Annotated in this window: 110 protein-coding genes, 1 tRNA gene and 1 pseudogene (2 of these 112 running past the window's edge); 75 read left to right on the top strand and 37 right to left on the bottom strand. The window is 43.5% G+C overall.

Annotated features, from left to right (window positions below):
* The 3 genes in view from DX060_RS08370 to DX060_RS08360 are tightly spaced (at most 7 nt apart) and all read left to right on the top strand, a layout consistent with a single transcriptional unit that may run on beyond the window.
* Nucleotides 1-152, top strand: partial view of a hypothetical protein gene (locus tag DX060_RS08370; protein WP_147278812.1) — the 3' end only. The gene continues 364 nt to the left of window position 1, outside the view; the window shows 152 of its 516 coding nt (coding positions 365-516); its start codon lies beyond the left edge, outside the window; its stop codon occupies nt 150-152.
* Nucleotides 153-159: 7 nt separating this feature from the next.
* Complete coding sequence (locus DX060_RS08365) at nt 160-951, top strand: TlyA family RNA methyltransferase (protein ID WP_115012025.1); 792 nt, start codon at nt 160-162, stop codon at nt 949-951.
* Nucleotides 908-1,849, top strand: a complete 942-nt coding sequence (locus tag DX060_RS08360; RefSeq protein ID WP_115012024.1) for a bifunctional riboflavin kinase/FAD synthetase — start codon at nt 908-910, stop codon at nt 1,847-1,849. The genes DX060_RS08365 and DX060_RS08360 overlap by 44 nt, the downstream gene beginning before the upstream one ends.
* A gap of 38 nt (nt 1,850-1,887) precedes the next feature.
* Here the strand turns inward: DX060_RS08360 and DX060_RS08355 are convergent, their stop codons facing one another.
* The 9 genes from DX060_RS08355 to DX060_RS08315 all read right to left on the bottom strand — a co-directional run bounded on the left by DX060_RS08355 (nt 1,888) and on the right by DX060_RS08315 (nt 10,278).
* On the bottom strand, nt 1,888-2,130 hold the full coding sequence (locus DX060_RS08355) for a hypothetical protein (protein ID WP_147278811.1): 243 nt from the start codon (nt 2,128-2,130) through the stop codon (nt 1,888-1,890).
* Nucleotides 2,131-2,363: 233 nt separating this feature from the next.
* A complete protein-coding gene (locus tag DX060_RS08350) occupies nt 2,364-3,374 on the bottom strand; it encodes a c-type cytochrome (protein WP_115012022.1) in 1,011 nt (336 codons plus the stop codon).
* On the bottom strand, nt 3,371-4,654 hold the full coding sequence (locus DX060_RS08345; protein ID WP_115012021.1) for a cytochrome b: 1,284 nt from the start codon (nt 4,652-4,654) through the stop codon (nt 3,371-3,373). The genes DX060_RS08350 and DX060_RS08345 overlap by 4 nt, the downstream gene beginning before the upstream one ends.
* A 9-nt stretch (nt 4,655-4,663) precedes the next feature.
* A complete protein-coding gene (petA, locus tag DX060_RS08340) occupies nt 4,664-5,167 on the bottom strand; it encodes a ubiquinol-cytochrome c reductase iron-sulfur subunit (protein WP_115012020.1) in 504 nt (167 codons plus the stop codon).
* Between the two features lie 145 nt (nt 5,168-5,312).
* Entirely contained in the window at nt 5,313-5,666 is a 354-nt protein-coding gene (locus DX060_RS08335) for a hypothetical protein (RefSeq protein WP_147278810.1), read from the bottom strand.
* Nucleotides 5,667-5,736: 70 nt separating this feature from the next.
* A complete protein-coding gene (murA, locus tag DX060_RS08330) occupies nt 5,737-7,011 on the bottom strand; it encodes a UDP-N-acetylglucosamine 1-carboxyvinyltransferase (RefSeq protein WP_115012018.1) in 1,275 nt (424 codons plus the stop codon).
* A 58-nt stretch (nt 7,012-7,069) separates the two neighbouring features.
* On the bottom strand, nt 7,070-7,897 hold the full coding sequence (gene purU, locus DX060_RS08325) for a formyltetrahydrofolate deformylase (RefSeq protein ID WP_115012017.1): 828 nt from the start codon (nt 7,895-7,897) through the stop codon (nt 7,070-7,072).
* A complete protein-coding gene (sppA, locus tag DX060_RS08320) occupies nt 7,894-8,754 on the bottom strand; it encodes a signal peptide peptidase SppA (protein ID WP_115012016.1) in 861 nt (286 codons plus the stop codon). Before sppA ends, purU begins: the two co-directional genes overlap by 4 nt.
* 60 nt (nt 8,755-8,814) lie before the next feature.
* Complete coding sequence (locus tag DX060_RS08315) at nt 8,815-10,278, bottom strand: hypothetical protein (RefSeq protein ID WP_147278809.1); 1,464 nt, start codon at nt 10,276-10,278, stop codon at nt 8,815-8,817.
* A gap of 120 nt (nt 10,279-10,398) precedes the next feature.
* Between DX060_RS08315 and DX060_RS08310 the strand changes: the two genes are divergently transcribed.
* Genes DX060_RS08310 through DX060_RS08300 form a run of 3 tightly spaced genes read left to right on the top strand, consistent with a single transcriptional unit; the run spans nt 10,399 to nt 14,707 of the window.
* Nucleotides 10,399-13,254, top strand: a complete 2,856-nt coding sequence (locus tag DX060_RS08310; protein ID WP_258552263.1) for a DNA translocase FtsK — start codon at nt 10,399-10,401, stop codon at nt 13,252-13,254.
* Between the two features lie 24 nt (nt 13,255-13,278).
* Nucleotides 13,279-14,325: a hypothetical protein gene (locus tag DX060_RS08305; protein WP_115012014.1), complete on the top strand. Its 1,047-nt coding sequence runs from the start codon at nt 13,279-13,281 to the stop codon at nt 14,323-14,325.
* A gap of 1 nt (nt 14,326) precedes the next feature.
* Complete coding sequence (locus DX060_RS08300; RefSeq protein ID WP_115012013.1) at nt 14,327-14,707, top strand: diacylglycerol kinase; 381 nt, start codon at nt 14,327-14,329, stop codon at nt 14,705-14,707.
* Between the two features lie 84 nt (nt 14,708-14,791).
* Here the strand turns inward: DX060_RS08300 and DX060_RS08295 are convergent, their stop codons facing one another.
* Genes DX060_RS08295 through DX060_RS08280 form a run of 4 tightly spaced genes read right to left on the bottom strand, consistent with a single transcriptional unit; the run spans nt 14,792 to nt 19,700 of the window.
* Nucleotides 14,792-15,310 (bottom strand): chemotaxis protein CheW, encoded by a 519-nt coding sequence (locus DX060_RS08295; RefSeq protein WP_115012012.1) that lies wholly within the window; start codon nt 15,308-15,310, stop codon nt 14,792-14,794.
* A gap of 1 nt (nt 15,311) precedes the next feature.
* Entirely contained in the window at nt 15,312-17,684 is a 2,373-nt protein-coding gene (locus DX060_RS08290; protein WP_115012011.1) for a hybrid sensor histidine kinase/response regulator, read from the bottom strand.
* Nucleotides 17,685-17,739: 55 nt separating this feature from the next.
* Nucleotides 17,740-18,690: a chemotaxis protein CheV gene (locus DX060_RS08285; RefSeq protein ID WP_115012010.1), complete on the bottom strand. Its 951-nt coding sequence runs from the start codon at nt 18,688-18,690 to the stop codon at nt 17,740-17,742.
* Nucleotides 18,691-18,746: 56 nt separating this feature from the next.
* Nucleotides 18,747-19,700 carry a metallophosphoesterase family protein gene (locus tag DX060_RS08280; RefSeq protein WP_115012009.1) on the bottom strand — a complete coding sequence of 318 codons (954 nt, stop codon included), beginning with the start codon at nt 19,698-19,700 and terminating at the stop codon, nt 18,747-18,749.
* A 21-nt stretch (nt 19,701-19,721) separates the two neighbouring features.
* Between DX060_RS08280 and DX060_RS11485 the strand changes: the two genes are divergently transcribed.
* Nucleotides 19,722-19,865, top strand: a complete 144-nt coding sequence (locus DX060_RS11485; protein ID WP_181814254.1) for a hypothetical protein — start codon at nt 19,722-19,724, stop codon at nt 19,863-19,865.
* 220 nt (nt 19,866-20,085) lie between these two features.
* On the opposite strand, the gene DX060_RS08275 is transcribed toward DX060_RS11485, so the two are convergent.
* From DX060_RS08275 to DX060_RS08255, 5 genes are all read right to left on the bottom strand, one after another.
* Nucleotides 20,086-20,799, bottom strand: coding sequence for an SIR2 family NAD-dependent protein deacylase (locus DX060_RS08275; protein ID WP_115012008.1), 714 nt, complete (start codon nt 20,797-20,799; stop codon nt 20,086-20,088).
* Nucleotides 20,796-21,332: a hypothetical protein gene (locus tag DX060_RS11480; protein ID WP_181814253.1), complete on the bottom strand. Its 537-nt coding sequence runs from the start codon at nt 21,330-21,332 to the stop codon at nt 20,796-20,798. Before DX060_RS11480 ends, DX060_RS08275 begins: the two co-directional genes overlap by 4 nt.
* An 11-nt stretch (nt 21,333-21,343) precedes the next feature.
* A complete protein-coding gene (locus DX060_RS08265) occupies nt 21,344-23,560 on the bottom strand; it encodes an ATP-binding protein (protein WP_115012007.1) in 2,217 nt (738 codons plus the stop codon).
* A gap of 75 nt (nt 23,561-23,635) precedes the next feature.
* Nucleotides 23,636-23,890, bottom strand: a complete 255-nt coding sequence (locus DX060_RS08260; protein WP_115012006.1) for a hypothetical protein — start codon at nt 23,888-23,890, stop codon at nt 23,636-23,638.
* Nucleotides 23,891-23,895: 5 nt separating this feature from the next.
* Nucleotides 23,896-25,188 carry a PDDEXK-like family protein gene (locus DX060_RS08255; protein WP_115012005.1) on the bottom strand — a complete coding sequence of 431 codons (1,293 nt, stop codon included), beginning with the start codon at nt 25,186-25,188 and terminating at the stop codon, nt 23,896-23,898.
* A 225-nt stretch (nt 25,189-25,413) separates the two neighbouring features.
* Here DX060_RS08255 and DX060_RS08250 point away from each other — a divergent pair, with 225 nt between their 5' ends.
* Nucleotides 25,414-25,848 carry a hypothetical protein gene (locus DX060_RS08250; RefSeq protein WP_115012004.1) on the top strand — a complete coding sequence of 145 codons (435 nt, stop codon included), beginning with the start codon at nt 25,414-25,416 and terminating at the stop codon, nt 25,846-25,848.
* Nucleotides 25,849-25,899: 51 nt separating this feature from the next.
* Here DX060_RS08250 and DX060_RS08245 read toward each other — a convergent pair whose 3' ends face one another.
* The 12 genes from DX060_RS08245 to DX060_RS08190 form a co-directional block, all read right to left on the bottom strand.
* The gene (locus DX060_RS08245) at nt 25,900-26,526 is read right to left on the bottom strand and encodes a hypothetical protein (protein WP_115012003.1); all 627 of its coding nucleotides are present in this window, start codon (nt 26,524-26,526) and stop codon (nt 25,900-25,902) included.
* A gap of 85 nt (nt 26,527-26,611) precedes the next feature.
* A complete protein-coding gene (locus DX060_RS08240) occupies nt 26,612-26,791 on the bottom strand; it encodes a hypothetical protein (protein ID WP_115012002.1) in 180 nt (59 codons plus the stop codon).
* Nucleotides 26,792-26,938: 147 nt separating this feature from the next.
* The gene (locus tag DX060_RS08235; RefSeq protein WP_115012001.1) at nt 26,939-28,390 is read right to left on the bottom strand and encodes a PDDEXK-like family protein; all 1,452 of its coding nucleotides are present in this window, start codon (nt 28,388-28,390) and stop codon (nt 26,939-26,941) included.
* 99 nt (nt 28,391-28,489) lie between these two features.
* Nucleotides 28,490-29,242, bottom strand: coding sequence for a hypothetical protein (locus DX060_RS08230; protein ID WP_147278808.1), 753 nt, complete (start codon nt 29,240-29,242; stop codon nt 28,490-28,492).
* 538 nt (nt 29,243-29,780) lie between these two features.
* Nucleotides 29,781-30,437, bottom strand: coding sequence for a hypothetical protein (locus tag DX060_RS08225; RefSeq protein WP_115011999.1), 657 nt, complete (start codon nt 30,435-30,437; stop codon nt 29,781-29,783).
* 193 nt (nt 30,438-30,630) lie between these two features.
* On the bottom strand, nt 30,631-31,899 hold the full coding sequence (locus DX060_RS08220) for a PDDEXK-like family protein (protein WP_115011998.1): 1,269 nt from the start codon (nt 31,897-31,899) through the stop codon (nt 30,631-30,633).
* 99 nt (nt 31,900-31,998) lie between these two features.
* Nucleotides 31,999-33,222: a BspA family leucine-rich repeat surface protein gene (locus DX060_RS08215; protein ID WP_181814252.1), complete on the bottom strand. Its 1,224-nt coding sequence runs from the start codon at nt 33,220-33,222 to the stop codon at nt 31,999-32,001.
* A 95-nt stretch (nt 33,223-33,317) separates the two neighbouring features.
* Nucleotides 33,318-34,772, bottom strand: a complete 1,455-nt coding sequence (locus DX060_RS08210) for a VWA domain-containing protein (RefSeq protein WP_115011996.1) — start codon at nt 34,770-34,772, stop codon at nt 33,318-33,320.
* A 3-nt stretch (nt 34,773-34,775) separates the two neighbouring features.
* Nucleotides 34,776-36,893 carry a BspA family leucine-rich repeat surface protein gene (locus DX060_RS08205; protein WP_181814251.1) on the bottom strand — a complete coding sequence of 706 codons (2,118 nt, stop codon included), beginning with the start codon at nt 36,891-36,893 and terminating at the stop codon, nt 34,776-34,778.
* 227 nt (nt 36,894-37,120) lie between these two features.
* Nucleotides 37,121-37,699 (bottom strand): BspA family leucine-rich repeat surface protein, encoded by a 579-nt coding sequence (locus DX060_RS08200; RefSeq protein ID WP_115011995.1) that lies wholly within the window; start codon nt 37,697-37,699, stop codon nt 37,121-37,123.
* A gap of 50 nt (nt 37,700-37,749) precedes the next feature.
* Complete coding sequence (locus DX060_RS08195) at nt 37,750-39,231, bottom strand: DUF2779 domain-containing protein (protein WP_115011994.1); 1,482 nt, start codon at nt 39,229-39,231, stop codon at nt 37,750-37,752.
* 179 nt (nt 39,232-39,410) lie between these two features.
* Entirely contained in the window at nt 39,411-41,159 is a 1,749-nt protein-coding gene (locus DX060_RS08190; protein ID WP_115011993.1) for a DUF262 domain-containing protein, read from the bottom strand.
* A 236-nt stretch (nt 41,160-41,395) separates the two neighbouring features.
* Between DX060_RS08190 and DX060_RS08185 the strand changes: the two genes are divergently transcribed.
* Both DX060_RS08185 and DX060_RS10895 read left to right on the top strand, forming a co-directional pair.
* Complete coding sequence (locus DX060_RS08185) at nt 41,396-42,352, top strand: helix-turn-helix transcriptional regulator (protein WP_115011992.1); 957 nt, start codon at nt 41,396-41,398, stop codon at nt 42,350-42,352.
* A gap of 99 nt (nt 42,353-42,451) precedes the next feature.
* Nucleotides 42,452-42,655: a hypothetical protein gene (locus tag DX060_RS10895; protein ID WP_147278807.1), complete on the top strand. Its 204-nt coding sequence runs from the start codon at nt 42,452-42,454 to the stop codon at nt 42,653-42,655.
* 3 nt (nt 42,656-42,658) lie between these two features.
* Here the strand turns inward: DX060_RS10895 and DX060_RS08180 are convergent, their stop codons facing one another.
* Entirely contained in the window at nt 42,659-44,872 is a 2,214-nt protein-coding gene (locus DX060_RS08180) for a TonB-dependent receptor domain-containing protein (RefSeq protein WP_258552262.1), read from the bottom strand.
* 170 nt (nt 44,873-45,042) lie between these two features.
* Here DX060_RS08180 and purN point away from each other — a divergent pair, with 170 nt between their 5' ends.
* The 19 genes from purN to DX060_RS08090 all read left to right on the top strand — a co-directional run bounded on the left by purN (nt 45,043) and on the right by DX060_RS08090 (nt 66,409).
* Nucleotides 45,043-45,771, top strand: a complete 729-nt coding sequence (gene purN, locus DX060_RS08175; protein ID WP_258552261.1) for a phosphoribosylglycinamide formyltransferase — start codon at nt 45,043-45,045, stop codon at nt 45,769-45,771.
* Nucleotides 45,771-46,970: a cation:proton antiporter gene (locus DX060_RS08170; RefSeq protein WP_115011991.1), complete on the top strand. Its 1,200-nt coding sequence runs from the start codon at nt 45,771-45,773 to the stop codon at nt 46,968-46,970. The genes purN and DX060_RS08170 overlap by 1 nt, the downstream gene beginning before the upstream one ends.
* Nucleotides 46,971-47,131: 161 nt before the next feature.
* Entirely contained in the window at nt 47,132-48,181 is a 1,050-nt protein-coding gene (locus DX060_RS08165) for a D-alanine--D-alanine ligase (protein ID WP_115011990.1), read from the top strand.
* Nucleotides 48,181-49,653, top strand: a complete 1,473-nt coding sequence (locus DX060_RS12410) for an alpha/beta fold hydrolase (protein WP_115011989.1) — start codon at nt 48,181-48,183, stop codon at nt 49,651-49,653. The genes DX060_RS08165 and DX060_RS12410 overlap by 1 nt, the downstream gene beginning before the upstream one ends.
* 12 nt (nt 49,654-49,665) lie before the next feature.
* A complete protein-coding gene (locus DX060_RS08155; RefSeq protein ID WP_115011988.1) occupies nt 49,666-51,138 on the top strand; it encodes a Mur ligase family protein in 1,473 nt (490 codons plus the stop codon).
* Between the two features lie 19 nt (nt 51,139-51,157).
* Entirely contained in the window at nt 51,158-51,643 is a 486-nt protein-coding gene (locus tag DX060_RS08150) for an HIT family protein (protein ID WP_115011987.1), read from the top strand.
* A gap of 10 nt (nt 51,644-51,653) precedes the next feature.
* The gene (locus tag DX060_RS08145) at nt 51,654-52,514 is read left to right on the top strand and encodes an ankyrin repeat domain-containing protein (RefSeq protein WP_115011986.1); all 861 of its coding nucleotides are present in this window, start codon (nt 51,654-51,656) and stop codon (nt 52,512-52,514) included.
* Between the two features lie 9 nt (nt 52,515-52,523).
* Nucleotides 52,524-53,606 carry an aminofutalosine synthase MqnE gene (gene mqnE, locus DX060_RS08140; RefSeq protein ID WP_115011985.1) on the top strand — a complete coding sequence of 361 codons (1,083 nt, stop codon included), beginning with the start codon at nt 52,524-52,526 and terminating at the stop codon, nt 53,604-53,606.
* The gene (gene flhB, locus DX060_RS08135) at nt 53,607-54,692 is read left to right on the top strand and encodes a flagellar biosynthesis protein FlhB (RefSeq protein ID WP_115011984.1); all 1,086 of its coding nucleotides are present in this window, start codon (nt 53,607-53,609) and stop codon (nt 54,690-54,692) included. It begins immediately after the preceding gene.
* 132 nt (nt 54,693-54,824) lie between these two features.
* A complete protein-coding gene (gene pheS, locus DX060_RS08130; protein ID WP_220176705.1) occupies nt 54,825-55,814 on the top strand; it encodes a phenylalanine--tRNA ligase subunit alpha in 990 nt (329 codons plus the stop codon).
* Nucleotides 55,814-58,153 (top strand): phenylalanine--tRNA ligase subunit beta, encoded by a 2,340-nt coding sequence (gene pheT, locus DX060_RS08125; RefSeq protein ID WP_115011982.1) that lies wholly within the window; start codon nt 55,814-55,816, stop codon nt 58,151-58,153. Before pheS ends, pheT begins: the two co-directional genes overlap by 1 nt.
* Before the next feature lie 3 nt (nt 58,154-58,156).
* Nucleotides 58,157-59,725: a 3-phosphoshikimate 1-carboxyvinyltransferase gene (aroA, locus tag DX060_RS08120; RefSeq protein ID WP_258552260.1), complete on the top strand. Its 1,569-nt coding sequence runs from the start codon at nt 58,157-58,159 to the stop codon at nt 59,723-59,725.
* A 19-nt stretch (nt 59,726-59,744) separates the two neighbouring features.
* The gene (locus tag DX060_RS08110) at nt 59,745-60,572 is read left to right on the top strand and encodes a 4-hydroxy-3-methylbut-2-enyl diphosphate reductase (protein ID WP_115011981.1); all 828 of its coding nucleotides are present in this window, start codon (nt 59,745-59,747) and stop codon (nt 60,570-60,572) included.
* Between the two features lie 19 nt (nt 60,573-60,591).
* Complete coding sequence (locus tag DX060_RS08105) at nt 60,592-61,038, top strand: MarR family winged helix-turn-helix transcriptional regulator (RefSeq protein ID WP_147278805.1); 447 nt, start codon at nt 60,592-60,594, stop codon at nt 61,036-61,038.
* Complete coding sequence (locus DX060_RS08100; RefSeq protein ID WP_115011979.1) at nt 61,035-62,063, top strand: efflux RND transporter periplasmic adaptor subunit; 1,029 nt, start codon at nt 61,035-61,037, stop codon at nt 62,061-62,063. Before DX060_RS08105 ends, DX060_RS08100 begins: the two co-directional genes overlap by 4 nt.
* A 9-nt stretch (nt 62,064-62,072) precedes the next feature.
* Nucleotides 62,073-65,237: an efflux RND transporter permease subunit gene (locus tag DX060_RS08095; RefSeq protein ID WP_115011978.1), complete on the top strand. Its 3,165-nt coding sequence runs from the start codon at nt 62,073-62,075 to the stop codon at nt 65,235-65,237.
* A gap of 29 nt (nt 65,238-65,266) precedes the next feature.
* On the top strand, nt 65,267-65,398 hold the full coding sequence (locus DX060_RS12105) for a hypothetical protein (RefSeq protein ID WP_258552259.1): 132 nt from the start codon (nt 65,267-65,269) through the stop codon (nt 65,396-65,398).
* Between the two features lie 272 nt (nt 65,399-65,670).
* Nucleotides 65,671-65,853, top strand: a complete 183-nt coding sequence (locus tag DX060_RS10890; RefSeq protein WP_147278804.1) for a hypothetical protein — start codon at nt 65,671-65,673, stop codon at nt 65,851-65,853.
* Nucleotides 65,854-66,097: 244 nt separating this feature from the next.
* Nucleotides 66,098-66,409 (top strand): TRL-like family protein, encoded by a 312-nt coding sequence (locus DX060_RS08090; protein ID WP_115011977.1) that lies wholly within the window; start codon nt 66,098-66,100, stop codon nt 66,407-66,409.
* 243 nt (nt 66,410-66,652) lie between these two features.
* Here DX060_RS08090 and DX060_RS12100 read toward each other — a convergent pair whose 3' ends face one another.
* Together DX060_RS12100 and DX060_RS12095 are read right to left on the bottom strand one after the other, a co-directional pair.
* A complete protein-coding gene (locus DX060_RS12100) occupies nt 66,653-67,156 on the bottom strand; it encodes a DUF268 domain-containing protein (RefSeq protein WP_258552258.1) in 504 nt (167 codons plus the stop codon).
* A complete protein-coding gene (locus DX060_RS12095) occupies nt 67,125-67,586 on the bottom strand; it encodes a hypothetical protein (protein ID WP_258552257.1) in 462 nt (153 codons plus the stop codon). Before DX060_RS12095 ends, DX060_RS12100 begins: the two co-directional genes overlap by 32 nt.
* A 115-nt stretch (nt 67,587-67,701) precedes the next feature.
* On the opposite strand from DX060_RS12095, the gene aroQ reads away from it, so the two are divergent.
* The 19 genes and pseudogenes from aroQ to DX060_RS07995 all read left to right on the top strand — a co-directional run bounded on the left by aroQ (nt 67,702) and on the right by DX060_RS07995 (nt 88,191).
* Nucleotides 67,702-68,190, top strand: a complete 489-nt coding sequence (gene aroQ / locus DX060_RS08080; protein ID WP_115011976.1) for a type II 3-dehydroquinate dehydratase — start codon at nt 67,702-67,704, stop codon at nt 68,188-68,190.
* Entirely contained in the window at nt 68,190-69,254 is a 1,065-nt protein-coding gene (locus DX060_RS08075) for a M24 family metallopeptidase (RefSeq protein ID WP_115011975.1), read from the top strand. The genes aroQ and DX060_RS08075 overlap by 1 nt, the downstream gene beginning before the upstream one ends.
* A 186-nt stretch (nt 69,255-69,440) precedes the next feature.
* Nucleotides 69,441-69,590, top strand: coding sequence for a hypothetical protein (locus tag DX060_RS11475; protein ID WP_181814250.1), 150 nt, complete (start codon nt 69,441-69,443; stop codon nt 69,588-69,590).
* 151 nt (nt 69,591-69,741) lie between these two features.
* Nucleotides 69,742-70,212: an NAD(P)H-quinone oxidoreductase subunit 3 gene (locus DX060_RS08070; protein ID WP_115011974.1), complete on the top strand. Its 471-nt coding sequence runs from the start codon at nt 69,742-69,744 to the stop codon at nt 70,210-70,212.
* Nucleotides 70,194-70,700, top strand: a complete 507-nt coding sequence (locus DX060_RS08065; RefSeq protein ID WP_115011973.1) for a NuoB/complex I 20 kDa subunit family protein — start codon at nt 70,194-70,196, stop codon at nt 70,698-70,700. The genes DX060_RS08070 and DX060_RS08065 overlap by 19 nt, the downstream gene beginning before the upstream one ends.
* A 19-nt stretch (nt 70,701-70,719) precedes the next feature.
* On the top strand, nt 70,720-71,580 hold the full coding sequence (locus tag DX060_RS08060) for an NADH-quinone oxidoreductase subunit C (protein WP_115011972.1): 861 nt from the start codon (nt 70,720-70,722) through the stop codon (nt 71,578-71,580).
* Entirely contained in the window at nt 71,580-72,824 is a 1,245-nt protein-coding gene (gene nuoD, locus DX060_RS08055) for an NADH dehydrogenase (quinone) subunit D (protein WP_115011971.1), read from the top strand. The genes DX060_RS08060 and nuoD overlap by 1 nt, the downstream gene beginning before the upstream one ends.
* Nucleotides 72,825-72,869: 45 nt before the next feature.
* A complete protein-coding gene (locus tag DX060_RS08050) occupies nt 72,870-73,172 on the top strand; it encodes an NADH-ubiquinone oxidoreductase subunit E family protein (protein WP_115011970.1) in 303 nt (100 codons plus the stop codon).
* Nucleotides 73,165-74,085, top strand: coding sequence for a hypothetical protein (locus tag DX060_RS08045; protein WP_115011969.1), 921 nt, complete (start codon nt 73,165-73,167; stop codon nt 74,083-74,085). The genes DX060_RS08050 and DX060_RS08045 overlap by 8 nt, the downstream gene beginning before the upstream one ends.
* Nucleotides 74,078-76,678, top strand: coding sequence for an NADH-quinone oxidoreductase subunit G (locus DX060_RS08040; protein ID WP_181814249.1), 2,601 nt, complete (start codon nt 74,078-74,080; stop codon nt 76,676-76,678). The genes DX060_RS08045 and DX060_RS08040 overlap by 8 nt, the downstream gene beginning before the upstream one ends.
* 3 nt (nt 76,679-76,681) lie before the next feature.
* Nucleotides 76,682-77,671, top strand: a complete 990-nt coding sequence (gene nuoH, locus DX060_RS08035; RefSeq protein WP_115011967.1) for an NADH-quinone oxidoreductase subunit NuoH — start codon at nt 76,682-76,684, stop codon at nt 77,669-77,671.
* A gap of 9 nt (nt 77,672-77,680) precedes the next feature.
* Nucleotides 77,681-78,352, top strand: a complete 672-nt coding sequence (gene nuoI / locus DX060_RS08030) for an NADH-quinone oxidoreductase subunit NuoI (RefSeq protein WP_115011966.1) — start codon at nt 77,681-77,683, stop codon at nt 78,350-78,352.
* Nucleotides 78,352-78,942 carry an NADH-quinone oxidoreductase subunit J gene (locus DX060_RS08025; RefSeq protein ID WP_115011965.1) on the top strand — a complete coding sequence of 197 codons (591 nt, stop codon included), beginning with the start codon at nt 78,352-78,354 and terminating at the stop codon, nt 78,940-78,942. Before nuoI ends, DX060_RS08025 begins: the two co-directional genes overlap by 1 nt.
* A gap of 14 nt (nt 78,943-78,956) precedes the next feature.
* Nucleotides 78,957-79,274, top strand: coding sequence for an NADH-quinone oxidoreductase subunit NuoK (gene nuoK / locus DX060_RS08020; RefSeq protein ID WP_115012346.1), 318 nt, complete (start codon nt 78,957-78,959; stop codon nt 79,272-79,274).
* Between the two features lie 3 nt (nt 79,275-79,277).
* The gene (nuoL, locus tag DX060_RS08015; RefSeq protein WP_115011964.1) at nt 79,278-81,179 is read left to right on the top strand and encodes an NADH-quinone oxidoreductase subunit L; all 1,902 of its coding nucleotides are present in this window, start codon (nt 79,278-79,280) and stop codon (nt 81,177-81,179) included.
* Between the two features lie 3 nt (nt 81,180-81,182).
* Nucleotides 81,183-82,652: pseudogene (locus tag DX060_RS08010) on the top strand (NADH-quinone oxidoreductase subunit M); the annotation flags it as partial.
* A gap of 188 nt (nt 82,653-82,840) precedes the next feature.
* Nucleotides 82,841-84,322, top strand: coding sequence for an NADH-quinone oxidoreductase subunit N (locus DX060_RS08005; protein WP_115011962.1), 1,482 nt, complete (start codon nt 82,841-82,843; stop codon nt 84,320-84,322).
* 3 nt (nt 84,323-84,325) lie between these two features.
* Entirely contained in the window at nt 84,326-86,755 is a 2,430-nt protein-coding gene (locus DX060_RS08000) for a DUF7494 domain-containing protein (protein WP_147278802.1), read from the top strand.
* 65 nt (nt 86,756-86,820) lie between these two features.
* Complete coding sequence (locus tag DX060_RS07995) at nt 86,821-88,191, top strand: phosphomannomutase/phosphoglucomutase (protein ID WP_408938837.1); 1,371 nt, start codon at nt 86,821-86,823, stop codon at nt 88,189-88,191.
* Nucleotides 88,192-88,291: 100 nt separating this feature from the next.
* On the opposite strand, the gene DX060_RS07990 is transcribed toward DX060_RS07995, so the two are convergent.
* Nucleotides 88,292-88,489, bottom strand: a complete 198-nt coding sequence (locus DX060_RS07990; protein ID WP_115011960.1) for a hypothetical protein — start codon at nt 88,487-88,489, stop codon at nt 88,292-88,294.
* Between DX060_RS07990 and DX060_RS11470 the strand changes: the two genes are divergently transcribed.
* From DX060_RS11470 to DX060_RS07960, 7 genes are all read left to right on the top strand, one after another.
* Nucleotides 88,489-88,650, top strand: a complete 162-nt coding sequence (locus DX060_RS11470; RefSeq protein ID WP_181814248.1) for a hypothetical protein — start codon at nt 88,489-88,491, stop codon at nt 88,648-88,650. The two genes, DX060_RS07990 and DX060_RS11470, sit on opposite strands and share 1 nt — an antisense overlap.
* A gap of 87 nt (nt 88,651-88,737) precedes the next feature.
* Entirely contained in the window at nt 88,738-89,019 is a 282-nt protein-coding gene (locus DX060_RS07985) for an HU family DNA-binding protein (protein WP_115011959.1), read from the top strand.
* A gap of 27 nt (nt 89,020-89,046) precedes the next feature.
* Nucleotides 89,047-89,123 (top strand) — tRNA-Arg (locus DX060_RS07980).
* A 147-nt stretch (nt 89,124-89,270) separates the two neighbouring features.
* Nucleotides 89,271-90,506: a tetratricopeptide repeat protein gene (locus tag DX060_RS07975; protein WP_309473188.1), complete on the top strand. Its 1,236-nt coding sequence runs from the start codon at nt 89,271-89,273 to the stop codon at nt 90,504-90,506.
* Between the two features lie 24 nt (nt 90,507-90,530).
* Nucleotides 90,531-91,325 (top strand): phosphatidylserine decarboxylase, encoded by a 795-nt coding sequence (locus DX060_RS07970; RefSeq protein WP_115011958.1) that lies wholly within the window; start codon nt 90,531-90,533, stop codon nt 91,323-91,325.
* Nucleotides 91,315-92,274 carry a thiamine-phosphate kinase gene (locus DX060_RS07965; RefSeq protein WP_115011957.1) on the top strand — a complete coding sequence of 320 codons (960 nt, stop codon included), beginning with the start codon at nt 91,315-91,317 and terminating at the stop codon, nt 92,272-92,274. The genes DX060_RS07970 and DX060_RS07965 overlap by 11 nt, the downstream gene beginning before the upstream one ends.
* Nucleotides 92,275-92,321: 47 nt before the next feature.
* Nucleotides 92,322-92,861: a hypothetical protein gene (locus DX060_RS07960; RefSeq protein WP_115011956.1), complete on the top strand. Its 540-nt coding sequence runs from the start codon at nt 92,322-92,324 to the stop codon at nt 92,859-92,861.
* Here DX060_RS07960 and DX060_RS07955 read toward each other — a convergent pair.
* From DX060_RS07955 to DX060_RS07950, 3 genes are all read right to left on the bottom strand, one after another.
* Nucleotides 92,858-94,510: a hypothetical protein gene (locus DX060_RS07955; protein WP_115011955.1), complete on the bottom strand. Its 1,653-nt coding sequence runs from the start codon at nt 94,508-94,510 to the stop codon at nt 92,858-92,860. The genes DX060_RS07960 and DX060_RS07955 overlap by 4 nt on opposite strands.
* A 154-nt stretch (nt 94,511-94,664) precedes the next feature.
* Nucleotides 94,665-94,832, bottom strand: a complete 168-nt coding sequence (locus DX060_RS11465; protein ID WP_181814247.1) for a hypothetical protein — start codon at nt 94,830-94,832, stop codon at nt 94,665-94,667.
* Nucleotides 94,833-94,860: 28 nt separating this feature from the next.
* Nucleotides 94,861-96,471, bottom strand: a complete 1,611-nt coding sequence (locus tag DX060_RS07950) for an ABC-F family ATP-binding cassette domain-containing protein (protein ID WP_115011954.1) — start codon at nt 96,469-96,471, stop codon at nt 94,861-94,863.
* Between the two features lie 263 nt (nt 96,472-96,734).
* Here DX060_RS07950 and ccoG point away from each other — a divergent pair, with 263 nt between their 5' ends.
* The 20 genes from ccoG to DX060_RS07855 form a co-directional block, all read left to right on the top strand.
* Nucleotides 96,735-98,144 (top strand): cytochrome c oxidase accessory protein CcoG, encoded by a 1,410-nt coding sequence (gene ccoG / locus DX060_RS07945; RefSeq protein WP_115011953.1) that lies wholly within the window; start codon nt 96,735-96,737, stop codon nt 98,142-98,144.
* 160 nt (nt 98,145-98,304) lie between these two features.
* Nucleotides 98,305-98,574, top strand: coding sequence for a DUF448 domain-containing protein (locus tag DX060_RS07940; RefSeq protein WP_115011952.1), 270 nt, complete (start codon nt 98,305-98,307; stop codon nt 98,572-98,574).
* On the top strand, nt 98,567-101,200 hold the full coding sequence (gene infB / locus DX060_RS07935; protein ID WP_115011951.1) for a translation initiation factor IF-2: 2,634 nt from the start codon (nt 98,567-98,569) through the stop codon (nt 101,198-101,200). Before DX060_RS07940 ends, infB begins: the two co-directional genes overlap by 8 nt.
* Before the next feature lie 63 nt (nt 101,201-101,263).
* Nucleotides 101,264-101,617: a 30S ribosome-binding factor RbfA gene (rbfA, locus tag DX060_RS07930; RefSeq protein ID WP_408938845.1), complete on the top strand. Its 354-nt coding sequence runs from the start codon at nt 101,264-101,266 to the stop codon at nt 101,615-101,617.
* A 2-nt stretch (nt 101,618-101,619) separates the two neighbouring features.
* The gene (locus DX060_RS07925) at nt 101,620-102,096 is read left to right on the top strand and encodes a ribosome maturation factor RimP (RefSeq protein ID WP_115011949.1); all 477 of its coding nucleotides are present in this window, start codon (nt 101,620-101,622) and stop codon (nt 102,094-102,096) included.
* A 4-nt stretch (nt 102,097-102,100) separates the two neighbouring features.
* Nucleotides 102,101-103,690 (top strand): hypothetical protein, encoded by a 1,590-nt coding sequence (locus DX060_RS07920; RefSeq protein ID WP_115011948.1) that lies wholly within the window; start codon nt 102,101-102,103, stop codon nt 103,688-103,690.
* A complete protein-coding gene (locus DX060_RS07915; RefSeq protein ID WP_115011947.1) occupies nt 103,687-104,121 on the top strand; it encodes an FAD synthase family protein in 435 nt (144 codons plus the stop codon). The genes DX060_RS07920 and DX060_RS07915 overlap by 4 nt, the downstream gene beginning before the upstream one ends.
* Nucleotides 104,121-105,179 carry a radical SAM family protein gene (locus DX060_RS07910; protein WP_115011946.1) on the top strand — a complete coding sequence of 353 codons (1,059 nt, stop codon included), beginning with the start codon at nt 104,121-104,123 and terminating at the stop codon, nt 105,177-105,179. The genes DX060_RS07915 and DX060_RS07910 overlap by 1 nt, the downstream gene beginning before the upstream one ends.
* Nucleotides 105,163-106,506 (top strand): asparagine synthase-related protein, encoded by a 1,344-nt coding sequence (locus DX060_RS07905; protein ID WP_115011945.1) that lies wholly within the window; start codon nt 105,163-105,165, stop codon nt 106,504-106,506. The genes DX060_RS07910 and DX060_RS07905 overlap by 17 nt, the downstream gene beginning before the upstream one ends.
* Nucleotides 106,469-107,314, top strand: a complete 846-nt coding sequence (locus tag DX060_RS07900) for a hypothetical protein (protein ID WP_147278801.1) — start codon at nt 106,469-106,471, stop codon at nt 107,312-107,314. Before DX060_RS07905 ends, DX060_RS07900 begins: the two co-directional genes overlap by 38 nt.
* A 2-nt stretch (nt 107,315-107,316) precedes the next feature.
* Nucleotides 107,317-108,351 carry an asparagine synthase-related protein gene (locus DX060_RS07895; RefSeq protein ID WP_115011943.1) on the top strand — a complete coding sequence of 345 codons (1,035 nt, stop codon included), beginning with the start codon at nt 107,317-107,319 and terminating at the stop codon, nt 108,349-108,351.
* Nucleotides 108,352-108,360: 9 nt separating this feature from the next.
* Nucleotides 108,361-109,509 (top strand): ethanolamine utilization protein EutH, encoded by a 1,149-nt coding sequence (eutH, locus tag DX060_RS07890; RefSeq protein WP_115011942.1) that lies wholly within the window; start codon nt 108,361-108,363, stop codon nt 109,507-109,509.
* Between the two features lie 151 nt (nt 109,510-109,660).
* On the top strand, nt 109,661-109,849 hold the full coding sequence (gene rpmB / locus DX060_RS07885) for a 50S ribosomal protein L28 (protein WP_023930576.1): 189 nt from the start codon (nt 109,661-109,663) through the stop codon (nt 109,847-109,849).
* 17 nt (nt 109,850-109,866) lie between these two features.
* Nucleotides 109,867-110,994, top strand: a complete 1,128-nt coding sequence (locus tag DX060_RS07880; RefSeq protein WP_115011941.1) for a potassium channel family protein — start codon at nt 109,867-109,869, stop codon at nt 110,992-110,994.
* Between the two features lie 21 nt (nt 110,995-111,015).
* Nucleotides 111,016-112,362: a glutamate-1-semialdehyde 2,1-aminomutase gene (gene hemL / locus DX060_RS07875; RefSeq protein ID WP_115011940.1), complete on the top strand. Its 1,347-nt coding sequence runs from the start codon at nt 111,016-111,018 to the stop codon at nt 112,360-112,362.
* Nucleotides 112,362-112,763 carry an AtpZ/AtpI family protein gene (locus DX060_RS12365; RefSeq protein ID WP_115011939.1) on the top strand — a complete coding sequence of 134 codons (402 nt, stop codon included), beginning with the start codon at nt 112,362-112,364 and terminating at the stop codon, nt 112,761-112,763. The genes hemL and DX060_RS12365 overlap by 1 nt, the downstream gene beginning before the upstream one ends.
* A complete protein-coding gene (locus tag DX060_RS10885; protein WP_147278800.1) occupies nt 112,708-112,905 on the top strand; it encodes a hypothetical protein in 198 nt (65 codons plus the stop codon). The genes DX060_RS12365 and DX060_RS10885 overlap by 56 nt, the downstream gene beginning before the upstream one ends.
* Nucleotides 112,906-113,081: 176 nt before the next feature.
* The gene (locus DX060_RS07865) at nt 113,082-113,609 is read left to right on the top strand and encodes a hypothetical protein (RefSeq protein WP_115011938.1); all 528 of its coding nucleotides are present in this window, start codon (nt 113,082-113,084) and stop codon (nt 113,607-113,609) included.
* 172 nt (nt 113,610-113,781) lie between these two features.
* A complete protein-coding gene (locus DX060_RS07860) occupies nt 113,782-114,822 on the top strand; it encodes an ABC transporter permease subunit (RefSeq protein ID WP_115011937.1) in 1,041 nt (346 codons plus the stop codon).
* Between the two features lie 39 nt (nt 114,823-114,861).
* Nucleotides 114,862-115,343, top strand: the 5' portion of a protein-coding gene (locus DX060_RS07855) for a hypothetical protein (RefSeq protein ID WP_115011936.1). Its footprint extends 220 nt past the window's final position; 482 of the gene's 702 nt are visible here — the first part of the coding sequence; its start codon is at nt 114,862-114,864; the stop codon falls past the right edge of the window.

Here is a 115,343-nt window from a genome sequence, read left to right as displayed (position 1 = left end):
ACCCTATCAATAAATGGTCAAATTGCTATCTAGTGGCATTTGTAAAATCACCTCTCATTGATACAGATAATATGCTTTTGCGCATTATGGTAGATGAGCAAGTAAGCATACTTGATTATGGGTTTAAAGTCATACCATTTCAAGCATTTTAGGGGCATTATGCGATTGGATCAGTATTTGGTTGATATAGGGAGGTTTGATTCTAGGCAAAAGGCGCAAGAGGCGATTAAAGAAGGTAGGGTGATAATTAGTGGCAAGGTGGTGCGGAAAGCGGCATTTCAGGTGGATTCTGGGGAGATGGGTAAAAAAGTGGATTCTAGGGAAGTGGATTCTGGGGTAAGTGATAAAAAAGTGGATTCTAGGATCGCGGTGTGTGGGGATGAGTATGTCTCTCGCGCCGGAAAAAAGCTGCAAGGATTTTTAGAAGAATGCAAAGGGCAGGGGATTTTTAAGGCGTGGGGCAGTGCTATTGATGTGGGGGCTGCTAGGGGTGGCTTTACTCAAGTGCTGCTGCGCTATGGTGTGCAGCGTGTTTGCTGTGTCGATGTGGGGAGCAATCAGCTACACCCAAAAATCGCTCAAGATTCTCGCGTAGAGGTGTTTGAGCAGTGTGATATACGAGATTTTACGCGTAAGTATGGTAGGCGTTTTGATGTGGTGGTGTGTGATGTGAGCTTTATTGGCATTGGGTGTATTGTTGATGATTTATGTGGATTAGGCGATGAGGTGATCGTGCTTTTTAAGCCGCAGTTTGAAGTGGGCAGAGGGATTAAGCGGAGTAGAAGGGGTGTCGTGCAAGATCAAGAAGCGGTCCAAAGAGCATTGCAAGAGTGTATCGCTACTATTTGTGCGCGTGGATTTGCTGTGAGCTTAGTGGCAGAATCTAGCGTGAAAGGAAAGGAAGGAAATGCAGAGTTTTTCATCTATGCTTGCAGAGAATCTAGCATCTAAGCAGATCACAAGTCTGGCGATTGGGAAATTTGATGGGCTGCATTTGGGGCATAAGAAATTGCTTGATTTGCTGGGCGATCGCGGTGCTGTGCTAATCATTGACAAAGCCATCAAATGCGACAATCACAATGGCATAAACAATGAGCAAAATCCACATATACAGAGTGATCAAAATCCGCCACATCAAGGTTTTCTTACTTCATTGCAAGATCGGCTAGATCGCTTGCCAAATGCTTATGTCGTGGAGTTTGCGAGTGTGGCGCAGATGAGTGGAGAAGAGTTTGTCGCTACACTGCTAGAATCCTTGCCAAGTTTAGAGACAATCATTGTAGGCTATGACTTTCGTTTTGGCAAGGATAGGCTTTATGGGGCAGATGATTTACGGCATTTGTGCGGGCTTAGGCAAAGAAGATGGAGACAGGCAGTGCAAGTAGTCATTGTCCCTAAAGTCTGCTATGGTGAGATCCCACTGCACGCAAGCGTGATCAAAAGCTTTGTGCAGCACGGGGATATTGCTGTGGCAAATGCAATGCTAGGGTGGCACTATATGATAACAGGCGATGTGATACGCGGGCAGGGGATAGCAAGCAAGGAGCTTTTCCCCACGATAAATATCCGCACTCAAGGCTATGTGCTTCCAGCAAATGGTGTCTATGCTACGCGTGTGTGTGAGAAAATGGCGATAAGCTTTTTTGGGCATAGGGTCAGCACAGATGGGGCATACGCGATAGAGAGTCATATTATCGATAGTGAGATTACGCAGGTGCCAGAGCGGCTAACGATACAGATGTATAAAAAAATCCGCGAAAACCGCCGCTTTGACTCGCTCCAAGAGCTTAAGGCTCAAATAGAACGCGATATTAAACAGGCACGGGAGATTTTGAAGCAAAGATTATAAACAGCAACAATCTTTTCTGCTTGATTGTGGAGTATCTCTCAAGAAGCATTTTTGGTGCGGAACCAGATATAGAGAATCCCAAGCACTCCAACAGGAATTGCAAAAGCAAATATCATACATTTGATAAAAATTTTAATAAAAAACATAGTCCAAAGTGGCAAAAATACCGCAGTATTGCCCATAAGCGTATCGCGCATTTCGCCCCAAATAAGTGTGGCAAATGGAAAGAATAAGAGATTGATTGTCAAGATGATAATAAGTGGTATTTGAATATCTGGCAAAATAAATACACAAGCTGCCCAAAGACAAATACCAAAAATATAGTTTCTAATCAAAAAGCTAGGCGTGAGCGATGAAAAGATATGTTTGATAACTGCATAGAAGCCTTTATGTTTTTGGGCTTACTAGATTCTAGTGTGGATATTTAGACGCATCGCAATTTGATGGTGAGAAAGCTTTGTCTTGGAATGTGGATTGTGCGCGAGGAGACTCGCTGCGGATGCAGCGAGTTATATTAGTGGAGATCGCTCCATATTTTGCGCTTCCATAGGTATGCAAGAATTGTCATAACAAGGAAGAATACAATGATTTTAAATCCAAGCGCATTGCGTTCGTGTTTCTTGCTATCACCCACAGAATCCAAATACGCCACAATCTGCTTCTCGGCTTGCTCTGTAACGCCAACCCTAGGCATAGCAGTATTGGGCAGTAATCGTTGTGGATCGTTGATGAAATTGCCAAGATAATGTTCTCCGCGAGAGCGAATCATCATTGATAGATCTGGCACTTTTGTCCCAAGGTATCGCGCGAGATCTTGTGGGTTGCTTGTGCTTGCAAGATTATCATAGCTCACACTATGGCAACGCGCACACGCTTGCTCAAACACCTGTTTATCATTTAGCGATTTTGGTGCGATAGATGTGAAGTAAGCGATAATATCAGCAATTTCTTGATCGCTAAGATATGAGTAGGGTGGCATAGGATAGGCAAGCCCTTCTTTGTGCCATAGTTTTGAAGCTAACACAGGATCTTTCAAGAAATGCGCCAAGTAAGTGTGGTCAAATACGGCGGCGATATTAGATAAATCAGGTGGAGTTACACCATAAGCAGCAGAGACCTCCGCATTACTTTGTCCGCTAGAGCGTGAAAGCTTTTGAGAATCAATCGTATGGCAGGCAAGACACTGCTCTACAAGAGCGCGTCCGGCTTGCGCATTGCCTTTGCTTAGGTCTATCGCATTCCAGAAATTTTCAATCGAAGCAAGATAGGACTGATTCTTGCCAAGCTCTTTTTCTAAACGCTCAATATCAGCGGCGTTATTTGCGCTGCGTGCATTTTGCAATTCAGCTTCAATCTTTGCTATTGTATTTTTTAGCTGGGCTACATCATCGGCATTTGCTTTGATATAGTCATACTGTGCATCGGCTACTTTTGGGTGCATAATACTATGTGCCAAAGGCTCTACACCCCAATATATTACACCTACGACAACAACTAAGATTGCTAGAATTTTTAGCTCTCTCATTTTGCACCTCCTGCATTATTGCAGCCACCACGGCAGCTTGAATTTTTGCGCTCGTTGATTGTAATAAGCGGAAGCGCGACAAAGATAAGAAGCAAAAATGCAATAGAAGCAACAAAGCCAATGTAGGTGTTAATACCCTCTGGCGGTAGCTTGCCATACACAGTAAGCACGATTAGCACAACTATAAGCGACCAAAACCATACAAAGTATCCTTTGCGTTGATGGGCTGGGCGCACAACAGGGCTTCTATCAAGCCAAGGGAGAAACAAAAACACTACTTGCGCTACACCAAATGCTATAAGACCAATATCAGCAGCCTTAATTGGTCCAACATCAAAGAAAAAGCCGCGTAGCACCTCATAGCTCCATAGGAAATACCACTCTGGATAAATATGTGGCGGAGTTTTAAGAGAATCTGCTGGATCGAAATTCACTGGATCCATAGCAAAATCAAAGTGGTAGCATACAAGGTAAAAAAATAGTGCCATAAACGCACACACAACAAAAATGTCTTTCGACATAAATACTGGCCAGAATGGGATCACTTTAGCGTCTTTTTTCTTGCCTTCTTGGTATTTTTGTGCTTCTGCTTCAAAGTCTATTTCTTCACCATTTTGATTATTAACATGTGGAAAGCGAAGAGAATAGAAGTGGAATGCAATAAGCAGCATAATCACAACAGGCAGCAAGACAACATGTAGCATAAAAAATCGCGTCAATGTCGCATCAGCCACAATGTAATTCCCACGAATCCACTCGACAACATCATTGCCGATAAAAGGAATGCCTCCAAAAAGATTGGTGATAACTGTCGCTGCCCAATAGCTCATCTGTCCCCACGGAAGCATATAGCCACTAAATGCTTCAGCGGAAAACACGACAAAGAGTAGCATACCACCAATCCACACCATCTCACGCCCTTTTTTGTAAGAGCCATAGTAGATAGCTACAAACATATGGATATAGATAATCACAAATACCATACTTGCAGCTACCGCGTGGATATGTCGCCATAGCCAACCATAATCAACTTCGTGCATTATAGTGTAATTCACACTATAAAACGCCATATTGACATCAGGCTTGTAATACATAAGCAAAAATAGCCCGCTCACTACAAGCAGTGTAAATAGCGTGAGCAGTAGCACGCCCATAGCCCAAAGAAAATTGATATTTTTAGGCACCCAATATTCTGTCATCATTACTTGGAGGAGTTTTTTCACCCCAAGCCGTTGATCAAGCCAATCAACAAATCCATCTGCTTTTTTTATCTCTGCCATACTTTCTCCTTAAGCTAATGCGATCATTTTGTTGTATTCTTCCCCAGCTTCACCAAGCGTTAGGGTTGTGCCATCTATCTTAAATGGCGGAATATCAAATGGGCGTGGCGGTGGAGTGCCCTCAATATTGACGCCACTGATTGTGAATCTACCGCCGTGGCACGGACAGAGAAATTCTTTTTCGTTTGATTTATATAGGGGGATACAACCTAGGTGCGTGCATACTTGCAAGCCAAGCGTATAAACTTTATCACCGATTTTAAAGTCGCGCTTATCATCAAAAGCATCATTGCTAGACTTTCTTATGATAAATACCGGCTTTCCACGCCACTCGACCTGAGAAAACTCTCCTTCTTGCATATTGCCTATATCTACTGTCGTAAATCCGGCAGAAACAACACTCGGCAATGGATCCCAAGTCTTTTTCATAGCAATTAGTGAAGCGATACCGCCAACCGCAGCGACACCACCGAGCGTGAGCCCTAAGAAATCGCGTCTCTTGACTTCAGCCATACTCTCTCCTTTTTTAGCTTTTTGAAACACCGATTGTAACGCTAAACACTTAAATTTTACTTTAATTTTTGGTTAAATATTTTTAAATAAACACGCCCAGATAGCGTATATTAGGGAGAGTCTAATATTGTCTATGGGCGATTGGCTATGCGAGATACTTATGGGCTGTCGTGTGTAGTATTGGCGTTTTGGATTCTCCGCGCGATAGCATAGGTAAAAAGCTCATTATAAAGCTCCATAAAGTCTTTTTGTCGTGTAGGGCGAAGCTTGTATCACGCGAATAGGTGAAGTTTTTAGCCATCTTAGCAAGTATATTGCGCCCGCTTAAACTCTTATGAGCGGTATTTGATAGGCTAAGGGCATAGAGAGTGGGGAATATATCTTTGTGTGAGCCTATGCGAGCTGGGTTATATGTGAGATGTGTTTGATAGACTTGTAGCACATAGAGATAAAATATCGTGCCACTACACGCAGCAAAAATGAACACACAAAGACACACGACAAGGTAGCTCCTACCCCAAAATCACGCAATCACGCGCATTGCTCGCCCAAGACTGAATCGCTAGAGATTACGACTTTTTGCGCACAATATTTGCGCCTAGCCCTTCAAGCTTTTGCTCTAAGTTCTCATAGCCGCGATCAAGGTGGTAAATCCTATGCACATTAGTGCTGCCTTGTGCCACAAGCCCAGCAAGCACCAACGCCGATGAGGCGCGCAAATCTGTCGCCATCACATCTGCACCTACAAGTGGATTGCGCTCATCGTTGCCAATGATTGTGGCAGTGTTGCCTTTTAGTGTGATATTTGCTCCAAGTCGTTGTAGCTCACTTGCGTGCATAAAGCGATTTTCAAAGAGCCGCTCTTGTATCACGCTTGTGCCTTGACACTGTGTAGCTAGGCTCATAAATTGCGCCTGCATATCGGTAGGGAAGCCGGGGTGTTCTGTGGTAATAAGCTCAAAGCCTTGTCGCTTTGTGGCTGGAAAAATACTGATAGAATCCTTTGTGGATTCTAGGGTGAAGCCGATTTGGCGGAGTTTTTCAAGCACGGCTTCAAGGTGGGTTGGATTAGCGTTTGTAAGATTTATAGGGCTATTTGTGATGGCTGCTGCGCATAGATAAGTGCCTGCTTCAATTCTATCTGGTATCACAGAAAAAGGCTTGAAGCTAAGTGGCTCCCTATCTGTGCCGCGGATATCTAGCACAGAAGTCCCCACGCCCTGTATCTCCACGCCTGCTTGCATAAGCACTTCGCAGAGCTGGACTACTTCTGGCTCTCTAGCGGCGTTAATGATTTGCGTGCGCCCTTTGGCTAGGGCTGCTGCCATAATGACATTTTCACAGCCTGTTACGGTGATTTTGTCAAAGACAATTTGTGTGCCTTGTAGCCCATTTGGTGCGCTAGCTACGATATAGCCACCTTGGATTGTGATTTGTGCGCCCATTTTTTCCATAGCAGCTATGTGGAGATCTACGGGGCGTGCGCCAATAGCGCAGCCACCCGGCAGGCTTACCTCACAATGCCCCACGCGTGCAAGTAGTGGTCCAAGCACCAAAATAGAAGCGCGCATTTTGCGCACAATATCATAAATCGCTTTGGTATGGATAATGTGGCTTGCATCAATTTGCGCACTATGTGGGCTATCCCAGCTCACTATCGCACCTAAATGCTCCAAAAGTTTAGCGAGTGTTTTGACATCAGCGACATTGGGGAGATTGTCGATTTTCATAGGTGTATTTGATAGCAGTGCGGCAGAGAGTAGGGGGAGAGCGGCGTTTTTTGCTCCAGAGATTTGCACTTGTCCGTGTAGCTTTGAGCCTCCTGTGATGTGTAGATAGTCCATAGTAGTCCTTTGTATTGGTGTGGGGTAAGCTAGTATATCCTAGCAAAGCCTTAGCAGATCAAAACACAATGGTCTTATTACCATTGATAAAGACGCGATCGTGCAAGATCAGATCAAGCGCGTGAGCAAAGACACTTTTTTCGACATTGCGTCCGGCTTTTTGCATATCTTGCCAGCTAAAGGTGTGATCGATTTTAATAATATCTTGTGCAATAATAGGTCCTTCATCAAGATCTTGGGTAACAAAATGCGCGGTAGCACCGATGATTTTCACCCCTCTTTCATACGCCTGCTTGTAGGGATTAGCTCCAATAAATGCGGGGAGGAAGCTATGGTGGATATTGATCATCTTGCCTGCATAGCGTGCTACAAACATAGGAGAGAGAATCCGCATATATTTAGCAAGGGCAATTACATCTGGGCAATAGCGATCAATAATATTTGTAAGGGCTTGTTCGTGTGCTTGCCTATCATCGCTGGATTCTACGCAGTAAAATGGTATATCAAAACGGCGCACAAGCTCCTCTAGGTCGTTATGATTAGCGATGACTGCTTGGATATGGGCGTGTAGCTCGCCACTATCATAGCGCAGTAGCAAATCACCAAGGCAGTGGTTTTCTTTGGTAGCGAGAATGATTAGGGACTTTTTTGCCATAGGTTTTAGTGTGATATGAGCATCTTTGTCGAGAGCGTTTTGTAGAGTTGCTAGAATCCACTTTTCATCTAGTGTGCCAGCAATTTGCGTGCGCATAAAAAATATCATCGCATCTCTATCGACAAATTCATCATTTTTCTCGATATTTAGCCCTGCTTCGTGCAAAATCTTAGAGACTTGATAGATAAGCCCGCTTCTATCTTTAGTGCTAATAAGCAATATATGCTTCATCGCAATCCTACCCCAAGCATAGAGCCAAGCATTCTGCTTAAAGTGGATTCTACAAGAGAGTCTAAATAGCCTTGCCACGAGCTTTTTTCAAGCCATAGTGCTTCTTCTACTTGGGCGAGTTCTTTTAGTTTGTCTATGGCTTGATTACGGGAGATGACATCATCAATCAGCCCCAACTCCTTAGCTTTAGCGGCATTAAACACCCTGCCTTCAGCAAACTTGCTAGAATCCTTTAGCTCTAGATTCCGTGCTTTTGCGACATCGGTGATGAAAGTTTGGTATTCTTCTTGGATAAGGTTTTGTATATAGGTGCGTTCTTTTTGTGTCCAGTCGCGGTAATACGCGCCTATTTCTTTATACTCGCCAGCTGCGATTATCTGTGGCTCATAGCCGATTTTTTTAAAGAGTTCTTGCAGATTTGCGCCGTTAAATAGCACGCCAATGCTCCCGATTAGCGCACCGCGATTGGCATAGATTCTGCTCGCATATACACCAGCATAATACGATCCACTTGCCATAATCCCTTCTGTATGCACGACCACAGGCATTGTGCTAGCGAGCTCTTTGATGAGATCAGCCATTTCCACGCTTGCCCCCACCGCTCCACCCGGAGAGTCAATCACAAATAGCACGCCTTGCAAGCTAGGATAATTGCGTAAATCCTCGATTTGTGTGCGTAGCATAGCAGAATCCACTATCGCGCCTTTAAGGTGGATTCTAGCGAGATTTGGGTGCTGCTTAGGCTCTCTTGTGCTAAAAATTAGCACTGCTACAATGAGCAAAAAAACAAAGGCTTTGAAGTATTTAGTAAGACATTCAAGTATCGCGATAAATGGCGCAAAAAACTTTTTAATCATTTGGGTTCCTTAAGAGACCTACACAGATTAAGATATGGATCATTTCTTGTGTGTTAGGGACTATTTATTTGCTAGAATTTGGGCTTGCTTTTGTGATATGACAACAAAACGCGTGGTTTTATTGTGTTTTGAAGTCTTGGCATCTTCGACAAGCTGCTTTGGATTCCCGCGGATAAAAGGATCGATATAGCCTAGCTCAAATGATTGGGAGTTGATATGTGAGAGAAACTCTCCATCAGTTTTGGCGATAACAACACTATATTCTTTAGAAGCAGACATTATTTGAAGCTTTAGATACATCTCAAGCTTTTGGTTTGTAGTGTAGATTAAAAAAAGCTTTTCGTGCTGTTTTTTGTATTTGTGGAAGTAGTTGTAGCCTGTTTTTTCATTATCAGCAAGCTTGTTTTTGTCAAGTCGCTTGAGATACTGCCCATAGAAAGTCATTGTGCAATAGGGGTTGTTAATATCGTGCTTGAAGAAGTTGTTGTGTATGGCAGTAGATGACATACCGATTTTCCACATTTTATTATCAAGGGTGGTGGCGACAAGATTTAGCGCATCGCGTGTTTGATCGACTAGATCATTGTGCATTTTGTGGAAAGTCTCGCTAAACTCATTTAAGTAGCTTTCTCTAAAATTTTTTGTGATAGTTTCTAGCCGCTCTTGGCAGCCTGTTAGGATTTTTACTTCTTCTTCTGCTTTTGCCATAATGGTCTTTTGCGTCTCAAGCTTTGCTGGGAGCGAAGAGTCTTTTTTATTGAGCTCCATTTGGTTTCTAAGCTTGCGGACTTCATTCATACAGAATTTTACTTTATTGCGTAGTTGGATGGTTTTTTCTTTGATACCCAAGATCGCCTTGATCGCGCCACGATAGTGAAGCTGCTTTTCTAAAAACATATCTTGGTAGATGGAAGCTGGCTTTAGGTTGGCACTTTGGACTAAGGCTTTGTAGGAGTATTCTAGGTTATTGACCTTTTGTAGATCGCTAGCAAAGACATCGGGGGTAATGTTTTTATCACAATACACAAGATAATCCATAGCTTTTGAGAGAAATCGGCGGACAATGAGATAATTGAGCTGATTTTCTGGGGCGACTTCTTCAATGTCTGCAAGCGAGAATTTGATAGAGTTAGATTCTGGGGTGAAGTATTCTTTTAAGCAGTCTTCCACAGATACAGATGCTTCAATAGCTTTCATCTCCAGGTAGTTTGTCTGCTTGAAGATATTTTCTGCGATTTGGTTGCGTAAATCAGCTTCCTTTGTGCGCAGCTCTTCATCGGTATCTGTCTTCCAAAAGTCTATTTCTTTGATAAGTGAATCTGCGCCAAACTCTTGATAGGCAGAGCTGTGTGCATCGACAATATGTCCGCTTTCATCAAGGCGAAACTCCACATACATTCCTGCTGCTGGTAGAAGTTTGCGATCGTGCCAATGTTCCTTGCGTAGTTCAAAGATTTTCTTTGAATAATTGGTAACAACGCCAGATCCTGTCGCCATAGAATAGCGGCTTATTCTTCCGTGCATTTATGCCCCCTGTGTGAAATGAAAGTAGATTTTTCTATATATGCTATAATATATTTAAAAAATTTTTGCTTAAAAGGGTTTAGCATTAAAAAAATCTACATTTTGTGTGCTTGGTGCGCGTTGTTTATTATCCTAACCTTGGCGACTATTTTTGGACAGAGCGGTGAAATGGGCGAGATGGGCAGGGCATTTGCGATGCTTAATCTATCTTGGTTTGGGTATTTGGGCTATGTGTATTTGCTCTTTTTACTCTATCCAGCGTATGCGCTATATAAGGATTCTACACTTAGCCCAAAGCGAGTGAAAATTATCATCGCTGTTTTGCTACTAAGCTTAGGTGTGCTTTTGGTGCAGTCGCTTTGGTTGGATAAGGGCTTGCTTGGTGCGCTTCTTATCGCCAAGATTATGCCAAATTTTGGCGCATTTGGCGTGTGGATTCTAGTGATAGTGTGTGTGTATGCCGGGGTGCTTTTGCTATGTCCTACTGCTGTGATTACTGCACAAAAATCCCTGCAAAATGCCGTGCTTACGCTCACGCGCTATCTTGTGCGCAATGTAAAAGAAGCGTTTTTGTATCTTGCTCCTAGGTGTGTAGCGTATGCGCGATATTTATACAAAGCTACTACTGCGTGGCTTGAAAGAGTGTTTGCCTCTCCATCGATCAAGGAGTTTGACTATCAAGGGCGTGCTAAAAATCCTATCCAACTAGAATCCAGCAAGATCAATGCTGAGCAAACGACAATGCACAGGGCGCATTCTACTCAAGAGTCTTTTGATCAAATGCCTAGCCTAGAATCTAGTCTCGCGGATATGCCCAATGCCACTCAGCTACAAAATCTCTCGTCGTCCTTTTCATCGCCCTTGCAAGAAGCTCCAAGGGAAGCTCCAAAGTTTGATGAGAAAAAGGTCGTAGTGCTTTACCGCGATGAGGAACGCGAGAGATATATAAAAGAGCAGGAAGAAGAGCGGCATAGGGCGATGGTCCGGCTTATTGATCCAAGCCAGATGAATAAAGATGCCGAGATGCTACATATCGATGTGGATCAGGCTATCTCTCGTGCCAAAGCCTATGAGAAAGAAGCACTGCTAAAAGATGAAGCAACCTATCGCACAAAAATCATTGACCCCACACAAGAGAAGCTAGAATCTAGCACACCACAAGAGATGATAGAGGTGGATTCTCCAGCCATTGATCGTCTCTCTCTAGATTCTTCTCAAATGCTAGAATCCCATTCTCCAAATATTGGCACAAGTAGTGCGCACGATGCGCACGATGATAGTGATACGCACAAAGACTCCAAGCAAGTATCACACCCACAAAGCCAAGATCATCTAGCAGATATGCAGCCTCTAGCACAGTCAAGCATACAATCTCCTTATGCAGGGGAATTTACTCAAGCACAATATCCCAGCCCCCAAGATACACTAGAGCAAATCAAAGATTCTAGTCCTAAGATTTTTGCACACAAAACACAAAACACAGAGCTTTCTAGGCGAGTGCAGCCCACAATAGTAAAAGACTTAGAATCTAGCAAGCAGCATTTAGAGAGCCTAGAGAGAGGTGGGCTTGCGCGACCTAAGGATTATGTCCTGCCACCCACGACACTTCTGCAGCCCGCACAAAGCGGAAAAATAAGCTTTGAAGAAGGTGAGATTGATCAAAAGATCCAAAATCTCCTAACCAAGCTCAAAGTGTTTAAAATTGATGGCGATGTGGCTAGAATCTACTCGGGTCCGGTTGTTACGACCTTTGAATTTCGCCCAGCTCCTAATGTCAAAGTCAGTAGAATCCAAAGCTTAAGTGATGATCTTGCTATGGCACTAAGTGCGCGATCAATCCGTATCCAAGCTCCCATACCGGGTAAAGATGTTGTAGGGATTGAGGTGCCAAACTCGCAAAAAGAGATGATTTATCTGCGCGAGATTTTAGAGAGTGAAGTCTTTCAGGGTTCTTCTTCGCCACTTGCGCTTGGGCTTGGGAAAGATATTGTAGGGAATCCATTTGTTACAGATTTGCAAAAGCTTCCGCATTTGCTTATCGCTGGGACCACAGGTAGCGGGAAGAGTGTTGGGCTTAATGCGATGATTTTATCCCTGCTTTATCGTAATTCTCCCGATAATTTGCGCTTAATAATGGTCGATCCTAAAAAGGTAGAATTTAGTCTTTATGAAGAAATCCCACATTTGCTGACACCCATCATCACTGATGCTAAAAAGGCGATAATCGCTCTCAATAATGTCGCCAGAGAAATGGAGCGCAGGTATGAGATGATGAAAGCCCTAAAGACAAAAACCATCGATGGCTATAATGCCAAAGCTGCTAGTGAGGGAAGTGAGATTTTGCCTTTTATTGTTATCATCATTGATGAGCTTGCCGATCTTATGATGACAGGGGGCAAGGAGGCAGAAGGCTCAATCATTCGCATAGCACAGATGGGTAGGGCGGCAGGATTACACTTAATTGTAGCCACCCAGCGACCAAGTGTCGATGTCGTAACAGGATTGATCAAGACAAATCTCCCGGCAAAAATCGCCTACAAAGTCGGCTCAAGAATGGATTCTCGCGTGATTTTGGATTCTGAAGGAGCGCAGAATCTACTAGGGCAGGGTGATATGCTGTTTTCTCTTGGTGGGGGCGGGAGTGTGTTGCGCTTGCACGCGCCTTGGGCGAGTGAAGATGAGATAGAATCCATTGTGGGCTTTATCCGTGATCAAAGAGAGGTGCAGTATGATTCTAGCTTCTTGGCTGATTCTGTCGGGGTGGCTACAAGGAGCGATGAGACACAAGGCGATAGCAGTGATCTGCTCGCTGAAGCTAAAAAGCTTATGATGCTTGATGGCAAGACTTCTATCAGCAATCTTCAGCGCAGGCTAGGTATAGGCTACAATAAAGCTGCAGTGCTTGTGGAAGAGCTAGAGAAGCAAGGCTTTTTGTCCGCGCCCAATGCCAAAGGTGTGCGCGAGATCATCGGCTAATCTAGAGTTTAGCAAAGGAGAGGTATGAAAAGGTTGTTTATATGGGGTTTAGGGCTTGGAGGAGTGCTGATTGCTGTGCTGCTTGTCGCGTTGATCGTGATAAGCTATAGGCTTAAGGATAATATGCAAAACTCCATCAACGCGCAGCTGCAGGTTTTACAAGAATATATTCCTTCTATCTCTTATGAGCCTTTTACTTGTAGTGGGGTTAAAAGTATCGCTTGTGAGTCATCTAGTATTGGGCTTGATGGTGTGGTGCTAGAGAATGTGCGCTTGGAGCTTGGGCAATTCACGCAAACACAGGGAAGTGTGCGTATAACAAGCCAGAAAATATCATTTGCTGGTGATGAGATTTTAACGCTACTTTTTGGCGTGCTGGCTCAAGATGTGGATTTCTCTACTGAGCTGCTTCCGCAATCTCTTGATTGTAAAATCAGTGGAGTGCTAGACAAGAGTGAGCAGGCACCAGATTTTGATACGATGGATACTAGTATTGCTTGTATCACAAAAGGCAAGAATCTATCATATAAGCTTGTGTGGGATATGCAGGCTGGGCTTGGTGATGTGCTGGCTCAAGCCCCCACGCATTTTAGCGATGCTCTGTCATCAATGCTAAAAGCCTATCAAGATGATAGTCAAAAGATATTATCACATACTCCAGTGTTGTTTAAGAGTGCTACATTGTCTTTAGAGCCTAAGGAATTGGCTCAAGCTATTATTACAAAACTTGCTAATGGTCAAAAACTAGATGCGCAAGCCTACCAGCAATATCGAATAAACCTAGCCCGATCTCTGCAGTCTATGAAAGCGTTTGTGATGTATATAGCACTATTAGGCGATCATAGAGGGAAAGCCCAGTATCTTGAAGTATTGGTTGATGGTGTATTGCGTATGATTTTAGGTGAGAATAATGGCGTAGTCTATGGGCTGGGATATAAAAATAAGAGTGCTAATAATGCCTTTCCACTTGGGGAGTGGTTACAAGATCCTGCGGTATCTTTGCGAAAATCTGGAGTTACATTTAGCTTTGAAGAAATTCCACTAGATTCTATAGAGTCTAAAAAGGACTGATATGGGTAAGCGCAATGCACAAAAGGGCGGGGGTGGATTGGCACGCGTGCGCAATGCATTTTTGTATTCTAGAGATGGACTTTTGGCTGCGTGGAGAGAAGAGCAGGGGTTTCGTCAGGTGGTTGTAGTAGCAAGCATTGGGCTGTGTTTGGGGCTATGGCTTGGTGATGGATTTGCGCAAAAAGTGCTTTTGGTCTTGCCTGGAGTGCTTTGTGTGATTGTAGAGCTCTTTAACTCAGCGATAGAAAACGCCATTGATCACACGAGTATCGAGCCACATCCTTTTGCCAAAAAGGCGAAAGATATGAGTAGTGCAGCGCAACTTTTGAGTTTGGTATTTTTTGCGTTTGTTTGGGGAGTATTTTTGTTGGAATATTTTTAAGAAGTTTGTAGTGGATAATTCAAATCGCTAGGATTCTAGATTCTATGGGAATCTAGAATCTTTCAATGTATATGTATTTGGAGTTTAGAAGTCTCTTTTGAGCAGCACATCAATTTTCAGGATGGTGATTAGGTGATCTTCACGCTTTCCTACGCCATCGATCATTCCAGCTTGATTGCTCGCAAGCGTCTCTGGCACAGGGTCTATACTAGAGCTAGGAAGAGTGATGGCTGCTGTTAGTTTGTCGATGACAAATCCGGCTATTTCATCATTCTGATGCACTATAAGATAGCGAGTATCTTTATCTTGCTTGATAGCCGGGAGACCAAACTTCAAGCGTAGATTGATGAGTGGATACACATTTCCACGCATATTAAATACACCTAGAACATAAGGTGGCGTTCCGGGCACCCTTGTAAATTCCGTGGGTTTTACAATTTCTTTGACATTAAGAATAGGAACAGCAAATTCCTCATTACCCACAACGAACCCAATAACTTGCAAAATATCCTCTGGATCATCTTGTGCCTCACCAATACCACGACCCAATCCACTTGCATCCATCTTTTGCTGTTCAAAAATATCTCTAATTTTATCAGCCATTTTATTCTCCGGTTACTAGATTAATATTGCGTTTTACGACATTGACAAGATATTCTGGCGTGTAGGGTTTTGTAATATATTCTGTCATACCAGATTCTACCCCACGCATTCTGTCCGTTTTGCTTGTCCTACTTGTAACGGCAATAAGTGGTAGATTTTTAAATTTATTATACTTTCTAACTTCTGCTGCAAAAGTATATCCATCCATTTTAGGCATTTCTATATCTACCAAAACCGCATCAAGGGGCTTATCGCTATTTTTGACAATTTCTAAGCCTTCCAAACCATTGCTTGCTTCTAGCACTGTAACTCCCAATGTTTTTAGGCATTTTTTCATAATTGCTCTATCGGTATTGCTATCATCGATTGCTAGCACGATATAGTCTGATGGGGCTGTTTTGGCTTTGGAGCTTTGAGCTTCTTCCATTACTGCATTTATACTCACTTTAACCTCTTTAGCCATTTCCATCATTGCGGCTACATCGACAATCAAAGTGATTTTACCATCACCTCGCACTGTCGCTCCTGCAATACCTCTAGTGCTTTTGAGATAGTAGCCAAGCGATTTGATAACAACTTCTTCTTGTCCAATGAGATAATCCACAATTACACCAATCTTTTGCTCTGCAAGCGCAATGATGACAACATACACTTCGCTTGCTGTTTCTAGCACAGAATCCACACCAAAAATATCAGCCAAACGCACTAGGGAAAGCACTTCATCTCTTAGGCGCAAGACAGATTTGCCATCGACACTATAGATTTCATCTTGCCCAATTCTAACTGTCTCAATGACAGAAGATAAGGGGATAGCATAGTATTCTTCTTGCGCACCCACAAGCAATGCTTGGATAATGGCAAGCGTAAGTGGGATTTTTAGCTTAAATGTTGTGCCTACTCCCTTTTCAGAATCTATCTCGATAATACCATTAAGCTTTTCGACATTGGTCTTTACAACATCCATACCGACACCGCGTCCAGATACATTGGAAATAGTTTTTGCCGTAGAGAAACCGGGCTTAAAGATAATGCCAAAAGCCTCTTTATCTGTCATAGAATCTGCTTCTTTTTCAGAGATTAAGCCCTTTTCAATAGCCTTTAGCTTGAGCATTTCTGCATCAAGCCCTTTTCCATCATCGGTGATTTCAATAACAATGTGATTGCCTTCATTGTAGGCTTTGAGATCCACTCGCCCAATCTCTGGCTTGCCTAAAGCCTTTCTATCCTCTGGGGATTCCACGCCGTGATCACAAGAATTTCTAATGATATGGATAAGCGGATCGCCTATTTCTTCTACGATAGACTTATCAAGCTCTGTTTCTTCACCGGTGATGACAAGATCAATACTCTTTTTAAGTTCTCTGGATAAATCTCGCACCATTCTTGGGAATTTATTAAACACCTTGCCTACAGGCTGCATTCTTGTCTTCATTACCGCAAGTTGCAAGTCCGTCGTTACGCTAGAGATAGATGATACAACTTGGTTGAGTTCTTCTAAGAATTTTTCACCATCATAGCGCTCTTCCACATCGCCATAGATTTTAATCAATCTGTTTTTGCCTAACACAAGCTCGCCGATGAGATTCATAAGGTTATCAAGTCGCCTAACATCAACGCGGACCGTTTGTTCTACGCTTGTTGCCACCTTGCCTTCATCTTTTCCGGCTGCAGGTTTGCCTTCAGTTTTGGGACTTGGTTTAGCCGGTGTAGTAGCAGTGGGTGCTGGAGCTTCTGCTGGTGCTTTGGGTGCTTGGACATCGCCAGCTTGACCGCTTGCTCTTTTTTGCGCACGCATTTGTTTATCCGCTTCTTGGCGTTTTTGGAGCAGTCGCTCAATTTCTGCTTCTACTTCATCAGAACTCATATGCGCATAGTCCTTATCCGGCTCATCTGCAAGTGGATTGCTAGGGTCGCTCTGTGGTGTAGTCTCCTGCGGTTTGGCTGGTTTGGCTGAAGGCTCTGGAGCCTCTGCGACAGGGCTACTACCTTGAGATATTGCTTGAAGCTTAGTAACAGCATCGCTAATATCAATACCGCTATTGGCGTCTGTCCCAGAGTCTCTAATTGCTTGCAAGAGTGCTTTCATAAGGTCAATGGAGAGCAAGACTACATCCATCACATCAGGTGTGATTTTAAGCTCATCTCGTCTAGCTTTGTTTAGGACATCTTCCATATTGTGTGTCAAGCTTGTAAGAATGTCAAAATTCAAGAATGAGCTAGAACCCTTAATAGTGTGGGCTACTCTAAAAATACGATTCAGTAGCTCTAGATCTTCTGGGTTGCTTTCTAGCTCGACTAAGTCTTGGTCGAGCTGATCGACCATCTCAAAGGCTTCGATCAAAAAGTCTTCCATTATTTCTTGCATATCATCCATCTACAATACCTCATCTCGTTAATTTGGGGGCTATTCTACCAAAAAAATGCCAAAATCACACAGAAGTTAGAAGTTTTTTGACTTCTTGGTAGAAAATGTTGGGGTCAAATTTCACAATATAGCCATCACCTCCTGCTTTTTTGCCTTTTTCCATACTATTTGGATCGCAGATAGAGGAGTTAAATACAAGCGGGATCTTAGAAAATCTTGGGTCGTTTTTGATTTCGTTGGCAAAGTGGAAGCCATCGATTTTTGGCATTTCTACATCAGATACGATGATTTTAAGGTGCTCGGATAGTTTATCGCCATATTGTTGATAAAGGGACTCTATCTTTTCTTTGCCCTCTTCTCCATCGATTGCCTCTACAACCTCAAAGCCCATAGCTACGAGATTTTTCACCACGCGTTTGCGGGCTATGGAGCTATCTTCTAGCACAAGTGCTAGTCCATTAAACCGCTCCTGCTCTTCTACAATACTGATAATATCATCAGCCTTTTTCTCATAGAAATTTAGCTCATCAATAATGCTCTCTAAATCCAAAATTAGCATAGTTCGATCATCTTCTTCAATGCGCGTTGTGCCGGTAATCTTGCCTCGCTCGATTGTGCTAGATGAGCTAAATTGCGCGGATTCTACTTGCTTCCAATTCACACGCCGTATGCGCTTAACTTCATCGACTACAAATCCTATTTGGACATTATTAAACTCAGATACGATGATTTTGTGTTTGCGGGGGGTGTCATCTGCTTTGATATTCAGCCATTTGGAGAGATCGACAAGCGGGATTATCGTCCCACGCAAATCAAAAAGCCCTAGCACATAATCTGGACTTGCCGGTATGTCAAAAAGCTCATCTGGCTGCTCGATGATACTCTGCACTTTTGCGACATTGACCCCATAAATCCCCTCATATACTTCATCATCTCGCAGCTCGAAAATACGGAAGTCAATCAACGCTATCTCGTTATAGCCTTCAATTTGAGAGTCTAAAATATTGCCTGCCATAGTTGTCTCCAAATCTAAATCAATGGTCTTAGTTTGTGTGGGTAATATCGGCAGGATTATAAAACAAGAATCCTTTTTTCGCAATAAAAAGATGGCAGGGCAAAAAAGCTCTGCAATCTTCTGCCTATGTGGAAATGCCCCTCTATCACGCCATATTGCGCGTTAAGCTCATAGTCTTTAGCCTGCTTTGCGGTGCTTTGGGGGTCTGTGTCGCTGGGCTTGGCTAGATTGCACGCGCGGGCTAGGTTATTCGCACGCATATAGTGCGTGTATGCTGCTAGTCTCTTAAGCGCAAATGTGTAGAATCCACTTTCATCTAGGTGAAGTGGCGCAATGCGCTTGGCATTGACTAGGGATTGCGCATAGGTATAGATATAGCCTAGACTTAGTGTATCAAGCAGCTTTAGCGCACTAAGTGTGAGTGGTGCGCTTAGTGCGCGGATATAGCATTCATAGCTTTTGTTGATAAAAAGATCGCCGTGTGCGAGTAAAAATGGCGTATTTTGATAGCTAAAAATAGCTGGCTGGAGACTCCTAGGGTAGATTCTCACTCGTGGCAAAAGCCTAGAATCTATCCCAAAGTCGTGATTGCCTTCAAAGTAGAAGATCTCTGTGTGCTGCGATAGGGCATTGAGTAGGGCGATAAAATCGCGGTGATTATCTGCGCTATGGGAGATATGCGGGATAAACAAATGCGCAATATCCCCCATAAGAAAAATCTGTGCGGGGGGATTGCCCATCAATGCTTGCAAAAGCCCCATTAAGCCATCTTCGCCGATGTAGCGCGGATAGGGCAAGCTAGAATCCAAAAATGAAAAGCTAGATTCTAGTGGGCTAGCGGACTTGCTAGAATCTAGCTTAGCAGGGCTGGGCTCTAGTGCTTGCTCAAATGCCTGTGTGCAAGTGTGGGTAGGGCTTGGGATATAGTGTGCATCAGCGATAAACACTGCAGGGGAGATGATTTCTTGGATAGGTGTATGATCAATATGGACAGAGCAAGCAGTAGTCATAAAAATCCTAGGTGATATAAGGTGTGTGAAATTGTGCCTTATTCTACCAAATCGCTTCATAATCCTAGAATCCACTTTTTCACTTATGGCAGTTTTCCGTCATCGAGAGCTGCGTTAGCGGCGTGGCGATCCATTTCAAAAGTGGATTCTAGTGTGGATCACTAAAGAAGCTACGGCTATGCCACGCGGTGTAAGGCTCGCAATGATGAGAAAAATGAGTGTTTTTAAAAAATCTGTGTTGTGTAAAAAGTGGATTCTAGGATAAACAAGAAGTGTAAAAGCTAGAATCCACTTTTGGATTGTGGATCACCGCACGCTTTGCAAAACTTGCAATGACAAATAAGGATTCTAGAAGCGTGCTACAAGGCAAAGCTAGGAGATTAGCTCACTTTGCGCAAAAGCCTTCTACAAGATCTTTGATCTTTGGCGCAGCACAGCTGGCTGGCTCGATGAAGCGCACATCAAAGTAGCGATCAAGGTGGCTGGATTCTAGGTTGTTTAGTATGCTTTGCTTGGCGTAGAGAGTAAATTGCGCCGCATTTAGCACCTCGCCACTTGTGCCGATACAGACAAACAAGCTCTCCTCCGCCGCTTTTAGCCGCTCTAGCTCGCTATCTAGCAGGGCATAGTTTGGCGCAGGCTCACTAAACATCACAATATTATGCCGCAAGCTCTGCGCCCCGCACACCCCACACACAGAGCTTGGCATAGCCACATAGCCGATATTTGTGATCTCCCCGCAAGACTCGCAGCGCACCTCAGGCAAAAATCCGTGCAAGTGAATGACCTCTTCACACCCAGCTCTTTCTAGCAAGTCATCGACATTTTGCGTTATCACTACGACTTCTTGCGGATATGCTGCTTTAAGCTTGGCTATCATCTTATGCGCGGCATTTGGGGCGACTTGCCCTAATTGTATCCGCCTTTGATCATAGAAATCTAGCACCTTTTGCCTATCCTTTGCAAAGCCCCTAGCACTGCACACTTCCATAATGTCAAATTCCTCCCATAAGCCATCATTATCGCGGAATGTCCTTAGCCCGCTCTCTGCACTAAGCCCCGCCCCGCTAAAAATCATCACTCGTTTAAGGTCTTTCATTGTTCGCTCCTTTTATTCTTCAAGCATAGATAATCAGCTATATAGCAATCTAAGTAATGATAATAAAAATCTTGCAAATCCATCGCACAGAGAGTATAACCCCACGATGATAGATACATAGAGTGTATCAAATCAAGCATTGAAGCAAACTCATCTTCACTCATAAAAATCCCGCTAGATTCTAGCTGCTCTTTTATGCGAGCACCCCAATAGCTATTATAATCCACCCACTGCTTAGACTCTTTATCATAATGACACACTTTGTCATCTTCTGGCACAAACCCCACCACATCTGCCCAAAGCAACCGCTCTAAACTCTCTTGTATATCGTCCCACAGCTCTTGCTCTTTGGATTCTAGGTAGGCTTCCGCGATCTGATCTTGCAGGGTTTGGGCTTGAGCCTGCTCGCTTGACTCTTCAAATGCCACTTTACACTTCTTTTCTTTCTCTTTTATCACTTCTTCAAGCACTGCTGTAAAGCTAAAGCTATCTGGCAGAGCTTGTAGAATCTCACTTAGCTTGTGCTTATCCATAGCCATTCACCCTAGAATCCCACGCGCTTGCTGCTACTCGCACTCAAGCTCTTAATCCGCGCTTCTTCCTGCAGCTTTTCTAGCAACTGCTCCGCAGACTCTAGCGGCGCAAAGGCTGCCCCCCTAGCGATCAAAGCAAAATCCCCAAAGCAGATATTCTCTAGCTTTTCTAGCTCCCTTTTGCCAAAAGTGGATTCTAGGAATGCAGCATAATCGCCAATCCCCAAATGCTGCGCATACAGGCTAAAGGCTTTTTGCAGCCTGGCAAAATCTAGCGGCTTAAACTCTATCTTCATATCAAATCGCCTGATACTTGCTCTATCTAAATTATCCATAAAGTTTGTCGTAGCGATAAATATGCCAGCAAAGCTCTCCATTTGTGTGAGCATTTCATTCACTTGGCTAACTTCCCAGCTACGACTCGCCCCACTCCTATCTTGCAAAAAGCTATCCACTTCATCAAGCACTAAAATCGCCCCCCTTTGCTCCGCCTCCCTAAAAGCTTTTGCGATATTTTTCTCACTCCCTCCTACCCACATAGAGAGCAGATCACTTGCCTTTTTTAATATTATAGGCTTATCTAGCTCTTCGGCTAGGGCTTTGGCAAACTCACTCTTGCCGCTCCCAGCCATACCGTACGCTAGAATCCTAACGCCCTGTGTAGAATCTTGCCCGCTAGAGCTAGAATCCACATTTGCATCTTTTGCCCCGCACACGCTTTTTATCCGCTCGCACAGAGCTTTCATATCCACACTTGCGTGAATCAAGCTCATATCATAGGGAAGAGACCTAGGCTTGCTTGTAGCAATGAGCTTTTGCCCTTGCAGCTTTAAATGCTCATTTAGCACTTGGATAAGGCTTTGGGTGATAATGCGGCTGTTTGCGGCTGTGCTTTTTGGAGTTTTTTCGCAATTTTTCAAGCTATATAGCTTATGTTTTGCCAAAGTTTTTGCTACTTTACACGCTTGCAAAAGCACGCCTTGAGAGAGGCTAGACTCGCAAATTTGGCTAATAATCATAGAATCTAGTTGTATCCTTTGGGACTTTAGGGCTTTTTCTATCATTGCTTGCTTTTTCTCTTTTGGCGGGGCGTGGATTTCTAGCACGATGTCAAATCGCCGCAAAAACGCCGGGTCAATATTTGCGCTATTGCTTAGAAAAATGCTTGGGATTTTCACGGATTCTAGCATTTTATTGAGCGTGTTTTTGCTGGGTTTATCTTCGTTGTATTTGGGAGACAAGCTGGGGAAAAACTCTTCACACTCATCAAGCAAAATCACAGATTTATCCGCCTTTAGCATAGCTTGAGCTCGTATAAACTGCTCAAGTCTATCCTCTCTCATTATGCCTTGTGTATCAATATTGTGTATCTCCCATAGCTCTCTATTTAGCTCTTTTGCGATAAGGGCTGCTATCTCATTTTTACCCACGCCGGGCTTGCCATAGAGAAAAACGCTAGGATTTTTCGCATTTTTACAATAGTTTAGCAGCATATCTAAGTCGCTTTTCATATAGCTAAAATCCGCTATTTCAAGCGTGCTTTTGGGGTAGATTCTAGCGATTCTTTTCATCATCTCTTGTTTGCTAAAAGGCTCTTGCATAAGTCTTTCAGTAAAGCTTTCTAATTCAAACTCACCGCTTCTGTGCCTATCATCAATAAAGTCAAACTTTCTAAGCGGCATATCCGCCATAAGCAGCTTTTGAATCTTTGTGGGACTAGTCTGCAACACACTGGCTAAAAGTAGGCAAAACTCCAAATAATCAAGCTTATCATCATAGTATCTATTCATCTTATCAAACAAGCCGATGATGTATAAAATATTTGTTTCAATCTCACTTAGTCCAAAGCACTCTTGCAAAAGCTTAAGATTCCTACGCACAAAGGCTTTAGGCTTTAGCGCGTGAAAATGCTCTAAAAGATAGGGCGTGATAAACTCTGCGACCATAGCTTCATCACTAAAATCAGCTAAATTTGCATTAAAATTTTTTCTAAAAAGCTTGAAGCAGTCATCAAAATCCAGTGTGTGCGGGAAAAGATTCATAAGATGTGTGGCAAAAAACTTTTTCTCATAGTCTTTGTCGTTGGCTATGGGCTGAAAGGGCAGGAGCTTTTGCAGGGCTTCTTTGTTAGAATCTATAAGTGTGCCTTCTATCTTCTTCAACGCCCTTTGTCTTCTTGCTTTATATTTGCTTAGGACTTTATTGTCTCTTTTTGCTTGTGTTAGCATAATCACTCCTTGTGTGTATTGCAAAGTGAAGTATCGCTTTGTCAAGTGAAGTTATAACAAAGAGCTTTGACAGCGTTATGTCAAAAAAGTGAAAAAGATGAAAAAATGCGGAGAGATTGAGAAAAGTGACAGCGTGTTTTCTGTCATCAGTATCGTTAGAATCCACTTTTTCACTTGTGGCGGTTTGCTGTCATCGCGAGCCGCGTTAGCGGCGTGGCGATCCACAAATTTTGCGCTAGCAAAATAGTCTTTCTTAGTATCACTAGAATCCACTTTTTGATTTATGGATTGCTTCAGCCCTAAAGGGCTTCGCAATGACAGAAAAAGCATTGTGCCTAGAATCCACTTTTGACATTGTCATATTGAGGCAAAAATATCTCTGTTATTTCGGTAGGCGGCACAAGCTTGCTGAGCTTTGAATCTGGCTTTGCTAAATCATCTGCGATTTTTTGATTAAATTGATAGACCTTATCTTTCACGCTTTCAAAAAACTCCATAAAACTTTTTTGCGTGAAGTCTTTTAAATCAATTTCCTCAAATTCTTTTAATGCCAACCACCCATCTTCGAGCATACTATCATCAAAATTATCATTGCTTACACCAAGAACTTCTCCAAGTTTTGGGATAAGTTTTGTTGTTTGTTGTGGATTGTAACCCGATAGATAAATTTCAAACCACACCTCTTCTTTATTAGCAATTTCTGCTGCTATATAAAAACAAAAGTTTCTTATTTCAACAAACTTATTATGTAGCACAGAGATGCCTGTTCCATAGCTCCAAACTTCTGTCCTGTATTCTTTATACTTGCCTTTAATCTCCCTTGCAATCGCACTAAAATGGGCGCGTGTCACTTCATCTTTTCTAGCCACTAGCTCCAATGCTATGTCTAAAAACTGCTTATTGCCGTCTTTACTAAAAAATGCTTGTAAATCCATTGTGTTCTCCTTTTTTCCCGTAAGTCGCTTTACTACATCTGTGTAGCACTCTATTGCCATTCTTAGATTGCTTATCCCGCCTGCTTCATTTAGGGCAGAATCTAGCCAATCTATAATCTCATTTTCATATGAGATCGCCCTAAATCGCACTTGATGATTTTCACTATCTACAAGAAAATCCCCTTGTATTTTCCATTTGCCTAGACTTTGCTGTGTGGGATTTTTGATATGCGGGGCTAGATACACTACCGCGATATTTTCATACTCTACGCTGGATTCTCCCCTATCGCTAGAATCCACTTTCGCAATCGCTTCTATATATCGCGCAATTTGCTCGTTTTGATCTCCTGCGTTAATCTTATTCTCTACAATGATATGCTTTGTGCCATTAGTGATATACATATCAATGCGTTTTTTCTCCTTATGCACTTCTGCGTTATTTGTATTACCAAACCACTCTTGCAGCCCAATGGACTTCACAAAGAGCTTTAGAAATAAATCATCTTGGTAATGCTCCCCATTGGGATTAAGCAGGGCATATAAAAAGCCACTGTGCATATTCTCTTCATCATCTAGCTTTTGCACGCAAAGCAAGGGGTTAAAATCATTTTGCCCGCGCTTTTTTCGCGCTTCAATCTCGGCATTAAACTCCCTAAAACGCTGTAAAAATAGCCTTAGATTCTCATCTGTCATTCAATCTCCTTGTAAGTGTGATACGCTCATTATGCCAAATTAGCCGCTATTTTGCGGTGTTTGTCGTGTGGGAATAAGGCAAGTGGAGTTATAGCAAAGAGTTTTGACAGCGTTATGACAAAGGATTAGCTCTATGCTACTTCTGCTTGATCTTTTAGTCAATACTTTTAAGACATTGGTCGCTATAATGCCGCGTTGAGCAATATCTTAAATAACGGAGTTTGAATGCCTATCGTTTTACCAACTATTGAGGAATACACTGTCTCCATAGACAAAATGTCTTTTTGGCTCTGCTTTAATGAAGTCTATAACCGCTTTTATGTCCATAAAGAACGCACGAAAGACGAATCCGCACTTGATGAAAAGCACATCGACAATGAAGCGCGAGAAGAGTTTTTACAATTTATGGATACACATTTTCCACAAGCAAAGCTAACACCGGTATTTGATCTCGTGTCTGTCGGGTATTTGGAGTATCCTTATCTTGGCAGCATAGCTGTGGATTGCGATGAAAATGATGAAATCTACAAAGCATTGTGTGAAAAATACGAAGATGAAAATGGTCGCCCTAAATCTTTAAACGCAGTTTTTTACTCTATGGATCTTGAATTTGCGAAAAAACATCACAAAGCTAGGTGCGAAGCTTGGGAGGACTTTTAGAGCGAAGCTGCTCTAAAAAGCCGCAATGCAAACACGCTTTTACTAATCCCTTTAAGAGCTGCTTTTATCCACAAACATAAGCCCCCTTTCTTCAAAGATATATCTAAGCATAAAGGGCGATAGGGTTTTGTTTTCTATACTCTCTATAATCATAGAATCCGATCGCAGATATTCCTCTGCATCTATGCGTGGATTTTGCTTATCAAATCGCGGAAGAGCATAATACAAATAAGAAATATTATGAAATCGTGCGAGACTTCCGCGCGCCTGCCGCCGCAGTGAGCTATTTTGCATAGTTTGATAAAAGCGGATTCCAATAAGCTCTGTGCCATCTGTCTCTAAAAACCACCGATGAAGCATATTTATCGCTCTGCGCGGGCTTATGCGCCTCTTGCCGATGTAGGGCTTAAGTGCTATGCCGCGTTTATGCGGGGAAAAGCCGTGCATTATCCCGCCGCTTGATAGGTAGTAGGCATTGCCACACGCTCTGCCAAGCTTACCGACTTCAATGCCATCGCTTGCGTTTTCACTCCACACAAGATAGAAATACCACTCATATTGCAAGCCTGTGTGTGGGCTGCTAGGGCTTAGGCTAGAATCCACTTCCGCACTCCCTGCTTGATTTTCACCCCTAGAATCCACTTTTGACCCTGCCTTAGATTCCACCCCAGAATCCACCTTTTGCCCTGAAGTGTGGCTGCTAGCCTTGCGTGATAGGGCGCAAAAGCTCGCGCAAGCAATGTCCCTTTCTTGAGCATTAGCCCTAAAATTTGTGCCGCCAAAAATTATGCTGATAGTTCTCTTGCTCGCTTAGGGGCTGTGTTTTTCCATTGATGATTTTATGCTCTCTATATGCAGAGATGATCCCCATAAACTCAGCCTTTTGCGCGGTGGCAAAGATGGATTCTAAGGCGTCTGTGGTGTAATGTGTGCTTAAAGTCATAGCTCCCCTTTGTTGTGTGTTTGTCGTGTGAGAATAAGGCAAGTGAAGTTATAGCAAAGAGCTTTGACAGCGTTGTGACAAATGGATTAAATGTTTAAGAATCTTTGCGAATTTTGTGGCTTACAAAGCAAGATTAGAATCTTGCTTTTAGCCCTCTAGCGTTTTGGCGTAGTCATTAAAAAGTTTAGAATATTTATCAATATATTCTTTGATTAAAGGTTTATTTGCAAATGCCTTAAAAAATGGGATAAATTTTTGAACCACCTTGTTTAAAACTTTTTCTTTTGTGTTTGAATCTTGTGTGCCGCTATATATCCATTTGCATAGCTCAAGCTCATTTTCACATTTAGGCTGAAAGGTTTTGTAGTCTTTTAAATAGGGCTTATAGCTGTTTAACCCCGCACCTTTGGCTTCTTTCTTAAAATATTCGCCATATTCAAATGCTTTGTTAATGAAATCCTTGCCATCTAGCTCCTTTGCACCATACGCATCGGCGGTAAAACACGCACTTGTTTCACCTTTGATAGCAAAAAATAAATACACCATTTCCCTACCGCTCTCTGCTTTGTCTTTATCTGCCTTTTTATAGAATAAAATGCCATTTTCATAGTTTTCAGCATACCAAATCGTATTGCCTATTTTAAGCAATTCTTTGTCGCGGCAATAGCACTTCACTGCATTATAAAAATCCTGCAAGATAGAATCTTGTATTGCATTTTTATGCTCTTTTAGAATCTCATAGCATTCTTGTTGCTCTTTATTGTCTTGTTTATCTTTACTTAATATCTCTAAAGCTTTGTTTGTAAAATCTGCATTTTGCATAACACAATCAAGAATGTATTCCTTTGTTTCTTTTTTATTTGGTGTCTTTGATGTATTAAGAATATGTGAATTTAAAATCTCAATATATTGATTTAAACAAAGAATAATCTTATTTAGCCCATTTTCAGCTTTTGTTTTGCCATTAATGGATTTTAATCCCTCTTTTTCTATACTTTTTAAACAATCTTTTTCTAGCCATTCTTTTATCCACTCATAGCTTATGCCTAGATAATACGCCTTTGGTGTCCCACTTGAATCAACAATCTCGTGTTTTTGAATTTCCCATTTACACAAGGAATCATCGCTTGGCTCGGCATTATCTTTTGTAAGATAGATAACAAGAATCTGCTCTGCCCCCACCCCCTGTTTATGTAGAGATTCTACATAGTCTCTAATCTGTGCTTCTTGGTCATAGGCATTAATCTTATTTTCTATGATGATATGAGAGCCATTATTAAACTTCATTAATATGTCAATGCGTCTGTTTTGGTGTATGGCAGATTCAGTTGTAATGCTTTCACAATCTTTGCTTTTAAAATGCGTTAGCTTTGTTTTAAGCCCCTGCGTGTTTGCTATGCGTTCTAAAAACTTTTCTAAAAAGATAGTTTGATAATGCCCTTTGTTACTATCAAGCAAATATGCCAAAAAGGCACTATGGTAATTTTCTTTCATCTCTACTTTCAAAGCTTCAAAGATATTAAAATCACATCGCCCCTCTTTCTTTTCTTGCTGAAACTTCTCATTTGCCGCCTTAAGCCCTTTTGCAAAATCTTTCATTATTGCTCCTTATTAAATGTAGTATGTGTATCAAAAAAAAAAAAAAAACACAATGTCAAGCGTTTTTGACCTTACTCTTACTAGATTCTATGTAGAATCTTATATATTCTGCTGTCGCAAATTTTCAAACGCACTCTCCCATTGCCCACTTTGTAAAATCGCACTTAAGCAATACTCTATAAAGTCGCTTTGCTCTAGCCCCACAACCCTTATCATACACTTATCATAAATAAATCCCAAAAAAGATTTAAGATGTATATATGCTACATTTTTTAGCTCATCACCACTAATGCTTATAGCTTCAAAATTTGTAACTAACTCAATATTTGGCTTAGTCTGTTTGCCACATAGCGTATCTAGCATTGCTTGTAAAAGTAGCTTTGATTGCTCTATATCTAAAAGAGCAAGGTAATTTGTGCTGGCTAAATCAAAGGCTTTATGTTGCAATTGAGTTTGCTCTATTTGTTCTATCTGCTCCCTATCAATATAAGAAAATAGCTCAAATCTTGCTCCGTCTGCCTGTGTATTTGCAAGTTTTTGGCGAGATTTTTGCAATTGCTTTTTGTGTTTGGCTTTGTGGTCTAGGCATAGATAAGAATGATACTCTTTTATCGTATAATCAAATCCATTCCATTCATACAATCCCCGTCCATAGCGTTGATATTCTGCGAAATTAGAGAAAAACAAAAACACATCGTTTTTATACAAAACAAATTCCTTATCGTTTGGATTCCACTCTATATCAACATCACTAGAGATATACAGATAGGTAAATATAACTCGTTTTGCGTTATCAAAATTTTTCTCTTGTGGAATGCTTTCATCATTATAAGATTCTAAAAGCACCCGCACAGCAAGGCTTTTCGTTATAGAATCTGCAAATAATATAGCCCTATGCCCTTTTGCTTTAAAAAGTTGTTTATAGTATTGCATAACATAATGTAGAGTTTTTAAAAACTGATTTATCTCATCTTTTGTTCTGTCACTATAAAAATGAAAATTATGGTGCGTGTAATTTTCCGTGTAAGTTTCCTTGTAAAGGTAGTCTCTCTTATAGAAAGAAAACATACTTGCATTGTAGCTTATCTCAAAGAGCGCTTTGACTTGGGCTTTGCTATGGCTTGGAGGCGGGTTAGTATATCTTCAAAACTATTTGGCTCTAGCTCTATATAAATACGAGAAGAATCATAAGATTCCAAAAGTTCTACAAGAGGCTTTATTTGCCACTTTTGTAATCTTAAAATGGCGTTGTAACAAAGCGAAATGATTTTATGGATTTGAAAATAGCTTATATTTGGGTAGTTATGCTCTAAACTAGGCTCACTTGCTATATCATAATAGAATCTCTTCTTTTCTTTTTTATTTTGTGGAATCTGTGAAAGATAGTCATCTAGGGCTTTAGCGTGAGTGTGGCTTGAATGAAGGGTAATATATGGGCAAAATGTCGCTTGATTTTTCCCTTGCTTTTCCAATAACCAAAATGTGTGTAAAGATTATTGTAATCTAGCCCCTGCCTATTTAGCACATCAAGCAAAACTTTAAAAAAGATATATTGTGTAATTTTCTCCGCACTAGGGGAACTATACTTTCTATCCAAAATTGTCTCTTCAAAGGCTCTATTGTAACTATAACTATCACCAATGTAAAAGCTTGGAGAGAATGCTGATGTTAAAATCTGTTGTATGAAGTATTGTGTATCATTGTAGCTGATTGAAAAATTCCGCACATAGCGTAAATATATCTCTATGTGAGGAGGCATTTCAAATCGTAGCTCTTGTGATAGAGCTTCATATTTTTCAGCGTATTGTAAAAACTTCATAAGTGCGACCTTTTTTGATTGTATATGCTGTTTGTTTATGGCTGCTACATCTTGGTTGGGAGTTTTTGCAAGGGCTTTGAAACTATCACCTATGCAGAAATTAGTCTCAATAAAGTCATTAGACAAGCTATCTAGAATCTCATTAGGTGTGTTAAGATTCTCATCTTTATTTTGACTCCAAACCCCAGACAAACTTGCTAAAATTTCCTTGACATTAGGCTTATCCATTTTTCCCCTTTTTAAGATTTGTTATGATGAGTTGGTAAAATCTTGCTATGTCTTATTTTTACCTTTAATAAACAAAACTATATCACAGAGCTTTGACAGCATTATGACAAATGTATTAAATATTGAAGAATCTTTGAGGATTGTGTAGCCCACAAAGCAAGATTCTAGTCTTTGCGTTGTGGGAGCTATATTGCTATCCTTGATAGGATTTAAGCTTTTTATTCAAGGATTTAATCTCGCTAGAATCCAAAAATGCTTGCAAGTTAAACTCTAATTCTGCTATTGAAGTATCAAACGCATACCACCAAAAATTTTTATCATAATTAAGCCACCAAACAAACTTGACATTTAAATAATCTATGATTTTGCTCGATATATTATCATCTAAATTATCATTCAAGTCTTGCTCAAAAATCCGCACACCATAGCAGTTATATTTCTCTTTTTGAATATAATGTTCCACACAAAAGGCAAAGTAGTATTTACCACAATCTTTAGGCTTAATCATAAAGGGGTAGCTTAAATCATTCTTGCCCCAACTGCCCATTTTTTTATTTTTACTTGTCTTAACAATCTCAAAGCCTTTGCTTTCAATTTGCTCTCTATGCTTTTCTATAATCACCTCACAATAAGATTCTATAATTTTGTCTTTATTCTTTAGAATCTCAAAGACTATTTCCATATTTTCCTGCATATTTCCCTGTGTTAAAAATTTCTCTACACTCATTGTGTTCTCCTTTGTTTTTGTAACGATTTGCACGACATCTTTATAGAAGTATAGTGCGGAATTTAGATGCGTGATACAGCCAACTTTTGCCTGTGAATTTTCTATCCATTTTAGAATCTCATTTTTATAAGTGATAGCTTTAAATCGCACTTGATTGCCTTGCCTATCTACAAGATAATCTCCTTGTATTTCCCATTTGCCTAGACTATCTTTTGAAGGTTTTCGCTCATCAGGGGCTAGGTAAAGCACAGCAATATTGTCATAGGACGCACTTTGCTCTTGTGGCGTTTCACTTTCGCTAGATTCTGTCTCGCTAGACTCCATATCATCATTAGAATCTTTGCTTTGTTCTTTTGCCATTATCTCAATATATCGCTCAATTTGTCTGTCTTGATCTTCCGCCCAAATCTTATTTTCTACAATGATATGCCGCTCACCATTCGTGATATATACATCAATATTTTTATACTCTTTATACACCCTAGCATTGCTTGCATTGCCAAACCATTCTCTAAGCCCTACGCATTCTAAAAATGTTTCTAAAAACACATCGCCTTGATAGTGATTATTCCTAGGATCTAAAAATCCGCTTATTAACGAGCTATGCAGTTTGACTTCATTGCTCTCACTCCACATTTGCAAGTAGGGATTGAAGTCATTATTCCCACGCCTTTTGTGCTTCTCTGCTTGTTCTAAAAAGCTCTTCACGCGTTCAAAAAATCTCCCATATTCCATAGTTTCTCCTGTTTTAGACAGCGGCATTATAGCAAGGTGGCTTATACATTTCCTGCTGAAGTTCTACCAAAGCTCTTGAACGCTTAGGGTAGGTTGTGATTATTTTCTTTGCCACACTCTCTTAATAAACGCCTTGTCAAACATCTCTTCGCCCACTTTTTCACGCCACGATTTTATATATTTTTTAGGGTAATTTGTGTCGGCAAATATGCCTTGTATATTGACTTGATTGTTGATATTCCACTCATTTAAGCTGTGGCAAAACTGCTCTGTTCCACAAAACATATTTTCCATATCCTCCACATTTTCTACATTCCAGCCACTAATATCAGCATTAAACCAGCGATTACAATAAAACATACCATACATATTGACCACATTACTCACATTCCACGACTCTATCCCGCTAAAATCCTTGCGACTAGAGAAAAAATCACTAAAAACACAACTCATATCAGTGATGTTTGATACATCAATTTGGCTGAGTTGTATTTCTTCTCGTTCTGTTAGATTGCATAGCTGCCTGTTTGTCAGCGGATAGAATCGCTGCGTTTGCTTGTAAAAATCATCGATTTTTCTTGTGATAAAGGCATCAAATATCGTGCCAGCAAACACATAGTTAGAATACGCAAAAAGCTCTATATCCCACTTTGGCAGTATGCATAACGCCTCAGTGCCAAAAAACATTCTATCTATATCGGCTTTGGGATTTACGCGCCATTTGTTTAAATCTTGATTGAAAGCTAGCGAGTAGGCAAACATACCGCTCATATCTTCCACATTGCTAATATCCCAATCGCTAATATCTTGATTAAAATCACTATTCCAAAACATACTATTCATATTTTTTACCTTGCCGACATTCCAGCGGCTAATATCGCCATTAAAGCTAGAGTCTTCAAACATATGGCTCATATCCTCTACGCTACTTACATTCCAGCGGCTAATATTCCAGCTCCAATGTCGCTCAATATGCACATCTCTAAACATCGCCCACATACTTTTTACTTGGCTTACCTCCCACGACTCTATCCCGCTAAAATCCTTGCGTGTAGAGCCATCAAAGATTCTGCTCATATCCGTTACTTTGCTTGGGTCAATATCATCAAGCTCAATGCTATCAATATCGCATAATGCTTTAAGCTCATCATTATTTTTTGGGCGATATTTGCCATTTGTGAATTCGATTTTATGCTTACCAATGCCGAGTATAAGCACTTGAGAATCTTTTAAAGCTTCATTTTCTGGCTCTTCAAATACTGCTTTAAAGCCAAAATCATCAGGCAAAATTTTTAGAATCTCATTAAGCGTATTTCTATCCATAGTGTCTCCTGCTGTTGTAGTAAAAGTGGATTCTAGCAAGCACATTTGACAGCGTTATGACAAAGCTAAACCAAGATATAAAGACTTAAGTAAATCTAGCTAATGCTAGGGTGATGAGAGTGCCGAGTGTGCAGCCTATCTGTGTGGCTATTATATACCCAATGTGTATCAAAAGATGTGTGCGTGTCATAAGTGCCATCTATGTCTAAAAGATAGAATCTATTGCCATTGCGCCTTTGGTCTTGTGTTTGCTTCTCTAATTTGCTTGAAAAACCATCAAACCAACCATCTGTAATGACAATCAAATCTGATTGCACAAAATCATCTTCTTGCATTTTTTTAAGCCCTTCTGCTAATGCTGGCTCTACATCAGTGCCGCCATTAAAGCTCATCGCCAAAAAGCCTAGAAGCTTCGCTCTGCCATCTTTGCCACTTAGATCAATAGTCTCTATGGTGCTAGAAAAGTTGATAAGATAGCAAGCGCGGCTTTGCATATCTGCCTTTGTAGCAAGATAGAGTGTCAAAGCCTTTGCTAGATATTCTGGAGTGCCTTGCATACTAGAGCTTGTATCTACACAGATTATTATCGCGCCTTTAGTTTTCTCTTGCTGCTCTTTGGGCGTATCAAAGCTCTGCTTCTCAAAGCAAAAAAGGCGGTTTTGAATATATTTGAGATCAAAGAGTAGCTCTAAATCTGGGTCATTTAGCATTGCTAGCTCTTGGGGCAAGAGATTTGCCAAATCTCGCCCTAAAGTTATCCCACACATTTCTTCTTTATATGTATTTGTTAGCTTTACACTAGAATCCCCCATAGTGCTTGAGCCCAGCGCATCTCCATCTTGCCTGCCCCTGCCTAGTAGATCTGCGATTGTGCGCAAGTGCTTACTGCTTTGCAAAGTTTTCAAATACTGCTTGATTTTTGCGATGTCAATACAGCCTTTTTGCCCTAGCCCACTGCCATATCCCTGCTGACTAACTTGCTCTTGCCCCTCTCCTTCAACCCCACCTTCCATCTCATCGCCCCCACTACCCTCATTTATATCAAACTTCATTCCCCCCAGCATCTCTTGCATTAAAGTAGATGACTCTAGCCCTAAACCCCCTAGCATCTCTTGTAGCTCAAGTATAGATTCTAACGCTCCTATAAGACCTTGGATATATTCTCTTTCTGCTTGTTTTCTCTTAGGCTCTAGCCACATTGATTTTTTAGATTCTAGGACTTTTTCCCAATACTGCAAAATATGCTCCCTACTAGAATCTAGGCTTGCTTGATGATTAGAGGCAAGGGAGTCTAGCTCGCTTTGATGATCTTGGTTATAGCTCAAAAAGCTTTGCCTATCATCTTGTAAGGTTTGGTGATTGATAGTGGGCGTGAGTGCTCGCCTATAGTGTGCTGACTCTTCTTGCCAAAAGGGGTGGCTAGAAGCTAGCTTATCTTGGAGTGCTAGATAGCTAGCGTGGATTTTGTCTAAATACGCACGCACCACTTCATTGTGTAGCAATGCTGTGTAGCGCGGGTTGTGTTCTATATCTTGTAGTGTGCTCTGCATAGCCTACCTCATCAAAGCTTGATCATTAGCCCATTTAGGTGGTCGGCGCATCATTTCATATGCGCCATCAAACATATAGCCCATACTAGTTACATTACAGACATTCCAATTATCAAGCACTTGGCAAAACTTCACTGCGCCATAAAACATAAAACTCATATCTGTTACGCTTTCTACATTCCACGCGCCTATTGGCTGATTAAAATGCCTTGCATTTTGAAACATACTGCTCATAGTAGTTACTTTGCTAACATTCCAAGAATCTAGTGGCTGATTAAAATGCTTTGCACCATAAAACATAAAACCCATATCTGTTACGCTTTCTACATTCCACGCGTCTATTGGCTGATTAAAATGCTCTGCAACTGCAAACATAAAAGACATATCTTCCACATTACTAACATTCCAAGAGTTTAATGGTTGATTGAAGCTCTTTGTATTTTGAAACATATGAGACATATTAGTTACATTGCTCACATTCCAATATTCTATCCCACTAAAGTCTGTGCGATTTGAGTCTTTAAATAGCTCACTCATATTTGTAATAGCACTTGTATCAATATCACCTAGATAAACACTCTCATCTTTTACAAGTTTTTTTAGCATTTTTTTGCTTTTTGGCTTATATTTTGGTTTTGTGTATCTAGTTGGAAATGGTATGGGCGTAGGCTGGGTTTGTATAATGGTTTTTAGCTGCTCTAGGGCGATGTCAAGCTGCTTTAACTCATCTTGCAGCTGCGTAATATTGCGCAATATGGGCTGATAATCCCTAGCGGCTAAAAATGGGTTTGCCATTTTGCTTTGTGCGGTATCAAGATCCTCTTGAAGTGCGCTTTGCTTTGTGGCAATTTTTTGGGCGATATTATCGCACTCTTTAGTATAAAGATCTTTTATCTTGTCATCTATTTGCTTTGGTTGATAATTGTCATAAAGCTCCGCTATGCTTTTATCATAATGGTTTTGATATGATGTTTGCAAGGCTGATATGTCATATCGCGGATCATTGCGCAAGGTAGCTTGTATCGACTTTTCTAGAAGATTTTGTATCACTTGAGTTTGTGCCTCATCGCTCCATAAACAATGCTTTAAAAGCATAATATCTGCAAGTAGCACTTCATCTCTATCGCTTAAAACTGCCGCTACTCTCAAAAGCTCTGCCATAGCTACCCACCGCCTGTCAGAGATGTAAATTGGCTCGCTAGGCTCGCTATTTTTATCTATATTTGTTTGCAAGGATTTATTGTGGGATTTTATAGAAGCTTTTAGGGTGTGGAGTGTTTGCAAGGCTTGCTGAGAAAATGTAGCATTTTTAGCCTTTTGCGCTATGTCTTGCAGCTCTTTTAGTGTGATAGGATTTGCGATAGTAATTTGTGCTTCACCTGTGCCTTTCAGCAGGGCTTCAAAGCTAGTTTTTCTATCAACAGGCAAGACCTTTAATCGCACAATAAGCCTATCATACAAGGCTTCTAGCCCTTGATTTGGCGTGGGGAATTCATTGCTCGCGCATACTAGCCCTTTTAGTGGGACTTTTATATCCATATTGCCATCGCGATAAATCTTTTCGTTGATGATGGTTAAAAGGGTGTTTAGGATAGCAGGAGAGCTTTTCCAAATCTCGTCTAAAAACGCAAAATGCGCTGTGGGGAGATAGCCCTGTGTGCTTCGTGTGAGCTTGTTGTTTTTCAGTGCGGCTATGTCGATTGGACCAAAGATTTCTTCAGGGGTGCTGAAGCGATTCATTAAGTAGGCAAAGAAAGTATTAGAATCCACTTTTTGCGTTTGTTTTTCTTCATCACGGATTCTAGGATTTGTAGTGGTGCTTTCGTAGTTTTTAGCACATTTTGGGGCAGAGCAAGAGTCTGCGGTTGCCTCAAAATGTGCTAAATCTGCGGAATGACTACCCAAAGCTGAATCCTTTTTAGAATCCACTTTTTCACTCATATCAAAGGCTAATGCCACACGCCTTGCGACAAGACTCTTTGCCGTGCCGGGCGGTCCGTATAAAAAGGCAGATTTACCACTTAGAAATGAAAGCAATATAAGCTTTAAAGCCTCATCTTTTTCATACACGCCTTGACTTAAGCTTTTTACTATAGATTCTATGCGATGTTTATAGCTCATTGTCGCTCCTTAATCTTTACTATGTAGTGGATTCTAGCGCATAGCTTTGACAGCGTTATGACAAAAGGGATTAAAATGTATGTAGAATTGCTAAGAGATTTTGCGTAAGTTTGCAGGATTTCACACACACACAAAGGGAGGGGAGAGGGTTAATGCGTCAAATTTGGCAAAAGCGAAATATGAAAGAGCAGATTCTAAGCTTTAGAATCTTTGCCACTTATCTTTATTTAATCACCAAAACACATTTTCCACTCTCTAATAGTCAAATTCCAAGAATCTAGCGACTGATCGAAGCTCTCCGCACCATTCAACATAGAATCCATATCTTCCACTTTGCTAATATCCCACGATTCTAGTGGCTGATTGAAGCTTGTTGCGTTATAAAACATTCCTGCCATATCAGTTACATTGCTTGTATCCCAAGAATCTAGTGGCTGGTTAAAGCTCTTTGCATCCGCAAACATATCACTCATATCAGTTGCCTTACTTACATTCCAAGAGCTTAAAGGCTGATTAAAACTCTCTGCATTTGCAAACATAAAAGACATATCTTCCACATTACTAACATTCCAAGAGTTTAAAGGTTGATTGAAGCTCTTTGTATTTTGAAACATATAAGACATACTAGTTACATTGCTCACATTCCACGATTCTATCCCGCTAAAGTCCCTGCGTGTAGAATCTTGAAACAAAAAAGCCATACAATCAATAGCACTTGTATCAATATCACCCAAGTGGATACTCTCATCATTGACAAGATTTTTTAGCTCTTCTGTGGTTTGTGGTTTGTAGATTTTCTTACTCATAGTGTTCCTTTCATTGTAAATTAGAATAATGACATAATACCATAAAACCCCTAGCCCACTAGCTTTTCCAACGCCTTGATAATCTCCACCATAGCACGCGTATCAAGCTTGCAGTAGGCTAAAAGGGCTTGGCGATACTTCTCTTGCTCATTTTTAGGCATAGATTCTAGCGCGGCAAAGCACTCCATAGCCTCTTCTCCATTATGCACGAGATTTAGCTCTTTATAAGCAGATTCCATTTGTGGCACAAGGGCTGGAAGCACGAGCTTGATAGAGTGGCTGCCATTTTGCTTATAGTGATAATAATGCCTAACGGCAAAGGGAGTCATTAGATCTTCAATCTGTGAAGCGATATGCAAAAGCTCCTTTTCATACTGCGGAAAGCTTGCAGCAAGTCTTTCAATCACACCTTTTTCAAAGCTCGCATTATAAGCTAGGATAAAGGCATTTGGCGGGATAGAATCTAGCAGAGTTTTGATGAGTTCAGCTCTAGGGTCAATGCCACTTTTGGCTAAAAATTCTTTATGCTCTAGCTTGCCATTTTTATGCTGGATATGAAGTGAGAATTGAAACGGGATTTGCTCATAGGCACTTGTGCTTACAAATTTAGGCACAGCGAGCTGAAAAGTCTCAAAATCTAAATGATAAATGGGATAACGCAAACTTCCTAAAAACTCCTTGATTTTATCCTTTTGTATATGCACGGATTTTTGTTGAAAGCATTCTATTTGTAGAATCTGCTTGTAGCTTAGCGTATTTATATCTTTTATATCATTAAAGCGTAATACCCCTTGCCTGTATAGCTCTAGCTTTTTATCGCTCTTAAGCCACGCAAGGTTGAAAATAGAATCCTCCCCCTTTATGCCCCTTTGAGCCTCCCAGCAATAAGCCTTTGCCTCACAAGAGTAGGGATCATCACAATGCAGCCCTATATCAATGCTAGGCTCATCTTGCCCCTCTAAAGTGCTAGCAAACTCTTGCAAAATTGCTGGAATCTTTGGGGCAAATTCTTGCACAGATTCTAAGCAAGGCACGATAGAAAATAGCTCTGTTAGCTCAAGTGAATCGCACCTTTTGTAGTCTGTGTTTAAATGGATAAGATTCGCGCCCTTTACACTATATCCGCAATGTGTGATGACATAGTGCTGCACGCTTAAATCATAGATATACACTTCTTTGAGACTTGTAGAGCTTTTCACCTCATTGATGATAAACCCTTGTGCTGTGCTTTGCAAAATATCGACCATCACAACAATGCCCTGATAGATAAAAGTCGCTTCATATATCACGCCAACGCCAGAATCTAGCAGCTCTTTTGTGCGTTTGGCATTGTGGCTTATGCCATCATCAAAGTGGATTCTAGTCCCATTGGGGAAGAGCTCGCAGGCAAGCTCCCCGACTTCATTACCTATGCTAAAAATCTGCACCTGCTCCTTGCTTGGCGGGCTTAGAGCGTCCTTTTTATGAGCTAGAAGCCATAGCAGCTTTTGACACTGCATACCTTTGATAAAGCGAGATTTTGAGAGATTCATAGCTGTCCTTTTATAGGGAGTTACATCACATAAGCGTAGCATAAATCTTTGACAGCGTTATGTCAAAGAAGTGTAGTTTATAGAAACTTGTGTAAATTTATGGAGAGATTTTGCGCAGAATCTGCGCGGATATATAAGCAGCAAATACCCTCTTAAAAAGCTTTAAGAGAGCCTAGAATCTAGCATAAAAAATCTTTGAAAAACTCCCTAGCCCATTGTGTGAATTTTTCATTTTCTTCTATTATGCGTTTTTTGCCAAAAGATTCAAGTGTATTTGCAAAGTTTCTGTTGTAAGGTATTTTAGAATCTTTATAAGCTTCTTTTTTAATTTGCGCCCCGCCATCTCGTATTTTTCTATTAAGCTTACTTTCTAAAACAAGTAAATTCCCAAAGTCATCTTTTATGACATCAAATTCACGAGCATTGTCAAAGCCATATTGTTGTAACGAGCCATTCTCAAACGCATTAAGCGGGACAATATGCTCTATATCGTATGGCTGCATTGTTTTATTGCTATCCCCATTATCATCTTCATCATCACTACTAAGCAGGTCATTAAAAGCCCTAGCGTCCATATCATCACAGCGATAAGTGAAAAATAAATAGCGAAAATATTTCCCCCAGTCGTAATCATCTCTTGCTATATCTCTAAGCACATCATCAACACTAGAGTAGTCGCCTTTAGCACATTTTTTACACTCTTGTATTATTCTCTCTCTAAAGCTGTTTTTACTATCGGTGGCTTCATAAAGATTGTAAGCCCTTGAATCATTGGTTGAATAGCAGCCATAGAAAAACACTTCCGCCTGTGCTAAAAGCCTTAAACACTCATCATCTAAAACCCCATTCATCTCTAGTCTTACTAATGATGAGTAAAACAAAGGATTGATTCTTAAAATGTAAAGAAGCTTAAAGGCTTCAGCACTTGTCTCTGTCCTTTGCATAACGCGATAAAATGCTTTAAAAAACTCAAGCAAATCACTAGAGTATGTATCAATATACTCTAATAACTCTTGTGGATTTTTTGTTTTAGATTTTAATAGCTCTTTGATTTTTTTAAACGATTCTGCTGCCCCATACCGATAATGCCCAATGTCAGCTTGTCCCAAAGCGTGGTAGTTAAAAACACGCGTTTCCACTTCCTTGGCAAACTCCCTATCGCCAAGCGATGAGCTAAGCTTATGTTTCCGTATTTTCGTAGCGATTTTGAAAATCTCTCCAAATCGCTCATTGATCTCATTATCAAGTGTGCCATTATCATTGCTATATTTATTTGAATACAAAATAAGCAAGGCTTTTAACTTATCTAGCAAAAGAAGTGGCACGCCCCTATCATTGACACTTTGAAATGTGCGTATAGCGCGCCCAGAATCCTTTTCCTCTAGCCACATAAGCACCATTTTATCTAGCACAGAGAGATACTCTTTAGCTTGAGTGGATTCTAGCTTACCCACATAATCCCAAATCGCTTCAAAGACTTCATACAATCGCTTCTGCCCATCTGTCTCAATCCTATTTTTCAGGCTTGTATCGCGTTTATTGTTATCTGCTTGTGTGAGAACTGCCTTGAAAAACTCCTGATTAGCAGGAGAAACTTGCAATCTAAGCTCTTTATTTTCATCACGAAAAATATTCATATTCCAAGCAGGATCTTTTGTTTTAGCATTAAGCGCATAGCGGAGCATAAAGATTGTCGTGCTTCTTTGCTGCCCATCAATGATATAGTAGGCATCACTATTTGGCTCTTTTGCTACAACAATCGTGCCTAGAAAATGTCCCATACTATCACTGCTTGCATTTTTTGCTTCTTCTAAATCCTCCCACAATTCATCTAAGTTTTTCTTCTTCCACGCATAGTCTCTTTGATATTTTGGGATAGAAAAACGCCTATTGTTGCTAAAAACTTTTTCCACGGATTCTTGTGCCATTTCTCGCTCCTTTTAGATTTAGATTTGCGCAGGGATTCTAATCAAAAAAAAAAAAACGCAAGGACAATGCAGCCCAGGTCCCCCTGCACCAGACCGCTACAAAGCTAGAATCTAGGGTGAAGTTATAGCGCGCAGTTTGACAGCGTTATGTCAAAGATTTAGAAATTTGCCCTACAATATCCCCTTTTAATATCCTAGAATCCATTGCAAAAATTTAGATTCTAAAAAGGAGCATTATGCCTAGGCACGACTACACCCAGCGGCTCGCACGACTGACCAAAATCCTAACCCTACTCTACCACCCCAAAAGCGATGGCTCACTCTGTGCCAAGACCCTAGCGCAAGAGTTTGGCGTAAGCCTTAGGACTTTGCGCAGAGATGTAGAGATGATGGGCGCGGATTTTAGCTATGAGCGAGATACTATCTACTTCCTAGGCAGCAAGCTCCCAAATAGCACGAGCCAAGCAGACTCATTTATCGCCCTAGCCCTGCTAAGAAGCTTTGCATATAGTATGAATGGCGAGATCAAATCCCAAATGCTCTCCCTCCTAAACTCCCTAGAATCCACCAGCGCGCACAATGCAGAGCCGTTTTTCACCCGCTCAAATTTAGAGGAGATAGCCCTAGAGCCAGAGTCTATCGCACGCTTGCAAAAAGCCATTAAAGAGCATAAAGTCATTGGATTTGAGTTTTTAAAAGAGCCAAATATCCTAAGCCACAGCACAGCCCGCACACAGCGCGAAGTGCTGCCACTAAAGATTCTAAACTTTAGCGGTGAGTGGTATTTGCTAGGGCTAGAATCCAATGAGATAAAGAAGTTTTACCTAAACAACATCACTAATATACGCGAGCTAGGGCAGGGCAAGCGCGTGAGCCAAGAGATTTTAGCACGGCTTGAAAACGCGCTTAATGCGTGGTTTTCCCCAGAAAAAGAGCCATTTATGGTGCGATTATGGATAGATCCTATAATCGCAAAGTATTTTAAACGCAAGAAAATCTCCCCCAATCAGCACCTAGATGAAAACGCCGATGGCAGCCTAGATATTACGCTCTATATCACAAGTGCTATGGAGATCGCACCTTTAGTGCTTATGTGGATACCAAATGTGGTGGTGCTAGAGCCTAAGAGCTTGCGCGATTTCATCGCTAGCAGCACAGAAAATTATCTTAAGCGCATAGCAGAATCTAGCTAGATTGGTCTAAAGGCTAGAATCCACTTTTGGATTTATGGATTGCTTCAGCCCTAAGGACTTCGCAATGACAGAAAAGGGCGTTGCCCTAGAATCCATTTTTTGCGTTCGGCTTTTTCTAAAGAAACATCGCCTAGCGGCGAGCGGTATCCTTTGTTTTCTAAAAAACTTCGCTTCGCTTGTTTTGCGTTAGCAAAATCGCGGCAATCCATAGAATCCACTTTTTCTCTGTCATTGCGAGCGGTGCTTCTGCACCGCGTGGCAATCCATTTTCAAAAAGTGGATTCTAGTGTGGATTACTTCTAGGGCTTAAAAGTCTGCGCGTAGGCTTAGCCAATAGTTTCGGCTTGGCAGGATTCTTTGATAGCGATTTTGCGCGTTTGTGGTGCTGCCGCTTGTGTAGCTTGCATAATCCATAAAATGCACATCAAAGAGATTATTCACAGCAAAAGTTAGTGTGTAGTGCTTGGCAAATGTATAGGTCGCAGCGACATCTACTAGCTGATAATCTTTGTAGTATTTTCCTACGATTTCTCGCACATTTGTTCGTGCATTTGCTCCGGCATAGGCTGTTGGCGTTTGAAACTTCCCGCTCCAGCGCACATAGACGCTAAAATCGCGCCATTGGTATTTAGGCGTTAGCGTGAAGCTATGGCGAGGGATCTCGTTGATAGGCTCGCCCTTGCCTGAGCCGCTTAGTGCTTCTGTATAGGTGAAGCTATAGTTTGCATCAAGAGAGATTCCATAGATAGGCTTAATTTTCGCACCAAATTCTAGTCCTGCTACAAGCGATCGCTCGATATTGCGATAAGTGCTGCAAAGAGTGCTTTGGCAGGTTTGGTTTAGCCCGGGGATTGCCATATTTTGCCCGATGTTGCTTAGGGTTTCTATTTGGTTGTTAAAATCTGTGTAATAGCCTGTTAGGACAAACATCGCTGGATTTGTATCGACAATCGCGCTTAGCTCGTAGTTCCAGCTTTGCTCAGGTCTTAGGTTTGGATTCCCATAAGTGGTGGTCGTGCTACTAGTGCTAGTCTCTGTGGTGATGACACCATCGATTGTTTGCAAAAGCGTGGGGACTAGCATACCGCTTGCTACACCGGTTTTGAAAGTAAGCCATTTAGTGGGGTTGTAATTGACATAAAAGCGTGGATTTAGTGCGCTAGAGAATCTATCGCTATAGTTGTAGCGCAAGCCAAGAGTGGTGCTGATGTATTGGTTGATAAGATAGCTTGCTTCAGCAAAGACAGCGGCTTGATTTTGGTGCATATTTCTCCACTTTGAAGAAATTGTCCCAAGCAAATTTTCGTATTGATAAAAAACACCACCATTAAATGTGATCACACCATAATTTTTCAAATCAAAGTTGTTTGTATAAGTGCTTTGGGCGATCGCGCTTTGGCTTATGCGCTCACTCGCCCAGTTGATATACTCGCCTTGGGTAGCACCGATAGGGACATTTGCGTGAGGGGCGATGAGATTGAAAGAGTGCTGCACATAGCTAGAGAGCTTTCCCCACTCATACTTCCCCTCGTGGCTTAGCACAGAATTGACCTTAAAAAGCTCTTGTATAGAGGTGATACTTCTACCAGAAGTATTAAGTGAGCCAAGACGACCATTATAGATTTCAGAATCTAGGTAGATGTAGTCTTTGTCTGTGGGGGTGTAGTTTAGCCGAAAGCCTCCCATAAAGTTGCGAGAGCCTGTGGAGGAGTGCGCAGCATAGGGGTTGCCATTACTACTTGGGCTTACCCACGAGGGCTTAAGAAATTTATTTGCATCATTAAATCGCCCTGATCCTCTTAGATTGAGCGAGAGCTTGTCTTTGATCAAAGGGGTGTTGATATAGGCGTTTGCGCCATAGGCGTTCCCCCACTCGCTATCTGGCTCGAAAATTTTAGATTCTAGCTGGATGCCGCTTGCAAGCTTGTCGGTATGCTTTTTGGTGATGATGTTGATGACTCCGCCCATCGCATCGCTACCATAGATGATAGAAGCAGGACCGCGGATCACTTCAATCTTTTCTATCATTGAAGCTGGCGGCATAAAGGAGGTTTGATTCCCTAAGCCGTTTTGCACAAAGCCGCGCGTGGTATTCTGCCGCTTGCCATCGATTAGGATAAGTGTGTAGCTTGAGCTAAGACCACGCATAGAGATAGAATTCTGCCCTGTTTTATCCTGCTCTACATATACGCCCGGGACATCTTGCACCGCATCGCCAATATCGCGGATAGGGCGCGTTAGAATCTCTTCTCTGCCAATTATGCTAATGCTAGCTGGAGCTTCTTTGATATTTTGGCTATATCCGCTTGCTGTTACGACTTGCTCATTAAGCATTTTAGTCTCTACTTTCGTGTTGGCGTTAGCAGTGCGTTTGGAGTCGCTTTGCTCTTGCTGGGATTGATAGGTGTTTTTGGTGCTTTGGGCGCTTTGGGTTAGGTCTTGATCAGCAGTCAGTGGATCGCCGAGCATAGACAAAGGCGCAGTAAGGATACCTGCCAAAATAGCTGAATATGTCTTCATAAAAACTCCTTGAAATGTGATAAAAGTGATTGTCTCAAAAATGAAACGCGTTATCATAATATTTTAATAATTAAACTTATTTTAAATTCAATTAACTATGTGTTTAATAACTTAAGTCTAGTAGTGTGGTAGAAATGGGCAAGATATGCCAAAGTGGATTCTAGGGGGGTTTGCTGCAAGTCCTTGGGTGCTTGGGCGTTGTGGTGTGCGGAAGGATCTGCTATAATGCGCACTTTTATATTGAAGCTGGGGATAGAATGCAAGAGAGAGAAAATACACAGGTGCGTATAGCGATACTTTTTAGCGGTAGTGGGAGTAATTTGGAAAATATCGTAGCACAGCAAAAAGACATCGCCGCTGCTTTATCTCCCTATCATATCACTCCGCATATTGTCCTAGCCATTAGTAATAATCCTAGCGCGTATGGGATCGCGCGCTGCAAAAGACTAGGGCTAGAGTGTAAGGTGATTGACCATAGAGACTTTGGCTCGCGTGCGTTGTTTGATCAAGCTTTGGCGCAATGCCTAGAGAGCCACCATATCGATCTTGTGGTGTTGGCTGGGTTTATGCGGATTCTGGGGGAGGAGTTTGTAGAGAAGTTTCGGGCTATCAATATCCACCCGTCATTTTTGCCCTTGCATAAAGGCGCGCACGCGATTGCTGATAGCTTTAATGGGGCAGAGGAGTTTGGCGGTGTGAGCGTGCATTGGGTGAGCTTGGAGCTGGATTCTGGGGCGATTATCGTGCAAGAAAAGCTCCCTAAAATCGCAGGAGAGAGCCTGCAAGACTTTGAGAGTAGAATCCACTTTTTAGAGCACAAACTCTATCCTAAAGCCATTGCTAAGGCGATTATCCAAGCCTTTGGCAGTGGGGCTAAAGCAAGCGGACAGGAGCGATAATGGAGCATATCTTAAGCGATATTTTTGTCAATTTTGCCATCATCGCGCTGCTCATTGCTATCGCGCCGATTTTGGCAAAGGCAAGCAAAATCCCTATCGTAGTCGTGGAGATGTGCCTAGGGTGCTTGGGGCTGTATTTTGGGATATTTCAAGCGAGTGAAAGCCTAGTGCTAATGGCTAAGGTTGGGTTTTTGTTTTTGATGTTTTTGTGCGGTATGGAGGTGGATTTGCGCGGCTTCCAGAATCTTGGGAAGAAATTTTTGCGCAATGTTGTGGTGTATTTTTGCGTGCTGTATGGGCTATCTATCGCGCTGGTGCTAGCACTTGGGCTTAATAAAATCTTCATCGCGGCTTTTCCTGTAATGAGCCTTGGTATGATTATGACGCTTATTAAAGACTATGGCAAGGATAAGCAGTGGCTAGAGCTTGCGTTGCGCGTGGGGGTTGTAGGAGAGGTGGTGAGTATCGCTGCGCTTACGCTTATCAGCGGATTCTACCATTATGGGAATTCGTGGCAGCTGTATGAGAGCTTGGCGGTGCTATGTGTGTTTATCGTAGCGATTGTGGGGCTGTTTTGGTTGTTTGGGATTTTGTTTTGGTGGTTTCCTAATCTCAAGCTCTATGTGATGCCCTATAATGACCTAAGCAATCAAGACATTCGCTTTGTGATGATGCTTTTTATCGTGCTGGTAGCATTGGTGCTGGTGCTGGATTTAGAGGCGGCTCTGGGGGCGTTTCTGGCTGGAATGATTGTGGCGATATTTTTCTCCTATAAGCACGAGCTGGTGCATAAGCTTAATGATGTGGGGTTTGGGTTTTTTGTGCCGCTATTTTTCATCTATGTGGGTAGCACGCTAGATCTTGGGCTACTTATCTCTAATCCCACCTATATCATCAATGGCGCGTATATCGCGTGCGGAATGATTGCGATACGGCTTATCGCGGCAAATGTGGCGTTTGTGAAGTATTTTAATAGCACAAAAGCTGTAACACTCTTTGCCCTTAGTGATTCTATGCCGCTTACTTTCCTAGTCGCTACGGCAAAAATCGCAAGTGATTGGCAGGCTATTACTCAAGAGGTGTATTATGCCTTTATCCTAGCGGCGATGATTGAGGGCGTGGCGTTTAGTATCACGATCAAGCTACTTTATACGCTATGGAAGCAGCCAAAGCCTGCAAGCAAGCATAAGGGCAAGTGAGTGTTGGCAAGTGGGCTTAGTGAGTGGGGCTAGAGCAGTGGCTAGGTGGCAAACTTGCTAAATACTAGCTAGAGAATTGTAACTTTTAGCTATACTTTTGCATTTGTTGGCGTGTGAGTAGAATCTAGTTTATATACTTAGTTAATTGTAAGGAGCAGACATTGAGCAAGATTAGTGTGTTGTTTGGCGGAGCGAGCTTTGAGCACGAGATTAGCATTGTGAGTGCCATTAGCTTGAAGAAGGTCTTAGGTGAGCGCATTGGCTACTTTTTTTTCCTAGATGGTGGGCATACTCTCTACCTGATCCCTGCGGATAAAATGCAGGCAAAGACCTTTGCCACGGGAGAGTATAAGCAGTGCAAGCAGCTAGAGTGGATTCTAGGGGGCGTGGGCTATCGCGGACTTTTTGGGAGTAAAAGGCTTAGTGATGTGGGGGTGGTGCTAAGTCTTATCCACGGGGGCGATGGTGAAGATGGCATCATCTCAAGTGTGCTGGCATTTTATAAGATCCCTTTCATCGCGCCTAGGGTGGCTGCTTGCGCCCTTAGCTTTAATAAGATTTTGACCAAAAATTATGCCGCGCATATCGGGGTAAAAACACTGCCCTATGAGCATTATCGCTATGGTGATGAAGTGTGTCCTAGCTTTGTGTATCCGTTTATTATAAAGCCCGCTACGCTTGGTAGCTCCATAGGTGTGAGTGTAGTAGAGAAGCAAGATGATATGGAATACGCCCTAGACTGCGCCTTTGGCTATGATAGGGAGATACTTATTGAGCCATTTTATAAGGGCGTTAGGGAGTATAATCTAGCCGGCTACAAAAATGCCCAAGGGGAGATAGTCTTCTCTATGGTAGAAGAGCCTAAGAAAACAGAGCTTTTAAGCTTTGATGATAAGTATTTAGACTTTTCGCGCACCACACAAGCCACACAAGCTACAATCTCTCAAGAGCTAGAATCCGCCTTGCAAGATGCCTTTAGGCGCATTTATGGCGATCTCTTTGAAGGCGCGCTGATACGATGTGATTTTTTTGTCATTGATGATGAGATTTATCTCAATGAAATTAACCCAATCCCCGGCAGCCTAGCGCATTATCTCTTTGAGAATTTTGGGCAGCATATCACAGCACTAGCCCAAGCCCTGCCAAAATCCAAGCCCATTAACATCACTTATAATTATGTGCAGAAAATCCGCGCAGCAAAAGGCAAGTAGTGGCAAGCCGCAGGATCACATATCTAGGACAATCGCTTGAGATAGCCTATATCAAGCACAAGCCCAATGCCGCAAGCACATCAAATATCGTGTTTCTGCACGGCTGGGGGAGTCATAAGGAGCTTATGCTCCAAGCTTTTGGGGGGAGCTTTGCGGACTATACGCACTACTATATTGATTTGCCCGGATTTGGTGCTAGCTCGTATGGCGAGCTAGAATCCACTTTTGACACTTCTGCTGTGCGGGGACAAATGGATTCTAGCTTATCGCGCAAAGCTGAATCGCCCAAAGTGCAAAAAGTGGATTCTAGTATGCCAGATACACAAGCCGTGCGGATTTTAGACACAAACGACTATGCACACATCGTGCTAGCCTTTTTGCGTGCGCTTAGGGTTAGGGCGGATATTATCGTGGGGCATAGTTTTGGGGGGAAGGTGGCGGTGCTATGTGCTGCTATTGAAAAAGTGGATTCTAGGAATGAAGCAATGGATTGCCACGCCACTGCTACGCAGTGTCTCGCAATGACAGAAAAAAATGCCGTTAGTGAAAAAGTGGATTCTAGGGGTAATGCCGAAAATGTAGAAAAAACGCAAAATGAAAAAGTAGAAGTCGTGTTTGATAAAACGCCGCAGAACACAGGGGCTAAAAATGTGTTTAATAAACAAGCCACAAGCGGCAGGATTTTTGATGAAAAAGTGGGGTTGTGCAGTGGCGAGCAAGGAGATAAGACTTGGGTGTCTATCGACGCGGCGAGCCACAAACTCCCCGCTTTTTCGCAAAAAGCCAACGCCAAAACAAATAACGAGGATTCTAGTATAGGCGATATTATCCTCCTTAGCTCCGCTGGCATCATCTACCCAAAGCCCCTCAAAGTCCGTGTCAAAATCGCTTGTGCTAAAATCGCCAAGGCTTTGCATTTGCGCCTACCATTTTTACGAGCCAATGACGCTAAGACGCTAAATCCCACGATGTATGAGATATTTAAGCGCGTGGTTGATGAAGATTTCTCCCCTATATTTGCGGCGTGTCGGCATAATGTCAGTATTTTTTGGGGCAGAGATGATAAGGCTACGCCGCTAGAATCTGGGCAGCAGATACACGCGCTTATCCCTAGCAGTAGGCTTTTTGCCTTAGAGGGGGATCACTACTTTTTCATCAATCAAACAGCAAGGATAGAATCTATGTATCACACAAAAGCGTGGCATATAAGGGTGTTTGGCAAGGTGCAGGGCGTGGGGTATAGGAAGTTTGCTAAGGCAAAGGCTGATGAGCTAGGCTTGCAAGGCAGTGCGCAAAATCTCCTTGATGGGAGCGTGGAGATTTTTGCCTGCGGTGATGAGAGTGTGGCGGCGCGATTTTTGCAGGCTTTGTGGGTGGGACCAAGCAGGGCGCAGGTGCAAGAAGTGCAAAGCCAGCCTTGTGCGCTTAAGCAAGAGTGGCTTGATCGCAGTGCATTTGAGATTTTGACATAACTAGGAGAGGCGATGATTCATATTTTAGAGCTATTTTCTCGATTATTTTTCTTGCTTGGGATTTCTTACTACACTATCACGCTTTTGCAGTGGTATAACTACAATCCCATTCGCGTGATCACCAAGCACCATAAGTGGCGATGGCATTTGTGGTATTTCGTGCTGCCTATTGTGGTGTTTTTCACACTTTTTGCGCTTGGGTTTGGTGTGGTATTTTATGCGTATCTTTACCTTGTGTATTTGCCTATGCTGATTATCTGGGCATTTAGGCTTGATAAACGAGTCGTTTTCACGCATAGGGTGTGGCGGTTTTTTGGGATTATTGGGATTTTTGCGATTATCAATGAAGTGATATTTATCGGCTTTAGCGCGACTTCGTTGTATTATTTATGGCTTATGCCTTTTGTCGTTGGGGTATGTATTTGCGAGATTTATGAAGCGATTTTACTGCGCAATTTCATCACTCTAGCCAAAGATAAGCTAGCAATGATGCACAATCTAAAAATCATTATGATCACCGCAAGCTTTGGCAAAACAAGTATCAAAAACTTCTTAGCCCAGATTCTAGAAGGGCAGTATAATCTCCACTTCACGCCTAGAAGTGTGAATACTTTTAAAGGAATTGTTGCAGACATCAACAATGACCTAGCCTTTGGCACAGATGTGTATATCGCTGAAGCAGGGGCTAGAATGCAAGGAGATATTAAAGAGATCGCCACGCTCTTACACCCGCAAATTGGCATTATTGGTGAAATTGGCAATGCCCATATTGAGTATTTCAAATCCCTAGAATCCATCGCAAAAACAAAATTTGAGCTGCTAGAGTCTAACCGCTTGCAAAAGGTCTTTGTCTATGAGAAAAATACACCGCCTGAAGGCATAGATCCTAGCAAGCTAGCACTTATGCAAACTTATCCCCTGCCTTTGCGTAATGTCAAGACAACGCTAGAATCCACCTTTTTTGAAATGAAGCTAGATGATGAGTGGGTGGCGTTTGAGACTTATATCCTTGGGCGATTTAATGTCGATAATATCGCTGTGGCAGTGATGGTGGCGCATTATTTGGGTATGAAAATTTCTGCGATACAAAAGCTTGTCAAAAAGCTCTCCCCAATCCCCCACCGCTTCAATCTCTCTATCTCTAATGGCAAAACAATCATTGATGATGGCTTCAATGGCAATATCAATGGTATGCTAGAGGGTGTGCGATTATGCAGTCTCTATCAAGGCAGGAAAGTTATCGTTACACCCGGGCTTATTGAGAGCGATGTAGAGTCCAATCAAAAGCTCGCCCACGCTATTGATGAAGTCTTTGATCTAGCGATTATCACAGGCGAGCGCAATAGTGATGTGATAGCCAAAGCACTGCAGCGCACACAACGCGTCATTTTAAAGAACAAAACTCAGCTAGAAAATGTCCTAAAGGGTATGGTAAATAACGGCGATTTGGTGTATTTCGCCAATGATGCGCCAAGCTATATTTGATTTCACTAAAGGAGTGTTTATGCAGCATATTTACGCGCCGTGGAGAAGTGAGTATTTTGAGAGTGATGAAGCAGGCTGTCCATTTTGTGCGATTGCCCTAAACGCCCAAGATGATGAGAAAAACTTCGTTTTCTACCGCGATGAAGTGTGCTATGGCGTGATGAATCGCTACCCCTACACGCCCGGGCATTTTCTGCTGATCCCTTATGCGCATATCGACTCGCCTACTGCCCTAAGCACGCAGGAGTTTTTACACTTAAGCGAGCTTGCGCATAAAAGTATCGCGCTATTAGAAGACTTTGGCGCACAAGGGATCAATATGGGTATGAATATCAAGCAAATCGCCGGAGCTGGGATACCAGAGCATTTGCATTGGCATTTTGTGCCGCGCTTTAGTGCGGATACAAACTTTTTCACCACCATTAGCGAGTGTCGCACTTATGGCGTGGATTTTAAGGTCGTGTATCAGCGGATTAAAGAGCTAGCAGGTAAGCATTTAGCATAAGGAGTGTGTGATGAGAGATTGTAGGAGCAAGCTTACTAGAATCCTATTTTTGCTCTGTGTGGTTTTTGTGGGCTTTGGGCAGGCAAATCGCTATGATTACTTGCTTTTTGCAAATACCTATGCAGAAGTGAGAAAGGGCATAGACCTAGGTGCAGATGTCGATGCTAGGCTTCGTGGCAGCACGCCACTCTATGATGCTTCTAGGAAGAATAATATGGAGATCCTCTACTTGCTTTTGCGCCGAGGTGCAGATGTCAATGCCATCTCTCACGGCGAGACCGCACTGCATAAAGTCGTGCAGTTCAATAATCTCAAATTTGCCCAAGCCTTACTAAAGCACCGCGCAAATCCCAATATCCAAGATACTATCCGCGGTAACACCGCTTTGCACTATGCCACTGCTTCGCGCAATAGTGCTATGATCGCATTGCTTATGAACTATGGTGCAAATATGGATATAGAAAATAACAAAGGCGAGATCCCAGCGCAATATATCCTAGCTAATGTCAATGTCCCAGCAATGAGTATGGAAAATAAGCATATCCGCCTAGTAAGCTCGGCATTTCGCGTAGGATCAGGGAGCGTGAATCTCACCATAACCAATCTCACAGATGAGTTTGTAACCATCACTTATGGGGCATTATATATGGATGGCAATCTTGTCTCTGATCAAAGCTTTAGTAAAAAAATCCCCCCAAGATCAAGCGTGGCAGTAGGTGCGCTACCTATCACAAGCGCAGCGTATGAGAGCGTATCGATCAAAAAGGGCGGCGTGGCAAGTATCAAATATGGCTTTGCCATAGAGTATGATGTGGCTGGGGCTGATGATAGCCTGTATAAAAGCACCAAAACTGAAGTGCAAATCTGGTAAAGGGTATATATGGATATATTAGATCAAGTATTACAAGGAAGAGAGTTTAGCGCAAATGAGCTAGCCAAGCTGTATGAGTATGATATTTTCACCCTAGGACAAGCAGCAAATGCTTTGCGAGAAGAAAAATATGGCAAAAAGGTGTTTTTCAATATGAATCGCCATATCAACCCCACCAATATTTGTGCAGATGTGTGTAAATTTTGCGCATTTTCAGCAAGCAGGAAGAATCCAAACCCCTATGAAATGACCATTGATGAAATCATCGCTCAAACAATCGCTTCGCACAAAAATGGTGCCAAGGAGGTGCATATTGTCTCTGCTCATAGTCCAAATTATAGCTATGAGTGGTATATGAGCTGCTTTGCCGAGGTAAAACGCGCAGTGCCACAAATCCACCTAAAGGCGATGACCGCTGCGGAGGTGGATTATCTTGATAGGAAGTTTGGGGTAGGGTATCAAAAAGTGCTAGAAGATATGGCAAAAGCGGGAGTGGATTCTATGCCAGGTGGTGGGGCAGAGATCTTTGATGAGAAAGTGCGTAAGCATATTTGCTCCGGTAAGGTTAGCTCTAAGCGGTGGCTTGAGATCCACACGCATTGGCATTCCATTGGCAAAATGAGCAACGCTACTATGCTTTTTGGGCATATAGAAAGCCGCGAGCATAGGCTTGATCACATACTGCGTTTAGCAAATGCGCAGTGTGATAGGCAGATTGTAGAATCCAAAAACGGCGGATTTAATGCCTTTATCCCATTGCTTTATCAGCGAGATAATAACTATCTCAACGCCCCAACCCCACCCAGCGGGCAAGAGATCATCAAGACCATAGCGATCGCTCGAATCGTGCTAGCAAATATTCCGCATATTAAGGCGTATTGGGCGACTTTGGGCATAAATATTGCACTGCTAGCCCAAGAATTTGGCGCAGATGATATGGATGGGACGATTGAGCTTGAGAGCATACAATCTGCCGCTGGGGCAAAATCTAAAAAGGGTATGAGTGAAGAGATACTTATCCACGCCATAAAAGATGCAGGATTTATCCCTGTGGAGCGCGATAGTCTCTATAATGAGCTACGAGTATGCTAGATGGCAGATGAGCAAGAAAAGACCGAAGCCCCTTCCTCGCATAAGTTAGAAAAAGCTAGGCAGGAGGGCAATGTCGCCAAAAGCCCAGAAGTTAGCGGGGTTGTGGTGATGTTTGTGGGGCTTGCGGTGCTGTTTGTGCTGTTTCCATTCTGGCTAGAAAAGATCCGCGCCCTTTATGTCTATGCCCTTGCATTCCCCAAAGAAGACCTAACTAAAGGCGATGTTACAGAGATCCTTTGGACATTGGTCGGCACGGCTGGGATTATGCTTTTGCCCATTTTTTTGGTGCTTTTGATAGCAAGTGTGCTGGGCAATGTGATGCAGTTTGGATTCTTGCTGACACTAAAGGCGATCAAGCCAAAATTTAGCAAGATTAATCCCATTAGCGGCTTTAAAAATGTCTTTTCTATCAAGAAGCTCATTGATGGAGGAATGATTACTTTAAAGGTTATCGTGGCATTGGTGGTTGGGGGGATTATTTTGGCGTTATTTTTGCACGATATTGCTGGGGTGGCGCATTTTGAGCTAATCAAGCAAGTGCTGTGGTGGCGCGATAAAAGCTTGATTTTAATAGGGGCTATGCTAGGGGTGTTTGCGCTTATGGCGTTGATTGATTATGTGCTAAAGCGTAGGCAATACATCAAAACACTGCGAATGAGCAAGCAAGAAGTCAAAGATGAATTTATCCAGCACGAGGGGAATCCAGAGATAAAAGCACGCATACGGCAAATTATGCGTAAAAATGCGATGAATCGTATGATGAGCGCGGTCCCAGAGGCGAAAGTTGTCGTTACAAACCCTACGCACTATGCTGTGGCAATCGCCTTTGATCTTAAGAGTGATCCTGCGCCAAAGGTCGTGGCAAAGGGCATTGATCATCTTGCTATCCGTATTAAAGATATTGCTAGACAAAATGACATAGAAATCATTGAAAACCCAAAGCTAGCGCGTAGTTTATATAAAGATGCCGAGCTAGATAAAGAAATCCCGCGCGCGTTTTTTGAGGCGATTGTGCAGGTGCTGCTTGAAGTAGATCGCCTGCGCTATCTCAAGGGCAAGGAGCCGTATTGGGGGCATAGATCATAGAGAACCTTAAGAAAAATACGCTAGAATGCGAGCTTTACTTTAGGAGATAGAATGCAAAAAACTTCCACAAAAGATTCTGCACATACCACCACTTTGTCGCATAACAATTCGCTAGAGAGTCTCACACAAACAATGGCAGAGCTTGAAGCAATGATTGATTATGCTAAAGATAGTGCGGCATTAGAGCAGGTGCGTATCAAGGCTGTTGGCAAAAAGGGCATTTTGACAGAGTATTTCAGCACGCTAAAATCCCTGCCAGAAGAAGAGAAGAAGGCATTTGCCAAGTCTTTAAACGCGTTGCGCAAGAGTTTTGAGGAGCATTTTTCTACCAAGCAAAAAGAGCTAGAAGCACAAGAGCTAGAATCCACTTTAAGCGCGCAAAGAGTAGATGTAAGCTTGTTTAATCTACGCAGTAAGCGAAGCATAGGACACCCGATCAATTATACAAAAGACAAAATTATCGAGTATTTCACGCGTATGGGCTATGAGCTGTGCGAGGGTCCGCTTGTAGAAGATGATTTTCATAACTTTACCGCGCTCAATCTCCCAGAATACCACCCTGCAAGGGATATGCACGATACTTTCTATTTCCACGATAATAAGCTTTTGCGCACGCACACTTCCCCTGTGCAAATCCGCACAATGCTTGCCCAAAAGCCACCTATTAAGATGATCTGCCCCGGAGAGACATTCCGCAGGGATTATGATCTCACACATTCGCCTATGTTTCATCAAGTAGAGGGGCTTGTGGTCGATAGGGCAGGGGCGGTGAATTTCGCGCATTTGAAGTATATTTTAGAGAGCTTTTTGCGCTATATGTTTGGCGATGTGAAGGTGCGATTTCGCTCATCATTTTTCCCTTTCACAGAGCCTAGTGCTGAAGTGGATATTTCTTGTGTGTTTTGTCAGGGCAATGGCTGTCGCGTGTGCTCACACACTGGCTGGCTTGAGGTGCTAGGGTGCGGAATGGTCGATGATAATGTGTTTAGAGCAGTGGGCTATGAAGATGTCAGCGGCTATGCCTTTGGTATGGGGGTAGAGCGGCTTTGTATGCTAAGTCTTGGCATTGGGGATTTGCGTAGCTTTTTTGAGACAGATTTGCGATTGTTGGAGCAGTTTTGATGATAGTTTCTAGTTATTATTTGTCGTATTTTGTAGATATAGAGCAGCTTAGTATAAGCCAGATTTGCCAGACGCTAAATGATATTGGCATAGAGGTTGAGGGCTGCCATAGACTGCAGATCCCTAAAAATGTCGTTGTAGGCAAAGTCGTAGAGAAGACCCCCCACCCCAATGCCAATAAGCTCAATATCTGTCAAGTTGATATTGGAGAAAAAACGCTGCAAATCGTGTGCGGTGCGAAAAATGTCGCTAAAGATCAGTTTGTAGCCCTAGCACTAGAGGGCGCGAAACTCCCATCAAAAAACGACAATGAAGCGTTTTTTGCCATTAAGCAAAGCACGCTAAGAGGTGTGCAAAGCTGTGGAATGATCTGCTCTGCCACAGAGCTTGGGCTAAGTGTGGTTAATGAAGGGATTATGGTGCTGGATTCTAGTATGGGTGAGCTTGTCTTGGGTAAGGAGCTAAGTGATTATAGCTTTTTCAATCAATATCTCATCGAAGTATCATTGACGCCAAATAGAGGGGATTGTTTATGTGTGCTAGGGATCGCTAGGGAGCTAGCGTGCGTGCATAATCTTATGCTTAAAACGCCAAAAGAGAGAGAATACGGCATAGCTCTTGGGATAGGGCGCGCGATCAATCTCTCCGCAGAATGCCATCTAAAATCAAAGCTTTTGTATAAAGTCGTGCAAATTGATAGCGTGGAAAATGCCCTGCAAGAGCAGATTATGCTCTCGTATAATGGGCTTTTGAGTGATAATGCACTAGAGAATCACAAGCGATTTGCTATGTATATGAGTGGTGTGATTTTTGATATTTATCCTATCCCAGAGCATACGCAGACCCCGACCGCCCTAAAAGTGCGCCAAGATGAACAGGGCTTTGAATGTGTCTTTGATACACAGGGCAATAAACTTTGTGTCATTGGGGTGAAAAACTACGCTCCCACACTAGAATCCTACCCATCTCTTGCCATTATCCAAGCAAGCTTTGTCCCACCTGAAGTGCTTGCAAAGGTATTGTTCCAGCATCATATAGAGCAAGATCCTATCACCACTTATCGCTCTGTGCGTGGGAGCAATACAGAGCTGCTAATGGGGATTAGCCTTTTGTGTGAGCTGCTTAATACCTATACGCAGTGTTCTATCTACTCTGGTTTTCAAGAGCTGGATATGGCTGAAGAGAGTGAGCGGTGCTTAATCACTATGGATTTTCACGCGATTTCTCAAGCAATTGGCAAAGATGTGCAAAAAGAAGAGATCGCACGCGTGCTAAAACAGCTTGATTTTCATATTGAAGCAAGCGGTGATGGGGCGTTTTTGCATATCACGCCTCCACCATATCGCCACGATATTGCAAGTGTGCAGGATATTACAGAAGAGTTTTTGCGGATTTATGGGATCAAAAATATCCCATCACTTCCTTACAAAAGTGAGCAAAAGCTCAATGTTACTGACACGCTACTTGCGTATCAGCACAAGCGCGACATCGCCAAACGCGCGATTACGCTTGGATTTTATGAGACTATCCACTATGTGTTTTATCAGCGTTCTAAGTTGCTTGAGTGGGGTTATCAAGTGCTAGAATCCACTCTTGATTTGCAAAACCCAATCACAAGCGAGCTAGACACGCTACGCACGAGCCTTATCCCAGCTCTCTTTGAATCCGCGAGCCGCAATCACAACTTAGGCTTTAAAAGCATTAGGCTGTTTGAAATTGGCAGTGTGTATGATGCCAAACGACAAGAGCGCAAGGAGCTAGGCATTATTGTAAGTGGGCTAAAGACAAAAGAAGCCTACCCCTATCCTAAAGGGGAAAAATGGGATTTTTATAGCTTTGCTAAAGAAGTTAGCGCGATTGTAGGGGATTTCACATTGGTGAAAACGCCCACTCCGCCCAAAAATGCCCACCCGCACATTTGCGCAGATATTATGCAAAATGGCAAGGCTGTGGGGATTATCGCCAAGCTTCACCCAAGCTTTGAGAAAACCTTAGAGCTAGAAGATGCCTTTTATGCGCAAATCCACACCTTGCAAGCTAGCACTAGAGCGCACCCCAAGCCCTATCCAAAGCTGCACGCAAATATCCGTGATATTACAATTATCATCGATAAATGCACGCCATTCCACGCGATACAAGAAGCCATTGAAGCGTTGGAGGTAGAAGATTTGGAGGCAATTTATCCGCTTGATGTCTATGAGGATACGCAGTTTGCACTTACGATCCGCTTGGTATTTAGAGCGCAGGAAAAAAGCCTTACAGAAGAAGAGCTTGCAAGTAGAATCCAGCTAGTGCTAGCGCACTTAGAGCAGCAATTTGGTGCGAAGCTAAAGGGATAGGCTATGATCACAATCGCTCCGGTGAAGCAGGGCTTGCATAAAGAGATAGATTCTATCGCTCCAGATAAGTCAATCTCTCATCGCTGTGCGATGTTTGCTCTGCTAGCTGACTCTCCAAGCATTGTGCGTAATTACTTACTCGCCCAAGATACGCTCCACACCCTTGAGATCGCTAAAAAGCTCGGGCTAAAGGTAACGGAGCTAGGAGAGAAAGGGGACTTTATCTTCACACCACCTAGCAAGATTACAGAGCCAGACTCTGTGCTTGATTGTGGGAATGCAGGGACAGCTATGCGGCTTTATACAGGGCTTTTAAGTGCGCAAAATGGCTACTTTGTCCTAAGTGGGGATAAGTATCTACACGCTCGCCCGATGAATCGCGTAATAAAGCCGCTGCAAAGCATAGGTGCGCAGATTTATAGTAGAAATGGCGGCTATGCGCCTCTTAGTGTGGTAGGCAGAGAGCTGCTAGGCTTTAACTTTACTAGCGAGATAGCCAGCGCACAGGTAAAATCCGCACTCATTCTTGCCGCGCTTTTTGCCAAGGATTCTAGTGTGTATAGTGAGAGAGAGCACACAAGAGATCATACTGAGCGGATGCTTTGTGGTATGGGCGCAGAGATTACAAGAGATAGCACGCAGGCATTAAGCACGATACATATTACACCCCTAGTGCGCAAGCTAAAGCCGCTTGATATAGTGATCCCCGCTGATCCTTCAAGTGCGTTTTTTTTCGCGCTAGCTGCGGCGATCACGCCAGATTCTAGTGTGCTTTTAAAAAATGTCCTATTAAACCCCACGCGCATAGAAGCCTTTAAAGTGCTAGAATCTATGGGCGCGATTGTTGAGTATCACCACACAGAGTGTGCCTATGAAGAAGTGGGCGATATTTATGTGCAAAGCGCGCCGCTAAGGGCTATTGCTATTAGTGAAAATATCTCGTGGCTTATTGATGAGCTACCAGCTCTTGCCATAGCATTTTGCTTTGCTAGTGGGCGTAGTGAGGTGAGCAATGCCAAGGAGCTTCGCGTAAAAGAGTGCGATAGAATCCACGCGGTAATAAGCAATCTCAAAGCCCTAGGGATCACTTGTGAAGAAAAAGATGATGGCTTCATCATAGAGGGTTTAGGCGATACCCTTTTGGAAAAAACCGCACAAAAATCGCCCAAAGTGGATTCTAGCAATATGCCAATTTTTGCTACCGCAAAAAATGTGGATCGCCACGCCACTGCTCACGCAGTGTCTCGCAATGACAGAGAAAATAGCCTTTGTGAAAAAGTGGATTCTAGGGACAATGCCGAAAATTTAAACACACCGCAGAACGAAAAAATAAAAAGCGTGTTTGATAGCCAACTCGCAGGCGGCAGGATTTTCGATGAAAAAGCTGAAATTCTAAAAGTGGATTCTAGTGTAGTCTTGCGTAGCTTTGGAGATCACCGCATCGCTATGAGCTTTGCGATTATGGGGCTGCGACTAGGGGCGGTGATTGATGATGAAGAGTGCATAAGCGTGTCGTTTCCTAATTTTTTAGAAATTTTGCGCGAGATGACAGAAGTGCGCTTGCTTGACTAACTAGAATTAAGGAGATAGCGTGGAAGTGAAACTTGCTAGAAAGCTGGGATTTTGCTTTGGGGTGCGCAGAGCCATAAAAATCGCTGAAAAGAACAAAAACAGCTCCACGCTAGGACCACTTATCCATAATTACCAAGAAATCAACCGCCTAAAAAACGACTTCAATGTGGGGCTTAAAGAAACTTATGATGATATACAAGATGGCTCTACACTCATTATCCGCACACACGGCATACCCAAACAAGTGCTAGAGTCAATCGCCACAAAGCCTGTGCGTATAGTTGATGCGACTTGCCCTTTTGTAACAAAGCCGCAGCAAATCGTGGAGAAAATGAGCGAAGAGGGCTATGAGGTGGTGATTTTTGGTGATGAAGATCACCCAGAGATCAAGGGCGTGAAAAGCTATGCGAAAAATGGTGCGCTTGTGGTAGCAAGCCTAGAGGAGCTGCAGCAGCATAGCTTTAAGCGCAAAAAAGTCGCGCTCATTTCTCAAACAACCAAACAGATAGAAAAATTTAGCCAAATTGCCTGCTATCTTATAGAAAACTGCGCAGAAGTGCGCGTGTTTAATACGATCTGCAATGCGACTTTTGACAATCAACGCGCGTGTAAGGAGCTTAGCAAGGAGGTGGATATTATGATTATAGTAGGTGGTAAAACTTCTTCCAACACCAAGCAGCTCTTAAACATTGCGCTTGAGCATTGCAAGGATAGCTATCTTGTGGAAGATACAAGCGAGATAGATTCTAGCTGGTTTGTAGGGAAGCAAATATGTGGGATCACTGCTGGGGCTTCTACACCGGATTGGATTGTGCAAGAAGTAGTCGCTTATATCCAAAAGATCTAGCATAGCAGTGGAGAAAGGTATGGCACTTTGTAATAAAAAAGACTTACAGCAAAAGAGTGTAGGGGCGTTTTTCGGGCATACGGCACGCTTGCTTGAGACTTATATGATAAGCCTTCTGCGTCCTTTTGGTATCGGGCTAGAGCAGCTCTGGGTGCTACATATCCTGCATTCAATGGACAAGAAGGTGCGTGTAAGTGATCTTGCACAAGCCTTGCTAAAGGATATTACAACAACATCACGCCTACTCTCCACCCTTGAGAAGAAGGGCTTTATTAGCAAGTATAGAGATCCAAAGGATAAGCGTGTAGCGTATGTGCATATCACGCAAGCAGGGCTACAAAAGCTAGAAGAAGCTTCAGTGCTAAAAGACAAAATGGATATGCTCTTTGATACGGCATTAAGCGAGCAAGACCAAGTCCTTTTGCGTAGTTTGCTTGAAAAAATTGAGAAAGTAGCATTACAATGAAAAAAGTCAGCGTTTTGTTTTGTGCGGCTTTTTTGCAATTAGGAGTGGCAAAGAGCGTCCCTGTGGAGAGTGCTGAGATTAAGTATGGTGTCTTAAGCAAGGTAGAGAGCTTTGTGGGTAGTGTGCGCTTTAAGGAGACTAGCTCTGTGGCTACTTCTGCGCAAGGTATGGTAGAGGGGGTGTATTTCTCTATCGGTGATAATGTCAAAAAGGGGCAGAAGCTTATCGCGCTAGATTCTGCCCTGCTTTTAGAAGATATTAAAATCAAACAAGCAAAGATCGCCGATGCGCGCTACACACTAGAGCGGCAGAAAAATGAGCTAGAACGCTACAAAAATCTCTTGCAGTCCCAATCAATTTCTATCCAGCAGTATGAAAATCTAGAATATGAAGTCAAATCCCAAGAAGCTAGGATAGAAGCCTTGCTAGGTGAGCTTGCTATCTCCAAAGTCCAAAAAGATCAAAAGATCATCTACGCGCCTTTTGATGGCATTGTCGTGGAGCGGCGCGTGCATAAGGGCGAGTGGGTGCAAGCAGGGGCGGTGATATGCCAGATCCTAAACTCGCGTGATACAGAGGTGATCATTGATGTGCCAAGCTCTGTGGTGCGGACGCTAAAAGCAAAGCAAAAGGTCAAGCTCCATATCGGTGGCAAAGAATATCAAGGCTTTATTTCAGCACTTATCCCCCGTGCTGATACGCTCTCTAGGACATTTCCTGTGTATATTGCTGTGCGTAATGATGGAAGCTTTTTAGATGGTATGGCGGCGCGCGTGTTGCTTGATGTTAGCGGTGGTCAAAAGGGCTTTATTATCCCGCGCGGCAGTGTTGTCTATAAGGATAATAAGCCCTATGTCTTTGCTATCCGTGCGCAAAAAGCAGAGCAAATCCCAGTAGAGATTCTAGGCACACAGGATTTTCAAATGCTTGTGCGTGCCAAGCTTACAGAAGCAGATTCTCTCGTGCTGCGCGGGCAGGAAAATCTACAAAATGGCACGCAAGTGCATATCATCGAGCTTAAATAAAGCACGCAAATGAATATTGTCGCATTTTTCCTAACGCGTCCGGTTTTTGCCAGCGTGGTGGCGATATTTATCACACTTTTTGGCTGTATCGCATTTGTGAAGATCCCCTACCAGCTTCTGCCCCAGACCACGCGCCCTACGATTGGTATCTATACCTACTATGCAGGTGCCTCGCCCTATGAGATAGAAAAGGAGATTATCCAAAAGCAAGAAGCCAAGCTAAAGAATCTCAAAAATCTCCAAACTTTCACTGCCACTATGCGCGATGGCATAGGGATTGTCAATTTAGAATTTGGGCTTGAGAGTGATTTGCGCAGTGCGTTTGTAGAAGTGAGTGCCAAGCTTGAGGAGATCACAGGCTATCCAGAAGGTGTGCAAAAGCCCATTGTCAAAACCACAGGGGAGACAATCCCTGTGAGCGTGTATTTGTTTGTCTCGCTTAAAGAGACTATTTTTTCCATAGATCAAGATGGGGGCGTTGATAGCGCGATTGATACATATAAAGGCATTATAGAAAGCGAAGTGCTACCCCACTATGAGCGCATTGCTGGTGTAGGAGAGGTGATACTCGCAGGTGGGGTGCAGCCGCAAGTCCAAATCGTGCTAAACACCGCCCAGCTCGCCTTTAATAACATCACTATCCAAGACATCATCAATGCCATAAACAAGCAAAATCACAATATCTCTGCTGGGAGCATTGACTTTGATCAGCATAATTATCGCGTGCAAACCATTGGTGAGTATCGCTCGCTTGATGAAGTGCTAAATACCATTATCCGCGTGCAAAATGGCAAAATCACACGGCTAAAAGACATCGCCAGCGTGCAGCAAGGCTACTCGAGCAAAACAAGCTACAACCGCCACAATCACGAGCAAGTCCTATCAATCCAAATCCGCCCCACCGCAGATGCCAATATCCTTGAAATGACAGAATCCATTAAAGCTCTAACCCAAAAGCTCAATGACCAAGTCCTGCCAAGAGAGCTAGAAATCACTTGGGGGCGTGATCAAAGTGGCTTTATCCTAAATGCCATTAGCCAAGTTAAGCAAAGTGTGCTGCTAGGTATGGTGCTAGCAATCGCAGTGCTGCTGCTATTTTTGCGCAATGGGATTTCACTCATCATTTTAAGCCTTGTGATCCCTTTAAGCATTATTGGGACATTTATCGTGCTGCATATTTTTGGCAGGACGCTAAATATCATCTCCCTTGCTGGCATATCTTTTGCTATTTCTATGGTGATAGATTCTGCCATTGTCGTGCTAGAATCCATTATCCGCAATCGCGCTAAAACGCCCACCTCCCCCGTAGAATCCACTCTTATAGGGGTGAGAGAAGTCATAGGCGCGCTTTTTGCCTCAAGCATTACGACAATCGCCATTTTTGTGCCAATTTTCTATCTCAAAGATGAAGCTGGACAGCTTTTTGCAGATATTGGGATTGCTGCTAGCAGTGCGATTGTGCTGGCATTTGTGATTTGTGTGATTATCGTGCCGGCGTTTTTGCTGCTTTTTTTACGCCGCTCCAAGCCCCAGAATCCACTTAGCCAAAGACTTGGCGCATTTGGGCTAAGGTGTGGGGATTATATAATGCGCCTTGTGCATAAATGCGTCCAAAGTAGCAGGGCTAGATTCTACACCATAGCTGGGTTTTTGGGCTTTTGCCTTCTATTTAGCTACTTCACTTTTCCTAAAACAGACTATCTCCCGCGCGGAGAGCAGAATTTCATCATCGCATATATATCAACAGCACCCGGTCTCTCCTACAATGAAAAGCGTTATATCGTGGATCAAATCAGCCAACAAATCGAGCCTTTTGTTTGCAGATATGAGCGCGATGCTCTTGGGCAGGAGCTTAGAGACACTTGTATAAAATCCCAAGACGCTAGCGAGCAAGAAGAAGTCCCAATGATTAAAAATTTCTATATCGGGGCTGGGAGTTCGATTTCCTTCTATCTCATTGCCCAAGATCCTAAGCAAAGCGGCAAGCTTATTAAGTTTGCCAAACAGGCGATTGAGCAAGTCCCGGGTGTTAGCGGAGTGGTGCTGCGCCAGCAAATCTTTAGCGGGGCTTCAAGCTCGAGTATTGACATCAATGTCAGCGGGGATAATTTAGAGCAAATATTTGCCGCTTCAGCACACATCAAATCGCAGCTTAAGGAGCACTTCAGCGATGTCAATGTCCGCGTGGTGCCGGGCATTGGCACGAATAATCGCGAGATAAACCTCTATCCTAATGATTTTGCTCTGCTAGAAAATAAGCTTGATGTAGCAAGTTTTGGCAATATTGTAAGCGTGCTTCTAGGCGGCAAGTCGCTTGGCAGTGTGAAAATCGATGATGGCTATGTCGATCTTATGCTGCAATCCCAAGAAAATAGAGAGAAAAAAAATTCCCCAGAAGATATTTTATACGCGCCAATTTATGCGCCAAATGGCAAGGTTGTTATGCTAGGGGCGTTAAGCGAGGTAGAAAGCACGCTAGGAGTCTCTACGATCCGCCACTTTGAGCAAAAGCGCAATGTCTTGCTTATCCTAAATCCAAGTGGCAACACGCCCTTAGAGGAGTTTATCACAACAATCCGTAAAGAAGTCATCGCGCCCATAGCCCAATCCTACCCAGATTTACATATCACGCTAAATGGCAATGCCGATAAACTTAGCACGCTTAAAAATGAGCTTTTGGGCGGATTTTTGCTAGCGGTGGCGATCACTTATTTGATTTTATGCGCTTTGTATGGGAGCTTTTTTTATCCATTGCTCATTATTGCCTCTGTGCCTTTGGCGGTGAGTGGGGGGCTTATGGGGCTGTTTTTTACCAATCATTTCATCGCCCCGCAAAATCTTGATGTTATGACTATGCTAGGCTTTATTATCCTTGTGGGAAGTGTGGTAAATAATGCGATTTTGATCATCTATCAAGCACGGATAAATTTCTACACCTATAAAATGCCTTGGACGCAAAGCGTGCTGGATTCTACCAAAACGCGCCTTTCACCTATTTATATGAGTATGCTTACAAGCGTGCTGGCATTGCTGCCTTTGGTGGTCTTTGCAGGAGAGGGGAGCGAGATTTATCGAGGGCTTGGCGCGGTGCTTATTGGCGGGCTATTTTTCTCTACGATTGTGAGTGTGTTTATTATCCCGGCGATGTTGTTAAGTATCAAGCCTAGGTCCTAGAATCCACTTTTCAAAGGGACGATGCAGCTTTGGGTATCCATAGCGGCGATTTTAAGGATTTTGGGACAACCGCAGACCCCAAGTCTAGCTCTGCCCCAAAATCCTTAAAAAGCACCACTAGCAACACCGCAAATCTTAGAATCGTTTTACTACAAAACTAACTTCAATCCTAGAATCCCAAAGCGGTGATGAAACAAGCTTAGACCCCCTAGAATCCACTTTTTGCGTTTAGGCGATTCAGTCTTGGGCGAGCGATGCGGTTGATTACACGATTTTTAGGGCAGTCATTACCGATTTAGGTAACTCCTACCCTAAAAATCGTGTAAAACAGCCACAGCCCCGCCGCAAAACAAGCGACAGCGGTGCAAGGCGCAGCCGCAGCAGGTTTCTTTAGAATTCTTAGAATCGTGTTGAAGTAAAACAGCTTGAAAAAGTGGATTCTAAGAGCAACGCCTTTTTATCGTCATTGCGAGTCGATGAAATCGGCGTGGCAATCCATATTCTGCACCAGCAGATAATCATACTAGAATCCACTTTTTGCGATTATAGTGTTTTTATTGCTTATGGATTGCCGCGTTCGTTTCACTCGCTCGCAATGACAAAGGGCGTGGAGTAGATCACTAAAGAAGCCGCGCTTTACTACGCCTTGCCTTACGGCAAAGCTCGCAATGACAGCCCTTATCGTCATCGCGAGCTTTGCGCTAGCAAAGTGTGGCGATCCATAACACAAAAGTGGATTCTAGCCCACACTTGTAGCACAAACTTCTCCTAGAATCCACTTGCGTTTTTTTTTTTTTTTTGATAGAATCCCAGCTTGCCTTTTGTTTTACAAAAGGGTATAAAAATTTTAGGAGTGTTGTATGAAAGGAATTTTTGTAGGTTTGAGTATGGCGGCGGCTTTGGCGTTGTTTTCAGGGTGTGCTTCTACTGCTCCTGTTGGCGCACTTTATACTGATGCATCTTTGCCCATAACGGCGACTTCTGCTAGTGGGGCTTCTAAGGAAGGTCAAGCGACTTGCACGAGTATTTTAAGCCTTGTAGCCACAGGGGATTGCTCAGTAGAAGCAGCGGCGAAAAATGGGCATATCCAATCCATTAAAAGCGTAGATTCTAAAGTCTTTAGCGTGCTTGGGATTTATAGCACTTATACAACCATTGTCCGCGGCAACTAGCTAGCACAAGTGTAGAATCCTGTGCTAGATATATCAGCACAAGCCTAGAATCCACTTTTCAAAGGGGCGATGCAGCTTTGGGTATCCATAGCGGCGATTTTAAGGATTTTAGGGGAACCGCAGACCTCTAGTCTAGCTCCCCCCTAAAATCCTTAAAAAGCCCCACTAGCAACACCGCAAATCTTAGAATCGTTCTACTCTAAAACTAACTTCAATCCTAGAATCCCAGAGCGGTGATAAAAATCAAGCCCAAAACCTAGAATCCATTGCAGCAGTTGTAGAATCCACTTTTTTATCCCCTACTTTTTCAAACTCAAATAGCCCTGTAACACCCCAATTTTTCATATCTGGGATAGATCCTAGCCCATCTTCATCGATATGCAGCTTGCCATCTTTATACTCCATACACAGCCTTGTATCAAGCCCTACGATATAGCTCATCTCTAGGATTTGGCAGTGCTTTAGTGTGTCAATAATCGTTTGTGGGCGATAGACTCTATGGGCATTGAAGCAGACTTTATCGCGCTGCCCAACAGGGACAGATATATACATTTTGCCACCGATTTTTAGCACGCGCTCAAAGGACAGCAGAGCCTTTTCCCAGCCCATAGGGTCGATTGGATCGCCATATCGCCCAAGCCCAAAATGCTCGATACTACATAGCGCGGAGATGGATTCTAGGCTAGAGTCGGCTATTTGCTCAAGATTTGTGGCATCAGCTTGCAGATATTGTAGCCCCCCCCCCATTGAGATTTAGAAAGCTTGTGTTTAGGCTAGGCAAGGGGCGGATGTCGATTAGAGTGGTGGGCTGATTAGCTCCTAAGAGGTGGGCGATAAAGCCTGCGACTGATGAGCCTACATCATAGTGGCGTGCAGGCTTTGTAGCTGTAACCTTGCGTGCGCCCCAAATATCTTGGATAAAATAATCGCTATTAGATTCTATGCCTGCGCCGTTGTTGGCGTATTTATCAGCGCGACAGATGTAGTCAAACTCTCTGCTTATAGCAAATCGCGTATCAGTATTTTGCGCGATGTAGCTGGCGCGGTCATTTTCTAGCTCGGCTTTGGTCATTTTCTTGCGTGAGATGAAGCCATAGCCTTTGTAGAGAATCATCGCTAAAGAGCTGGATTCTGGCTTTGGGAGAATGGATTTTATGAGAGATTTTAGTGATTGCATTGTGATCCTTTGTAGTGGGGTAGTGTGGGGTGGATTATAGCATAGGATAGTGTTTGTATATTTGTGTGTATCTGCTACAATGCGCGCTTGCAATGCGAAATAGAAAGGATAAATGATGAAGATTCTAGTCATACAAGGACCAAACCTAAACCTACTAGGGCATAGAGACCCTAGGATCTATGGACCACTTACTTTAGAGCAAATCCACGACAATATGCGCACATTTGCCAAGCAAAGCAACATTTCTTTAGAGTTTTTCCAAAGTAATTTTGAGGGCGAGATGATCGATAAGCTGCAAGAGTGTGTCGGCGGAGAATATGATGGCGTGCTTATCAACCCTGCTGCTTACTCGCACACTTCTATCGCGCTTGCTGATGCGATTATGGCGTGTGGTGTGCCTGTGGTAGAAGTGCATATTAGCAATATCTTTGCGCGTGAAGACTTCCGGCAAAAGAGCTATACCGGCGCGGTGTGTGCGGGTGTCATCACGGGCTTTGGCGCGTATGGCTACCACATCGGGCTTATCTCACTTATACAAATCATCAGCGAAGTCCAAGCCTTTAAAGCTCAAAATCCCCAAGCCGCCAACGCGCAAGCTAAATAATGTCTTCAAGCAAGCATTTTACACCCCTAGCGCGTCCGCACGCGTTTTTCACCGCTGATGAGAGTGCGCAGTATTTTGAGTGTGGATATAGCTGTGATCACGCGATTTTACTTGTGCTAGATTCTAGGAAGATCTTTTTCACAGACTCTCGCTACACCACTGAAGCTAAAGAGTATCTAGCACGCGGCACGACACTGGTAGAGAGTGCTAATCTGCTAGAATCTATGATTGCTACTTTGAAAAAAGAGCGCGTAAGCACACTATCTTTTGATCCGTTGCAAGTGTGTGTGCAGGAGTATCAAACTCTGCTTGCAAAGCTCCCAAAATGCCGCCTAGAGCCACTGCCAAACTTCCACCAGCAGCTTAGAATCATCAAGACCGATGAGCAAGTCGCCCTAATCGCCAAATCCCAAAAGCTTAATAAAAAGGCATATAAACACTTTGCCACAATGATAGAAAGGCTTGATAATCCCACGGAGCTGTATCTCCACGCCCTAGCGCGCCAAGCTTTGGAGCAAGATGGTAGCTATACTCTAAGCTTTAATCCAATCCTTAGCATTAACGCCAATGCCGCCAAGCCCCACGCTCTGCCCTGCCAAGATCGCCTAAGCGATGGGGATTTGCTGCTTTTTGATGCGGGGATTAAGTATAAACGCTACTGCTCGGATCGCACAAGGACTGCTTGCTTCACACAAGGTAGAATCCACTTTAGTAAAAAGCAAAAATTTCGCGATACAAAGCTGCAAAAAATCTATGACACCGTGCGCAAAGCCCAAGAGAGTGCCATCACCAATCTACGCGCGGGAATGAGTGGTAAGCACATTGACGCCCTAGCGCGAGAAGTGATTGATAAGGCTGGGTTTGGGAAGTATTTTTCCCATAGCACAGGACACGGCATAGGGCTTGATATACACGAGCTGCCTAGGATTTCTGCAAAAAGCTCGATGATTATTGAAGATGGTATGGTGTTTTCTATTGAGCCGGGCATTTACTTGCCAAATCTTTATGGCGTTAGGATAGAAGATCTAGTGGTCGTGCGTAATGGGCGTGCAGAGGTATTGTAGCGCCGCCCCTAGAATCCACTTTTTCAAGCGATTCAGTCTTGGGCGAGCGATGCGGTTGATTACACGATTTTTAGGGCAGTCATTACCGATTTAGGTAACTCCTACCCTAAAAATCGTGTAAAACAGCCACAGCCCCACCGCAATGCTTAGAATCGTGTTGAAGTAAAACAGACTTTGTGGAGTAAAATGGGCTTTGTGAAAAAGTGGATTCTAGTGGGGAGAGTGGATTGCCACAAAAATCCTTGCGGATTTTCTCGCAATAACAAGAGATATTTCGCCCTCAATATGACAAGAAAAATGGCGTTATGCGCAAAAGTGGATTCTAGGAAAAGCTAAATCCTAAAACTAGAATCCACTTTTGAAATAATCTAGCATAAAGACAGAATTATAAAAGTTAAGATTCTATTAAACTTTTTCATTTTACAATCGCATTTATCTTACTAGCTTAGCGCATTAGCATTCTTGAACTTATTGTATGGAGTTGTATATGCCTACCATAGATTCTGCAGATCCCGGGACACTCACACAAGCGCAAGAGCTTATCGCTGCGCAAGTCTCATCGGCATTTGTTGATCACGCGTATTTTGGGGTGTTTGTTTTATTTGTCTTGAGTTTTATTGCATTTAATTACACACTTAAAATCCAGCGATTTATCTCACGCAAGCTTGCCAAAAAAAGCAATGAAAAGCTCAAAATGGCTCCTTATGAGTGCGGACCTGTGCCTATCAAGCAGCCAGCAAAGATTTCTCACCATTTTTTCATCATCGCGCTTTTGTTTGTGCTATTTGATATTGAAGTGGTGTTTATGATCCCTTGGGCTGTGGTGTATAAGAGCTTTGTCGCAAGTGGGGCGGGGCTATTTGTGTTTATTGAAATGCTAAGCTTTGTGCTACTACTTGTGATAGGGCTAATTTATGCGTGGAAGAAAGGGGCATTGCGATGGCAGAATATGGAGTAAGAGATTTGCAAGCTATGGGCGTGCCTGTCGCACTTGGGACACTTGATAAGCTGCTTAATTGGGGGCGGAGTAATTCACTCTGGCCTATGACTTATGGGCTTGCGTGTTGTGCGATAGAGATGATGGCGACAGGTGGAAGCCGCTTTGATTTTGATCGCTTTGGGACAATTTTCCGCGCTTCACCTAGACAGAGTGATGTGATGATTATCGCCGGCACACTCACAAAAAAGCACGCAGAATTCACGCGCCGACTCTATGACCAAATGCCCGAGCCAAAATGGGTGATTTCTATGGGGAGTTGCGCAAACACGGGCGGTATGTTTAATACCTACTCTACCGTGCAGGGCGTAGATAGGATTATCCCTGTGGATGTGTATTTGCCCGGTTGCGCACCACGCCCAGAGACTTTGCAATACGCGCTTTTAGTCTTGCAGCGTAAAATCCGCTCTAGCAAAGCATTGCCGCCAAAGACCAAACGCGTGCTATAACATAAGCTAAGGAGAGAGTATGCCACAAGATCAAGAAAAGCAGCACGACACGAGAGATAGTGGGCAGCTTGGTGGCTATCTTTTGCCTAGCTCCACTTCATCTAAGTCTAGCACCTCTCACATCGATGTGCAAAGAAAAGCTACACATACGCCTAGATTCTATCAACCACTTGAGACACCAAAATCCCACATACAAGGAAGCGCGTGGGAAGTGATCTACAATCACCTTGCCTATGAATTTGCTATCGATAGGGCATATATCGAGCTTGGGATCGCGGTGTTTTGGGTGTGTAAAGATGATATTGTAGGCGTGATGAGAAAGCTTAAATATCTAGGCTATGAAGTGCTTAGTGAAATGAGTGCGGTAGATATGCTAGCTAAAGATAATCGCTTTGAGATGTTTTATCAGCTTCATTCTGTGAAAGAGAGCTTTAGCGATAAGCGGCGTGTGCGGATAAGGTGCTATCTTGGTGAAAATGAACAGATAGATTCTATCTCTTCTATTTTTTCTCTTGCTTTGTGGAGTGAGCGAGAGGCGTATGATATGCTTGGGATAAAGTTTATCAACCACCCAAATCTTACGCGCCTGCTTATGCCAAAGGATTGGGTAGGACACCCACTGCGCCGATCATATCCTTTGCAGGGCGATGAGTTTGCGGCGTGGTATGAGATTGATAAAATCTTTGGCAAGGAGTATAGAGAAGTGGTGGGGGCAGAGCAGCGCGATAGCGCGAAAGTGGATTCTAGTGATGCGCGTAGCTTCTCTAAGCTTGATGCCATTGGGGAGGAGGGTGAAGGGCTATATATGGAAGCTTCTAAAGCTCTTTTTGTCAAAGATATTGCTAGGGCGAAAAAAACTCGGCTTGAAAGAAGGAAATAATGGGACAAAACTATACACGCTTAAAACCGCAGTTTGAAAATATACATTTCGAGCGCGATGACAATACGATGGTGTTAAACTTTGGACCACAGCACCCATCGACACACGGGCAGTTGCGCTTGGTCCTAGAGCTAGATGGTGAAAGGGTTAAAAGAGCTACTCCAGAGATTGGCTACTTGCATAGGGGTATAGAAAAGCTTGCAGAAAATATGATTTACAATGAGTTTATGCCTACCACAGATAGGCTTGATTATATTTCTGCTATTGGCAATAACTATGCCTTTGCGCTTGGAGTAGAGCGACTGCTTGGCATACAAGCCCCGCGCAAAGCCCAAGTGATACGCACGACACTTTTAGAGCTAAATCGCATTATCTCGCATATCTTTTTCATCGCGGTGCATGCTATGGATGTGGGCGCGCTATCGATGTTTTTATACGCGTTTAAGACGCGTGAGTATGGGCTGGATTTGATAGAGGATTATTGCGGGGCTAGACTTACGCATAATGCCATTCGCATAGGCGGTGTGCCGCTAGACTTCCCAAGTGGCTGGCTGGAGAATTTGGAGCAGTTTTTACAAGAAGCAAGCAAAAGTGTGGATTTGTTTGAAGGCTTGCTTGATGAAAATCGCATTTGGAGAATGCGCCTTGAAGGCGTGGGGGCGATCTCTCAAGAGATGGCAAAGTCGTGGGGGCTTAGTGGGATTATGCTGCGTGCTACGGGCATTGCCTATGATATTCGCAAAGAAGAGCCCTATGAGCTTTATAATGAACTAGACTTTGCCGTGCCTACTGGGCATTATGGTGATAGCTATGATCGCTACCGACTCTATATGCTTGAGATTAGAGAGTCCATTAAGCTACTGCGCCAGCTTATCGCGCTTTATCCAAGTAGCAATGCTACTAGCACGGGCGATGAGCTTATGGCACGCGCTCCAGAGTATATCTCCGCGCCAAAAGAAGAGATTATGACGCAAAATTACTCGCTTATGCAGCATTTTGTGCTAGTTACGCAAGGTATGCGTCCGCCAAAAGGTGAGGTCTATGCCCCCACAGAGTCTCCGCGCGGTGAGCTTGGATTTTTTATCCATTCACTTGGGGAGGCATACCCACAGAGAATGAAAATCAAAACCCCAAGCTTCGCGCATACAGCGATTTTGCAAGAGATGCTTACAGGCGCGTATATCGCCGATATTGTTACGATTGTAGGCTCGTGTAATGCGATTTTTGGAGAGGTGGATCGATGAGCTTGCAATCTCTTGCACAAACACAAAGCAAAGGGGAGATAGATAATGAAGCGATTTGACTTGCGGCATTTGCATAATGATTTTTACGCGCGTATGGGAGAGCTGATCGATACGCAACTCACTCAAGGAGAGGTGGGGATATTTCTCTTTGAAGTTGATGATTTTTCTAATGTCGCTAAGAGTGCTGAGTTTGTCAGCTCTAAGGGCTATGAAGTGATGAATTCTGTGCGATTTAATCATCGCGATTGGACACTTGTAGTGCGCAAAAGCCATCCGCAATCTAGACTAGAATCCACTTTGGAGCCACAATCACCTACGCAAGAGAGCGCAAAGGCAGGCGATGAGTAATGCTACACACGCTGTGTCAAAAAGCGAGATAGCAAGGCTGGGTGCCACTCCTAGCACACAAGCTATGCGAAATCCTGCAATCATAGAGCAGGATACGGGTGTGTCTCAGCTCCTTAGACAGAGTGATGTTGTGCTGGTGCTTGGGGTGGGGGCGTTTGAGTTTGGGGAGCTAGTGGAGGGGCTAGATATTGTTTGTGCTGTGATAGGGCTGCATCCTTTTGTGGATTCTAGGGTGGGGGATATGCGGCAGTATCGCTATGAGGTGGGGGCAGAGCTTGGGGTGGCAGCACTGCTGTGTCAGTCGCTCATCGCTCAGGCAAAGCTGCCTATTCAGGTTCGGGAGTTTTTTGATAGCCTAGATTTAGGGCATATCGCCGCAGAATCCGCTCTTGCTGAAGAGGAGCTAGCAGAGATAGTGTGCAGTGTGCAGCAGGCGAAATCGCCGATGATTATCGTGGGGGAGAGCTTTAGGCGGCATGCTTTTGCTCCGCTTATCCACAAGCTGCTTGCGATGATTGGCACATATTGTGCGATTGATATGCTCTGTGCGAGTGATGTGGGCTTGCGTATGCTAGCCTATGATAAAAATGTGGATTCTAGGGCGTTTGCACCTATCTTGCACGCCCTTGAAGAGCTGCCAGAATCCAATGGCGCGCTTGTGTATCTTAGCTTGCTTGATGGGCGAGATTTAGCACAGCCGGTGTTATATGCCACGCCGGCATTTTTGCGTTTAGCGCATTTGCAGGATAAAGAGCAGGTGCGCTTGCTTGTGGATTCTACTCAAGTGGAGTGTGTGGCTCAGCAAGTGAGCTATCTGCAAGGTGCTACTGCTGTGCTTAAAGGCTGGCGAGGAGCAAAGATTTATCCTTTTATCAAGGCGCGATTTGCGCGAAATGGGGGCTATAATGGCTAAAGTTACAATTATGATTGATAAGCGTCCAATTATCTGTGAAGAGGGTGAAACAATCGTCGATGTCGCTAGGAAAAATGACATTTTTATCCCTACGATTTGCTATCTAGGTGGCTGCTCACCTACGCTTGCCTGCAAGATGTGTATGGCTGAGACAGGCGATGGCAAGCGTGTTTATACTTGCAACACCAAGGCAAAAGATGGGCTAGAGATATTTACGCAAACTAAGCAGCTTCAACAAGAGCGGCAGATGATTATGCAAACTTATGATGTCAATCACCCGCTAGAATGTGGCGTGTGCGACAAAAGTGGGGAATGTGAGCTGCAAAATCTAACGCTCTATACCAAAGTAGCCCACCAAGACTATGCCCTAGCTGATGATGAGAAGCACGAGAAATCGTGGGCGCAAGCACTCTATGATCCTAATCTTTGCATTGTGTGCGAGCGATGTGTAACCACTTGTAAGGACAATATCGGTGAAGCCAAGCTTAAGGCTGGGAAAGCAGATTTACACGCCCCTGATAGCTATAAAGACTCTATGTTAAAAGACCCTTATAGCGTGTGGAGTAAGAAGCAAAAGTCTTTGATAGAATTTGTGAGCGATACACCTTGTGTGGATTGTGGGGAGTGTATTGCTGTGTGTCCTGTGGGTGCGCTTACTTATAAGGACTTTAGCTATACTGCTAATGCGTGGGAGTTGAAAAAGACTAATAGCACCTGCCATTACTGCTCTATGGGCTGTCATATCACTTATGAGACAAGACATCATAATACCCTAGGGGAGAAGAAGATTTATCGCGTGAGCAATGACTTCCACTTCGCGCCAATCTGTGGGGCAGGGCGGTTTGGATTTTCTGTCGTATCTGCTGGGGCTGTGCCAAAAGTGGATTCTAGTCTAGAATCCACTTTTGATAATCCTATAAGCAATCCCTTCACTCATCTTGGCAAGGCTAGTGCTATGCGGCTTGGTAGCTCTATCACCAATGAAGAAGCGATGATTGCAAGCATTTTTAGTGCGCATTTTGGCATAAAGCTCTATAACGAGAGTGCGCGGGCATACCAGAAGTTTTTGCCTTATTTGCGCTTAGATCATACTTTGCAAGACCTGAAAGATTCTAGCACGATAGTCGCGCTAGGTGCGCCTGTGCGCTTGCAAGCCCCACTTTTGCAATATGCTATCAACAACACAATCCGCACCAAAAAGGGCGTTAAGCTCTACTATCTCCACCCAATCGCCGACACACTTTTAGCGTCATTTTCTCGCTCTGTGGTGCATATGCCTTATAATCCCGGGGCTGATGAAATGGCACTTGGGGCGTTGCTTATGGCGATGAAAGGCACACTTGAAAAGGCGATCGCCCAAAGTCCGCAGGCTAAGGAGTTAGGGGCAATGCTGGATGGCTTGCTTAGAGTGATTGAAGCAAGCAAGCAGGCAGAAGTCAAAGTGGATTCTAGTGAAAAAGTGGATTCTAGCGAGGCGCAGCCTAGCACACCTGTCTATGCGGCATTGCAAGAAGCAGGGATAGAGAGCAGTAAGCTTAGCGAGCTAGCTGGCGTGGATTTATCACAGATGAGTGTAATCATCGGTGAGGAGGCTATGCTTTGTGCCTTGCGTGAAAATAGCGCGATGGTAGCGGGGCTGCAGATTTTAGAAAAATGTGGGGCTAGGGTGTATGTGATCCCGCTTGGTAGCAATACGGCTGGGATCGCTAGAATCTGTGGCGAGCTTTTAGAAGTGGATTCTAGTGTCGCGCGAGATTCTAGCCTAGAATCTAGTTTGGGTGATGAATTTGTGATCGGCGTGCGCACACAAGGCGATGTGGTGTGGGATTGTGCGTGGAGCAGTGATGGTGAAGTGCTTGTGAAAAAGCCTGAAGTAGTGCTACCAAGCCACCAGCAAATGCTAGGCAGTATGACGAATTTTGAAAATCGCTTGCTACCTCTAGCAAAGGTGCGCGAGTATCAAGGCGATGATTTGGCAAGTATTTTGTATGGGTATAACACATCTAGGCTAGAGGTAGCGCACCATAAAAAAGAGCTACAATCTATGACACGCACGCAAGATCGCGCAGGTATGTTGCTTGATAGTGCATTGCTTGATTATTTTTCTACCTACACAGAGCTAAGCGACTATACAAAGGCACTACCACAAAGCAAGGGCTATGCGCCAAAAGAGCTTGCCAGCATAGCAAACTACTACACACAAGGTGGGATTGATAAAAGAGGCTATGTGCTTATGCCATTGCTAAGCGGTGAGCTTGCGCCAGCCTTTGCGATAGAGCAGGCAAAATCTCTAGACTTTAATGCCTTCATCACTTATCCGCAAAATCTCTTTAGTATCCAAAATGTGCTAGATAGCAATATGCAGCAAAAAGATGGATTCTACACTTCTAAGGCACATTTGGATAGGCTAGGGCTTGCTGAAGGAGAGCAAATCACGCTACGCAAGCCAAATACACAGCAGGACATTACAGGCGCAGTGTATATTGACTATGCGATGAGTCAGGATATATGGCTCATTAGCCCAAATATCGCAAAAAATTGGGATACAAATACCTATGTATCTGTTGAGTGCGCTAAAGCCATAAAGGAGTAGAGTATGAGTGAGTTTATCATCGAAACTTGTATAAAGATTTTGGTTGTTGTGCTTGTATTCTCGTTTTTAGGGGGGTTTGGGACATATTTAGAGCGCAAAGTTTTGGGCTATTTCCAGCGCAGGCTTGGTCCTTGCTATGTGGGTCCATTTGGGCTTTTGCAGTTTCTAGCTGATGCGATTAAGCTATTTACCAAAGAAGATGTCTGCCCCCAGAATGCTAATAAGCTTATTTTTATGCTAGCTCCAGTGATTGCGATGATGAGTGCATTTGTCGCGATGGCACCGATACCATTTTTTGGCGAGTTTGAGATATTTGGTAGGACCATACAGCCTATCATTTCAGACATCAATGTAGGGCTACTCTTTTTCCTAGCAGTTGGGGCAGTGGGGATTTACGCGCCGCTGCTTGCTGGGCTTTCTTCAAATTCTAAATTCTCCTTGCTGGGGGCTGTGCGTGCGTGTATCCAGCTTTTAAGCTTTGAGGTGGTCTCCACGCTTAGTATTTTGCCTCCACTTATGCTTGTAGGCTCACTATCGCTTGTAGCTATGAATGATTATCAAGCAGGGGGAGTGTTTGATTGGTTGTTATTCAAGCAGCCCTTAGCCTTTATTCTCTTCCTTGTGGCTAGCTATGCTGAGCTAAATCGCACACCTTTTGACTTGCTTGAGCACGAAGCGGAGATTGTGGCTGGATTTTGCACGGAGTATAGCGGGCTAAAATGGGGGATGTTCTTCTTAGCAGAATACGCCCATCTCTTTGCCTTTGGCTTTGTGATAGCTCTTATCTTTTGTGGTGGGTATCAGCCGCTGTGGTTTATCCCCGGTGGGATTGCCATTATCCTAAAGGTGTGCTTTTTTGTCTTCTTGGCGATGTGGGTTAGGGCGACTTTCCCACATATCCGCCCAGATCAGTTGATGAGTATGTGCTGGAAGGTGCTTATGCCTTTAGCGATTATCAATTTGCTTATCACAAGCGTTGTGATTTTGCTCTAGGAGAATGCAATGAAAAATTATACCCCTATCCCTAAGCGCAAAGAGCCAAAGACTACTTATGAGCATTTTTGCAAAAGTGTGAAGATGACTTGTGGGCTAGATTTGTTTAAAGGACTAGCTCTTACTTTAAAGGAGTTTTTTTCTAAAAAGGTTACTATACATTATCCTAAAGAGTATATCCCGCTATCGCCCAGGTATCGTGCTGTGCATAGCCTGCAAAGACTCCTAGAATCCGGAAATGAACGCTGCATTGGCTGTGGGCTTTGTGAGAAAATTTGCACGAGTAATTGTATCCGCATCATCACACATAAAGGCGATGATAAACGCAAAAAAATCGACTCCTATACCATAAATCTTGGGCGGTGTATTTACTGCGGATTGTGTGCTGAAGTGTGCCCTGAGCTTGCCATTGTTATGGGAGATCGCTTTGAAAATGCAAGTTTAGCGCGCGCGCAATATGCTGGGAAGCACGAGCTTTTGCGCCCTATTGATGAGGCTAAAACACATACACAGCTAGAGTTTGCTGGCTTTGGGAGTGTGAGTGTGGATGCGGACTCTAGGCTTGTGCCAACGCCCATTGCGTGGGATAAGCCTATATCACTAGAATCCACTTTTGAAAAAGTGGATTCTAGTGCAGAAACAGAGGAGAAGTCGCAAAACTCCAAGCAAGGAGAGGTGTAATGTTTGAAGCGATTGCATTTTATTTTTTTATGGTGTTGAGTATCGTGGCATTTCTTGTTGTCGTTAGCACAAGAAACATACTCTACGCGCTCACGGCTCTTGTAAGTGGTATGATCTTTATCTCAAGCTTCTTTTTTCTTTTGGGGGCAGAGTTTTTGGGCGTGGTGCAAATTGCTGTTTATACGGGAGCAGTGATTGTTATGTATGCCTTTGGGCTGATGTTTGTGGATACGATGAGTGAGATTAGAGAGCGACATAAAGGGGATCTGTGGCTTAGTGTTATGATTGTGTGTGTGGCACTGCTTTTGGTCGCGCTTTTTGTCTCGCCAATGCTTTATGAGTCGCAGCAAGTAGCCGTAGAAAGAGATATGCAAATTATCACAGGTGAGCCTAATACTTTTACCGTGGGTAAAATGCTATTTGGGCACTATCTCATTGCGTTTGAGATAGCTGGTGTGCTACTTTTAGTCGCGCTTATTGCTGGGATCGCGCTTGGCATTAAAGGGCGCAATGAAGCACAAGATGAAGCATCTGAAGTGGCAGACATCTCATCTTTTAAACCATCTTTTAAGCAAGGGGATTCTCTATGACTACTACGATTACTATGCAATTAAGCCCCTATGTCAGTGTGTATGATTTTTTGCTGCTCTCTATTGTGCTGTTTGCTATTGGGTTGTTTGGAATGCTTCGTAGAAAAAATATTTTAATGCTCTTTCTCTCAAGCGAGATTATGCTAAATGCCATAAATATCGCACTTGTGGCAGTTGGTGTGGCGTTTAATGATATGGGTGGGCAGATGTTTGCTCTTTTTATCATCGCGCTTGCAGCTAGCGAAGTGGCAGTGGGATTGGGGCTTGTGCTATTGTGGTATCGCAAGCATAAGAGTCTTGATATTGATACGCTTTGCACAATGAAAGGATAGAAAATGGGCTGGGTGGATTCTATAGATATTGGCACATTTGCCTGTTTGCTTTTTGTGGTGTTGTTTGCGCCATTGCTCGGCACGATTGTAGCTGGCGTGCTTGGCACTAGAGGCAAGATCGTGGGTGTCGGCTGGTTTAATAGCTTTTGTATTTTGCTTTCGTTTTTTGCAAGTGTCGTGCTTGGGTTTAGCGTATTGCAAGGGGTTAGCTTTTCTGTGTCGCTTTTTGATTGGATTGTAAGCGGGAGTTTTGCAGTAGATTTTGGCTTTAGCCTAGATATGATTACTGCGGTGATGATTGTTGTCATCTCTCTTGTATCGCTGCTTGTGCATATTTACTCTATTGGCTATATGCACGATGATGAAGGCTTCAACCGCTATTTTAGCTTCCTTAGTGGGTTTGTGTTTTCTATGATGTTTTTAGTGCTAAGTGATAATTTCTTGGGACTATTTGTCGGCTGGGAAGGGGTAGGAGTCTGCTCTTATTTGCTTATTGGATTCTGGTATCACAAGCATAGTGCGAATTTCGCTGCTATGGAGGCATTTATTAGCAATCGCATCGCGGATTTGGGTATGTTGCTTGGGATTTTTCTGCTTTTTTGGAGCTTTGGGACACTCAATTTTCAAGAGATTTTTTCTGCTATATGCGGTGATGAAATGCAGCTTTCTTCAAGCATTCTTAGCTGGGCTGGGATTTTGCTTTTTATCGGTGCGATGGGGAAATCCGCGCAGTTTCCTTTGCATACTTGGCTGGCAAATGCGATGGAGGGACCCACACCTGTATCAGCACTTATCCACGCAGCTACAATGGTAACAGCTGGTGTTTATCTCATTGTGCGGGCTCACCCTATCTATATGGAAATCCCACATATTGGCGAAGCGATCGCTTATCTTGGCGCGTTTGTTGCGCTATTTGCTGCTTCTATGGCTCTTGTCAATAGGGATTTAAAGCGCATTATCGCCTACTCTACGCTCTCACAGCTTGGGTATATGTTTGTAGCAGCTGGGCTTGGGGCATATTGGATCGCTCTTTTTCATCTTTTTACCCACGCGTTTTTTAAATCACTCTTATTCCTTGGGGCTGGGAATGTAATGCACGCTATGCACGATGGGCTTGATATTACGCGTATGGGGAGGCTTGCGCGTCCATTGAAATATACAATGATCTTTATGCTTATTGGTAATCTTGCTTTGTGTGGGATACCGCCATTTGCTGGGTATTTTTCTAAAGATTTGATTCTGGAATTTAGCTTTAATACAGAGTATAAAGTTTTATGGGGATTGCTTGTGTTCGGGGCGTTTTTGACAGCATTTTATAGCTTCCGTTTATTTATGCTTGTGTTTTTCTCGCCAAAATCTAGCGAGGCATACGCGATTGATCATCCACACGAAGCACGCCCGCTTATGCTCTATGCAATACTCCCTTTAGCGGTGCTTGCTATTGTGGCTGGGGTATTTTATGATCCTATTATATCGGCGTTGAAGTATATTGCAGTGTTTGAAATGCCCCACGGACACTTGAGCGCAGAGTCTCTAGCTGGGATTGCGCTTGGGGCTTCTTGCTTGGGGATTATTGTGGCGTTTTTTAAATACAAAAACTTCACCTATACTCCAAGTCGCAACTTTTTCTACACGCTTTTGTCGCAGCAATACTACATACCAAAGCTTTATGAATTGCTATTTTCTAAAGCTTTTGGCGTGCTATGTCGTGTGCTGTGGCAGAAGATTGAGATATTGGTGTTTGATAAAAGTATGCAAGCAGTGGGCAAGGTGATGATGTGGCTTTCTGCGATGTGTGCATACTTGCAAAATGGCAATATAAGCAGTGTGCTACGACTTATGGTCTTTGGTGTTTTGCTTTTGCTGCTTAGTTTGCTAGTAAGTCAATTAGTCTTTGTGAGGTAGGCTATGGAGTATTTATTAAGTATTGTTATCTTCTTCCCATTTATGGCTGGGCTTGTTGTGTTTGCCTTAGATGATAGGGGGGCGAAGTTTTTTGGTGTAAGTTGTGCGATGATCGAGCTTGTGCTAGTGGCGGTGCTGTGTGGGTATTTTGATAGTAGCAATCCTAGCTTGCAGTTTGAAAATATGTTTGCTTTAATTCCTGCTTTTGGGATTAGCTATCATATTGGGATTGATGGGGTTTCGCTTACATTGATTTTGCTTAATGCTATTGTGATATTGCTTAGTGTGATGTTTTTACACGGCAAAACACCTGCTAGCCATTTTGTCGCGTGCTTGCTATTGCTAGAATCCATTCTTATGGGGGTTTTTAGTGCGCAAAATCTCGTGCTGTTTTATGTGTTTTGGGAGCTATCTTTACTGCCGATTCTCTATATGATTGGCGTGTGGGGTAGCGGCGATAAGATCAAAGCTGCGTTGCAATTTTTTCTTTATACATTTTTTGCTTCATTGATTATGCTTGTGGGGATTTTGTATTATGGATTTTTGTTTTTCTTGCATTTCAAGCATTTTAGCTTTGAGTTGGCTGATTGGCTCTCTATGCCATTGCCACCGAGCTATCAGCTCTGGCTCTTTCTAGCGTTTTTTATCGCCATTGCGGTAAAGATCCCCATTATCCCATTCCACGCGTGGCTTCCTAAAGCCTATGGCAATGCCCCCACACTTGGCTCTGTGGTGCTCTCCGCGCTACTGCTAAAAATGGGGACTTATGCGCTTGTGCGGTTTTGTCTCCCACTCTTCCCAGATGCGAGCATTGAGCTTAGCTTGTGGATTTTGGTGCTTGGGCTTATTATGATTATCTATGGGGCAATGCTTGCTTACGCGCAAACAGATATGAAGCAAGTGATCGCTTATAGCTCTATCTCGCATATGGGTGTCGTGGTGCTTGGGGTATTTTCTTTCACGCTTATTGGGATTTCTGGTGCGGTGTTTATGATGTTTGCGCACGGCATTGTGGGGGCTATGCTGTTTATGTTGGTTGGTGCATTTGCCAAGCGCACAGGATCAATGCAGATAGATTCTGTGAAAGGTGTGGCTGCGGTTGCGCCGATTTTTTGCGCGATATTTGGGCTTGCCACGATGGCAAATGTTGGGCTCCCTTTGACCATAGGCTTTGTAGGGGAGTTTTTAAGCTTGCTTGGCATATTTGCGACTTATCCACTTATTGCGCTTCTTGGGGGGCTAACTATTATTTTATCGGCTGCATATATGCTTAGCTTGTATAAAAGGCTTTTTTTTGGCAAAGCAGATGAAGAGCAAAAGCTAGCGAAGTTTAGCGATGTTGATGTGCGAGAAAAGCTCGTGTTAGGGCTATTTTCTGCTTGTGTTATCGTGCTTGGAGTCTATCCTAAGCCATTGCTAACGCTTATAGATTCTGGGGTTAAGCCAATGCTAGAGACAATGTCTATGCGTGCGCAAAATAGCGCGACAAAGACATTGCTTACTACGCTTGAATCCAAGCAGGAGCGCACACTTGAGCGCATAAAATCTTCAAGTATTGTAAGTAGTGATAGCGTAGGGGAACTAGATTTTGCCAAAGTGGATTCTAGTATAGAATCTAGCTCTGCCACTCAAGCTGATTTACTTTTTTCTGGAGAAGCGCGATGAACTTTTTACCTCCTTTAGATTTTGCTGAGTTGTCATTAGGCGCGATTTTGCCAAGTCTTGTGCTTATTATAGGGGCATTGATCTTATTGCTTGCTAATGTGTTTGTGCGAGTTTTTGACAGAGCGTTTCGCGGAGTAAATGTCGCGCTATGTGCTGTGTTTTTAGCTTTAAGCGTGCTTTGTAGCTTGCAGCTTGATGTGGGTAGCTCGTTTTTCTCACTTATTCATATTAACGGCATAACAATCCTATCGCAAGTAACAATGGAGTTTGCCGCGCTTGTGTTTATCGTGCTTTTTTTCACGAAGCAAGAAAAGGCTGATTATGCTACTAGGGTAGGGGAGTTTTATCCTTTATACTTGCTAATGATTGCTGGGTTTGACATTATGGTATCAAGTCGGCATTTGCTTATCATTTTGCTTGGGCTTGAGATTGGTTCATTGTCTTTAGTGGCACTCATCGCCTTAAGCGGCACATCTAGAGCCATAGAGGCTGGGATAAAGTATTTTGTCTTTAGTGTGCTTGCTAGCGTATTTTTTATTATGGGGGCGTTGTGTTGGTATTTTGCTAGTGCGAACTTTGATCTTAATGCGCTTGAATTTGCAATCCTATCTGGCAACTATATTTCTGCATCTGCTATTTTGCTTGGGGTTGTGTTTATGATTGGTGCGCTTGGGTTTAAGACTTCTGCCGTGCCATTTCACTCGTGGATGCCTGATATTTATCAAGGCTCAAATGCCATTGTCGCTGGAGTCGTGTCTATTATCCCAAAGATCGCTGCCTTTGCTGTGGCTATCAATGTGTTTAGTATGTTTATCCAAAGTAGTGCCTTATGGGTGCATAATACACTCTATGTGCTTGTGGTGCTTTCAATCACTTTGCCAAATATCGCAGCCCTTGTGCAAAAAGATATAAAAAGAATGCTTGCTTTTAGCTCTATTGCGCATTCTGGATTTGTGCTTGCTTGTATTCTTATCAATACGCAAATGAGCCTTAGTGCGCTGTATTTGTATTGGTTTTTGTTTGTATTTAGTAATGTCGGGGCATTTGGGCTATTGTGGTTTGTGCGCAATACATCAAGCGATACTTATGAGTATCGGCATTTTAGCGGCTTGGTGCGCGTGCTGCCTTCTTATGCGGTGCTTGCTGGGGTGTTTTTCATCTCGCTTGCTGGGATTCCGCCATTTGGGCTGTTTTTTGGAAAAGTGGCGGTGGTGATGAGTGCCTTTAGTGCGGATTATGTGTATCTAGGGCTTATTATGATGATAAATAGTGCCATCGCGGTGGTGTATTATTTGCGCCCTGTTATTGCGATGTTTCTGCCAGCTACGCAAGCTCCTAATGCAGCGGACTTTTTCTATAATGCCACTTCTGTATCTAAGCTAGTTGTCTGGCTGATGGCGGTTGTTTGTTGTGTTAGTATTTTTATGGTGCAGTTTTTGCTTGATTTTATAGGAAAATATGTGATCGGGGCTTATTGATTGGTGAAGCTATTTTTCTCTCGTTTGGGATTATTGCTGTGTGCTTGTGCTATCCAGATAAGTGCGTTAGAGATTTCTACAACCTTTGGCAAGGAGGCAGGGGAGGACTTTTCTGTGCTGACCTTGCGCAATGACTCTGCTTTCACTTGTGGTGAGGTGCTAGATGCGTATGGCAAGGCAGTGTCGATTGAGTGTAAGATTTCACGCATACCCGATCGTGGATTCCCCGGGCTAGAAAATAGCTTTTTTCGTGTGTCCTATAAGATGATAGATGGGGATTTTTGGCTCTATATTTATCCTAAACACCAGCAAAAGCTCTTTGCTATTCCTAAAAGCCCAAAGCAGGATTTTAGTATCGATAAGTATCCAAGCACCACCGCACATCTATGGCAGATTGTGGGGTATAAAAAGACTATACCCTTTCTCTCTCACGAGAATTTTAAGCAAGGCTTGCATTTCCCTGTGAAAATTCTAGGCGAGCAGACTCCAACAATCCCCGAGCTAAATACTGACAACAAACCCCTAAAAGCGACAAAAAATAAGGATTTTGAAATCTACTCTCGGGTCAAAACTGCTATGGAGCGCAAAGACTATATCGGTGCAATCACAGAGATCAATGAAGCCTTACAGCAAAATCCAAACTCTGTCTTCCGCCGCGATCTCACTTATGATCGCATTATCGCAAGCTCTAAGCTTGATCTTGAAGAGCAAGATGTCTTGATAGAATCCGCTTTAGAATGGGTGCGGATATTTGCTGCTGATCCAGATGTGCCAGAGATTTTATATATCCTTGCCGCTGCATATAGAAAGGATAATATCCCAACAGAAGCGGAGCATTACTACAAACGCATTAGTAGCGAATATCCAGAATCCAAATTTACACCATTGGCACAAATGCAGCTTGCCAATCTTGTCAAGACTCACGCCCCTACGCAAGCGCGGATCTATTTCCAAAGAGCGTATATCGATGCCAAAGACATACCAAGTGCAAGTGAGATTGCCATAGAGTGGGCGATATTTGAGCTAGAGCAGCAAAACTCCATAAATGCAACAGAGCTCGTCAATAAAGTGCTAGCCAATTATCCAAAGTTTTTCTTAGATAATGACGAGATTACCAAAGAGCTATCTAGCGCATTGCTTGAAGCCAAGGATTATCCAATGATTGCCACTCTCACACAATACTTAGCTGACAATAGCGATGATATATACTTCAAAGAAGAGAAGATGTTTGTGCTAGGGGATTATTATCAGCAGGCACAAGATTTTGAGCAAGCCCATCAGGCAAATCAGCAATATATCCAAGTCTTTGGCGAGGACCACCCAGAGAGAGCCAAAGTCGTGCAAGATAGAGATGATGCGATTTTGTTTGCCATAGATGGTGGCGATGAGGAGAAGCTTAAGCATTATGCGTATCTCATCAGCAAATACCCCAACACACAAGAAGCCACAAAGGCTAAGGAACTTACAGCCCAAATCCTGCTACAAAAGCATAAATATCAAGAAGTTTTCGCACTCTATAAAGATGAAGATTCTAGCCCATATCGCCAGCAAGCTTTAGATGCACTGCTTAAAGATGCCATCGCGCAAAAAAATTGCAAAGAGGCTATTGGCTACATTATGCAAACTTCTGTTTATAATCTAGACTCTGCTCAAAAGCTTGTAGCGTTTGATTGCGCCGATGAGGCAGGGCTAAATACTATCGCCAAGCAGATTGCTAGCGGTATGGCAGAAGCAAGCAAAGATCAAGGCACGCGCTTGCTCTGGCTCTATCGCATCGCTAGTAATCTCTACAAGCTTGGTGCATATAAAGAAGCCTCTCTTGCAGCGCGCGATGCGCTAAATCTCGCCAAAATCCAAAAGAGTCATTATGATATTGCCTTCACGCTTTTTGCGATTTTACAAGCCCTAGAATCCAAAAACGAAGCCAAAAAACTTCTGCCATTTTTGCAGGAGCATTTTGCTAGAGATGAGCGCATAATCCCTGTATATGCGACACTTTTGGGCTATGCAATCGATGAAAAAGACCCGACAAGCATAGAAGTATATGCAAGCAAAATCATCGAGCTGCAAAAAGCATTTAAAACCGATGAATTTAGCCCTTATGCAGAGTTTGCACTTGCTAATGTCTTGCGAGAATTGAAGCGATATGATCAAGCCTTAGCACTCTTGCTACCGCTAGAATCCACCAAGCTTACGGAAGTGGATTCTACACAGCTGCTCTATCGTATCGCTAGCTTGTATGATGTGTTAAATAACGCGCCATCTGCGTTGAAATATTTTGACAAATGCGCTAAAAGTGCGGACCAAAACGAGTGGAAAACACTCTGCACACAGGCAAAAGAGCTACTACAAGAGCGAGCCAAATCATCAAGCAAGGAGCCGCCGATACAGGTAGATTCTGCTAAAGTGGATTCTAATGCTTCAGGCAATTAAATGTAGCTATTGGTTTGCTACATATTTTTATAATCACAAGCACATAAGCAACAAAGGAGAGTAGTATGGATATGAGTATATTTCGAGAGTATGACATTCGTGGGATTTATGAAGAAAATCTCACAAAAGAGAGTGTATTTGCCATTGGCTTTGGGCTTGGCAAAAGGGTGCTACAAGCTGGTGAGACAAGTATCGCCATAGGCTATGATGCACGCACGCATTCGCCCATTTTGTATGAGTGGCTAAAAGATGGGATCTTGCTAAGTGGGGTAGAAGTGGTGTTTATGGGTATGATCCCCACGCCTGTGGCGTATTTCGCGACATTTCAAAACCAGAATCTAAAAAGCTCAATAATGATTACAGGTAGTCATAACCCACCGCAATACAATGGCTTTAAAATCACAATCTCTCAAAAGCCTTTCTATGGGGAGCAGATCCAGCAGCTAGGCAGGGAGATTGCTAGTAGTAATGTCGCTTATGTCCCAGCTAGTAAAGCCGCCGTAGAAGTGGATATGCTAGGGCAGTATCAAGCGTTTTTTATCAAGCATTTTAGTAGGCTTAAAGATTTTCCCTATGAAGTGGTGTTTGACTATGGTAATGGTGTGGGTGCAATTGGCTTGGAGCCGGTGCTAAAAGCTCTAAATATCAAGCATATTAGTTTATTTGAAGTCCCAGATGGCACATTCCCCAATCATCATCCAGATCCAAGTGAAGAAAAAAATCTCCGCGATATAAAAGCTGCGATGAAATCACGCCAAATCCCCATAGGCATAGCCTTTGATGGCGATGCTGATAGGGTGGCATTGATGAGTGAGAATCACAACTATAAAGGCGATGAAATGGCGATTTTGTTTGCCAAAGATATGGCAAAGCATATTGCTAGCCCTGTTGTGATAGGCGAGGTGAAATGCTCGCAAGTGATGTATGATGAGATAAACCGCATAGGCAAGGCTGTGATGTATAAAACTGGGCATAGCAATCTAAAGACAAAGCTTAAGGAGCTAGATGCCCACCTAGCGGCTGAAATGAGCGGGCATATATTTTTTAATGATAGGTATTTTGGCTATGATGATGCCTTATATGCGGCTCTTCGGGCATTGGAGCTGTTCCTTGAGATGACTCCAGCGCAAATGGAATCATTCATCAATGCGCTACCTAAGCTCTACTCTACTGATGAAGAAAAAATTGCCACCACAGAAGAGAAAAAGTTTGGACAAATTGCGGCATTGCAGAAAGCTTTGGAGAATCCACCCGCAGACTTTCCACATATCCAAGAGATCATCACTATTGATGGCGTGCGTGTGATATTTGACAATGGCTGGGCTTTGGTGCGCGCGAGCAATACCACGCCTGTGCTGGTAACGCGCTTTGAGGCTACTTCGCAAAAGGATTTGGAGTGCTATAAGCAGCAGGTTTTAAGGCTATTAGATTTGTAGTTTCTTTGTGGTGGGCGACTTCTCTAGTGATTCAGTCTTGGGCGGGCAATGCGGCTATGCATTGTCTTTTGGGCTAGAATCGCGGATTTCTTCGCCTAGCTCACGCGATAGACACTCGAGCCTTATCTCCTTGCGCGGCTTGAAAACAAGCGAAGCGAAGTTTCTTTAGAAATCCCCAAAAAACTCCAAAAGCCCTACCGCAATCCCTAGAATCGTGTTGAAGTAAAATGGGCTTTTGCAGTAAAACCGACTTTGAAGTAAATAGGTTTTGTGTGAAAAACACCTTTATTATCATCATTGCGAGCCTTGCGTGGCAATCCACAAAAACAAAGCATATTTCCTAGAATCCACTTTTTAAAAAACACCGCCAATGCTCAAATCGCACAAGTGGATTCTAGTCCCAAAGTCCTAGAATCCACCATCCCCCTAGAATCCACTTTTGACATTTTGTTGCCATAAATGATGAAAATAGCGCAGGATACTTGATTTTAAGGCATAAAGTAGCTACAATAAATCCGCTTTATATTTCAACCTTAAGGAGACACAATGAATAAAGCAGAATTTGTCGATCTTGTAAAAGATGCAGGAAAACTTCCAAGCAAAAAAGATGCAGAAATCGCTGTAAATGCGTTTATCGCAGCAGTAGAGAAAGCGTTGAGTAAGAAAAAAAGTGTTGAGCTTGTCGGCTTTGGTAAATTTGAAGCTGTTATGCAAAAAGGTAAGTCTGGTAAAGTTCCAGGAACCAATAAAACTTATAGCACAAAAGATAAATATGTGCCAAAATTTAAACCAGGCAAAAGCCTAAAAGATCTTGTAGCGAAAAAATAACTTTCACTACCCCATTCTATGGGGTTTGTCCCCGTAGCTCAGCAGGATAGAGCGTACGATTCCTAATCGTAAGGTCGTGGGTTCGAATCCCGCCGAGGACACCACTTACTAGATTCTTCTTATCCTTTTTTGTTTATTGATTTTTTTATGTTGGTTCATTTTTGTTTGCTGTCTGTATTGTTGTTTTGGGAATGTCTTTTGCTTTAGCATATCTAGGTTTTTGTGAAGTAAAGTGATTTATGGAGTGTAGTATGACAAGGATTGTAGAAAAAAAATGGAGTTTCACTAGTGTTATTAACGCATATAAAGGTTGCGCGTTTATGGTGCTTGGCTGCGTGTTTTTCTCATTATCGGCACTATATGCAGCCGATGAAGAAGGGCGATTTACCTACGGACTTGATAGAGATGCCATAGCCCAAGATGGTGCGCAATACAACGATAGCAATCTCCCCCCACCCTCACAGAATCCAAATCTCGCTGATAATGCCCTAAACAATGAAAATATCCCACTAGATCCAAGCGACCCAAGCTTTAATACCAATTTCACACCAAAAGACGCCGATCTTTTGCCTCATCAATATCCCCTAAGTGATAGGCTTACTTCACCAGATATTCCAACCGCCCAGCTAAAAGCCGCAATGGATGCGATGAAGAAAAATGATGTAGCAACGGCTTTTGCGCTGTTTAAGAAATCTTGTGATGGCGGAAATCCATCTGGCTGCTTTGGACTTGGGACAATGTATGCCACAGGCAAGGGTGTTGATGTCAATCTCCAAAAAGCACAGAGATATTATGAGATGGGTTGCTCTGCTGGTGATCCTACTTCTTGCACCAATCTTGCTATGCTCTATAATGAAAAAACCAATGCAAGCAAAGATGATAAAGAATTAGCAGTGCAATTTTATATAACTGCTTGTCAAGGTGGCGATGCGATTGCTTGTAATAATTTGGGCTTTATGTATGCCAATGGCGATGGGGTCGCTAAAGATTTTTTCAAAGCGATTCGTTATTATAAGCTCGCGTGTAATGGCGGTAGCAATCTAGGCTGCTATAACCTAGGGCTTATGAGTAATACCAAAAATATTTATGGCAAAAACAAAAATGCACTTTCTAAAGCGGATCTAAACTATGTCGCCTGCAATGCTGGGGATATTAAAGGCTGCGCTAATCTTGGATATATGTATGCTAATGGGCTTGAGGGCGTGCCACTAAGCTATGCCTATGCGGCAAAATACTTCAAAATGGCGTGTGATTCTGCTGATGTGAAGAGCTGTAATAATCTAGGTGTGCTATACCAAAAGGGGCTTGGTGTTACGCAAAACACACGCTACGCGCTTGATCTTTATGCCTATACTTGCAATGCGGGATTGCAGCAAGGCTGCGATAATTATCGTATCTTAAAGCAGGATTTACAGATCAATCCAAATCCTACCTATACACTTAAGCCAAAACCATCAAAACCATCATCGCCTTTTTATAAGCGTTAATCTAGAATCTAGCAAAGGATAAGTATGGATACAAACTCTCTCTCTAGGCTTTTTGGTAAGTTTGCTTCGTGCGCGTTTCCTAAGTGGTTTCAGCGTATTGTTAATCGTGTATATGTGCGGATTTTCCGCATTGATTTGAGTGATTTTGCTCCGGTTGATTTCTATCCTACGCTTAATGCACTTTTTACAAGAAAGCTAGAGCGTGCGAGAGAAGTGGATTCTAGTAGTGAGTCTATCATCTCTCCAAGCGATAGCCTTATCACAGAGCAAGGCATAGTTTGTGAGAATCTTGCCCTGCAGATTAAAGGAATGTCCTATCCTGTAGATGAGTTTCTTGGCACGCCAAAAGGTGAGGTAGATGGCTTTAGCTATGTCAATCTCTATCTCTCCCCACGCGATTATCACCGCTATCACGCGCCTTGTGGTATGGAGATCGTGGAGGCTAGATATTTTGGCGGAGAGCTTTTGCCTGTGAATTTCCCATCGTTGCGCAAAAATAGCAATTTATTTGTGCGTAATGAGCGGGTCGTGCTTGTGGCAAACACCCCGCACAACACTAGAATCTACTTCGTGGCTGTGGGTGCGCTTAATGTAGGCAAGATGATATTTCACTTTGATTCTAGGATTGATACTAATGCCAAGCCAAATGCTAGAGATATTTATGTGTATGATACACCCATATCAGTGAAAAAGGGCGATGAGCTTGGGCATTTTCAAATGGGCTCTACAATCGTGCTTATTATGCAAGATATTAGTCTAGAATCATCGCTAGAGCAGACAGTGCGCTTTGGGCAAAGGATCGCGCGCTATGGATTGTGAGAGGCTTTTCATCTCTGCTTTACATAAATCTGGAGTATTGCTTGGGGTGGGAGATGATGCTGTGCTGCTGCAAGATGTAAGCCGTATAAGCCCTAGAATCCACTTTTTTACCCCTAGAATCAAAAGCCCAAAATATAGGCATTTACAAGGAATTTCTAGCAGTAGTTTTGCTAGAGTGCTAGGCAAACATAAAGAGCTTTTTGTTGCTGCTGATGGATTCTGTGAGCATATACACTTTAAGCGCGAGTGGTTGAGCTTAGAAGAGATCGCTACTAAGGCTATGCTTATCAATATTTCTGATATGTTTGCGATGAATGCTCTGCCAAAATACGCGCTTTTGTCCGTTACGCTACCACATTTGCAAGCTAAAGAAATCACCCAAATCGCCCTAGCCCTAGCCAATGTCGCTAGGAGCTATAATGTCAAGCTTATTGGTGGAGATACGATGAAAGGAGAGAATCTAGCCTTTCATATCACGATGCTTGGCGTGCCAAATGGCAAGATTTTAGGGCGCAAGGGGCTAAAAGCTGGGGATTTGGTGTATTGCACAGGGAGGGTTGGGCAGAGTCTTTATGCGCTTTTGTGGCTACTTAGAGGTGGTAAGATCTCGCATTCTAGGCGGTTTGCGCGGTTTATCGCACCTTGTTTGCGTGATCAATTTATCGCGGCTATCGCGCCTTTTGCTAGGGTGGGGCTTGATGTATCTGATGGGGTTTTAAGAGAGCTGCACACGCTTAGTGCGCTAAATCACTTGCGCTTTAGCTCTCTCACAAAATCGCGCATACCAGCATATAAAAGTGGAGAGGAGTATGAGCTGCTCTTTGCCATAGCTCCGCGCCATAAACACAGACTTTTGCGAGTGGCGAAGCGCACGCGCACGCCGCTAGAGTTTATAGCAAAGGCTAAGCGCATAGGTAGCAAGCTTCCTAGGGCTAGAATCTGGCATTGATATAGAGATATAGGCTATAATGTGCGCATTTAGCTAAGGGGTTTGGTATGAGAGCTTTTAGAGTGGTGGTTTTTGCGTGTTTGTGTGGGGTGAAGCTCTATGGGCTAGATCCCCAAACACAAGCACGGAATGATTATTTTGGTAATTGGTGGCAGCTTGCGAGCTTTCACATAGGCTCAAGCATTGATTTCAACACGCCAAATGGCGGTGCTATGGGGATAAATATCGGTGCTAGCGCGGGGAAGAATTATGTGTTTCTCAATGATTTAGATATAGGTGTGCGTGCGAAATATCTCTATGCTAAGACAGCGGTCTCTACGCATTCTTTGGGGGCTATGCTCTATGTGCATTCTTGGAATAAGCCTAATGCCGGGCTATTTTCTTTTGCTCTAGGGGGCGGTATGCTTGCTGCTCATCGGCTGGATTCTAGTGTGTTTGGTGGGTATATTGAAGTGGGGGTTGCTTTATTTAAGTTTTTCCCTGTGAATGCAGACTTGCTCTATCGCGCTAGCTTCTATCCCGTCAATAATCCCCTTGCTATGGCAGAGATGACACACGGGATCCATATTGTGTTTGGGTTTTTCTAGCGCACGCGGTAGATATATACTCCAAGTGGTGCGTGAAAGATATTGTTTGCTAGATGTTTGGCATATTGTGGTGCGTGGGTGATTAGGGCATATTTGGCAAGAGTTTTTGGGCTAATATCATAGAATCCAGCATAGCTAGAAGCAAATATTTCCTCATAATCTGCGCGAAGTTTGGCGAGATATTGCGGCGTGATGTGGGCTTGCGTGTAGGAGTCTAAATAGAGTAGGTCGCCACTTTTTGGTGTTTGGAGAGTAGGGGAGTTAAAGATGCTGTATGGAGAAGAGGGGTCGATATGAGGCGTGGTAGTGGGCGGTAGATTGGTCGCTAGGTCAAAATCTCTGCCGCCAAAATATCGCACAAACCACCCTAAATATCCGTAAAACACTTTGCCAAGCGGATCTTGATTCTGTCCTAGCATAAAGATTTTGGTGTTAGGATTTGTGTGCGTGTAGTTTGCTAGAAATTGTGCGGCTTGCAGATAATGTGGTGGCAGAATCTTAATGCTTGTGTAGTGCGAGAGCGCGCTTGGGATATTGATTAGAGCGTGTATTAGGCACACTACTACAAAGAGCTTGCGCAAATGCTTATAGTAAAGTTTTGTATAAAATGCCACAGGCAAACACGCCATAACATAGCAAGGGAAAAAGTAATAAGGCGTGAAAATCATCAGCACAAAATAGCTAGCCCCATAGGCTAGGGCAGCGATAAGCAAGGAGTCATAAAAGGCATAGCGAGATTTTAGAGCTGTTTTGTCATCACTTTTTATGGCTTGGGATACTTTGTAGATACGCACGATCAGCACCGCTGGGGCAAAGAGAAACAAAAACGGGTGATAAAGCAGGGCATTTATCATATCTTTTGCTACTTGCATATCTTTTAGCCCAAAGTTAGCATAGGATTTTTGGATATGTGGCACCACAAGCCACAGGTATAATCCCATAAATACACACGCCACAAGCAATAGCACAAGCCCCACGATGATAATAGGCATATCGGCGCGATCTTTTGGCGCACCGCTTGTATATCCGTAGAAATATCTAAGCCCAAGAAGCAGAGCCAAACTCCCACAGATAAACACACAATCTGGCTCTTTGTAAAACATACTCGCCCCACCACACACGATACATACCACCACCCACAATGCCACACGCTTTTGCTCGTGAGCTAGGAAAAATAGCCCCAAAATATACCCACTAAGCCACACGACTTGCACTCTCTCTGGAAAGCAAACCCCCATAAACACAATCACAAAGCCAAGGTTAATAAAGCATATAAGCAACGCTAGCATACTATATGAGAGCGGCACGATTTGTAGAAGCAGGTAAAACATCACGCAAGCAAGCAGGGTAAATAGCATAACATTTGCGAAAAAGTAGATTCTAGGGGCTGCAAGAATATCGCTTGTGGGAAATAAATACATTAAGAGATTGAGATCCATAAAGGCTAGTGGGTAGAATCTACCTTTGTCAAAGTGATCGACCCCCCAATAAATGGGCTTAGATTCTATGATATTGAAAAAAATCAGCGCATCATCAAGATTGAAAGACACGCTTGGGCGATAATATATAAGCCCCCCCCCTATAAGAATTATTGCTAGTAAGCTACTTGTGATTATTTTGTTTGAGTGTATATTGTGTAGAGTAGTCATATTTTTCCTAAATTTTGGGCTTGTGAAAGTGCCGATGATACCATATCTTGCGTGAAAGTGCATTCTAGGAAATAGCAATGCTAAAGATTTGGAGCTAGAATCCACTTTTTCAAAAAGTGGATTCTAGGAAGCAAGCTGGACTCCAAAAATAAAGCTAATTTTTGAGCCAAATGATTCTAAGAATTGCGGTGGGGCTGTGGGTGCTTTTTGCAAATTTTCTAAAGAAACCTGCAAGGCTTACGCCTTGCACCGCTGTCGCTGGTTTTGGGTGGGAGTTACCTAGGCGGTAATGACCGCCCAAAATTTGCAAAATCAATCGCATTGCTCGCCCAAGACTGAATCACTCAAGGCTAAAAAGTCTTAGACTCTAAATATTCCTCATAACTGCCGCGGAAGTCTATGATTTCTGCTCCACCACCGCTAGAATCCGCTTTTAGCTCAATGATTCTATTTGCATAAGCATCAATGAGCTCTCTATCGTGGCTGACACAAATCACATTTCCGCTAAATTTATACAACGCCTCCCCTAGCGCGATAATAGATTCTAAATCAAGGTGGTTTGTAGGCTCATCAAGCACCAAGAAATTCCCCCCTTCTAGCATAAGCTTACTTAGCACCATTCTGTGCTTTTCTCCACCGCTTAGGGCGTTTATGGGCTTTTCTTGCTCTTCACCGCTAAAGAGCATTCGCCCTAGGGCATTGCGTATCTCGCCACTCTCTTTTTTCTTATCAAAGCCCCTTAGCCATTCATACAGGCTCTCTTCTCCGCTTATCTCTTCGCTTACATTTTGTGGGAAGTAGCCCCTTTGCGTGGTCGCCCCCCACTTGACTAGCCCAGAATCCGCTTTTAACTCTTCTACCAGAATCTTACACAAAGTGCTTTTACCCACGCCATTTGCACCGATGATAGCGATTTTATCCCCGGGCAAAATTTTCAAACTCACATTGTTTAGCACACATAAATCTCCATAGCTTTTTGAGATATTCTCACACTCTAGGGCTTCGTTGCCAATGGGGCGATTGGGCTTAAACACAATGCTAGGATCTCGCCTAGAGCTAACGGCTAGAGATTCAATATTAAGCTTTTCAAGCTGCTTTTGGCGGCTTGTGGCTTGACGGGCTTTACTCGCATTAGCAGAAAAACGCGCGATAAAGGATTCTAGCTCCTCTTTTTCTTTAAGCTTTTTGTTTCGCTCCATTTCTTGCTGCTTGGCAATAAGCGTTGAGACAATATACCAATCATCATAATTCCCGCTAAACTCCCGCACAGAGCCAAAATCCATATCTAAAATATGCGTGCAGACGCTGTTTAAAAAATGTCTATCGTGGCTAATGACTACAAGTGTGCCTTGATGGCGTTTGAGATTATCTTCAAGCCACGCGATAGAGTGCAAGTCAAGGTTGTTTGTCGGCTCATCTAGGAGCAAAATATCAGGCTTTGGGAATAGCACTTGTGCGAGCAAAATCTTAAACTTATCGCCACCGGTTAGGGTTTTCATCAATTCATTATGACTACTAGATTCAAAGCCCAAATCTTCTAGTATTTTTTCAATCACCACTTCGCATTCATACATCGGGTCTTCTTCAGCACAAATCATCTCTAGCTCACCTAGCTCGGCATTGACCTTATCATCGCTTAAATCGCCATTTTCATAGAGATATTCCTTGCGTTTTATAGCATCATATAATCGCTTATTGCCTAGTAGCACCGCATCTTTTAGACTTAGCTCCTCGTAAGCATATTGATCCTGCCCTAAAACGCCCATTTTTAAGCCCTTTTCTATCACCACTTCGCCGCTGCTTGCCTCATACTCTCCGCTTAGGATTTTAAGAAATGTCGATTTCCCCGCACCATTTGCCCCGATAAGCCCGTAGCGTTTGCCAGAATCTAGCTTGATATTGACATTTTCAAAGAGCTTTTTTGTCGCGTAACGCATTGAAAGATTGATTGTTTGTAGCATTGTGTGTCCTTGCAGATAAACTTGTGAAGTAAAGGCGTGATTGTAGCATATCAATGCAGATTCTCGCTATCGCAATGCTTGGTTGTTTTATCATTTTGGTATATTTTTAGGATTTTACATTGACTTTTTTTATTAAGATATTATAATTTTTGGGAATCAAGGCTATCCATATCTCGCTCGGCTGTTATTTGGCTGTTTGGCTGTCATTATGGCTACATTAGCCTTGGTTATCGTGATTTGGGAAGTTTTGTCAAGGAGAGATAATGCAAACTACTGATTCTGTGCAAAATCCTACGCATAAGCGTGGATTACCCTATCGTTTTAGGCGATATGCGATTTATGTCTGTGTGGCGATCATCGCTTTGTCATTGCCATTTATCCAAATCAATGGCAATCAAATCTTTTTGCTCTCATTTGATCATAAAGAGCTGCATTTACTAGGAGTTGTCTTTAGTGTCCAAGAGCTGTATCTAATGCCATTTTTATTGATAATGCTCTTTGTGGGGATATTTTTTATGACGACATTAGGGGGGCGCGTGTGGTGCGGCTGGGGTTGTCCGCAGACGATGTTCCGTGTGATTTATCGCGATGGGATTGAGACAAAGCTACTAGGCTTACGCAAGCGCATTGACAACAAGCAAAAAAAGCCCGATTTCACGCTCTTTAGCACAAAGCTTAAGAAGCTTTTGGCTATGGCTATATTTGCTGTGATAGCACTGCTTGCAGCGGCGAATTTCTTGTGGTTTTTCGTGCCACCGAGTGATTTTTTTGCCTATGTGAGTGATCCGCTAAATCACAAAATCTTGCTAGGATTCTGGCTGGGGATCGCACTATTTTTGCTCTTTGATGTAACGCTTTTGGCGGAGAATTTTTGTGTTTATGTGTGTCCGTATGCACGCGTGCAAAGTGTGCTTTATGATAATGACACGATTATGGCGATCTATGATCCCAAGCGCGGTGGGGCTGTGTATGCGCCAGATGGGAGCAAAAACCCCTTAGCACCTAAGAAGCAAAATGTTGCCAATGAATGCACAAACTGCGTGGCTTGCGTGAAAGTATGCCCAACGCACATAGACATTAGAAAAGGTATGCAGCTAGAGTGTATCAACTGCCTTGAATGTGTCGATGCCTGCACCTCTGTAATGGCGCATTACAATCGCCCTTCGCTTGTGCAATGGAGCTCGCCAAATGCGGTAAGCTCGCAATCAAAGGTGCGATATGTGAGGGCAAAAACGATCGGCTATGTGGCGGTGCTGGCGGTCATTTTCTCTATCTTGCTCGTTGTAGGAAGTGGCAAGGAGAGTATGCTGCTAAATATCGATAGAAATACCCAAGCCTACTCCATACGCAAGAGCGGTGCAGTGGATAATGACTATACATTTTTGGTGCAAAATACCGACTCTAAGACACATAGCTTTACTTTTGAAATTCTAGGCGATGATGGCTTGCAGATCATCTCGCCGCGTGAGCCAGTGGTAGTCAAAGAGGGCAATAAGCGCAAGCTTGTCGTAACGATTAGGGCGCAAAACCCGCTGGATTCTGCATTGGAGGACAAGGACTTGCTGCAAAATATCAAGATACGCGCCTATGCGGTTGATGATGAGAGTATCCAAGTAGAGCGCAAGACATTTTTTGTTTATCCATCGGCAAAAGAGTTGCGCAAGGAGCGATGATCGCTCCTGTCTCTAGAATCCACTTTTGCTTGTGGATCACTTTTTAAAGAAGCCGCACCTACACCTTGCTTACAGCTTGATTTGTGTTAGCATACTTCACTATGGGATTTTTAAGAAAAATTAGCTAGAATGCGCCACACTAAATGCAAATAGAGGTTGTATGTCTAGCACATCTTGCTATAAGCCTACTCGTATGTGCGTGGTCTGTCGCTCTCGCTTAGCCCAGAGTGTTTTGCTTCGGTTTTGTGTGCGCGATGGGCTTGTGGCTAGCGGCTTTACATACGCGACTAGGTGTGGTAGGAGTTTTTATGTGTGTAGGTCTTGTGCGGTATGTGAAAAGCGAGTGCTAAAAGCCCTTAGCCGATTTAGTGCGATCAAAGATACACCCCAAAGCTTACAAATAATCCAGGAGATGGCAAAGTATGAGTGATAAGGTAAAGATTATAGATATTGCAGCAGATATTGCAAGGACACCTAAGGAAGTCTTTGAGAAGGCTAAGGAGCTTGGGCTTGATGTCAAAAACACGACTAGCTCAGTCGATGTGAAAACCGCAGAGATTCTTGCAGAGTTTGTTACAACAGGTGTCAATAAAATGCCCCCTCCACCCAAGCCCAAAGCAGCAAAATCTAGCACTAAAGCCACCAAAACTACAAAGACTGCTACCAAAACCACCAAGACAGATAAGCCAGCAGCCAAGAAAAGCCCCAAGCCCAAAGAATCTCCCGATACGCCTAATGATGTCAAAGAAATCAAATCATCTAAAAAATCCCCACCTACACAAGCCACCACAGAGCAAAATGCCCCACAAGAGTCAAAGCAAGAAGTAGAGTTTAAAAAGGATTCTACCCTTGCCCAGCGCAACATTGGTATCCGCATTGTGAAAAAGACCGCTAGCCCAGCCACCAGCCAAGATACATCAAGCAAGAAGTCTCAGACCTATGCCCCCTCTATCCAAGAGCTTATGGGGCAAGATCAAGACATAGATGAGCCAATTAGAGCTAGGAAGTCTAAAAAGCCTCCCAAAAAAGCCGCGGTAGCACACAGGGGCAATGAGCAGAAAATCGAGCTGCTTGATAGAGACTTTGGCACGCATAGAAGCGATTATGATGAAGAGCAAGATGAAATTATGCTTTTTGATTTTAGTGAGCGTGAGATTGTCGATGAAGATAAGGAAAACCAAGAGCGTCAAGCTATCACAGATCGTGTAAAAATCCAGCGCAAAAATCCGTGGCTAAATGAGCATCGCTCCATTAGCCGATCGCGGCGTAAAAAGCCCCAAAGACAGCAGGTAGATACAAGCAAGGTAGCTCAAAGTGCGATCACAATCCCAGAAGAAATTCGCGTGTATGAGTTCGCAGAATCTGCCGGTAGACCGCTTACAGAGGTGATTAAAGTGCTTTTTGGGCTAGGACTTATGGTAACCAAAAATGACTTTTTAGATAAAGATGCCATAGAGATCCTTGCAGAAGAGTTTCAAATCTCTATCTCTATCCAAGCCCAAGAGCAAGAAGTGCAAGAAATAGTGCTTGATGAAAAAGACTTAGCAGAGCGACCACCTGTGGTAACGATTATGGGGCATGTCGATCACGGCAAGACCTCTTTGCTTGATAGGATTCGAGAATCTCGCGTAGCTAGCGGTGAGGCAGGGGGGATCACACAGCATATCGGTGCATATATGGTGGAGAAAAATGGCAAGTTTATTAGCTTTATCGATACGCCCGGGCACGAAGCATTTAGTGAAATGCGTAGCCGTGGGGCGCAGGTTACAGATATTGCTATCATTGTGATTGCCGCAGATGATGGTGTCAAGCAGCAAACGATTGAAGCTCTAAACCACGCCAAAGCGGCGAATGTGCAAATCATCATCGCTATGAATAAAATGGACAAAGAAAGTGCCAATCCCGATAAGCTAAAATCCGAGTGCGCGGAGCTTGGCTTTGTCCCCAATGATTGGGGTGGGGAGTATGAGTTTATCCCTATTTCGGCAAAAAGCGGAGATGGCATTGATGTGCTGCTTGAGACGATTTTGCTCCACGCTGAAGTGCTAGAGCTAAAGGCTTGCCCAAAGACAAGCGCGCAAGGCGTGGTGCTAGAGGGCAGTATGCAAAAGGGCAGGGGACCTGTGGCGACTATCATCATCAAGCAAGGCACGCTCAAAGTAGGTGATCCAATCTATGCTGGCACGGCGTATGGGCGCGTGCGATCTATGGTTGATGATATGGGCAGAGAGGTTAAAGAGCTTACACCTTCAAGTGTAGCATCTATCGCTGGGCTATCTGAAGTGCCAAGTGCTGGGAGTATGCTCTATGTGGTAGAGAGTGATAGTCAAGCAAGGGAGAAAGCCCAGAAGCTAGCTACATATCTACGGCAAAAAGAGTTAAGCAAATCCACGAAGGTCTCTTTTGATGAGCTTAGTGAAATGGTCGCACAAGGACAGCTTAAAAATATCCCGCTTATCATCAAAGCCGATACACAAGGTAGCCTTGAAGCAATCACGCAGAGCTTGCAAAAACTTAGCAATAATGAAGTGAAAGTAAGTGTTGTAGGCTCTGGGGTAGGGGGGATTAGCGAGAGTGATGTGGCTTTAGCTGCTGCTAGTGCCAATAGTATGATCCTAGGCTTTGGGCTGCGACCCACAGGGATTGTCAAAACTAAAGCTAAAGAATCTGGCGTGGAGATCAAAACTTATTCTGTGATTTATGATGTGATCGATGATGTCAAGGCTCTAATCTCTGGGCTTATGTCCCCACTTATCCAAGAAGAAGACACAGGGCAAGCAGAAGTGCGCGATATATTTACCATTGCAAAAGTCGGCACAATCGCTGGGTGTATGGTAACAGATGGCAAGATTTTGCGCGGAGTGAAAATCCGCCTAATCCGCGATGGCGTGGTGATCCACACAGGCAGTGTGGCAAGCTTAAAGCGGTTTAAAGATGATGCCAAAGAAGTCGCTAAGGGCTATGAATGTGGGATTATGCTAGAAAATTACAATGATGTTAGAGTGGGCGATGTGTTTGAGTCTTTTATCGAAGTGCAAAAGGCACAAACAATCTAGCTCCAAATCAAGCCCAAAAATCAAGCGATGAAAATACAAAACTAAGGATTCTAGGAGTGTATGATGTCGGTGCATTTAGAGCGCACGCAAAGTCTGCTAAAGGAGCTTTTAATAGAGGCACTAAGTAGCTTAGAAGATAGTAGGATTAGTAGTGTAAGCATTACTGATGTGATTTGCTCTAGGGGTAAATATAACGCCCAAGTTTTTATCCATACAGATAGTGAAGATAGGGCTATGGTGCTAAAGGCATTGCGCAAGGCAAGTGGGATTTTACGCGAGTATGTGCTAAGCAATAGCGGGTGGTATAAATGCCCGAAGCTAGAATTTGTGGTCGATGAGAGTATGGCTAGGGTGCAGAGCCTAGAGCGGATATTTCAAAGCATAGCCCAAGAGAATGAGGCAGAGAAAAAGGCGTGATAATGTGGGTGGATTCTATAATGGCAGAGCTAGAGGAGATTGTAGAGTCTTGCGGCTGCACACTCTATGATGTGAGCGTGCTTAGAGAAAATGAAGCACAGATTTTGCGTATAAGTATTATTAAAGATGGGGGGGTGAGTCTTGATGATTGTGAGCTTGTATCGCAATCTATCTCGCCATTTCTTGATGTAAAAGATGTGATTAAAGATGCTTACACGCTAGAAGTAAGCTCGCCGGGTATTGAGCGCGTGCTGAAAAATCCTAGGCATTTTATGCTCTCTTGTGGGGAGATGGTGCAAATTAGACTGCTTGATAAGCAGGAGATTGTGGGTGTGCTGGTGAAAGTTAGCGATAGTGGAGTTTGGCTTGATGTAGCAAAGATGGATTCTAGGGATTTAGATGGTGTAAGTGCTTTAGATTCTAATGGCTTTATCCCCTACACTGCAATCAAACGCGCTAAAACAATATTTGAGTGGTAATGCTATGAAATCTCTCTGCACACAAGCTAAAAAAGCCCTGAAATCCTGTCTCAAGGCGTGCTGCCCCCCCCCTATAAGAAAATCCCTATCTACATATCTCTATAAATATCGCGCGGATAGGGCGTTTGAGCGGATCTATCTTGCGCGTAAAGTCGCCCCACCTCTTGCATTCTTGCCGCGCTTATCCCATTTATCCCATTTGCCCAGCTCGCCCCACGCCACACAAGCGCGAAAAATCCGCGTGCTTTTCTACAATGATTGGGGCAATAGCTGGGAAGCGTTAGAGCCTCTAGCATTAGCCCTAAGTGGCGATCCTGTCTTTGAAGTCATCGTGCTTGCTATGCCTTCTAGGGTAGAATCTAGCGCGTTTTATGATCTTAATGCAAGCTTATCCACACAGAGCTTCGCGCAAAAAGTGCAGACTCAAGCTATCTTGGTGCAAGATATTCTAGATTCTAGTGATTTGGATTCTAGTTTGGCGCGTGCCAAGTCTTTGCACGCTGCCAAGCTTGCGCAATGGCTAGAATCCACCCTTGCTACAAACTCTAAGCCCCTTTGTCTCATAGGCTTTGATACCGCGCTAAATGCCCCTATCACGCCGCAAGATTTGGCTGCGCATTACTGCTTCACCACGCGCCCTTATGACTCGCTTCGCCCTGCAGCTTGGAGCAATCCACGCATAGCCCAAGTTTCTAAGCTGTGCTATATCGAGTATGGTGTGTATATGTTTTCTTCTTTTGATGAGATTAGCGCGTATGATTATAGATTGCTGCGCTTCTATGATTATTACTTTGCGCCCACACCTTTCCACGCCAAGCTTAGTGCCTCTAAGCAAGGAGCCAAAAGCTTGCTGCGCATAATGCTTTCTGGCAGTGCGTATTTTGAACGCCTTATATCCCTAGCAAGCCACAAGCCTCACGCCAAGCCTCTGCGCGTGCTGTATGTGCCTAGATGGGCGGCGCAAGATACGCATTCGACTTTTTCGCGCTATATTGAGCCGCTTATTGAAGCAGCCAAGCAAGGGCATTTCCGCCTGCATTTCCGCCCTCACCCCAATATGTATGACCACCTAGTAGAATCCAATCTTCTATCCAAGCAGCAATGGCAGGGCATAAAAGATTGCGTTGAAAAATATGGATTCTGGGATACTCGCCCAAGCATTATGGAGTCTTTTAGCGATAGTGATATTATCATCAGCGATACAAGCTCTATGCTTATTTATGCCTTTCTTAGCGGCAAGCCTACGATTTATACGCAAGGCGATGATATGGCAGAGATTTGCGCGTGGGCGTTGCGCGTGGCACAAGGCGTGTTTATCGCTACAAGCAAGCAAGAATTACTACAAGTCCTGCGCGATCTATGTGCTAATTTACAGCAAGCCTTTATGCCAAAGATCATCTCGCGCGATTGGATTTTGCAGCAGAATTTCTACTTCCCCAAAGGTGGGGCTAGTGCCATTATACGAGATAGTATCCTTAGCGATATGAGCCAAACTAGCCCCCAAGCAAAAGCATTAGATAAGGATTTTAAACACTTAGAGAGTGCTTTATGTCCCACAGACTTACCACCACAATACATAAGGATCAAACGATGATAATAGGCTATACCACAGGCGTGTATGATTTATTTCACATAGGGCATTTGAATCTCTTGCGCAATGCCAAATCAATGTGCGATAAGCTCATTGTGGGCGTTACCACAGATGAGCTTGTGAGCTATAAAAACAAGCGTTCTGTGATCCCATTTACCGAGAGAATGGAGATCGTGCGCTCTATCCGCTTTGTCGATGCGGTGATCCCGCAAGATAGTATGGATAAGCTTGCTATGCACGATCGCTTGAAGTTTGATGTGATGTTTGTGGGTGATGATTGGTTTGCCACGCCAAAATGGCAGAGTATAGAAGCAGAGTTTGCTAAAAGGGGCGTTAGGATTGTGTATTTCCCCTATACGCAAGGCACAAGCTCTACGCTACTCAATAGTGTCTTAGTGCAATTGCGCAATGAATCTCAAACAAAGGAGCAGTGATGAAAAAATCTTTAGCAAAACGGCTAGGTAATAAGCTAAGAAGAGTGGCGATCGCCAAGCTACCAGAATCCACCTATAAAGAAGCATTGATGAAAAGATATGTCAATGTGATTAGCAATATTGTCGTAATCGTGGGGCAAAACTGCACGCTAAAATGCCAAGACTGCGCGAATTTCTCGCCGTATCTCTCAAAGATTCTGCCCTTTTACCCAGCGCAAGAGATTATCGCTGATATGCAAGAGCTTATCAAAGAAGCGCAGATTGCGTATTTGCAGTTTCAAGGTGGAGAGTTTTTCTACCACCCAGATGCTAGGGAGATCCTAGCATTTGCTGTGCAAAGCCCTAGAATCCACTCTATTTGTATCGCTACAAATGCCACGATAATCCCCAAAGACTCTATGCTAGAGCTTCTTGCAAGCCCCAAAGTAATCGTGCGTATCTCTAACTATGGGCAAGTGAATGCCAAAACCGCCACCAAGCTAGAAGAAGTCCTGCAAGCAAGGGGCATAGCAGTGATTTTGCGCAATACTTATCGTGGGGCAGGGCTGTGGAGTAAATGTGGCGATAAAGACACAAAAAGACTCCCCCCAAAAGCTATGCAAAAAGTCTTTGACTCTTGCACCTTTGCCAAAGAGTGCTTGACTATGGAAAATGGCTTTATCACGCGCTGCTCTAGGGGGACGATCGCGCATATTATGCAGGGCTTTAGGCTTGGTGGGGGCGATGGGGTGCTTGTGCGCCCACAAGCTAGTAGAAGCTTTGAGACTATCCACCCAGAAGCACAAGAAGCAAACGCAGATAAACGCAGACAAACGGGGGGGGGGGGGGAATCTTTGCCGATTTTTACCTACAAAAGCTTGCAGAGATTTATCACAGATCATCAGCCTATCACAGCGTGCTACTACTGCTATGGCAGCGAGGGTGTGCAAGTAACGCCCGGAGTGCAAATGAGCAAAGAGCAGCTAGAGGCAATCAAGCAGACACAATTGCCACAACTATCACAACCATCACAATTACAATGGAGCAAAGGAGACAAGATTAATGCGCCTAGAGCATAGAAGGCTTTTTGGCTTGGAGAATGAGTTTTACAAAGTGGGGCTAGAATCTAGCTTTAGCGATCTCTCAAGGGCTGTGTGCGAGAGTGGGTTTGATGATTTTAGCCCAGAGGGTGTTACAAGCTTTTTAAGCTTCCGTTATCCAATTTTGCATCACACGATGTTTGCAGGCTTTAAAAGAAGCGATGAATATAGAGGACTAGAATCCACTTTATCCTTTGGGCAGGGCAGATACACAAATATGCAGCAAGCCAAAGTGATAGCAGAATTTTTGCTGCTACAAGCCATTGAAAAAAAGGTAGCAAATACTAGGAGGATAGGTATAGCCTTAAGCGGTGGGCTAGATAGCTCGCTAATTGTAGCGATGTGCAGGGCATTGTATCCACACAGAGAAATCTACACATATAGCATAGGATTTTATGGCGATGATGAGTTTAAATACGCAAGAAAAGTGGCAAAGAAATTTGCCACCAAGCATTATGAAAAGACGCTTGGGTATAAAGAGTTTTTTGGCGATGATTCTTGGCTAAAGGCACTTATCAAGCAAAAAGCCGCGCCCTTGCACCCCAATGAGCTGCCTCTAGCTTACGCACAAGCCCAAGCGCGCAAGGACTGTTGCGATGTGGTGCTGTGTGGCGAGGGGGCTGATGATGTCTTTGGCGGGTATTCGCATAATCTTATGCTCTATGCCAGCTATGTGGGCGAGCCACAGAAATTTTATGCCTATATTTTGGAGCATTATCGCTACTTTTCATACTCCACTATGCGATCTCTAATCCACGATAAATATATAGCCGATGATACTGCTATGATCGCGCCAATATTTCGCAGTAATGCGCCAAAAGATTTGCGCGATTATATGCTCTACTTTATCCAAGCCCTGCACACAAGGGGGCTTATAGAAAGAGGGGCTAATGCCCTGCGCTTTTATGGCTTTAATGATGGGTTTGTGTTTTTGGATTCTAGTCTTATTGATTTTGTCAATAATCTGCCCTTTTCTTACAAGCTGCATACAAAAGCCCCTGTGCAAATACCGATTAAAGACTATAAAAGCTTTAGCGATACGCATTGTGAGAGCAAATTTTTGCTAAAGAAAATCGCCAAATCTTACCTGCCTAGCTCTATCATCACTAGGGAGAAAAAGGGCTTCCCCGTGCCTTTTGCCCTGTGGGATAAGCAAAAAGCCTTTGATATACAAGTGGATTCTAGTGTGTTTAAAAGCGATGATTTGAGCTGCTGCAATGCGTGGGAAAAGTTTATGATCTATAATCTTAATGCGTTTGTGGAGGTGTTTGGGGTATATCGCAGACAAACGGGGGGGGGGGGGTAAATATTTAAGGGATTCAGCTTGTGGGCTAGAATCGCGGATTTCATCGCCGCGCTTCGTCGATAGACCACTAGTCTTATCTTCCTTGCGCGGCTTGAAAAGCCCCGATTCTATCTCCACAATCTTAGAATCCTATACCGATAGTCAAAAGCACAAAACAAGGCGCAGCCGCAGTTTCTTTAGTAAATCAACCGCGAGCAGCTCTACACTACCAAAAAGCACAAAAAGCCACGATTCTATCTCCACAATCCTAGAATCCCAAAGCGACACTGAAGCACAAATCACAAACAACGCCCAACCCCTAGAATCCTTTGCAGACTCGCTTGCATTTTTGGCGTTTTCAAAAGTGGATTCTAGCTCCACAATCTTAGAATCCATCGCACTAGAATCTAAAACGCTGTCATTGCGAGACACTGCGTCAGCAGTGGCGTGGCAATCCACACAAACAAAGACACAAATCCTAGAATCCACTTTTTCACACAATGCGCCTTTTCTGTCATTGCGAGCCGTGTGCCACACCAACCCCCTATTGTCATCGCGAGACTTGCGACAGCAAGGCGTGGCGATCCACAAATCCGCAAAAGCGGATTCTAAGAAAAACGCCCAAAACACAAACCCCCTAGAATCCACTTTTGAAAAAATGCAAATGGATTGCCGCGCAATCGCTACCGCGCTTGCTCGCAATGACAGCATAAATAACGCTTACACAAGCACCGCTCGCAATGACAAAAACAACGCCACAATTCTCAACACGCCGCATTGCTTGCCCAAAGCTGAATCGCCCAACGCCCAAACCACTTACAAGGAGTAAAAATGGACAACAAAACCTATTGTATGAGTCATTATCTAGCTTTCCGCTATATCGCTGATGAGAGTAAAAACTTCTTCCCGCATTTATCTCATCGTAATTTCACGCCAAGTTTCACGCACGATCTTATCGCTAATGTCGATGAGCTAGACTCCTATATCGCAAAGCAAATGCAAGGGCTAGATCCTAGCACCACGGGCATTATGCTTAGTGGGGGGATAGACTCTGCTGTGGTAGCTTCCTATCTGCCTAAGGGTGCTAAGGCTTTTACAATGCGCTGCAACGCTTTGCCTACTAGCATTGATGAGACAAAGCAAGCCGCGCTCTATGCTAAGCATTATGGGCTTGAGCATATCATCGTGCCAATTTATTGGGAGGAGATTCTAGCGCGTTTGCCTAGTATTTTTAGCTTTGATGGCGTGCCCTGCCATAGCATAGAGCCGCTTATTGATATTTGCTTAAGCACAGCAAGATCTATGGGCGTTAGGACAATGTGCCTAGGTGAAAGCTTTGATCTAGTCTTTGGCGGTATGGATAAGCTTTTGGCAAAGGATTGGGGCTTTGATGAATTTGTGCAGCGATATACATTTTTAGACCCTAAAAGAGTGCTAAAAGAATATGTCGATACAAGCGAAGTCTTTGAGCCATATAGGCAGGGAGAGAAAATCGACTTTGTGCGATTTATTGATGAGATTTTTGCCATAGAGTCTAGCACTTCATATTGGCATATATTTGAGAAAAACGCTATGGGCTATCTTGATCCTTGCCAAAGGGTGAAAATGGCGCAGCCCCTTGATTTGCAAAAGATACGAAATGGCAGCCCAAAGTATATGGTGCGCGAGCTTTTTGCAAGGCGGTATAAGGGCATAGCAATCCCAGATAAAATCCCTATGCCAAGAGAAGTGGAGTTTTGGCTTAGGGACTATGAGCCTAGTAGAGATGAGTTTATAGCAGGGGCGCATAAGGGCTTAAGCGGGGATCAAAAGTGGCAGCTCTTTTGCTTGGAGCAGTTTTTGGATATGCACGATCCTAGATTCTAGGGTGGCTGTATGGAGTGGATTGGAAATATCGCGCTTTATGTGGTGCTTGCTTGTGGGGTGATCGGCTGTGTGGCTTCAATCATCGCTAGAGAGTCCGCACTAGCCCAAGCGTATATGAATGGATTCTATGCCATAGGGCATATTTTTGTAGCTATTGCTGGGATCTTTGCAAGTATCCCTTATATCGTATCATTGGTAGAATCTATTGTATCTCCGCTATATAGCCTAGCTCATATCGATCCAAGCCTAGCGATCACAAGCATACTTGCCATAGATATGGGCGGCTATCAAGTCGCTATGCAAAGCGCAAAGAGCCTAGAGGGCGCGACTATGGCGATGTTTGTTGGGTTTATGGCTGGGGCTACGATAGTCTTTAGCATACCTGTGGGCTTGCGCATAATCCCCAAAGCAGCGCATAAGGATTTTGCACTTGGGATTATGATTGGGTTTTTAGGGATTCCATTTGGGGTGCTTGTATCTTGCTTGTTTATTATGCTAGATCCTGTGCTTATACGAGATCATATCGCCACACAAGGAAAGCCCACTTATTTGCTAGATTTTAGCTTGCCGTTTATCTTGTGGAATCTTATGCCTCTTGCTGCCTTTTGCCTAGTGGTTTCTTTGGGGCTATATTATGTGAGAAAAGTAATGCTTGCAGGGTTTTATGTGCTTGGGTTTGTGGTAGATATGTGGGGCAAGGTATTTCTTACACTGCTGCTTATAGAGCATTTTAGCGGTGGGATTAGCTATGTGTTTGGGGGCTTTCCCTTTGATCCGGTGTTTGCAGATGAGAGCGATATAATGAGAGCCTTAGAGATTGCTGGATATACCGGGCTTGTGCTATCTGGGACATTTGTTTTATGTGCGCTGCTAAACACCGCATTAAAGCTATCGCATAAGCCCAATGCTTTGCTATTTGGTGGGATACTTGCTTGTGCGAGCAATGTCCTAGCTGCATACCCTATGCTAGCTAATCTCTCGCCCAAAGCTAGAATCCAAATTGTCGCTTTTAGCGTGTGCGGTGGGTTTTTGATTGGCGATCATTTGTCTTTTAGCGCGAATTTTCAGCCTAGTCTTATTGTGCCAATTATGCTAGGCAAGCTTGCTGGCGCGCTGCTGGCTTTGTGGCTTGCGCGATTTTTCATAGGGCAGAAGTAGCCCCACTGCCACTTGTGCTTATGCTAGATTTTGTGCGCTTTTGGTGGCATATTTGGCAAATTTAAGTCTATGGATATAAAGATTGTGCTACAATCCCCGCTTATTTTGCTTGAAATTTGTGATTTAAGCGATTTATTTCTAAGGAGCAACTATGGCAAGGAAATGTTTTTTCACAGGTAAGGGTCCAATGGTCGGCTACAATGTAAGCCACGCAAACAACAAAACTAAAAAGCGATCTCTCCCTAATCTCCGCAGCATTCGCATCAAGCTAAGTGATGGCACATCTATGCGCGTGAAAGTCGCCGCCTCTACACTAAGGACTATGAAAAAGCACGCCTAGCGTGTAAGGCGATCCCATTGCTTAGCAAACTCAAAAAACTTCTGCATTGGGGGAATTCATCAAAGCCAGATATTGATCTCTCCCCACAGCTCTATGAGCAGTTTAAGGCTTTTAGATTCCCGCTTGTGCTGATCCAAGTCTTTATCTTGGTCGGCACACTAGGGTATTTTCTCCTAGAAGACTACAATATCGTCCAAGCTTTTTTCCAATCTTCTTATACTTTTACAAACACCGGTTTTGGCGCGCTGAATGAAAAGGAGTTTGGCGCATTAGCGATCCTTTTTACAACATTTTTGATGATAAGTGGCGCGGCGATTATTGCCTTTAGTGTGGCGTTTATCGTTAGTATCGTAAATACAGGTGTTTTGACAGGACTTTTAAAGGAGAAAAAGATGATAAGTAATATCGCGCGCTTGCGCAATCACTATGTGATCTGCTACCACAATGAATACACCATCGAGCTAACCAAGCAATTCCGCGAAGCGCAAATCCCCTTTGTCGTAGTGGATTCTAGCCCGGATTTTGAGAAGCAAGCTTTGGTGCATAAATACCCCTACTACATCATCGGCGATCCCCATACCAATACCGCTATGCTAAAGGCGCGTTTATCCACAGCGCGAGGGGTTGTAACATTTTCTAAAAATCTCTCCGACAATATCGCGCTCATCGTCTCTGCCAAGCTCTTTGCCCAAGAGCTTAAGCGCAAGCCCTTGTATATCATCTCAAGTGCGGATTCTGAAGAGCAAGTCCAGAAGCTGCAAAAACTCGGCTCTGATACGGTGATTTCCGCGCCAAAGCTTATGGCACAGCGCATCAGTGCTATGGCTTTGCGCCCAGATATGCAAAATCTCCTAGAGCGATTTGCCTACAAAAACAACAGCGGATTAGATCTAGAAGAAGTGCTTGTGCCTAAATACTCGTGGCTTGTGCTAAAAAAGCTTAAAGATGGGCATTTCCGCGACTTTGCCAAGGTCTTTATCGTAGGTATCACGCAAAAAGATGGCAAATACTTTGCAATGCCTGATGAAGATACGGTGATTTCTAGTGAGTGTAAATTGCTAATGATCGGCACTTCTAAGGGTATAGGTGATGTGCGTAGGCTCATTATGAAGTCAAAAAAGCCCAAAGAAATCGACTATATTTAATCAATACTTTAAGGAGATAGTATGGAGCATTTTCCAAAATCACGACTCAATCAAGCCCAAATCGATAAAGAAGATCGCATACATACAAGTATCAACGACTTCAATGAAGCCAAGCAAGTCATCGCCGGCGGGGTGAATTCCCCTGTAAGGGCGTTTAAAAGTGTGGGTGGCACGCCCATCTTTATCCAAAAAGGGCAGGGCTGCTATCTCATCGATAATGATGGCAATAGCTATATAGACTTTGTGCAGAGCTGGGGACCGCTGATTTTAGGGCATAGTGATAGTGATGTGCTACAAGCGGTGCAAGAAGCTGTGCAAAATGGCTTAAGCTATGGCGCACCCACAAGAGCAGAGACATTGCTGGCAAAGGCGATCATCGCTAGCTATGAAGGCGTAGAAAAAGTGCGCTTTGTAAGCTCTGGGACAGAGGCTACAATGAGTGCTATCCGCCTAGCAAGAGCTTTTAGCGGGCGTAGTGATATTATCAAATTTGATGGCTGCTACCACGGACATAGCGATAGCCTGCTCGTAAGTGCTGGGAGTGGGTGCGCGACCTTTGGCAGCCCTAGCTCACCGGGTGTGCCAAGCGATGTGAGCAAGCACACACTAGTAGCACGCTATAACGACATAGATTCTGTGCAAAAGTGCATTGAAGCAAGCGGGCAAGTAGGCGCGATAATCATCGAGCCAATCGCGGGGAATATGGGGCTTGTGCCTGCAGAGGCAGAGTTTCTGCTCTCTTTGCGCAAGCTTTGTAGCGAGCAAAATATCGTGCTAATCATTGATGAAGTGATGAGCGGATACCGCGCAGCCTTTAATGGCGTGCAGCATTTCGTGCCAATAGAGCCTGATCTTGTGTGCTTTGGCAAGGTGGTGGGCGGGGGTATGCCTTTGGCAGTCTTTGGGGGTAGGGCGGAGATTATGGATATGCTATCCCCACAAGGCGCAGTCTATCAAGCAGGCACACTAAGTGGCAATCCAATCGCCACTGCCGCTGGGCTTGCTACATTAAAAAAGCTTGCCAAAGATAAGGGGCTATATGCGCGGCTTGAGACTTTAGCTAGGCGATTTACACAAGGGCTAGAATCCTGCGCAAAGGCGCATAATATCCCACTGCAAACGCAAGTGCGTGGGAGTATGTTTGGCTTGTTTTTTGCCCCTAAGCCTGTGAGGAATTTTGATGATGCAAAATGTGCTGATAGCGCGATGTTTGCGCGGTTTCATCAAGAGATGTTGTATCGTGGCGTGTATTTGGCTTGCTCGCAGTTTGAGAGTGGCTTTATCTGTGCGCCAATGAGTGAAAAAATCATCGATGAAGCCTTGCAAGCAGCAAGCGAGAGCTTTGCCTATATCACAAAGGGCGAGTAATGAGCAAGGACTTGACCCCAAGCCCCCTAGAATCCACTTTTGACGATCAAAGCGGGGCGAACGCAAAAAAAGTGGATTCTACTAGCAGCGAGCAAGCAAGCAGCACAAGCACCGATAAACCCACGCCAAAAGCACAGAAGCTCATCAATAGTGCCTATGATCTAAGCCTAGGCATATCCATTGTCGTAGCAGTGCTGCTAGGACTTGGCATTGGTATCTTGCTGCAAAAGCTTAGTGGTAGTGTGTGGGGGCTAGGAGTTGGGGTATTTTGGGGTGTGGCAGCTGCGATTTTAAATATCTACAAAGCCTATAAACGCACGCAAAAATCCCTAGAAGACTTAGCAAATGACCCCAAATACAGCTACCATAAGCAAGAAGACTCATCATTCAATAAGCCTTAATCAATTTCATACTAGAATCCTTGCCTATTTATACTGCAAAAGCGCGTATGCGCAAGTGGATTTGACACAGGACTATACGCAGACTCTTGCGCGAGCTATCGCGCTAAAATCGGGGGGGGGGGGGGACAACTTAAGCGCGTAGGCTTTCCGGCTAAAAATGGCGATCGCTACGGCGATTCTGCGCTCATTACCACTCAAGGTAAATCCCTTGAATCGCCTTGCGAAGCCCCATTTTTAGCACGAAAATCCCACCGCGAGCAGCTTTCCCTAGAATCCACTTTTAGTAAAAGTCCCGATTCTAGCCCAAACGATCTAGCTATGCTTTCTAAGCCTTTTGCCCTAGCGCAAAGCTTTGAAGTCGCCGAGCATTTAGACCAGCAATACGCGCTAAATTTTGTCAAGCTCCTTACTTCTTGTGCAGACATTGTGCTATTTTCTGCGGCGATTCCTTATCAAGGTGGTGTGTGTCATATCAATGAGCGTGAGCCGGGGTATTGGGCGGAGCTGTTTAGGCAGTGTGGCTATGAGTGCTTTGACTGCTTGCGCCCTAGAATCTGGAGCGAAGAATCTGTGCTATGGTGGTATCGGCAAAATCTCTTAGTATTTGTGCATAAAGATAAGGTTTCAAGCCTTCCGTATGACTTTTTGGGCAATGCGACTTCGCCTCTGTATATGGTGCATTATGCGGTGTGGGAGGAGCGCAGCAAGTGGCTAGAGTCGCTCAATATCGCCCATACTGACAAGCCGCTATTTACCGCCCTAAAGCTAGTGGTAAAGTGGGTGCTACTTAAGCTACATTTACTTGATCGCATAAAGAGACTGCGAGCCAAGCGATCGCAGCCATAGTGCGAGCGCGGTAGGCATAGCCACGCGTGCGGAGTGTGAGAGTCGCTGGGCTTACAAGTTGCAATGACAAAAAATCGTTGTCAAAAAGTGGATTCTAGTATAATGCGCTCTTGCATTAGCTTGCACACATCTAGCGCACATTTTAGCTTGCACATTAGCACAAAGGGGGCTTATGCTTATTTACATAGTAAAGCGTTTAGGGCTACTTATCCCCACGCTTTTTGGCATTATCACGCTTAATTTCCTGCTTATCCAGCTAGCTCCGGGCGGTCCTGTGGAGCAGATGATAAGCAAGCTAGAATCTAGCCATATAAGCGAAGCTGGAGCTGGCATTAAGCCTAGTGAGTATAAAGCTAGCAAAGGCGTGCCTAGTGCGCTGATAGAAGAGCTAAGAGTGCAATACGGCTTTGATAAGCCCTTATGGGAGCGGTTTGCGCTGCTGCTTAGATCTTATGTGGTCTTTGATCTTGGGCAGAGCTACTACCGCAAGGCTCCTGTGTGGGAGATCATTTGTGAGAAACTGCCTGTATCTATAAGCCTAGGGGTGTTTAGCACGCTGCTTATGTATCTGCTTGCTATCCCGCTTGGCGTGTATAATGCCTATCACAATGGCTCGCGCTTTGATAGCATAAGCTCATTTATCATCGTGGTGTGCAATGCTGTGCCGCCGTTTTTGTTTGGCGTGGTGGGGATAGTGTTTTTAGCAAGTATGTGGGAGATATTTCCACTGCGTGGGCTAGTAAGCGATGATTTTGAGCTATTAAGCCCTGCTGGCAAGGTGCTTGATTATTTGCATCATATCACACTGCCGGTGCTATGCCTTTCACTTGGCTCTCTAGCGTGGCTTACTTTCCTTACAAAGCATTCTTTCATCGATGAGCTACATAAGCCCTATGTGCTGTGCGCTAGGGCAAAGGGCGTGAGTGAAGCGCGCATACTCTATGGGCATATTTTCCGCAATGCTATGCTGCTAGTGATTGCGTCATTTCCTAGCGCGTTTTTAGGAATGTTTCTTAGCGGGAGCTTGATGATTGAAATGCTCTTTAGCCTTGATGGGCTAGGGCTTTTGGGCTATGAGAGCTTGCTAAGTAGGGATTATCCTGTGGTGTTTGGGAGTTTATATATTTTCACACTCCTAGCACTTGTGTTTGGGATTTTGAGCGATATTGCTTATACGCTCATTGATCCTAGAATCCACTTTGACACGCGCTAGATTCTGTTATAATGCTATATCTTTTTATAGGGGCTTGTTGTGCGCATTATCTTACTCATCGCTAGCATATTGCTTATAGGCTATGCCCAGCCTGCCATTGAGACTACTTCTGCGTGTGATGATGATGTGTGTGCTAAAGCAGAGCAAGACCCCCAGCCCAATCCAGCCCAATCCAGCCCAATCCAGCCCAAGAAAAAGCACGCGTGGTATCTAGGGGCGAGTATTTTCAGCGGTGATGGCGTGCTGTTTGAGAAAGATTCTGCGAGCAATTTTACCAAACGATTCCACGCTAAAGATGGCGGTGTCATAGGGCTTGTGGGTGGGCTATATCGCATAGCTCCTAGACATACTTTGCGCTATGGAGTGCATTTTGGATTTTCATCAATAGCCTTTAGTAACAACTACGATTCTAGCTTGTTTGAGCTAAGCGGTGCCAAAGGTGGCGTGGGACTTGGGTATGAGTGGAGCTTCTACTTAAAAGAGCATTTTGCTTGGAGTGCGGTCTTTGGCGCAGAATACAC

It is taken from the genome of Helicobacter canis (genome assembly GCF_900451095.1).
Classification (GTDB): Bacteria; Campylobacterota; Campylobacteria; order Campylobacterales; family Helicobacteraceae; genus Helicobacter_B; species Helicobacter_B zhangjianzhongii.
Note: the sequence above shows the minus strand (reverse complement) of the source record. Positions and strands in the feature narration are given on the sequence as shown.

Excerpts from the sequence above, each read along its gene's own strand:
- DX060_RS08365 (WP_115012025.1), top strand. The coding sequence starts at position 160 with ATGCGATTGGATCAGTATTTGGTTGATATAGGGAGGTTTGATTCTAGG.
- DX060_RS08360 (WP_115012024.1), top strand. The coding sequence starts at position 908 with ATGCAGAGTTTTTCATCTATGCTTGCAGAGAATCTAGCATCTAAGCAG.
- DX060_RS08350 (WP_115012022.1), bottom strand. The coding sequence starts at position 3,374 with ATGAGAGAGCTAAAAATTCTAGCAATCTTAGTTGTTGTCGTAGGTGTA.
- DX060_RS08345 (WP_115012021.1), bottom strand. The coding sequence starts at position 4,654 with ATGGCAGAGATAAAAAAAGCAGATGGATTTGTTGATTGGCTTGATCAA.
- petA (WP_115012020.1), bottom strand. The coding sequence starts at position 5,167 with ATGGCTGAAGTCAAGAGACGCGATTTCTTAGGGCTCACGCTCGGTGGT.
- murA (WP_115012018.1), bottom strand. The coding sequence starts at position 7,011 with ATGGACTATCTACACATCACAGGAGGCTCAAAGCTACACGGACAAGTG.
- purU (WP_115012017.1), bottom strand. The coding sequence starts at position 7,897 with ATGAAGCATATATTGCTTATTAGCACTAAAGATAGAAGCGGGCTTATC.
- sppA (WP_115012016.1), bottom strand. The coding sequence starts at position 8,754 with ATGATTAAAAAGTTTTTTGCGCCATTTATCGCGATACTTGAATGTCTT.
- DX060_RS08315 (WP_147278809.1), bottom strand. The coding sequence starts at position 10,278 with ATGCACGGAAGAATAAGCCGCTATTCTATGGCGACAGGATCTGGCGTT.
- DX060_RS08305 (WP_115012014.1), top strand. The coding sequence starts at position 13,279 with ATGAAAAGGTTGTTTATATGGGGTTTAGGGCTTGGAGGAGTGCTGATT.
- DX060_RS08300 (WP_115012013.1), top strand. The coding sequence starts at position 14,327 with ATGGGTAAGCGCAATGCACAAAAGGGCGGGGGTGGATTGGCACGCGTG.
- DX060_RS08295 (WP_115012012.1), bottom strand. The coding sequence starts at position 15,310 with ATGGCTGATAAAATTAGAGATATTTTTGAACAGCAAAAGATGGATGCA.
- DX060_RS08290 (WP_115012011.1), bottom strand. The coding sequence starts at position 17,684 with ATGGATGATATGCAAGAAATAATGGAAGACTTTTTGATCGAAGCCTTT.
- DX060_RS08285 (WP_115012010.1), bottom strand. The coding sequence starts at position 18,690 with ATGGCAGGCAATATTTTAGACTCTCAAATTGAAGGCTATAACGAGATA.
- DX060_RS08280 (WP_115012009.1), bottom strand. The coding sequence starts at position 19,700 with ATGACTACTGCTTGCTCTGTCCATATTGATCATACACCTATCCAAGAA.
- DX060_RS08275 (WP_115012008.1), bottom strand. The coding sequence starts at position 20,799 with ATGAAAGACCTTAAACGAGTGATGATTTTTAGCGGGGCGGGGCTTAGT.
- DX060_RS11480 (WP_181814253.1), bottom strand. The coding sequence starts at position 21,332 with ATGGATAAGCACAAGCTAAGTGAGATTCTACAAGCTCTGCCAGATAGC.
- DX060_RS08265 (WP_115012007.1), bottom strand. The coding sequence starts at position 23,560 with ATGCTAACACAAGCAAAAAGAGACAATAAAGTCCTAAGCAAATATAAA.
- DX060_RS08260 (WP_115012006.1), bottom strand. The coding sequence starts at position 23,890 with ATGCTTTTTCTGTCATTGCGAAGCCCTTTAGGGCTGAAGCAATCCATA.
- DX060_RS08255 (WP_115012005.1), bottom strand. The coding sequence starts at position 25,188 with ATGACAGATGAGAATCTAAGGCTATTTTTACAGCGTTTTAGGGAGTTT.
- DX060_RS08250 (WP_115012004.1), top strand. The coding sequence starts at position 25,414 with ATGCCTATCGTTTTACCAACTATTGAGGAATACACTGTCTCCATAGAC.
- DX060_RS08240 (WP_115012002.1), bottom strand. The coding sequence starts at position 26,791 with ATGACTTTAAGCACACATTACACCACAGACGCCTTAGAATCCATCTTT.
- DX060_RS08235 (WP_115012001.1), bottom strand. The coding sequence starts at position 28,390 with ATGAAAGATTTTGCAAAAGGGCTTAAGGCGGCAAATGAGAAGTTTCAG.
- DX060_RS08225 (WP_115011999.1), bottom strand. The coding sequence starts at position 30,437 with ATGGATAAGCCTAATGTCAAGGAAATTTTAGCAAGTTTGTCTGGGGTT.
- DX060_RS08220 (WP_115011998.1), bottom strand. The coding sequence starts at position 31,899 with ATGGAATATGGGAGATTTTTTGAACGCGTGAAGAGCTTTTTAGAACAA.
- DX060_RS08215 (WP_181814252.1), bottom strand. The coding sequence starts at position 33,222 with ATGGATAGAAATACGCTTAATGAGATTCTAAAAATTTTGCCTGATGAT.
- DX060_RS08210 (WP_115011996.1), bottom strand. The coding sequence starts at position 34,772 with ATGCAGAGCACACTACAAGATATAGAACACAACCCGCGCTACACAGCA.
- DX060_RS08205 (WP_181814251.1), bottom strand. The coding sequence starts at position 36,893 with ATGAGCTATAAACATCGCATAGAATCTATAGTAAAAAGCTTAAGTCAA.
- DX060_RS08200 (WP_115011995.1), bottom strand. The coding sequence starts at position 37,699 with ATGAGTAAGAAAATCTACAAACCACAAACCACAGAAGAGCTAAAAAAT.
- DX060_RS08195 (WP_115011994.1), bottom strand. The coding sequence starts at position 39,231 with ATGAATCTCTCAAAATCTCGCTTTATCAAAGGTATGCAGTGTCAAAAG.
- DX060_RS08190 (WP_115011993.1), bottom strand. The coding sequence starts at position 41,159 with ATGGCACAAGAATCCGTGGAAAAAGTTTTTAGCAACAATAGGCGTTTT.
- DX060_RS08185 (WP_115011992.1), top strand. The coding sequence starts at position 41,396 with ATGCCTAGGCACGACTACACCCAGCGGCTCGCACGACTGACCAAAATC.
- DX060_RS08180 (WP_258552262.1), bottom strand. The coding sequence starts at position 44,872 with ATGAAGACATATTCAGCTATTTTGGCAGGTATCCTTACTGCGCCTTTG.
- DX060_RS08170 (WP_115011991.1), top strand. The coding sequence starts at position 45,771 with ATGGAGCATATCTTAAGCGATATTTTTGTCAATTTTGCCATCATCGCG.
- DX060_RS08155 (WP_115011988.1), top strand. The coding sequence starts at position 49,666 with ATGATTCATATTTTAGAGCTATTTTCTCGATTATTTTTCTTGCTTGGG.
- DX060_RS08150 (WP_115011987.1), top strand. The coding sequence starts at position 51,158 with ATGCAGCATATTTACGCGCCGTGGAGAAGTGAGTATTTTGAGAGTGAT.
- DX060_RS08145 (WP_115011986.1), top strand. The coding sequence starts at position 51,654 with ATGAGAGATTGTAGGAGCAAGCTTACTAGAATCCTATTTTTGCTCTGT.
- mqnE (WP_115011985.1), top strand. The coding sequence starts at position 52,524 with ATGGATATATTAGATCAAGTATTACAAGGAAGAGAGTTTAGCGCAAAT.
- flhB (WP_115011984.1), top strand. The coding sequence starts at position 53,607 with ATGGCAGATGAGCAAGAAAAGACCGAAGCCCCTTCCTCGCATAAGTTA.
- pheS (WP_220176705.1), top strand. The coding sequence starts at position 54,825 with ATGGCAGAGCTTGAAGCAATGATTGATTATGCTAAAGATAGTGCGGCA.
- pheT (WP_115011982.1), top strand. The coding sequence starts at position 55,814 with ATGATAGTTTCTAGTTATTATTTGTCGTATTTTGTAGATATAGAGCAG.
- aroA (WP_258552260.1), top strand. The coding sequence starts at position 58,157 with ATGATCACAATCGCTCCGGTGAAGCAGGGCTTGCATAAAGAGATAGAT.
- DX060_RS08105 (WP_147278805.1), top strand. The coding sequence starts at position 60,592 with ATGGCACTTTGTAATAAAAAAGACTTACAGCAAAAGAGTGTAGGGGCG.
- DX060_RS08100 (WP_115011979.1), top strand. The coding sequence starts at position 61,035 with ATGAAAAAAGTCAGCGTTTTGTTTTGTGCGGCTTTTTTGCAATTAGGA.
- DX060_RS08095 (WP_115011978.1), top strand. The coding sequence starts at position 62,073 with ATGAATATTGTCGCATTTTTCCTAACGCGTCCGGTTTTTGCCAGCGTG.
- DX060_RS08090 (WP_115011977.1), top strand. The coding sequence starts at position 66,098 with ATGAAAGGAATTTTTGTAGGTTTGAGTATGGCGGCGGCTTTGGCGTTG.
- DX060_RS12100 (WP_258552258.1), bottom strand. The coding sequence starts at position 67,156 with ATGGGGGGGGGGCTACAATATCTGCAAGCTGATGCCACAAATCTTGAG.
- DX060_RS12095 (WP_258552257.1), bottom strand. The coding sequence starts at position 67,586 with ATGCAATCACTAAAATCTCTCATAAAATCCATTCTCCCAAAGCCAGAA.
- aroQ (WP_115011976.1), top strand. The coding sequence starts at position 67,702 with ATGAAGATTCTAGTCATACAAGGACCAAACCTAAACCTACTAGGGCAT.
- DX060_RS08075 (WP_115011975.1), top strand. The coding sequence starts at position 68,190 with ATGTCTTCAAGCAAGCATTTTACACCCCTAGCGCGTCCGCACGCGTTT.
- DX060_RS11475 (WP_181814250.1), top strand. The coding sequence starts at position 69,441 with ATGGGCTTTGTGAAAAAGTGGATTCTAGTGGGGAGAGTGGATTGCCAC.
- DX060_RS08070 (WP_115011974.1), top strand. The coding sequence starts at position 69,742 with ATGCCTACCATAGATTCTGCAGATCCCGGGACACTCACACAAGCGCAA.
- DX060_RS08065 (WP_115011973.1), top strand. The coding sequence starts at position 70,194 with ATGGCAGAATATGGAGTAAGAGATTTGCAAGCTATGGGCGTGCCTGTC.
- DX060_RS08060 (WP_115011972.1), top strand. The coding sequence starts at position 70,720 with ATGCCACAAGATCAAGAAAAGCAGCACGACACGAGAGATAGTGGGCAG.
- nuoD (WP_115011971.1), top strand. The coding sequence starts at position 71,580 with ATGGGACAAAACTATACACGCTTAAAACCGCAGTTTGAAAATATACAT.
- DX060_RS08050 (WP_115011970.1), top strand. The coding sequence starts at position 72,870 with ATGAAGCGATTTGACTTGCGGCATTTGCATAATGATTTTTACGCGCGT.
- DX060_RS08045 (WP_115011969.1), top strand. The coding sequence starts at position 73,165 with ATGAGTAATGCTACACACGCTGTGTCAAAAAGCGAGATAGCAAGGCTG.
- DX060_RS08040 (WP_181814249.1), top strand. The coding sequence starts at position 74,078 with ATGGCTAAAGTTACAATTATGATTGATAAGCGTCCAATTATCTGTGAA.
- nuoH (WP_115011967.1), top strand. The coding sequence starts at position 76,682 with ATGAGTGAGTTTATCATCGAAACTTGTATAAAGATTTTGGTTGTTGTG.
- nuoI (WP_115011966.1), top strand. The coding sequence starts at position 77,681 with ATGAAAAATTATACCCCTATCCCTAAGCGCAAAGAGCCAAAGACTACT.
- DX060_RS08025 (WP_115011965.1), top strand. The coding sequence starts at position 78,352 with ATGTTTGAAGCGATTGCATTTTATTTTTTTATGGTGTTGAGTATCGTG.
- nuoK (WP_115012346.1), top strand. The coding sequence starts at position 78,957 with ATGCAATTAAGCCCCTATGTCAGTGTGTATGATTTTTTGCTGCTCTCT.
- nuoL (WP_115011964.1), top strand. The coding sequence starts at position 79,278 with ATGGGCTGGGTGGATTCTATAGATATTGGCACATTTGCCTGTTTGCTT.
- DX060_RS08005 (WP_115011962.1), top strand. The coding sequence starts at position 82,841 with ATGAACTTTTTACCTCCTTTAGATTTTGCTGAGTTGTCATTAGGCGCG.
- DX060_RS07995 (WP_408938837.1), top strand. The coding sequence starts at position 86,821 with ATGGATATGAGTATATTTCGAGAGTATGACATTCGTGGGATTTATGAA.
- DX060_RS07990 (WP_115011960.1), bottom strand. The coding sequence starts at position 88,489 with ATGATGATAATAAAGGTGTTTTTCACACAAAACCTATTTACTTCAAAG.
- DX060_RS07985 (WP_115011959.1), top strand. The coding sequence starts at position 88,738 with ATGAATAAAGCAGAATTTGTCGATCTTGTAAAAGATGCAGGAAAACTT.
- DX060_RS07975 (WP_309473188.1), top strand. The coding sequence starts at position 89,271 with ATGACAAGGATTGTAGAAAAAAAATGGAGTTTCACTAGTGTTATTAAC.
- DX060_RS07970 (WP_115011958.1), top strand. The coding sequence starts at position 90,531 with ATGGATACAAACTCTCTCTCTAGGCTTTTTGGTAAGTTTGCTTCGTGC.
- DX060_RS07965 (WP_115011957.1), top strand. The coding sequence starts at position 91,315 with ATGGATTGTGAGAGGCTTTTCATCTCTGCTTTACATAAATCTGGAGTA.
- DX060_RS07960 (WP_115011956.1), top strand. The coding sequence starts at position 92,322 with ATGAGAGCTTTTAGAGTGGTGGTTTTTGCGTGTTTGTGTGGGGTGAAG.
- DX060_RS07955 (WP_115011955.1), bottom strand. The coding sequence starts at position 94,510 with ATGACTACTCTACACAATATACACTCAAACAAAATAATCACAAGTAGC.
- DX060_RS11465 (WP_181814247.1), bottom strand. The coding sequence starts at position 94,832 with ATGCGATTGATTTTGCAAATTTTGGGCGGTCATTACCGCCTAGGTAAC.
- DX060_RS07950 (WP_115011954.1), bottom strand. The coding sequence starts at position 96,471 with ATGCTACAAACAATCAATCTTTCAATGCGTTACGCGACAAAAAAGCTC.
- ccoG (WP_115011953.1), top strand. The coding sequence starts at position 96,735 with ATGCAAACTACTGATTCTGTGCAAAATCCTACGCATAAGCGTGGATTA.
- DX060_RS07940 (WP_115011952.1), top strand. The coding sequence starts at position 98,305 with ATGTCTAGCACATCTTGCTATAAGCCTACTCGTATGTGCGTGGTCTGT.
- infB (WP_115011951.1), top strand. The coding sequence starts at position 98,567 with ATGAGTGATAAGGTAAAGATTATAGATATTGCAGCAGATATTGCAAGG.
- rbfA (WP_408938845.1), top strand. The coding sequence starts at position 101,264 with ATGTCGGTGCATTTAGAGCGCACGCAAAGTCTGCTAAAGGAGCTTTTA.
- DX060_RS07925 (WP_115011949.1), top strand. The coding sequence starts at position 101,620 with ATGTGGGTGGATTCTATAATGGCAGAGCTAGAGGAGATTGTAGAGTCT.
- DX060_RS07920 (WP_115011948.1), top strand. The coding sequence starts at position 102,101 with ATGAAATCTCTCTGCACACAAGCTAAAAAAGCCCTGAAATCCTGTCTC.
- DX060_RS07915 (WP_115011947.1), top strand. The coding sequence starts at position 103,687 with ATGATAATAGGCTATACCACAGGCGTGTATGATTTATTTCACATAGGG.
- DX060_RS07910 (WP_115011946.1), top strand. The coding sequence starts at position 104,121 with ATGAAAAAATCTTTAGCAAAACGGCTAGGTAATAAGCTAAGAAGAGTG.
- DX060_RS07905 (WP_115011945.1), top strand. The coding sequence starts at position 105,163 with ATGCGCCTAGAGCATAGAAGGCTTTTTGGCTTGGAGAATGAGTTTTAC.
- DX060_RS07895 (WP_115011943.1), top strand. The coding sequence starts at position 107,317 with ATGGACAACAAAACCTATTGTATGAGTCATTATCTAGCTTTCCGCTAT.
- eutH (WP_115011942.1), top strand. The coding sequence starts at position 108,361 with ATGGAGTGGATTGGAAATATCGCGCTTTATGTGGTGCTTGCTTGTGGG.
- rpmB (WP_023930576.1), top strand. The coding sequence starts at position 109,661 with ATGGCAAGGAAATGTTTTTTCACAGGTAAGGGTCCAATGGTCGGCTAC.
- hemL (WP_115011940.1), top strand. The coding sequence starts at position 111,016 with ATGGAGCATTTTCCAAAATCACGACTCAATCAAGCCCAAATCGATAAA.
- DX060_RS12365 (WP_115011939.1), top strand. The coding sequence starts at position 112,362 with ATGAGCAAGGACTTGACCCCAAGCCCCCTAGAATCCACTTTTGACGAT.
- DX060_RS10885 (WP_147278800.1), top strand. The coding sequence starts at position 112,708 with ATGACCCCAAATACAGCTACCATAAGCAAGAAGACTCATCATTCAATA.
- DX060_RS07865 (WP_115011938.1), top strand. The coding sequence starts at position 113,082 with ATGCTTTCTAAGCCTTTTGCCCTAGCGCAAAGCTTTGAAGTCGCCGAG.
- DX060_RS07860 (WP_115011937.1), top strand. The coding sequence starts at position 113,782 with ATGCTTATTTACATAGTAAAGCGTTTAGGGCTACTTATCCCCACGCTT.